At 68.8% G+C, this 91,966-nt stretch carries 84 protein-coding genes and 2 pseudogenes (1 of these 86 running past the window's edge); 46 read left to right on the forward strand and 40 right to left on the reverse strand.

Going from position 1 to position 91,966, the window contains the following annotated elements:
- From IXW21_RS11665 to IXW21_RS11695, 7 genes are all read right to left on the reverse strand, one after another.
- A protein-coding gene (locus tag IXW21_RS11665; protein ID WP_194764422.1) for a Pr6Pr family membrane protein crosses the window boundary here: on the reverse strand, positions 1 to 641 show its 5' portion. The gene continues 127 nt to the left of window position 1, outside the view; the window shows 641 of its 768 coding nt (coding positions 1-641); its start codon is at positions 639 to 641; its stop codon lies beyond the left edge, outside the window.
- A gap of 40 nt (positions 642 to 681) precedes the next feature.
- Positions 682 to 1,635 carry a sugar kinase gene (locus IXW21_RS11670; protein WP_194764423.1) on the reverse strand — a complete coding sequence of 318 codons (954 nt, stop codon included), beginning with the start codon at positions 1,633 to 1,635 and terminating at the stop codon, positions 682 to 684.
- Complete coding sequence (locus IXW21_RS11675) at positions 1,632 to 2,300, reverse strand: bifunctional 4-hydroxy-2-oxoglutarate aldolase/2-dehydro-3-deoxy-phosphogluconate aldolase (RefSeq protein ID WP_228528451.1); 669 nt, start codon at positions 2,298 to 2,300, stop codon at positions 1,632 to 1,634. The genes IXW21_RS11670 and IXW21_RS11675 overlap by 4 nt, the downstream gene beginning before the upstream one ends.
- Positions 2,290 to 3,516, reverse strand: coding sequence for a D-mannonate dehydratase ManD (gene manD, locus IXW21_RS11680; RefSeq protein WP_194764424.1), 1,227 nt, complete (start codon positions 3,514 to 3,516; stop codon positions 2,290 to 2,292). Before manD ends, IXW21_RS11675 begins: the two co-directional genes overlap by 11 nt.
- Positions 3,517 to 3,599: 83 nt before the next feature.
- Positions 3,600 to 4,991, reverse strand: a complete 1,392-nt coding sequence (locus tag IXW21_RS11685) for an MFS transporter (RefSeq protein WP_194764425.1) — start codon at positions 4,989 to 4,991, stop codon at positions 3,600 to 3,602.
- A 54-nt stretch (positions 4,992 to 5,045) separates the two neighbouring features.
- Complete coding sequence (locus tag IXW21_RS11690) at positions 5,046 to 6,050, reverse strand: L-idonate 5-dehydrogenase (RefSeq protein ID WP_194764426.1); 1,005 nt, start codon at positions 6,048 to 6,050, stop codon at positions 5,046 to 5,048.
- Complete coding sequence (locus IXW21_RS11695) at positions 6,047 to 7,579, reverse strand: mannitol dehydrogenase family protein (protein ID WP_323742232.1); 1,533 nt, start codon at positions 7,577 to 7,579, stop codon at positions 6,047 to 6,049. The genes IXW21_RS11690 and IXW21_RS11695 overlap by 4 nt, the downstream gene beginning before the upstream one ends.
- A gap of 152 nt (positions 7,580 to 7,731) precedes the next feature.
- Here IXW21_RS11695 and IXW21_RS11700 point away from each other — a divergent pair, with 152 nt between their 5' ends.
- From IXW21_RS11700 to IXW21_RS11715, 4 genes are all read left to right on the forward strand, one after another.
- Positions 7,732 to 8,694 carry a LacI family DNA-binding transcriptional regulator gene (locus tag IXW21_RS11700; protein ID WP_194764428.1) on the forward strand — a complete coding sequence of 321 codons (963 nt, stop codon included), beginning with the start codon at positions 7,732 to 7,734 and terminating at the stop codon, positions 8,692 to 8,694.
- Positions 8,695 to 8,840: 146 nt separating this feature from the next.
- Positions 8,841 to 9,884: an ABC transporter substrate-binding protein gene (locus IXW21_RS11705; protein ID WP_194764429.1), complete on the forward strand. Its 1,044-nt coding sequence runs from the start codon at positions 8,841 to 8,843 to the stop codon at positions 9,882 to 9,884.
- The gene (locus IXW21_RS11710) at positions 9,857 to 10,969 is read left to right on the forward strand and encodes an iron chelate uptake ABC transporter family permease subunit (protein ID WP_194764506.1); all 1,113 of its coding nucleotides are present in this window, start codon (positions 9,857 to 9,859) and stop codon (positions 10,967 to 10,969) included. Before IXW21_RS11705 ends, IXW21_RS11710 begins: the two co-directional genes overlap by 28 nt.
- Positions 10,966 to 11,730: an ABC transporter ATP-binding protein gene (locus IXW21_RS11715; RefSeq protein WP_194764430.1), complete on the forward strand. Its 765-nt coding sequence runs from the start codon at positions 10,966 to 10,968 to the stop codon at positions 11,728 to 11,730. Before IXW21_RS11710 ends, IXW21_RS11715 begins: the two co-directional genes overlap by 4 nt.
- Before the next feature lie 5 nt (positions 11,731 to 11,735).
- Here the strand turns inward: IXW21_RS11715 and IXW21_RS11720 are convergent, their stop codons facing one another.
- The gene (locus IXW21_RS11720) at positions 11,736 to 12,164 is read right to left on the reverse strand and encodes a MerR family transcriptional regulator (protein ID WP_194764431.1); all 429 of its coding nucleotides are present in this window, start codon (positions 12,162 to 12,164) and stop codon (positions 11,736 to 11,738) included.
- 116 nt (positions 12,165 to 12,280) lie between these two features.
- Between IXW21_RS11720 and IXW21_RS11725 the strand changes: the two genes are divergently transcribed.
- Positions 12,281 to 13,006: an SDR family oxidoreductase gene (locus tag IXW21_RS11725; protein ID WP_194764432.1), complete on the forward strand. Its 726-nt coding sequence runs from the start codon at positions 12,281 to 12,283 to the stop codon at positions 13,004 to 13,006.
- Positions 13,007 to 13,031: 25 nt separating this feature from the next.
- Here IXW21_RS11725 and IXW21_RS11730 read toward each other — a convergent pair whose 3' ends face one another.
- The 4 genes from IXW21_RS11730 to IXW21_RS11745 form a co-directional block, all read right to left on the reverse strand.
- A complete protein-coding gene (locus IXW21_RS11730; protein ID WP_194764433.1) occupies positions 13,032 to 14,021 on the reverse strand; it encodes an SRPBCC family protein in 990 nt (329 codons plus the stop codon).
- The gene (locus tag IXW21_RS11735; protein ID WP_194764434.1) at positions 14,018 to 14,263 is read right to left on the reverse strand and encodes a hypothetical protein; all 246 of its coding nucleotides are present in this window, start codon (positions 14,261 to 14,263) and stop codon (positions 14,018 to 14,020) included. The genes IXW21_RS11730 and IXW21_RS11735 overlap by 4 nt, the downstream gene beginning before the upstream one ends.
- 84 nt (positions 14,264 to 14,347) lie before the next feature.
- Positions 14,348 to 15,358: a hypothetical protein gene (locus IXW21_RS11740; protein WP_194764435.1), complete on the reverse strand. Its 1,011-nt coding sequence runs from the start codon at positions 15,356 to 15,358 to the stop codon at positions 14,348 to 14,350.
- A gap of 7 nt (positions 15,359 to 15,365) precedes the next feature.
- The gene (locus IXW21_RS11745; RefSeq protein WP_194764436.1) at positions 15,366 to 17,195 is read right to left on the reverse strand and encodes a substrate-binding and vWA domain-containing protein; all 1,830 of its coding nucleotides are present in this window, start codon (positions 17,193 to 17,195) and stop codon (positions 15,366 to 15,368) included.
- A 108-nt stretch (positions 17,196 to 17,303) separates the two neighbouring features.
- Between IXW21_RS11745 and fdhD the strand changes: the two genes are divergently transcribed.
- Together fdhD and IXW21_RS11755 are read left to right on the forward strand one after the other, a co-directional pair.
- On the forward strand, positions 17,304 to 18,194 hold the full coding sequence (gene fdhD, locus IXW21_RS11750; RefSeq protein ID WP_194764437.1) for a formate dehydrogenase accessory sulfurtransferase FdhD: 891 nt from the start codon (positions 17,304 to 17,306) through the stop codon (positions 18,192 to 18,194).
- On the forward strand, positions 18,184 to 20,538 hold the full coding sequence (locus IXW21_RS11755) for an FdhF/YdeP family oxidoreductase (RefSeq protein WP_228528452.1): 2,355 nt from the start codon (positions 18,184 to 18,186) through the stop codon (positions 20,536 to 20,538). The genes fdhD and IXW21_RS11755 overlap by 11 nt, the downstream gene beginning before the upstream one ends.
- 56 nt (positions 20,539 to 20,594) lie before the next feature.
- On the opposite strand, the gene IXW21_RS11760 is transcribed toward IXW21_RS11755, so the two are convergent.
- Positions 20,595 to 21,413, reverse strand: a complete 819-nt coding sequence (locus IXW21_RS11760) for a shikimate 5-dehydrogenase (protein WP_194764438.1) — start codon at positions 21,411 to 21,413, stop codon at positions 20,595 to 20,597.
- 552 nt (positions 21,414 to 21,965) lie between these two features.
- Between IXW21_RS11760 and IXW21_RS11765 the strand changes: the two genes are divergently transcribed.
- Positions 21,966 to 22,172 (forward strand): cold-shock protein, encoded by a 207-nt coding sequence (locus IXW21_RS11765; protein ID WP_194764439.1) that lies wholly within the window; start codon positions 21,966 to 21,968, stop codon positions 22,170 to 22,172.
- Between the two features lie 224 nt (positions 22,173 to 22,396).
- Here the strand turns inward: IXW21_RS11765 and IXW21_RS11770 are convergent, their stop codons facing one another.
- On the reverse strand, positions 22,397 to 23,062 hold the full coding sequence (locus IXW21_RS11770) for an HAD hydrolase-like protein (RefSeq protein WP_194764440.1): 666 nt from the start codon (positions 23,060 to 23,062) through the stop codon (positions 22,397 to 22,399).
- 81 nt (positions 23,063 to 23,143) lie between these two features.
- Positions 23,144 to 23,839, reverse strand: a complete 696-nt coding sequence (gene nucS / locus IXW21_RS11775) for an endonuclease NucS (protein ID WP_194764441.1) — start codon at positions 23,837 to 23,839, stop codon at positions 23,144 to 23,146.
- Positions 23,840 to 23,986: 147 nt separating this feature from the next.
- On the opposite strand from nucS, the gene IXW21_RS11780 reads away from it, so the two are divergent.
- The gene (locus IXW21_RS11780; protein WP_194764442.1) at positions 23,987 to 24,499 is read left to right on the forward strand and encodes a hypothetical protein; all 513 of its coding nucleotides are present in this window, start codon (positions 23,987 to 23,989) and stop codon (positions 24,497 to 24,499) included.
- A 92-nt stretch (positions 24,500 to 24,591) separates the two neighbouring features.
- Here IXW21_RS11780 and IXW21_RS11785 read toward each other — a convergent pair whose 3' ends face one another.
- Positions 24,592 to 25,842: an MFS transporter gene (locus IXW21_RS11785; RefSeq protein WP_194764443.1), complete on the reverse strand. Its 1,251-nt coding sequence runs from the start codon at positions 25,840 to 25,842 to the stop codon at positions 24,592 to 24,594.
- A gap of 59 nt (positions 25,843 to 25,901) precedes the next feature.
- On the opposite strand from IXW21_RS11785, the gene IXW21_RS11790 reads away from it, so the two are divergent.
- Positions 25,902 to 26,963: a LacI family DNA-binding transcriptional regulator gene (locus tag IXW21_RS11790; protein WP_194764444.1), complete on the forward strand. Its 1,062-nt coding sequence runs from the start codon at positions 25,902 to 25,904 to the stop codon at positions 26,961 to 26,963.
- 91 nt (positions 26,964 to 27,054) lie between these two features.
- On the opposite strand, the gene IXW21_RS11795 is transcribed toward IXW21_RS11790, so the two are convergent.
- Both IXW21_RS11795 and IXW21_RS11800 read right to left on the reverse strand, forming a co-directional pair.
- The gene (locus tag IXW21_RS11795; RefSeq protein WP_194764445.1) at positions 27,055 to 28,557 is read right to left on the reverse strand and encodes a hypothetical protein; all 1,503 of its coding nucleotides are present in this window, start codon (positions 28,555 to 28,557) and stop codon (positions 27,055 to 27,057) included.
- A 96-nt stretch (positions 28,558 to 28,653) separates the two neighbouring features.
- On the reverse strand, positions 28,654 to 28,980 hold the full coding sequence (locus IXW21_RS11800) for an L-rhamnose mutarotase (RefSeq protein ID WP_194764446.1): 327 nt from the start codon (positions 28,978 to 28,980) through the stop codon (positions 28,654 to 28,656).
- 108 nt (positions 28,981 to 29,088) lie between these two features.
- Between IXW21_RS11800 and IXW21_RS11805 the strand changes: the two genes are divergently transcribed.
- The 15 genes and pseudogenes from IXW21_RS11805 (at position 29,089) to IXW21_RS11875 (ending at position 45,028) form a co-directional block, all read left to right on the forward strand.
- Complete coding sequence (locus IXW21_RS11805) at positions 29,089 to 30,432, forward strand: alpha-L-fucosidase (protein ID WP_194764447.1); 1,344 nt, start codon at positions 29,089 to 29,091, stop codon at positions 30,430 to 30,432.
- 101 nt (positions 30,433 to 30,533) lie between these two features.
- Positions 30,534 to 31,793 (forward strand): ABC transporter substrate-binding protein, encoded by a 1,260-nt coding sequence (locus IXW21_RS11810; RefSeq protein ID WP_228528453.1) that lies wholly within the window; start codon positions 30,534 to 30,536, stop codon positions 31,791 to 31,793.
- 13 nt (positions 31,794 to 31,806) lie between these two features.
- Complete coding sequence (locus tag IXW21_RS11815; protein ID WP_228528454.1) at positions 31,807 to 32,769, forward strand: carbohydrate ABC transporter permease; 963 nt, start codon at positions 31,807 to 31,809, stop codon at positions 32,767 to 32,769.
- Entirely contained in the window at positions 32,762 to 33,628 is an 867-nt protein-coding gene (locus IXW21_RS11820; RefSeq protein ID WP_194764450.1) for a carbohydrate ABC transporter permease, read from the forward strand. The genes IXW21_RS11815 and IXW21_RS11820 overlap by 8 nt, the downstream gene beginning before the upstream one ends.
- Positions 33,628 to 34,776, forward strand: coding sequence for a mandelate racemase/muconate lactonizing enzyme family protein (locus tag IXW21_RS11825; RefSeq protein ID WP_194764451.1), 1,149 nt, complete (start codon positions 33,628 to 33,630; stop codon positions 34,774 to 34,776). Before IXW21_RS11820 ends, IXW21_RS11825 begins: the two co-directional genes overlap by 1 nt.
- Positions 34,773 to 35,801, forward strand: coding sequence for an aldo/keto reductase (locus IXW21_RS11830; RefSeq protein WP_323742235.1), 1,029 nt, complete (start codon positions 34,773 to 34,775; stop codon positions 35,799 to 35,801). Before IXW21_RS11825 ends, IXW21_RS11830 begins: the two co-directional genes overlap by 4 nt.
- Positions 35,802 to 35,833: 32 nt before the next feature.
- Positions 35,834 to 36,541 carry a GntR family transcriptional regulator gene (locus IXW21_RS11835; protein ID WP_194764452.1) on the forward strand — a complete coding sequence of 236 codons (708 nt, stop codon included), beginning with the start codon at positions 35,834 to 35,836 and terminating at the stop codon, positions 36,539 to 36,541.
- Between the two features lie 238 nt (positions 36,542 to 36,779).
- Positions 36,780 to 39,742, forward strand: a pseudogene (locus IXW21_RS11840) (Na+/H+ antiporter subunit A).
- Positions 39,742 to 40,386 (forward strand): Na(+)/H(+) antiporter subunit C, encoded by a 645-nt coding sequence (locus IXW21_RS11845; protein WP_228528455.1) that lies wholly within the window; start codon positions 39,742 to 39,744, stop codon positions 40,384 to 40,386. Before IXW21_RS11840 ends, IXW21_RS11845 begins: the two are co-directional and overlap by 1 nt.
- The gene (locus tag IXW21_RS11850; protein WP_194764453.1) at positions 40,383 to 41,936 is read left to right on the forward strand and encodes a Na+/H+ antiporter subunit D; all 1,554 of its coding nucleotides are present in this window, start codon (positions 40,383 to 40,385) and stop codon (positions 41,934 to 41,936) included. The genes IXW21_RS11845 and IXW21_RS11850 overlap by 4 nt, the downstream gene beginning before the upstream one ends.
- Positions 41,933 to 42,511 carry a Na+/H+ antiporter subunit E gene (locus tag IXW21_RS11855; RefSeq protein ID WP_194764454.1) on the forward strand — a complete coding sequence of 193 codons (579 nt, stop codon included), beginning with the start codon at positions 41,933 to 41,935 and terminating at the stop codon, positions 42,509 to 42,511. Before IXW21_RS11850 ends, IXW21_RS11855 begins: the two co-directional genes overlap by 4 nt.
- Positions 42,508 to 42,777: a monovalent cation/H+ antiporter complex subunit F gene (locus tag IXW21_RS11860; RefSeq protein WP_194764455.1), complete on the forward strand. Its 270-nt coding sequence runs from the start codon at positions 42,508 to 42,510 to the stop codon at positions 42,775 to 42,777. Before IXW21_RS11855 ends, IXW21_RS11860 begins: the two co-directional genes overlap by 4 nt.
- Positions 42,774 to 43,163 carry a monovalent cation/H(+) antiporter subunit G gene (mnhG, locus tag IXW21_RS11865; RefSeq protein ID WP_194764456.1) on the forward strand — a complete coding sequence of 130 codons (390 nt, stop codon included), beginning with the start codon at positions 42,774 to 42,776 and terminating at the stop codon, positions 43,161 to 43,163. The genes IXW21_RS11860 and mnhG overlap by 4 nt, the downstream gene beginning before the upstream one ends.
- Positions 43,164 to 43,178: 15 nt before the next feature.
- Positions 43,179 to 43,994 carry a DUF2510 domain-containing protein gene (locus IXW21_RS11870; RefSeq protein WP_194764457.1) on the forward strand — a complete coding sequence of 272 codons (816 nt, stop codon included), beginning with the start codon at positions 43,179 to 43,181 and terminating at the stop codon, positions 43,992 to 43,994.
- Between the two features lie 215 nt (positions 43,995 to 44,209).
- A complete protein-coding gene (locus IXW21_RS11875) occupies positions 44,210 to 45,028 on the forward strand; it encodes a hypothetical protein (protein ID WP_194764458.1) in 819 nt (272 codons plus the stop codon).
- A gap of 162 nt (positions 45,029 to 45,190) precedes the next feature.
- On the opposite strand, the gene IXW21_RS11880 is transcribed toward IXW21_RS11875, so the two are convergent.
- Positions 45,191 to 45,952: an alpha/beta fold hydrolase gene (locus IXW21_RS11880; RefSeq protein WP_194764459.1), complete on the reverse strand. Its 762-nt coding sequence runs from the start codon at positions 45,950 to 45,952 to the stop codon at positions 45,191 to 45,193.
- Between the two features lie 104 nt (positions 45,953 to 46,056).
- Here IXW21_RS11880 and IXW21_RS11885 point away from each other — a divergent pair, with 104 nt between their 5' ends.
- Positions 46,057 to 47,424 carry an MFS transporter gene (locus IXW21_RS11885; protein WP_323742236.1) on the forward strand — a complete coding sequence of 456 codons (1,368 nt, stop codon included), beginning with the start codon at positions 46,057 to 46,059 and terminating at the stop codon, positions 47,422 to 47,424.
- Between the two features lie 11 nt (positions 47,425 to 47,435).
- Here IXW21_RS11885 and IXW21_RS11890 read toward each other — a convergent pair whose 3' ends face one another.
- The 4 genes from IXW21_RS11890 to IXW21_RS11905 form a co-directional block, all read right to left on the reverse strand.
- Positions 47,436 to 50,105, reverse strand: a complete 2,670-nt coding sequence (locus IXW21_RS11890) for a penicillin acylase family protein (protein ID WP_228528456.1) — start codon at positions 50,103 to 50,105, stop codon at positions 47,436 to 47,438.
- Positions 50,106 to 50,251: 146 nt separating this feature from the next.
- On the reverse strand, positions 50,252 to 52,087 hold the full coding sequence (locus IXW21_RS11895) for a YhgE/Pip family protein (protein ID WP_194764460.1): 1,836 nt from the start codon (positions 52,085 to 52,087) through the stop codon (positions 50,252 to 50,254).
- A complete protein-coding gene (locus IXW21_RS11900; protein WP_194764461.1) occupies positions 52,084 to 52,914 on the reverse strand; it encodes a hypothetical protein in 831 nt (276 codons plus the stop codon). Before IXW21_RS11900 ends, IXW21_RS11895 begins: the two co-directional genes overlap by 4 nt.
- Positions 52,911 to 53,528, reverse strand: coding sequence for a TetR/AcrR family transcriptional regulator (locus IXW21_RS11905; RefSeq protein WP_194764462.1), 618 nt, complete (start codon positions 53,526 to 53,528; stop codon positions 52,911 to 52,913). The genes IXW21_RS11900 and IXW21_RS11905 overlap by 4 nt, the downstream gene beginning before the upstream one ends.
- Positions 53,529 to 53,735: 207 nt before the next feature.
- Here IXW21_RS11905 and IXW21_RS11910 point away from each other — a divergent pair, with 207 nt between their 5' ends.
- Positions 53,736 to 54,365 carry a GntR family transcriptional regulator gene (locus tag IXW21_RS11910; protein ID WP_194764463.1) on the forward strand — a complete coding sequence of 210 codons (630 nt, stop codon included), beginning with the start codon at positions 53,736 to 53,738 and terminating at the stop codon, positions 54,363 to 54,365.
- A 42-nt stretch (positions 54,366 to 54,407) separates the two neighbouring features.
- Here IXW21_RS11910 and argG read toward each other — a convergent pair whose 3' ends face one another.
- Together argG and IXW21_RS11920 are read right to left on the reverse strand one after the other, a co-directional pair.
- Positions 54,408 to 55,841 (reverse strand): argininosuccinate synthase, encoded by a 1,434-nt coding sequence (argG, locus tag IXW21_RS11915; protein ID WP_194764464.1) that lies wholly within the window; start codon positions 55,839 to 55,841, stop codon positions 54,408 to 54,410.
- Between the two features lie 50 nt (positions 55,842 to 55,891).
- The gene (locus IXW21_RS11920) at positions 55,892 to 56,296 is read right to left on the reverse strand and encodes a winged helix-turn-helix transcriptional regulator (RefSeq protein ID WP_194764465.1); all 405 of its coding nucleotides are present in this window, start codon (positions 56,294 to 56,296) and stop codon (positions 55,892 to 55,894) included.
- Positions 56,297 to 56,395: 99 nt separating this feature from the next.
- Here IXW21_RS11920 and IXW21_RS11925 point away from each other — a divergent pair, with 99 nt between their 5' ends.
- The 3 genes from IXW21_RS11925 to IXW21_RS11935 all read left to right on the forward strand — a co-directional run bounded on the left by IXW21_RS11925 (position 56,396) and on the right by IXW21_RS11935 (position 59,574).
- Positions 56,396 to 57,760 carry an MFS transporter gene (locus IXW21_RS11925; RefSeq protein ID WP_194764466.1) on the forward strand — a complete coding sequence of 455 codons (1,365 nt, stop codon included), beginning with the start codon at positions 56,396 to 56,398 and terminating at the stop codon, positions 57,758 to 57,760.
- A gap of 14 nt (positions 57,761 to 57,774) precedes the next feature.
- On the forward strand, positions 57,775 to 58,566 hold the full coding sequence (locus IXW21_RS11930) for an NAD(P)H-dependent oxidoreductase (RefSeq protein ID WP_323742237.1): 792 nt from the start codon (positions 57,775 to 57,777) through the stop codon (positions 58,564 to 58,566).
- Between the two features lie 300 nt (positions 58,567 to 58,866).
- On the forward strand, positions 58,867 to 59,574 hold the full coding sequence (locus IXW21_RS11935; RefSeq protein ID WP_194764467.1) for a ZIP family metal transporter: 708 nt from the start codon (positions 58,867 to 58,869) through the stop codon (positions 59,572 to 59,574).
- A 45-nt stretch (positions 59,575 to 59,619) separates the two neighbouring features.
- Here IXW21_RS11935 and IXW21_RS11940 read toward each other — a convergent pair whose 3' ends face one another.
- From IXW21_RS11940 to IXW21_RS11980, 9 genes are all read right to left on the reverse strand, one after another.
- On the reverse strand, positions 59,620 to 60,729 hold the full coding sequence (locus IXW21_RS11940; RefSeq protein WP_194764468.1) for a DUF4064 domain-containing protein: 1,110 nt from the start codon (positions 60,727 to 60,729) through the stop codon (positions 59,620 to 59,622).
- Complete coding sequence (locus tag IXW21_RS11945; protein WP_228528457.1) at positions 60,723 to 61,577, reverse strand: hypothetical protein; 855 nt, start codon at positions 61,575 to 61,577, stop codon at positions 60,723 to 60,725. Before IXW21_RS11945 ends, IXW21_RS11940 begins: the two co-directional genes overlap by 7 nt.
- On the reverse strand, positions 61,574 to 62,632 hold the full coding sequence (locus IXW21_RS11950) for a vWA domain-containing protein (protein WP_194764469.1): 1,059 nt from the start codon (positions 62,630 to 62,632) through the stop codon (positions 61,574 to 61,576). Before IXW21_RS11950 ends, IXW21_RS11945 begins: the two co-directional genes overlap by 4 nt.
- Positions 62,629 to 63,615: a VWA domain-containing protein gene (locus tag IXW21_RS11955; protein ID WP_228528458.1), complete on the reverse strand. Its 987-nt coding sequence runs from the start codon at positions 63,613 to 63,615 to the stop codon at positions 62,629 to 62,631. The genes IXW21_RS11950 and IXW21_RS11955 overlap by 4 nt, the downstream gene beginning before the upstream one ends.
- Positions 63,606 to 64,097 carry a hypothetical protein gene (locus IXW21_RS11960; RefSeq protein WP_194764470.1) on the reverse strand — a complete coding sequence of 164 codons (492 nt, stop codon included), beginning with the start codon at positions 64,095 to 64,097 and terminating at the stop codon, positions 63,606 to 63,608. Before IXW21_RS11960 ends, IXW21_RS11955 begins: the two co-directional genes overlap by 10 nt.
- A complete protein-coding gene (locus IXW21_RS11965) occupies positions 64,084 to 65,037 on the reverse strand; it encodes a DUF58 domain-containing protein (protein ID WP_194764471.1) in 954 nt (317 codons plus the stop codon). The genes IXW21_RS11960 and IXW21_RS11965 overlap by 14 nt, the downstream gene beginning before the upstream one ends.
- Positions 65,038 to 65,084: 47 nt before the next feature.
- Complete coding sequence (locus IXW21_RS11970) at positions 65,085 to 66,050, reverse strand: AAA family ATPase (protein ID WP_194764514.1); 966 nt, start codon at positions 66,048 to 66,050, stop codon at positions 65,085 to 65,087.
- Positions 66,051 to 66,455: 405 nt separating this feature from the next.
- The gene (locus tag IXW21_RS11975; RefSeq protein WP_194764472.1) at positions 66,456 to 67,187 is read right to left on the reverse strand and encodes a Pr6Pr family membrane protein; all 732 of its coding nucleotides are present in this window, start codon (positions 67,185 to 67,187) and stop codon (positions 66,456 to 66,458) included.
- A gap of 93 nt (positions 67,188 to 67,280) precedes the next feature.
- Positions 67,281 to 68,219 carry a DMT family transporter gene (locus IXW21_RS11980; protein ID WP_194764473.1) on the reverse strand — a complete coding sequence of 313 codons (939 nt, stop codon included), beginning with the start codon at positions 68,217 to 68,219 and terminating at the stop codon, positions 67,281 to 67,283.
- A gap of 218 nt (positions 68,220 to 68,437) precedes the next feature.
- On the opposite strand from IXW21_RS11980, the gene IXW21_RS11985 reads away from it, so the two are divergent.
- The 8 genes from IXW21_RS11985 to IXW21_RS12020 all read left to right on the forward strand — a co-directional run bounded on the left by IXW21_RS11985 (position 68,438) and on the right by IXW21_RS12020 (position 76,417).
- A complete protein-coding gene (locus IXW21_RS11985) occupies positions 68,438 to 69,724 on the forward strand; it encodes an adenylosuccinate synthase (RefSeq protein ID WP_194764474.1) in 1,287 nt (428 codons plus the stop codon).
- A 7-nt stretch (positions 69,725 to 69,731) separates the two neighbouring features.
- Positions 69,732 to 70,853, forward strand: a complete 1,122-nt coding sequence (locus IXW21_RS11990; RefSeq protein ID WP_194764475.1) for a lactonase family protein — start codon at positions 69,732 to 69,734, stop codon at positions 70,851 to 70,853.
- A gap of 240 nt (positions 70,854 to 71,093) precedes the next feature.
- The gene (locus tag IXW21_RS11995) at positions 71,094 to 72,527 is read left to right on the forward strand and encodes a dihydrolipoyl dehydrogenase family protein (protein WP_194764476.1); all 1,434 of its coding nucleotides are present in this window, start codon (positions 71,094 to 71,096) and stop codon (positions 72,525 to 72,527) included.
- Between the two features lie 201 nt (positions 72,528 to 72,728).
- Positions 72,729 to 73,031 carry a DUF427 domain-containing protein gene (locus IXW21_RS12000; protein ID WP_194764477.1) on the forward strand — a complete coding sequence of 101 codons (303 nt, stop codon included), beginning with the start codon at positions 72,729 to 72,731 and terminating at the stop codon, positions 73,029 to 73,031.
- Between the two features lie 64 nt (positions 73,032 to 73,095).
- Positions 73,096 to 73,983, forward strand: a complete 888-nt coding sequence (locus IXW21_RS12005; RefSeq protein ID WP_323742238.1) for an ABC transporter ATP-binding protein — start codon at positions 73,096 to 73,098, stop codon at positions 73,981 to 73,983.
- Positions 73,980 to 74,660 (forward strand): ABC transporter permease, encoded by a 681-nt coding sequence (locus IXW21_RS12010; RefSeq protein ID WP_194764478.1) that lies wholly within the window; start codon positions 73,980 to 73,982, stop codon positions 74,658 to 74,660. The genes IXW21_RS12005 and IXW21_RS12010 overlap by 4 nt, the downstream gene beginning before the upstream one ends.
- A complete protein-coding gene (locus IXW21_RS12015; protein ID WP_194764479.1) occupies positions 74,657 to 75,445 on the forward strand; it encodes an ABC transporter permease in 789 nt (262 codons plus the stop codon). The genes IXW21_RS12010 and IXW21_RS12015 overlap by 4 nt, the downstream gene beginning before the upstream one ends.
- Before the next feature lie 48 nt (positions 75,446 to 75,493).
- Positions 75,494 to 76,417, forward strand: coding sequence for an ABC transporter substrate-binding protein (locus tag IXW21_RS12020; protein WP_194764480.1), 924 nt, complete (start codon positions 75,494 to 75,496; stop codon positions 76,415 to 76,417).
- Between the two features lie 233 nt (positions 76,418 to 76,650).
- Here IXW21_RS12020 and IXW21_RS12025 read toward each other — a convergent pair whose 3' ends face one another.
- Entirely contained in the window at positions 76,651 to 77,913 is a 1,263-nt protein-coding gene (locus IXW21_RS12025; protein ID WP_194764481.1) for an AI-2E family transporter, read from the reverse strand.
- 50 nt (positions 77,914 to 77,963) lie between these two features.
- On the opposite strand from IXW21_RS12025, the gene IXW21_RS12030 reads away from it, so the two are divergent.
- The gene (locus IXW21_RS12030; RefSeq protein WP_194764482.1) at positions 77,964 to 78,263 is read left to right on the forward strand and encodes a chorismate mutase; all 300 of its coding nucleotides are present in this window, start codon (positions 77,964 to 77,966) and stop codon (positions 78,261 to 78,263) included.
- Between the two features lie 138 nt (positions 78,264 to 78,401).
- Entirely contained in the window at positions 78,402 to 79,568 is a 1,167-nt protein-coding gene (locus tag IXW21_RS12035; protein ID WP_194764483.1) for an ROK family protein, read from the forward strand.
- 13 nt (positions 79,569 to 79,581) lie between these two features.
- Here the strand turns inward: IXW21_RS12035 and IXW21_RS12040 are convergent, their stop codons facing one another.
- The 4 genes from IXW21_RS12040 to IXW21_RS12055 form a co-directional block, all read right to left on the reverse strand.
- The gene (locus IXW21_RS12040; RefSeq protein ID WP_194764484.1) at positions 79,582 to 80,370 is read right to left on the reverse strand and encodes a hypothetical protein; all 789 of its coding nucleotides are present in this window, start codon (positions 80,368 to 80,370) and stop codon (positions 79,582 to 79,584) included.
- Between the two features lie 125 nt (positions 80,371 to 80,495).
- Complete coding sequence (locus IXW21_RS12045) at positions 80,496 to 81,416, reverse strand: carbohydrate ABC transporter permease (protein WP_194764485.1); 921 nt, start codon at positions 81,414 to 81,416, stop codon at positions 80,496 to 80,498.
- Between the two features lie 2 nt (positions 81,417 to 81,418).
- The gene (locus tag IXW21_RS12050) at positions 81,419 to 82,399 is read right to left on the reverse strand and encodes a carbohydrate ABC transporter permease (RefSeq protein WP_194764486.1); all 981 of its coding nucleotides are present in this window, start codon (positions 82,397 to 82,399) and stop codon (positions 81,419 to 81,421) included.
- A 60-nt stretch (positions 82,400 to 82,459) separates the two neighbouring features.
- Positions 82,460 to 83,707, reverse strand: a complete 1,248-nt coding sequence (locus tag IXW21_RS12055) for an extracellular solute-binding protein (RefSeq protein ID WP_194764487.1) — start codon at positions 83,705 to 83,707, stop codon at positions 82,460 to 82,462.
- A gap of 289 nt (positions 83,708 to 83,996) precedes the next feature.
- Here IXW21_RS12055 and IXW21_RS12060 point away from each other — a divergent pair, with 289 nt between their 5' ends.
- The 6 genes and pseudogenes from IXW21_RS12060 (at position 83,997) to IXW21_RS12085 (ending at position 88,859) form a co-directional block, all read left to right on the forward strand.
- The gene (locus IXW21_RS12060; protein ID WP_194764488.1) at positions 83,997 to 84,893 is read left to right on the forward strand and encodes an SIS domain-containing protein; all 897 of its coding nucleotides are present in this window, start codon (positions 83,997 to 83,999) and stop codon (positions 84,891 to 84,893) included.
- Positions 84,894 to 84,937: 44 nt separating this feature from the next.
- Positions 84,938 to 85,411 (forward strand): annotated as a pseudogene (locus IXW21_RS18430) (ROK family protein); the annotation flags it as partial.
- 161 nt (positions 85,412 to 85,572) lie between these two features.
- A complete protein-coding gene (locus tag IXW21_RS12070; RefSeq protein WP_323742240.1) occupies positions 85,573 to 86,241 on the forward strand; it encodes an ROK family protein in 669 nt (222 codons plus the stop codon).
- Positions 86,238 to 87,179, forward strand: a complete 942-nt coding sequence (locus IXW21_RS12075; protein ID WP_194764489.1) for a 1-phosphofructokinase family hexose kinase — start codon at positions 86,238 to 86,240, stop codon at positions 87,177 to 87,179. The genes IXW21_RS12070 and IXW21_RS12075 overlap by 4 nt, the downstream gene beginning before the upstream one ends.
- Complete coding sequence (locus IXW21_RS12080) at positions 87,176 to 88,054, forward strand: class II fructose-bisphosphate aldolase (RefSeq protein ID WP_194764490.1); 879 nt, start codon at positions 87,176 to 87,178, stop codon at positions 88,052 to 88,054. Before IXW21_RS12075 ends, IXW21_RS12080 begins: the two co-directional genes overlap by 4 nt.
- 28 nt (positions 88,055 to 88,082) lie before the next feature.
- Entirely contained in the window at positions 88,083 to 88,859 is a 777-nt protein-coding gene (locus IXW21_RS12085; RefSeq protein ID WP_194764491.1) for a DeoR/GlpR family DNA-binding transcription regulator, read from the forward strand.
- 325 nt (positions 88,860 to 89,184) lie between these two features.
- Here IXW21_RS12085 and IXW21_RS12090 read toward each other — a convergent pair whose 3' ends face one another.
- Positions 89,185 to 91,749: a CHAT domain-containing protein gene (locus IXW21_RS12090; RefSeq protein ID WP_194764492.1), complete on the reverse strand. Its 2,565-nt coding sequence runs from the start codon at positions 91,747 to 91,749 to the stop codon at positions 89,185 to 89,187.
- Between the last annotated feature and the right edge of the window lie 217 nt (positions 91,750 to 91,966).

Raw genomic sequence — 91,966 nt, forward strand, 5'->3', positions numbered from 1 at the left:
CCGAGAGCACCCACGTCCATGAACGGGTAGGGATAGGTCTGTCCCGGGTAGAACTCCCCGCCGAGTGCTCCGTAGCCGAAGGCCCAGCCGAGGTAGGCGTAGGGGATGAGCATCCACAGCAGCGGGTCGGTCCAGCGGAAGGATCCCTTGGGCACGAACAGCATCCAGTCTGCGATCAGCAGGATCGGTGTGACGATGTGGATGAGGTTGTCGGTGAGCGAGAACACGTCGGTGTCGCCGTCGGCGAACCGCGTCGGCACCAGGACCACCAGATAGATCAGCATCGTCACCGTGATCGCCATCATCACCGCACCGCTCACACGCGGGCTCGGAGTCGAGGTGCCGACCGGCCCACTGCGCCGCAGGTCGCGCACCGTGCGGACGATGAGCAGCAGCATCCACGCGAGGCAGAGCAGGTTGCTGACCATCGTGTAGAAGAGGAAGACCGTCCAGTCCGGCTGTTCGGTCAGGAGGTCGGCGTGGCGGATCGCACCGGTGGCGATGACGAGCACGGCGAGGATCCGGTACGCGAGTGCGATCGGTCGCGAGTTCACGGCGGCGAAGGCGAACAGCGGCGCGCGCGGCGCCTCGGCGATCGGGTGTGCGGAAGCCGCGGACGGAGAGACGACGGCTTTCGACATACTTCGAGGCTACGCGTCCTGCAGCGTCGTCCGCGCCGGGTCAGCGACGTACAGGATCGGAATCCCGGTCTACGAAGCGCTCGAGCTCGCGCCGGGTGGGTGCTGCCTCCCAGTCGCCGGGCACGAGGCAGGCCATCGCACCGCAGGCGTTCGCCCGGTGCAGGATCGCCTCCGTGTCGAGTCCTTCGAGCAGCGCGCTCAGGTATCCGCTGACGAACGCATCGCCGGCGCCGACGGTGTCGACGACCTCGATCACGAAGCCGCCGGCCTCGACGACCGTGTCCGCCGTGATCACGGCGGCACCCGCGGGACCGAGCTTCACGACGGTGGTCGCGCATCCGGCATCCCGCAGCGCTGCCGCGGCATCCGCCACAGACCGCTCCGGGTACAGGATCGCGAACTCCTCCTCGCCGCCGAACACGATGTCGGAGCGCTCGGCGAGCTCACGCAGCACCGACCCCGCGACCTCCGGCGACGCGAGCGCGGAGCGGTAGTTGATGTCGAAGCTCACGGTCGCACCGGATGCTTGCGCCCGGTCGATCGCTGCGTGCACGGCGTCCCGCGCGGTGTCGGACAGCAGGGGAGTGATCCCGGTGATGTGCAGCAGCGAGGCACCTTCGACCCAGCCCTCGGGCAGGTCCTCGGGGCGCAGGCGGGATCCGGCGGATCCGGCGCGGTAGTAGTGCACGGCGGTGGATGATGCCGACGGGCGCTCCTTGACCATCAGGCCGGTGCGCGCCTCGGCGTCGATCACAGCATGCACCTGCACGCCGTCTCCGCGGATCTCGCGGGCCACGCGCTCGCCGAGAGAGTCGTCGCCGACGCGTCCGAGCCACGACACCGCCACACCGAGCCGCGCGAGCCCGATCGCCACGTTGCTCTCGGCGCCGCCGATGCCGAAGGCCATCGCGTTCGCGTGCCGCAGCGAGCCGATCTCGGTCGTGCGCACGAGCGCCATGGTCTCGCCGAGTGTGACGACAGACGGCGAGGTCATGCAGTGCTCCGTGCGCAGACCTCGACGAACGCGGCGGCACGCTCGCGCAGCGCACCGAGGTCGCCTCCGCCGAAGGCGTCGCCGAGCAGCGGACCGCCGACGCTCACGGCCACCGCGCCGGCACGCAGCCAGGCGTCGGCGCCGGCGAGGTCGACGCCGCCCGAGGGCACTGCGACGAGGTCGGGGAACGGTCCACGGAGATCCTTGAGGTACGAGGGGCCCACCTGCCCTGCGGGGAACACCTTCACGGCAGACGCACCCGCAGACCAGGATGCGAACAGCTCGGTCGGCGTGAGCCCGCCCGGGACGATCGGCACACCGGCATCCGTCGCCTGAGTGACGAAGTCGGTCGACGTGATCGGCGTCACGATGTAGGCCGCGCCCACTTCGATCGCCCGTGCCAGATCATCGGTGTTCGTCACGGTGCCGATGCCGAGGTCGATCGTGTCGCCGAACCGCGCGAGCAGGTTAGGGAAGTGCGCGAACGTGCCTGGCGTGGTCAGCGTCAGCTCGACGCTGCGGATGCCGGCGTCGACCAGCACGTCGAGCACGGCGTCGTAGTCCTCCGCCCGCTTCGCACGGGCGACGACGATCAGGCGGGAGTCGACCGTGCGCGGCGACAGGGCGACCCGGCGCGGCTCACCAGTCATGGCCTCACCAGTCATGGACCGTCCCGTCGAGCAGACGGTTCACCGGCAGGTAGGCCTTGGTGTACTCGTGGCCGGCCGCGGCATCCTCATCGAGATCGACACCGAGCCCGGGCTTGTCGCCGGGGTGCAGGAAGCCCTTGTCGAACGTGAACGAGGTCTGGAACACCTCGAGCGTCTGCTCGTTGTGGGGCATGTACTCCTGGATGCCGAAGTTGTGGATCGCGAGGTCGAGGTGCAGCGCCGCGGCCATGCCGACGGGCGAGATGTCGGTCGGGCCGTGGATGCCCGACTTGATGCCGTAGATCGCGGCGAAGTCGAGCAGCTTCTTCATGGCCGTGATGCCGCCGGTGTGGGTGACCGCCGAGCGCACGTAGTCGATCAGACGCTCGGTGATGAGGGTCTGGTAGTCGAAGACCGAGTTGAAGACCTCGCCGATCGCGAGCGGCGTCGTCGAGTGCTGGCGCACCAGGCGCAGCGCGGTCTGGTCTTCACCCGGGGTGCAGTCCTCGAGCCAGAACAGGTCGTAGGGCTCGATGTCCTTCGCGAAGCGCGCAGCTTCGATCGGCGACATCCGGTGGTGTCCGTCGTGCAGGATGCGCAGGTCGGTGCCGAAGTCCTCGCGGATCTTCGAGAAGATCCCGGGCATGTGGTTGAGGTAGTTGCGGGTGTCCCAGGTCTCTTCGCTGGGGCGGTCGCCCGAACGCTTGGCGGGCTCGTAGTCGTAGCGCACGCCGGGGCCGGTCGACGAGACGCCGTAGATCTGGCCGAGGCCGGGCACGCCGGTCTGCACGCGCACGGCGGTGTAGCCGAGCTCCTCATAGCCGGCGATCGCGTTCTTGAGCGCGGCGTAGTCGGTGCCGGAGGCGTGGGCGTAGACGCGGACGCCCTCGCGGCTCGCACCGCCGAGCAGCTGGTACAGCGGCATCCCGGCCTTCTTCGCCTTGATGTCCCACAGCGCCATGTCGACCGCGGCGATCGCGGCCATGGTCACCGGGCCGCGACGCCAGTACGGTCCGCGGTAGAGGTACTGCCAGGTGTCTTCGATGCGGTCCTCGTCGCGGCCGACGAGCATCGATGCCACGTGATCGGAGAGGTACGAGGCGACGGCGAGCTCGCGACCGTTGAGCGTGGCGTCGCCCAGGCCGACGATGCCGTCGGAGGTCGTGATCTTGAGCGTGACGAAGTTGCGTCCGGGGCTGGTGATGTTGACGTCGACGATCTCGATGGTCATGTCGTTCTCCTGAGGATGCGGGGCGAGGTGCGGGGTGCGGACGCGCGTCGCGTCCGCACCCCTGGTCGTGATGTGCGAGGCGATCAGATCGCGTCGCGGGGGTCGGTCAGGTCGCGGCCGGCGACCTCGGGCATCCAGATCGAGGCGATCAGTGCGCTCAGCGTGAAGATGAACAGCATGATGATGATCGGGATGAACGAGCCGGTGGCGGCCGAGACCCAGGCGGCGGCGATGACGGGGCCCGCGCCGGTCGCGATGATGGCCGCGATCTCACGTGCCATGGCCGTGAACGTGTACCGGTTGCGCGCACCGAACAGCTCGGGCAGCGTGAGGTTCTCGAGCGACGCGAAGCTCATCACCGCGAGGTTGTGCAGCACGACGTAGCCGATGAAGACCTGCAGCGTGACACCGCTGCTGATCATGAGCATGGTCGGGACGATGACGATCAGTGCGACGACCGCCCACACCATGTACATGCGCTTGCGGCCGAAGCGGTCACCCAGCCAGCCCGAGAGCGGCACCGTGATGAAGGCGACGAGCGACGAGACGATCACGGCGTTGACGCCGATCGAGCGGTCGAGCAGCAGCACGACGGTGATGTAGCTGATCAGGTACGTCTGGATCATGCCGGAGTTGCCGGCCTGACCGAAGCGCAGCAGCAGGGCGATCGAGAACGCCTTCCAGGGCTTGCGGTTCATCGCCTCGAGGGTGCGGATGTCGTTGGTCTCGGTGGCGAGCTGGATCGTCTCCTCGCGGGACAGCGCCTTGCCGTCGACGACGTCGTCGCGCTCCTCGAAGACCGGGGTCTCCTTGAGGTTGAAGCGCACCCAGATCGCGAAGAGCATGATGATCGCGCTGCCGATGAACGGGATGCGCCATGCCCAGTCGATGACTTCCTGCTCGCTGTAGGCGACGAGCAGGATCGCCCAGATGCCCGACGCGAGCAGGGTGCCGCAGTTGGTGCCGAGGGCGACGAGCGAGGCGATGATGCCTCGGCGCTTGGCCGGTGCGTACTCGGCCAGCATGACGCCGGCGCCCGAGATCTCGGCGCCCGCACCGAAGCCCTGCGCGATGCGCAGCAGCACGAGCAGGATCGGCGCGAGCACGCCCACCTGGTTGTACGTGGGCAGGAAGCCGATGAGGGTGGTCGCGAGACCCATCAGGAGGATCGTGTAGAACAGCACCTTCGTGCGGCCGGTCTTGTCACCGAGGCGCGCGAAGAAGAAGGCGCCGACCGGGCGGGCGACGTAGCCGACGCCGTAGGTGGCCATCGCGGCGACGACCGCGACAGCCGGGTTCTCCGACGAGAAGAACAGGTCGGCGAAGACGAGAGCGGCTGCCAGCGAGTAGAGCTGGTAATCCATGAACTCGAGGGCCGTGCCGAGCCATCCGGAGATGGCGGCGCGCACGAGGTCTTTGACCGACCTCTTCTCGGTGGGATCGGCGGCCGTGGCCGTCGTCTGCGGTTCTGACATGGGAGGTACTCCTTCGGACCAGGAACAGGGTGAGGTGTCGGGTGGAGGGTGTCGCTAGAGGGACAGCAGGACCTTCGCCGAGGCCGACGAGTCGCGAGCGAGCTCGAAGGCCTGGACGGCGTCGGATGCCGGGAGGACGTGCGAGATGACGGAGTCGAGGGCGTCGGATGCGGCGAGCAGGGCCACCGCGTCGTCGATCTCGGTGGAGAAGCGGAAGGCGCCCCGGATCGTGAGCTCCTTGGCGAGCATCGGGGCGAGGTTCACTCCGATGTCGGCGTTCGGGAGCATGCCGACCTGCACGATCGTGCCCGCGCGGCGAGCGGCGCGGACCGCCGACGAGAGGGCGACTCCGACGCCGGAGCATTCGAAGACCACGTCGTACGACTCGTTGTCGATGGTGTCGCGACCGACGAGCGAAACCTCGGTGGCACCGAGGGTCTTCGCGCGGTCGAGGGGCTCTTCTCGCACGTCGCTGGCGCCCGCGACGGATGCTCCCGCGTTGACGGCGGCGGCGACGACGAGGAGTCCGATGGGTCCGGCGCCGATCACGAGCACGCGCTTGCCGGTGATGTCACCGGCAAGGTTCACAGCGTGGATCGCGACGGCCAGCGGCTCGGCGAGGGCCGCGCGCTCGAGCGGCAGCGATGCGGGCAGCACGCGGACCATGTGGTCTTCGATGATCAGCAGCTCGGATGCTCCGCCCTGGCGGTGCGGGTTCGCCGCGGCGCTGCCGAAGTAGTCGCCTCCGGGGCGCAGGTGCGGGTGAGCTTCGAGGCCCGGCGCCTCGGGACCGTAGCGCGCGGGGTGCACGGTGACGGGGGTGCCGGGTGCCAGGCGACCCGACGGGTCGAGGTCGACGACGCCCGACAGCTCGTGACCGGGGGTCAGGGGCTCGCGGATCGTGTACTCGCCGTTGGCGCCGTGGAAGTAGTAGTGCAGGTCGGATCCGCAGATGCCGACGTAGTTCACGCGGAGGCGCACCTCTCCGTCACCGGGGCTCGGGACCTCGCGGTCTTCCCAGCGGATGTCTTCCTTGCCGTGGATGGCGAGAGCCTTCATGGCTGCATCTCCTCTGCGCTGATGAGTGATGATGTGGGGGACTGTGATGCCGAGACGGCATCGGTGATCGCGGCGTCGACGCCCTGCCGACGGATGATGTCGATCAGGTCTCCGACTCGTGCGATGAAAGCTTCCTCCGCCCCGAGCTCTGCGCCGAACAGATGCAGCTCGGCGATCACGCGCGTCGCGAGCTCGCGACCGCCTCGGGCGGTGGCGGCGAATCCGGCCAGGCGCTCGCGGGAGGCGTCGGTCATCGCGGCGGCGTGCAGGCCGGGATCGAACCCGGGAAGCGGAGCGATGCACGACAGGTAGCCGGCGACCGTCAGTGCGATCAGGTGCGGCATGTCGCCGCGGCCGAGGGCGAGGAGGGCGGGCTCGGGGATGCGCTGGCGCAGCTTCACCGATCCGTCGGTGCCGACCTGGCTGGTGCGGTGGCCCAGGGCGCTGTTGGCCCAGCGCTCGAACAGCTCGGTTTCGTAGGCGCGGATGTCGACGCCGGACGGCACCTCGATCGAGGGCTCGTACTCGTCGCGCAGCACCGCACGCGCTGCACTCTCGATACCGTCGAGTCCGATCGCCTCGGGGATCGTGCCCACTCCGCTGAGTGCGCCGAGATAGGCGATGAGGGAGTGCGTGCCGTTGAGCAGGCGCACCTTCATCTGCTCGTAGCGTCCGACCTCGTCGGTGAACACGGCGCCGCCTGCTTCCCACGCGGGGCGGCCGCCGGCGAAGCGGTCTTCGATCGCCCACATCGTGAACGGCTCGGCGGGCACGGGGATGTCATCTCGCGCACCGAGCAGGGTGCTGACGCGGGTGCGCAGCTCGGCGGTGGTCGACGGCACGATGCGGTCGACCATGCTCGAGGGGAACGATACGGCGCGGTCGAGGAAAGCGAGGGCGTCCGCGCCTTCGGAACCGGGAAGCTCCTGCAGGAACTCGCGGACGAGCTTCTCGGTGTGAGCGCCATTCGATGAGAGGTTGTCGCAGCTGAGGATCGAGATTGGCGCGCCGCCGGCCGCGGCACGGGCCTGCAGGCCGCGGGCGAGCTGGCCGATCGTCGAGCGGGCTGCGCCGCCGCGGAGGTCGGAGCGCACGGTGTCGTCGTCGAGATCGAGATGCTGCGTCGCGGGGGAGTAGCTGTACCCGTTCTCGGTGACCGTGAGGGTGACGATTCGGATGCCGGGGTCGGCGATCTGTGCCACGACGCGCTCGGGCTGCTCGGCGCCGACGAACGCGTCGGTGTGCACGCCGGGGATGGTCAGCGACGTGCTGCCGGGGCTGATGGTCGCGACCGAGTAGAGCATGTCCTGCGCGTGCATCGCGTCGACGATGGATCGCGAACGCGAGGCGACGCCGACGATTCCCCAGTCGCCGCCGGCGGACTGGAGTGCTGCCGCGGTGTAGACGGCCTGGTGTGCGCGGTGGAAGCTGCCGAGTCCGAGGTGCAGGATGCCTGCAGCGGTCGGGGCGACCAGGGGGGATGCGGTCGCAGAGGTCGTGCGGCGCAGGGCCGGTGCTGGGATGCTCACGCGGTGGCTCCTTCGCTCGGGGCCGCGCACCGCTGAGGGTGATCGGCGTTGATCGTCATGAAAATCAGTGTGCAGCTTTTGTACAAACTTGTCAAGCCGTTTTACATCGAGGGTGAGGATCGTAGGATTGCCTGCGAGGGTGGGAGATCGACATGGCAGCGACGCTGACGGACGTGGCACGACGAGCAGGCGTCTCGATCGCGACCGCCTCCCGCGCGTTCGGAGAGCCGGATCGTCTCGCGCCGCACACCCTCGGTCGCGTCCTCGAAGCCGCGGGGGAGCTCGGCTACTCCACCCCGCAGTCAGCCACCGCCACCCGCACGTTCGGGGTCGTCGTGCCCGACGTGTCGAACCCTGTGTACGCCACGCTGCTCAAGGCGATCCAGGGTCAGGCATGGCATGGTCGCCACCGCATCGTGCTGTTCGACGCCGATGAAGACCTGCGCCGTGAGCGCGAGCAGATCGAGCAGGCCCGCAAGCTCGACGGGATGCTGCTGTGCAGCCCTCGTCTTCCCGATGTCGACGTGCTCGAACTCGTCGGCGACACCCCCTACGTCGTGGTGAACCGCCAGATCGACGGCGCCCCCTGCGTGCTGATGGACACCGAGCACGGGCCGGCGCAGGCGATCGAGCACCTCGCAGCCCTCGGCCACACGCGCATCGCCTACGCCGCCGGCCCTCGAGGATCGTGGGCCGACGTGCGCCGAGCAGACACCGTCGCCCGCGCGTGCGAGCGCCACGGCATCCGTCTCACCGGCCTCAGCCACCATGCCGCATCCATCCAGGGCGGCCGCGCCGCCGCCGCCCCGGCAGCAGCGAGCGGTGCCACGGCCGTGATCGCCTACAACGACCTCGTCGCGCTCGGACTCGAGGCAGGCCTGCTCGAGCTCGGCAAGCGCTGCCCCGCCGACATCAGCATCGTGGGCATCGACGACATCGATCTGGCCGGCGCGGTCACGCCAGCACTCACGACGGTGCGGATGCCGATCGAACGCAGCGGTGCGCTCGCTGTGGATCTCCTGCTGCAGGCGATGAACGGCTCGGCGATCGACGACGTCGTGACGCTGGGGTCTCAGCTGATCGTGCGCGCCTCGACCGCTGCTCCTTCCGCCTGATCTCCGACGGGCCGACAGCGACGCCCCGGGCGCTCATCGCCCGAGCTCCACCGCGGCGATGGGCATTCGTCTGGGCGGACCCTGGATTCGCATGATGACTCAGGTAAGGCTACCCTTATCGAGTCCCCCCGAATGAAGGAGTCGTTGTGCAGCAGCGTGCCGTGTTCACTCTCGTCCTCGCCGCGGCGCTCACGGTCGGACTCGCAGGATGCGGCGCCTCGGAGGCGGTCGAGCCGGAAGCGACCGCTGCATCGGGGGAGGGAGCGACGATCTACCCTCTCACCATCGACAACTGCGGCGTCGAGGTGACCGTCGACGCTGCGCCGCAACGAGTCGTCTCACTCGATCAGAACTCGACCGAGATCCTTCTGTCTCTGGGTCTCGAGGATCGCCTGGTGGGCACTGCGTCATGGACCGATCCCGTGCTCGACTCCCTCGCGGATGCGAACGCCGATGTTCCGCGACTCGCGGACAATGCGCCGACCTACGAGGTCGCGTTGGGCGCCGATCCGGACTTCGTCACCGCCTCTTTCGGTCGACATTTCGCGGAGGGCGGCGTCGCGACGCGAGAGCGGTTCGCTGAGACGGATGTCTCCACCTACCTTTCGCCTACGGACTGCGACAACGGGACCAGCATCAACGGAGGCGGAACACGCACGACACCGCTCACGATCGATGCTCTCTATGCGGAGATCGCGGAGTTGGGCGAGATCTTCGACGTCTCGAACCGCGCCGACGAACTCATCGCCGACCTGCAGGCGCGTGCCGAGGCGGCGACCACGGGGGTCGATTTCGAGGGCGCCTCGGTGGCCTTCTGGTTCGCAGACACGAAGACGCCGTACGTCGCGGGCGGTCTCGGTTCTGCCGCACTCCTGGCTTCGATGACCGGGCTCGACAATGTGTTCACGGACCTCGATGATGACTGGCCCGCGACCACATGGGAGGAAGTCGCCGATCGCGATCCGCAGATCTTCATCCTCGGCGATCTCCAGCGGGACCGTTTTCCCGGGGACCGCCTGGATGACAAGGTGGCTTTCCTCGAGTCCGACCCGTTGACGAAGACCATCGATGCGGTCGGGCATCAGCGCTACATCGCACTGCACGGGGCGGAGCTGAACCCGTCCATCAGGTTCGTCGACGGCCTCGAGAAGATCAAGGCGTGGTGGGTCGAGCACGAGGGCGAGCTCTGACCCCCACCGCACTGAGGGGCTCTGCCGAACATTCGTCGAGCGGAGCCTCCCAGCGCCCACCACGCGTCCGTCGCCTCGGAACCTCGAGTGCGCTCGTCTTCGCCGGACTTCTCGTGCTCCTCCTCTCGGTCGGGGTGGCGATCACGTTGGGCCCCGCCGACATCCTGATCGTCAACGTGCGCGACATCGTGGCGAATCACCTCGGCCTCGCCGACATCCCCGTGAAGGCATCGAAAGACGCGATCGTGTGGGAGGAGCGTCTGCCACGGGCATTCGTCGCGGCGGCATGCGGTGCAGGGCTCGGGATCTGCGGGGTCATCATGCAGTCGCTTCTGCGGAACCCTCTCGCCGACCCGTTCATCCTCGGAATATCGTCAGGCGCCTCGACCGGCGCTGTCGCCATCGGGATCCTGGGGCTCGGCGGCGCGACGATCGGCTTGTCGGGGGGAGCTTTTCTCGGAGCGCTCGTCGCGTTCGGGCTCGTCCTGTTGCTCGCCCGCTTGTCCGGCGGCGGAAATGACCGCGTCGTGCTCGCGGGGGTGGCAAGCACACAGCTGTTCTCGGCCCTGACCTCGTTGATCATCTTCGCCTTCGCCGATTCGGATGAGACACGAGGTGTGATGTTCTGGCTGCTCGGATCGCTGGAGGGGGTGCGCTGGGACGATGCAGCGCTGTCAGCGACCGTGGTCGCAGCGGGCTCCCTCCTTTGCCTCCGCTACGCCCGCACGCTCGACGCATTCACCTTCGGTGATGACGTCGCAGCCTCACTCGGCATCCATGTGACACGAACTCGGGCCGTCCTGCTCGTGACGACTGCTCTCATCACCGCGACCCTGGTGAGCATCGCAGGCGCGATCGGCTTCGTCGGCCTCGTGCTCCCGCACGCCGCACGGCTGATCGCCGGTGCTCGACACTCGCGTCTGATCCCGGCTACCGCGATCATCGGAGCCATCTTCATGGTTTGGGTCGATGCCGGTTCACGGGTCGCGTTCTCCCCGACACCGCTCCCGGTCGGGGTCGGGACAGCGCTCGTGGGCGTCCCGGTGTTCATCGCCCTGCTGGCACGGAGAAGAAGACGCCCATGACTCTCCGAGCCGAGAACGTGTCGTGGAACCGTGGCGGAACCCTCGTCGTCGACGGGGTGACTCTGCACCCGGAAGCCGGGCAGACCGTCGGCCTGCTCGGACCGAACGGCTCGGGCAAGTCGTCGCTCCTGAGATTGCTGCACGGCCTCGTGCGGCCGACCGCCGGACTCGTCACACTCGACGGGGTCGACCTCACCGACGTTCCGAGGCGACGCATCGCGAGATCGGTGGCGTCGGTGACGCAGCACGCCGACACCGACGTGGACATCACCGTTCGCGATGTCGCTCGTCTGGGTCGCATCCCGCACCGCTCGGCACTGGGAAGCGCCACCCACGCCGATGAGGCAGCGGTGGATCGAGCACTCGCGCACGTCGGGCTGATGCAGCAGGCTGATCGGCTCTGGCACACCCTTTCAGGAGGAGAACGCCAACGCGCGCAGATCGCCCGCGCCCTGGCGCAGGAACCTGCCGAACTGCTTCTCGACGAGCCGACGAACCACCTCGACATCCGGCACCAGCTCGAGCTGCTCGACCTGGTGTGCGCATTGCCGATCACCACTGTCATCGCCATTCACGACCTCAATCTCGCGGCGATGTACTGCGACACCATCGTCGTGCTGCGCGAGGGGCGCGTGGTGACCGCAGGAACGCCGCTCGAGGTGCTGACGGCAGAGTTGATCCGGGAGGTCTATGAGGTCGCGGCCGACGTCGAACTCGGTGTCGGAGGACGCCCCGCCATCACGTACCGACGACAGAGGTGATGCAGTCACACCCGCTCGGGCGTGGCTGCCGGCCCCTCGATGGTGACGTGTGGTTCCCACGCCGGGTGCCGGAGGGCCGGGCAGTGCTCCGGGGTGGGGTTGTGGGCGATGTCGATGATGAGATCCAGGGCATCGCGGGCGGCCGTGAGCCCCTCGATGGCGCCGGTGATGCGATCGCGTTCCGCCGCCAGCAGGGCGAAGGCCTCCGGGGAACCGTGTCCGGTGTCGACGCAGGGCAACAGCTGCGCGATCGTGCGGCTCGGCACTCCCGCGGTGAAGAACTGCTGAACGAGTCGGACGCGCTCCACGGCCGACGCGGCATACTCGCGCTGTCCGCTGGGCGTGCGCTCCGAGGCGAGCAGCCCCTGCTCTTCGTAATAGCGGAGCGCCCTCGTGCTGACCCCTGCCTGACGTGCGACCTCGCCGATCCGCATCCGTTCCTCCGTGTTCGTGTCTCGGACTTGACCTTGACGTCAACGTCAGGTTCTAGCGTAGCGGTGTCGGCCCGATCGGGCCGGAGAGCGCAGAATCCCAACGAAGCAAGGAACCCATGAACGTCACCGACCAGATCGCCCTCGTGACCGGAGCAAACCGCGGAATCGGCCGCCAGTTCGTGCTCGAACTGCTCGAACGCGGTGCCCGAACCGTGTACGCGACCGCGCGTCGCACTGACACGCTCGACTTCGACGACCGGCGCGCGGTGCCGGTCCGGCTCGATCTGCTCGACCACGACTCGATCGTCGAGGCGGCCGGCGTGGCACAGGACGTGACTGTCGTCGTGAACAACGCGGGGATATCCACGGGTGCGGGCCTGGTGACCGGCGACCTGCCGGAGCTCCGCCGCGAGATGGACACCCACTACTGGGGCACCCTCGACGTGATCCGCGAGTTCGCTCCCATCCTCTCTGCGAACGGCGGCGGCGCGGTCGTGAACGTGCTGTCGGCGCTGTCGTGGTTCGCGTCTCCGGGTGCCGGAGGGTATGCCGCCGCGAAGGCTGCGGCATGGAACATGACCAACGGGGTTCGGCTGGAGCTCGCAGGTCAGGGAACCCTCGTGCAGGGCGTGCATCTCGGTGCCGCCGACACGGATCTCATGGCGAACTACGACGGGCCCAAGATCGATCCTCGCGACGTGGCCCGTCGGTCACTCGACGGCCTCGCGGCCGGTTCGATCGAGGTGATCGTCGACGACTGGAGCGCGATGGTGAAGGCATCGCTCGCGGGGGACCCCGCCGTGTTCTACGCCAAGATGACGGAACTGCTCGGCGCTGCCTGAGGCTGCGCCCTCAATGACTTCGTCCTCAGCGGAATGCTCGGCTGATCGCGCCGCCGGTCTGGAACAGTGTGATCCACACGATGAACTTCTGGATCGGACGCAGCGGCAGTCCCGCCACCCTTCGCCAACCGGTTCGGCGAGACCATGACGTGGTGATCGAGACCTGAGTACCGCCGCTGGTGTGCGCCAGGCTGAACTCGTAAAGAGCCGGATTGCTCCGAGGAGCATCGGGGTAGGCGAAGCTCCAGGCGATCCGCTCAGGTCCGTGCGCCGCGACGAGTTCGATTCTGCGGCGACGGAACTTCGGCTTGACCTTCACCGGCTTTCCGTCCGGACGTCGTTCGCGTGCGAAGCCCGTCCACACCCCACTGACGGCGGCATCCTGTCGTGCATTCTCGATCGAGCCGACGCTCATCTCCCAGTGGGGGATGTTCGTCGGCTCGGCGAGGTAGTCCCACACTCGCGCGATCGGCGCAGGAACGAATGTCTCCGTCGACCCTGAGATCCGCCCCCTCATCGCTGCAGCGGCAGGCGTGGTCGCGGGCGTTGACGAGTCGGGAGCGTCGAGCTGCGCGAGCAGCGCAGCGGGGGTGGTGCCCAGGCGTTCGAGTATGTCAGCGATCATGCCGCTCGGCTCGGCCACAAGTTCTCGGAGCACCGCGGCGGCGTCGCCCGCCTTGTCTTTGTCGGCCGAGCGAGCGATGAGGTCAGAAGCGCGCTTGCTCCACTCGTACCCGTCGGTCTCTTGGAACACGATGCGCCCGGCCTCGGGAAACGATGCCTCGATGCCGAGGGATGCCAGTTGAGCCGCGTGCTGCTCTTCGACAGCGCGACGGGCGGCGTCGAGGTCGATGCCGATGTCGCGCAGTGCCCGGCCTGCGGCTTTATCGTTGATCACGAGGGCGAGGAACAGGTGCTCGATGTCGGCGGTGCGAAGCCCGAGTCGGGATGCTTCTTCCATGGCGGCAAGAGACAGAGACTGGCTCGTCTGAGCGACGCGAACGAACTTGCTCATGAGTTCCTCCTTGAGATCGGAATGGTGGGGTCCACTCGCTTCGAGTGCTTCTTGTGAACGGCCTGTCGGGTCACTCCGAGTGCGTCGGCGATCTCCTGCCAGTTCATGCCTGAGCGCAGAGCAGCCTCGACCTGCCGAAGCTCCAGGGTGTCTGCGAGCACGCGCAACGATGCGACTGCCCGCAAGCCGGTTCTCGGGTCGCTGGTGTCCGCTGCCACCGCTGCGATCTGCGAGGATTCCATGTTGTCAACCTAGGTTGCTACGAACAGATCTGTCAACCTTGGTTGCTGATGCGGGGGAGCGAGACTGCGCTGGAGGAGCGGTGTCTACCCGCCGGAGCTCTGCTTGAACTGACGCTCCCAGTCGCGCAACTCGCTGCGACCGATGAGCGAGTCGAGCGACACCTGGAACAGCAATCCCGTACGGGCGTTGACCTGCTTGATGTTGTCGACGATCTGGGTGGTCACGGCGGCGAGGGCTTCCCGCACCTCGGCGATGCGCTCGTCCGGGGCGTCCCAGAGATCCGGCCGGGTGAGCAGATCGAGCAGGTAGTCGCGATCGAGCGCGGCGACGAGGCGAGCGAGCTTGTCGGAGTACTCGGCTTCGGCGAGCACGCTCTGATCCTGACCCGCCTTGGCGTTCAGTCGGATGAACAGCTGCTCGACGTGCGACGCGAGGGCGTCGATGCCCGCGGCGGTCTCGGACGCGACCGGGCTGCCCGGCACCGCGGCGTAGTCGGCGCGGAGTTCGCGCAGACGGTTCACTCGCAGACGGATGCCGGCGGGCACCGGATCCGTCGAAACCGCCAGCTTGCGTCGGCGACGCCGCATGAGGAGGCCGAACGCGGTGAGGGCAGCCGCGATCACGACGACACCCCCGATGACCGCAGGCATCAGCGGATCTGCGCCACCTGCCCCTGAAGTTCCACCCGACGACGCCGGCGTCTCCGCCGAGATCTCCGTCACGGTCTCGACGAGTGCGGCCTGCAGGTCTCCAGCGGATGCGTTCTCATTCTCGTTCGCGATCCGCAACGCGACGTCGCTGTCGATCACCGTCGAGTCGGCCTGCAGATCGTCGCCGACAGCGAGGATGACGGTCTTCTGCGGAGCGCGCTCGGTGATCCGATCGAGCAGTTCGAGGTCGTAGACCGTGCCGAGATCGGCATCCGCCGGGAGCACGACGACGGCGATCGAGCCGTCGCCCGGGATCACACCGCTGAGCGCACTCTGCAGGTCCGATGCGTCCGGCGCCTTCGGCGAGACGTAGAGGTCGCCCGACTGCAGTGCAGTGACGGCAGCGTCGATCCAGTCCGAGTTCGACGAGCTGAAGGAGAGCATCCGATCCTCAGAAGTTGTTGATGACGGATGCGAACACGAGGTCGATCCGCTCGGCGTCGGAAGCGTCGAACAGCTGACCGCCGGTCACGTCGGCGATGCGCTGCAGCGCCGACGTGTCTGCGCCCTCTCCATACGCGATCGGGAATATACGTACTGGGGCGTCGTCGCCGCCCTCCTTGGTGCTCTTGCCGATCTTCGCGATGAGCGAGTCGAGCGACGTGGCGGAATCGGTGTCCTCGCCGTCGGAGAGCAGCACGATCGCGTTGATGCGGCCCGGCTCGGCGCGCTCGCTCATGGCCTCGTACGCCAGCAGGATCGAGTCGTAGAGGGGGGTGCCGTTGCGCTGTGCGTAGCGCAGGTCATCGAGCGACGAATCGAGCTTCTCGCCGTCGGAGCCGAGCGCGCTCACGTCGCGGAGCACCTGGATGCCCTCGCCCTCGTCGGACGAGATGCCGGTGGTGAACGCCCACACCCCGATCTCGTCGGTGGAGCGGAAGTGGTCGAGAGTCGTCTGTGCGCCTTCGATCGCCCCGTCGAGACGCGAACGCCCGTCGCCGATCGGGTCGTCCATGGATCCCGAGATGTCGATCAGCTCGAGCACGGACGAGGGCTTGCGCACCTGCGTCCACTGGTCGATGGCCGTGGAGATCACGTCGACGTCGGGCTTCGGAAGCGTCACCGCGGGTTGCGCCGGGTCGACGCCGAACTTCGCCGTGAACAGGTCGCCCAGGGGCACCGAGTCGTCGAGCGGGCGGAAGCCGTAGTCGGGCAGGATCTTCTGCGCCGCGGTGGTCTGCACGAAGGCGGCGAACGCCTCGCCGGCGGTGCGCTGCTCGGCCGTGACCCAGTCGGCGCCGAGCACGGTGATCGGGTTGTCCGACCACATCGACCCGCCCTCGGGGTAGACCGCGACGAGCTTGGTCTTGGGCGGGGTCAGGGTCTCACCGGGCTGCACCGTGTGCGAGTCGGGGTTGCCCTGGTTGTAGTTGAGTAGCGAGGTCTCCTCCAGCGCGACGGCCGAGACGTAGGCCGAGCCGTTCGAGCCGTTCTGGGTCTCGTCGTAGAGCGTCGAGAGCACGTTGCCGGTGGTGTCGCCGTAGTGGATGACGCACTCCTCGAACACGCGGGAGAAGTCTGCCGATGCCTCGACGTCGGCGGAGGTGAGCCCCTCGGCCTTGCCGGTCGCCTCGTACGACTGCATGAGGATCGTCGAGAGTCCTGTGGTCGACGTGTTCGGGTTGGTCTTCGAGATCTTGAACGCGCCCCAGATGTCCTTGCCGACGCTGCCCCAACCCGCGGGGTCCTGGCACAGGGCCTCGAGGTCGGTGATGCTGATGGGGGTGTTCGGCCAGCCGAGAGCAGTGGCCATCGGCTCGGGCATCCCGAACACCACGGGCGTGCGGGTGAACGACTTCGGATCGCCGACGAGACCCGGCGATGCGGCGGCGGCGACGCGGTCGGTCCAGACGGTGGATGCCGGAGACCACAGCGTCGGCCACAGCGACTGATCGTCACTCGGCCAGTCCTCACCCGAGGTCAGGAAGCGAGTCGCGTTGCCGGAGGACACGTTCGTCGGACGCACGGTCGCGCAGGTCTCGAGCCCCTCGTGCTCGGGCGAGTCCTTGAATGCCTTGGCGAGCTCGTCGAGCATGTTGACCTTCTCCGACGAGGTCGCGACGGTGATGTGCGTGCATCCGTCGTCGGGGAATCCCTGCGATCCGTCGGTCGACGTGCCCTCGTCGCCGCCGCCGCCCGTGCAGGCGGACAGTGCCAGGGCCGCGATCGCCGTCATGGCGAGGGCGGCGGGGATGCGTCGTGCGGTGCGAGGCGCGCTCATGCGCCCAGGCTACCGAGGTATGGCGTGCGCGAACACGTATCGGTCCGATCTTGTGACCCGCTCTGTGCGGCGACCGGCTCGATCGCGCCGCGGAGTACGCTCGCTCATGTGGGGCGGATCACGACGAGGAGACCGGTACTGAAGCTCACCCTCGGCGAGGGTGCGAGTCGGCGAGCCGACACGCTCGCGGTCGAGGAGCCGCTCGAGATCAGGGTCGCGGGCTCGCCGCTCGCGGTCACGATGCGCACTCCGGGGCACGACGTCGAGCTGGCGGCCGGGTTCTTGGTGTCCGAGGGGATCATCGCGCGCACTGCCGACTTCCACTCGGCGATCCACTGCGGCGGCCCGGGCACCGGTGGGCAGGAGAACACCTACAACGTGCTCGACATCAGCCTCGCGCAGGGAGTCGCGCTTCCCGACCCCGAGGCCGCTCGACGCTTCTACACGACCAGCTCCTGCGGTGTCTGCGGCAAGGCCAGCATCGATGCCGTGCGCACCGTGTCGCAGCATCCGGTCCTCGACGACGACGTCGAGGTCGGCCCGGAGCAGATCGCATCGTTCCCCGATCGGCTGCGCGCCGAGCAGGCGGCGTTCGACAAGACCGGTGGACTGCACGCGGCGGCGCTGTTCGACGCAGACACCGGTGAGATGCTCGTGCTGCGCGAAGACGTCGGCCGCCACAACGCGGTCGACAAGGCCGTGGGGTGGGCGCTGCTGAACGACAGACTGCCGCTGCGCCGGCAGATCCTGCAGGTCTCCGGACGGGCGAGCTTCGAGCTGGTGCAGAAGGCGGCGATGGCCGGCATCCCCATGCTCAGTGCCGTCTCGGCTCCGTCATCGCTCGCCGCCGAGCTCGCCGACGAGTCGGGGGTGACGCTCGTCGGGTTCGTCCGCGGGCGGTCGATGAACATCTACACGCACGCGCACCGGGTGCGGCTGGATGCCGGAGCAGCAGGTGCGGCCGAACCCGCCGCGGAAGGAGCGAGCCATGCTCGATAGTCGGGGAACCTCCGGGACGGCCTTCGGACTCATGCCGGTCGAACCGCGGCAGGGAGGGTACGGCCCGCGCACCGACCGAGCCTGGTCGCGCACGCCGTACCGCCACCCCGCCGCAGGATGGGGAGCCGCCGTGTCGGTGGGGCGGGTGGTGCTCGAGCAGCGCCAGCCGATCGCCGGTCCGCTCGCGATGCTGCAGATGAACCACCCCGTCTCGGGTTACGACTGCCCCGGATGCGCGTGGCCCGACGATCCGGGCAACCTGAAGCTCGACATCTGCGAGAACGGCATCAAGCACGTCACGTGGGAGATGACGCGCAAGCGCGTGGACCGCCGTTTCTTCGCCGAGCACACGGTCGCCGAGCTCGCCGCGTGGCCCGACTTCGAGCTCGAAGACCAGGGGCGCCTGACCGAGCCGATGGCCTATGACGCGGCCACCGACCATTACGTGCCGATCTCGTGGGACGACGCGTTCGCGCTGGTCGGTGACGAGCTGCGGAGCCTCGACAGCCCCGACGAGGCCGCCTTCTACACCTCGGGACGGCTCAGCAACGAGGCCACGTTCCTGTACCAGCTGATGGTGCGGGAGTACGGCACGAACAATCTGCCGGACTGCTCGAACATGTGCCACGAGGCATCGGGCCGGGCGCTCAAGGCGTCGATCGCCACGGGCAAGGGCACCGTCGACATGCACGACTGGAACGACTGCGACGCCCTCTTCGTGCTCGGCGTGAATGCGGCATCCAACGCTCCGCGCATGCTCACGGCGTTGGCGGATGCCGTGAAGCGCGGAGCCCAGGTGGTGCACGTCAATCCTCTCGTCGAGGCCGGGGCCACCCGCACGATCGTGCCGCACGACTTCGTCGACATGGCACGCTTCACGGCGACCGGCACGAGCACGATGAACCTGCAGGTGCGCCCCGGTGGCGACCTCGCGCTGATCCGCGGCATGTCGAAGGTCGTGTTCGAGGCCGCGGCCGATGACCCCTCCGTGCTCGACTCCGAGTTCCTCTCGTCGCTGACGAACGGTGCCGAGGCATACCGTGCGCTGGTGGAGGCCACGACGTGGGCCGACCTCGTCACGCAGTCGGGACTGACCGAGGAGCAGATCCGCGCGGCCGCGGCCGTGTACCTCGCGTCGGAGCGCACGATCATCAGCTGGTGCCTCGGCGTGAGTCAGCACGAGCACGGCGTCGACACGGTGCGCGAGATCGTCAACCTTCTTCTTCTGCGCGGCAACATCGGCCGACAGGGCGCCGGACCCTCACCGATCCGCGGCCACAGCAACGTGCAGGGCAACCGCACCTGCGGCATCGACCACCGGCCGACGGAAGCCTGGCTCGACCGCCTCGCCGAGGTCTGCCGCATCGATCCGCCCCGGCATCCCGGTCTCGACACCGTGCGCACGATCGAGGCGATGCACGACGGCCGGGTCAAGGTGTTCGTCGGCATGGGTGGCAACTTCGTGCTCGCCGCCCCCGACACCCCATTCACCGCGCAGGGTCTCGAGAAGTGCCGTCTCACGGTGCAGGTGAGCACGAAGCTCAACCGCAGTCACCTCGTGCACGGCGAGAAGGCGCTGATCCTGCCCTGCCTCGGCCGCACGGAGCGTGACCAGCAGGCACAGGGGCCGCAGGGTGTCACGGTCGAGGATGCGATGAGCATGGTGCACCTCTCGGTGGGGCGCAAGCAACCGGCATCCGCGTACCTGAAGTCGGAGCCCGCGATCATCGCGGGTCTGGCGAAGGCGACGCTCCCTGACACGCAGACCCCGTGGGACCGGTACGTCGGCGACTACGACACGATCCGCGATGTGATGGCGAAGGTCCTGCCGGGGTTCGAGGGGTTCAACGAGCTCATCAGGGACACGCACGAATTCCGCATCCCGCAGCCGGCGAGACAGCGCGTGTTCGAGACGCCGTCGCGGCGCGCGGAGTTCTCGCTCGCGGCTCTGCCGAACGTCATCCCCGAGTCCGCCGACACCCTGGTGCTGCAGACCGTGCGTTCGCACGACCAGTGGAACACCACGATCTACTCGAACGACGACCGCTACCGCGGAGTGAAGAATCTGCGCGAGCTCGTGTTCCTGCACGAGGATGACATGCGCGACCGCGGACTCGTCGAGGGCGATCTGGTCGACATCGTGTCGACGTCGAAGGACGGGACGACGCGGATGCTGCGCGCCTTCCGCGCGGTTCCCTACGACCTGCCGCGCGGCAGTGCCGCCGGCTACATGCCCGAGATGAACGTGCTGATCGGTCGCAAGGACTTCAGCGCGCAGAGCGATCAGCCGCTGATGAAGAGCATCCAGGTGACTGTCGCGCGCTCAGCCCGATCGGGAGCGTGAGGCGATCCGCGGCCGTGTTCACCGGCCGAGCCGATCGATTCATACGGGCGTGGTGGCTACTGCGCCCGCATGAACTCCTCAGCGGCGGCGACCTGCTCGGGGGTCGGGCGGACGCCGGTGTACAGCACGAACTGCTCGAGCGCCTGCAGCGTCGCGACCTCGGCACCGGTGATCACGGTCTTGCCCGCCGAGCGGCCCGCCGCGATCAGCGGGGTCTCGGCGGGAAGGGCCACGACGTCGAATACGACGGATGCCGCGGCAATCTGCGTGTCTGAGAACGACAGCGCATGCTCTTCGGCTCCGCCGGCCATGCCGATCGGCGTGATGTTGACGATGATGTCGGCGGTGATGGCCTCCGCATCCGCCGTCCATTCGAAGCCGTAGAGTTCGGCGAGGCCGCGACCGCGCTCTTCGTTGCGCGCTGCGATCGTGACCCGCGAGAAGCCGGCGTCGCGGAAGGCCGCAGCGGTGGCCTTCGCCATCCCGCCCGAGCCGCGCAGCAGCACGGATGCCGTGGCATCCAGAGCGTTCCGCTCGATCAGCTCGGCGATCGCGCTGTAGTCGGTGTTGTACGCGGTGAGCACGCCGTCGTCGTTCACGATCGTGTTGACCGACTCGATGGCCGTGGCAGAGGCGTCCATGTGGTCGACGAGCGCAATGACGTCCTCTTTGTACGGCATCGAGACCGCGCATCCGCGGATCCCGAGCCCTCGCACACCCGCGATGGCCTGCGACAGATCGGTCGGGGCAAACGCCTTGTAGATCCAGTTCAGGCCGAGTTCCTCGTAGAGGAAGTTGTGGAACCGGGTGCCGTTGTTGCTGGGCCTCGCCGACAGCGAGATGCACAGGGTCATGTCCTTGTTGAGCATGGTCACGGCTCCAGGGTACTCGCGGAGTGCGCGGATCCTCCCGACCTCAGAATCCGCTGACACCCGTAGCGTGATCGCGATGACTCCCATAGTGTGGTGAGTGCATGCACAGGGGATTGATCGTCTCCGTCCACCCCAGACGACGGGCTGCCTTCCCCAGAGGCAAAGGCGATCCGTGCATGCGATTGGGCCCTCTCGAGTGGTTCTGTCCCCAACGGGCCGCTCGAGAGGGCCGCTGTCTGCACGGACTTCCAAACTTTTTTTGCCTTTTGTCCCCCAAATGGGGGACAAAAGGTCTGCGGAGGGGTTACGCTGGTATCTGACGCACCCTCCGGTCGTCTTCGGCCCTCATCGCTCCCCCCGCGGTGAGGGCCACACCATTTCTCGGGCCGTCCACGATGTCGTGGTCGACGGCTCTGTATGACGCGAGATGACCTCTCATGCAACATTTGGGTTACGGGCTGACCTCGCCTCTTCCGCTCTGAGCGTGCTCCACTAGCGTGGGTCTCGTCGGTGCATCCTGCGTCGGCTTCTTTCCCGCAGCAGAACAGGCAGTACATGAGCACCCAGGGCACGGTCAAGTGGTTCAACTCGGAGAAGGGCTTCGGCTTCATCTCCCCCGACGACGGCGGCGCTGACGTCTTCGCGCACTATTCCGCCATCCAGTCATCCGGCTACCGGTCTCTCGAAGAGAACCAGCGAGTCGAGTTCGAGGTCGCGCAGGGCCCGAAGGGCCTGCAGGCTGAGAACATCCGCCCGGTCTGACCGGGCGAGACAGGAACTCCCTGACCGGGTGGTCCGCCGTACGGCGCGACCCTCCGGCAGGGAGTTCTGTGTCTGGCGCCGGGTCACGGCGCCGTCGCGCGCACCGCGGCGCCGCCGCGCGCACCAGGTGGGGCGGAAGAATCCGTGATGGGCGGACGAACGGCGTGAGACTCTCCGCCCGACGCGGAGCTCTCCGCCCGACGCGGAGCGTGTGACGACGCGGCTCAGGTGAGCAGCAGCGTGCGCAGCTCGTCGACGGATGCTGCGTGGAATGCCGCCTGGGCACCCTCGTCCGGGTCGCTGAAGCCCCACTCGACGAAGATCACGGGCACGTCGTTCGCGTTGCCGCCCTCGACGTCGTGGTGGCGGTCGCCGATGAGCACGGGGCGCGAGATGTCCGCACCGCGATCTGCCAGGCGGCGCAGCGCCTCGGCGACGATGTCGGTCTTCGACGCGAGCGTGGATTCGTCGGGGGTGGCCCCGACCGTCGTGAGGAAGAACGGGCGCAGCTCGAAGTGGTCGACGAGGGCGTCGACCTGGATCTCGGGCTTCGAGCTCGCGGTGGCCTGCGGAACTCCGGCCGCATGCAGGTCGCGGATGATCTCGGCGACGCCCGGATAGGTCTTGACGTCGGTCGTGTAGCCGTCGGCCTTGCCGAGGGTGCGGTAGAACGACACGGCTTCGGCTGCCTGCTCGGGGGTCATGCCCGCCTGAGCCTGGAAGGACTGGAACATCGGCGGGCCGATCCAGTGCACCAGCTCTTCGCGCGTGGGGGCCGGGTGGCCGAAGTGGGTGAGAGCGACGTTCAGCCGGCGGAGGATGCCGACCGAGGCGTCGACGATCGTGCCGTCGACGTCCCACAGCACGCAGGAATAGGGGGAAGAAGCCATGTCTTCCAGCCTATGGTCTGCGCGGGAACCCTCGGACGACCGTGAACATGTGTGCACGCACGCTGCCGAGGGTGCGCGGCCTCAGAAGAGGCGCGGGATGCCGGACTCGATGCCCTTCATGTCGTCGTAATCGAGCACGAGGCAGCGGATGCCGCGGTCCTCGGCGAGCACGCGGGCCTGAGGCTTGATCTCCTGCGCGGCGAACACTCCCCGCACCGGGGCGAGGTGCGGGTCGCGGCCGAGGAGCTCGAGGTATCGCGTCAGCTGCTCGACGCCGTCGATGTCGCCGCGGCGCTTGATCTCGACGGCGATCGCTGCACCGTCGGCATCGCGCACGAGCAGATCGACGGGACCGATCGCCGTCGGGTACTCGCGGCGCACGAGCGTCGCCCCTTCGGCGACGCGGTCGACCTGCTCGGCGAGCAGACGCTGCAGGTCGGCCTCGACGCCGTCCTTCTGCAGGCCGGGGTCGATGCCGAGGTCGTGTTTCGTGTCGTGGATGATCTCGTAGATCTGCACGCGCAGCGCATCGCCGGTCTTCTTGTGAGTGACGCGCCACACCTCGGTGACACCCGCGATCGACTCCTCTTCACCGGGCTCCTCGGTCGAGAGCGAGCACGGCGGGCTCATCCAGTTCAGCGGCTTGTAGCTGCCGCCGTCGGAGTGCACGAGCAGACTCCCGTCGCCCTTGTGCACGAGAAGACGTGTGGCGAGCGGAAGGTGGGCATTGAGCCGACCCGTGTAATTCACGGAGCAGCGGGCGATGACGAGACGCACCCGACGAGCCTACTTCGTCGGGCGGAGTGCTTCTGCGGCGGTGGGTGTCGTTGCCGGTGTTTCCACATACGCCGGGCTGCTGTCTTTCCGCGCGATCATGCGGAACTGGATCCTGACATTCTGGGCGGGCCGGCGAAGAATGAGGAGATGACCGTTTCGATCGAACTGGTGACGATGATCGTGACTGTCGCGTCGACACTGCTGGGGCTGGCGTCGGGATTCGGGTGGGTGATCAGTCGCATGGACGCCAGGTTCACGGGTTTCGAGCAGCGGATGGATGCGCGGTTCGAGAAGGCTGAGCAGCGAGTGGATGCGCGGTTCGAGAGGGCTGAGCAGCGGATGGATGCACGGTTCGCGGGTTTCGAGCAGCGGATGGATGCACGGTTCGCGGGTTTCGAGCAGCGGGTAGATGCGCGGTTTGAGGGGGCCGAGCAGCGGATGGATGCGCGGTTCGAGAAGGCTGAGCAGCGAGTGGATGCGCGGTTCGAGAGGGCTGAGCAGCGGGCGGATGCGGGGTTCGAGAGGGCTGAGGAGCGGATGGATGCGCGGTTCGACCGCGTGGAGGCGGACATCGCTGAGGTCAAGGCCGACATCGGCGAGGTGAAGGTCGCCGTCGCGCGACTCGAGGGCCCGGCACAACGCCTTCTCGTCGCGCGGTGACCATCGTCGACGAGGGCCACCCGCGCGCCTGGAACTCCCCGAGATCCGTGGTGGGATCGAGGGATGGGCACCCGGGTGACGACGTCTGGCTCTCAGTTCCGCGTCGTCGCGGGCGCGGGCTGCTCCGACATCTCGTCCGCGCGGAGCGGTCGGGCGGCACCAGAGAAGAGGCCCGACAGCACGACCAAGCCGACCAGGATGTAGAGCGTGTTGAGCAGCCCGATGTGCTCGCTGATGAAGCCGAGCACGGGAGGGCCGCCGAGGAACGAGATGTACCCGATGGTCGCCGCTGCGCTCACGCGCGCGGCCGCCTTGGCCGGGTCGTCGGCCGCAGCCGACATGCCGAGCGGGAAGCCGAGCGAGGCGCCGATGCCCCACAGCGCCGCACCGGCGAAGACCAGCGGCAGGCTCGGCGCGAGGATGAACAGCAGGATGCCGGATGCCGCGGCGACGGCGAGAACCCGCAGCACCGCCACGCGTCCGAAGCGGTCGACGAGAGGTCCGCCGAAGATTCGGACGGCCGTCATCGCGACCGAGAACGTGGCGAGCGCGGCGGCGCCGAGTGCGGTGCCGCCGCCGTGATCCTCGGCGACACCCAGGGCGAGCCAGTCGTTGGCCCCGCCCTCGGCGAAAGACATGCCGAGCATCACCACGCCGATCGCGTAGGTGCGCGGCTCTCGCCAGGCAGACAGCGCGACGTGCATCCGCTCGCGCCAGTGCGGCTTCTCGCCGTCTTCTGCGTTCGGGTCCAGCACCTCTTCGCGTCGAGGCACGTTGGCGATGCTGACCACGCCGATCGCGGCGATCAGCACCGCGATGACGAGAGTGTGGGTGAAGACGTCGATCTGCAGCTGGGCTGCGAGGGCGCCGAGGCCTGCGCCGATGACGGTGCCGAAGCTGAAGAAGGCGTGGAAGAGCGGCAGGATCGTCTTGCCGGAATGCTGCTCGATGGCGGTGGCCTCGACGTTCATCATCACGTCGACGCAGCCGTTGCCGAGTCCGAACAGCACGAGGCCGATCAGCACGACCGCGTACGAGCCGAGCACATTGGCGCCGATGCCGATCAGGGCCACGCCCGAGGCGAAAGTGAAGATCGACACCATCATGCCGAGGCGTGCGCCGGTGCGCGCCATGATCGCGGGGCTGGTCGAGATGCCGATGATCGAGGCGATGCCGGCGCCGAGCAGCAGCATGCCGACCTGGGCCTTGTCGATGTCGAGCGCGAGCTTGATCGACGGTACGCGAGACGCCCAGGTCGCGATCGACAGGCCGCTGGCGAGGAAGATCGCGAAGATCGCGGTGCGCCAGCGGACGTACTGCGAACGAGTGAGGGCGGTGTGCATGACGGAGAGTCTATCGAATCGATTCGACTCGACGAAAGCCCGGAGGCTATCCTCAAAGTATGACCAGTCAAGACGCCCCGCGTCGCGCGACGATCGCCGATGTCGCGCGCACCGCGGGAGTCGCCACCTCCACCGCATCCGTCGTGTTCAGTGGAAAGGCCAAGGTGGCGCCGGCCACCCGCGAGCGGGTGCTGGCCGCGGCTGCCGAGCTCGGCTACGCCGGTCCTGACCCTCGGGCCGCTTCGCTGCGGCGTGGACGGAGCGGCATCGTCGCGGTCGTGCTCGAGGGGCATCTGCGCACGGCGTTCCTCGACCCCGTGAGCACCGCGCTGATGGACGGCCTCACCGACGGGCTGGCGGACCTCAGCGCCGGCATCCTGTTGATGCGCGACGAGCCCGGCGACGACGGAACCTCACTCGTGAACGCGCCGGTCGACGCGGTCGTGCTGATCGGATGCTCGGGCCGCACCCGCGCATCGCTCGACATCGTGCGCGGACGCGGTCTTCCGGTCGTCGTGATCGAGGGCGACGCGGGCGAGGGAATTCCGCGCGTCACTCTCGACAACGCCGACGCGTCGGCCGACGTCGCGCGGCATGTCCGCGATCTCGGCCATCACGACGTCGTGCTCGTCACCCTCCCGCTCGACAACGATCGCGAACGGGGGGTCGTCACGCCCGAACGGCTCGCTTCGGCGACGATCGACGTCACGATCGACCGACTCTCGGGCATGCGGGAGATCTTCCCCGATGCGCCGGCGGTGTCGGCATCCGGCAGTTTCATCGACGAGGGGCTGGCCGTCGGGCGCCTCTTGCTGGCCGATGAGTCGTCGCGCCCCACGGCGATCCTCGCGCAGAGCGACCTGCTGGCGGTCGGGGTCATCCGTGCCGCGGAGGAGCTCGGTCTGCGGGTGCCCGAGGACCTCTCGGTGGCGGGCTTCGACGGGGTCGACGTCGACGGACTCGGAGGGCTCGTGCTGACCACCAGCGTGCAGCCGGCGGTCGAGAAGGGGCGTGCAGCCGGAGAGCAGGTCGCACGGATGCTGCGCGGCGAAGACGCGGTGACCCTGCACCTGACCTGCCGCTTCCGGCAGGGCACGACGACCGCGCCGCCCTCGCGCTGACCCCGCAGTCGCCTATTCGGGAGCCGCCTATTCGGGAGTGCGCCGTTCAGGAGTGCGCGGGTCAGGAATGCGCGGTTCAGGAGTGGGCTGTTCAGGAGTGCGCCGGTCCGATCGGCAGCGACGCATCGCCGAAGTCGACGATCGTGTAGCGACCGCAGTCGATCCTGCGTTCCGGATCCGCCTGCACGGGCAGCTCCCACGGCACGGTCTGCGAGTCCTCGATGAGGAACGACGCCGTCGCATCGGGGGCGAAGTCCGCGCGGTCGACGAGCCAGGCATAGCCGTCGAGACGGTGGTCGACCTGCACGAGTCGTGACGGATCGGCCAGGTGCAGCTTCGGCAGACGCACCGTCCAGAACTGCCCGGCGCCGGTGCGGCCCGACGCATCGACCCAGTCGGTGACGCAGGCGAGGTCGTCGTCGGGTCTGTGCGCTGCCTCAGCGAGCCGCGGGATGCTCACGCTGCCGCCGATCAGCAGCAGAGCGGCGATGATGGCTGCGGCCGCGCGGGTTCGTGAACGGCTGAAGGCCAGAGGCCGTGGCGCGGCGACCAGCGCCAGCACAGGAGTGAACGCGGTCGGCTGCAGGTAGCGGGCGGCGTGCGTGCCGAGGGCGATCGCGCCCGCGACGACCAGCACCGGCACGATCCAGGCGGATGTCGCGACCAGCCTTTCACCGGCATCCGTCGCTCGTCGACTCCTGATCACCGCGACGGTCAGGAGCGCTGCCGAGATGACGGCCGCCAGTGCGCCCGGCGGAGTCTGCAGGCGCGCAATGAACAGCTCACCGTAGAAGGTGAGCGACTCGAGCCATCGTGAGGGATCCGCGTAGCCCGCGCCGGTGTTCGCGATCCATGCCGAGAACGGAATACGCGCAAGAAGGCCCAGCGCGCTCCCGCCCACCAGGACGGCGAGCATGCCGACGAGCCGCTCGCGCTGCGGTGCGCGCGAGGCCGAGATCGCGAGGAGCACACCGAGCGGAGCGGTCGCCCACGCCAGGTATAGCGGATTCGAGAGCGTCGACAGCATGGCGACGACACCGAGGGCGACCGCGAGCGCGACGGAGAACCGCGGTGCATCGAGCATCCTTCGCATGAGTCCGATCGTGAGTACGACTGCGACCACGGTCGCCGCGTAGTACGTGGTCGTCAGCTGCAGCGAGGCGAGCTCGAGGGCATCGCGTGACGGCGAGGACTCCGTCATCGCGAGTGCGCCGAAGGCGGTGAGGGCGATGAGTGACCACAGGATCGGCGCCCTGCCCGCGCGGGCGCGCCCGGCGACGAGCCGGATCGCTCCGTAGAGTGCCAGCAGGTTGAGCACGGCGCTGACCGCGAGCAGGGCATCGACGTCGAGGGGCAGGAGCGCCCGAAGGGCCACGAACACCGCGATTTCGGGAAGGAAGAGCACGCTCGACATCGCCCAGTCGAGCGGATCGCCGGCGAGTATCGAGCGCGAGAGCAGCGCGACGATGAGAGAGTCGCCGTCGTCGAACAGCATCCCGGAGCGGGTGGACGACGCGATCGCGCCGGCGACGATCAGAGCGATCGCAGCGGCGAGCAGCCAGCCGACCAGCTCTCGCACCCACCCCCGTGTCACGGCCCTACTCTGCCATCCCCCTGTTTCGAATCGCTCACTTTGCAGATCTCAGAGCCCGATATCTGCAAAGTGAGCGATTCGAAAGAAGGGGGGAGGTCAGGACGTCTGCGTCCGAAGGTCCCAGATCTGCTCGAGCGGCGCGGTGCCCTCGGCGCCGTCCGCATTGCGGAAGATCTCGACGAACTGACCGATCTCGGCCTGCCAGGCGTGGTCGGCCGGGTCATCCTGCAGCGCGGCGACGGCGGCATCCCAGTCATCGCAGTCGACGAGGTGGAAGAGGCGGTGACCGGATCTCCAGATCGTCCAGTCATGGATGCCGACGCGCGCGAAGCTCGCGGCGAGAGCATCCGGGATGCGCGCGTGATTCGTGCGGTAGTCGTCGACCGCGCCCTCGCGGATTTCGGAATGGAGAGCGATGCGCATGGATGCCTTTCGTCTGCGTCGACCGGATCACCCCATCTTCACACCCTTGTGATCGCGACCCTCGATCAAGTATCCTATAGGAAATCTTGAACTCAAAGGAGAGGCTCAATGACAGACGCAGGCTTCCGTCGCCCCACCGAACGCATCCCCGGCGGGGAGTGGTTCAGCGGCGCGGGACTCGGGATCTTCGTGCACTGGGACCAGGCATCGCAGCAGGGGATCGAGATCTCGTGGCCGCTGGTGGGCCGGTCGATCATCCCGGGCGTGGATGCGGTCGAGGATGCCGTGACGGTCGCCGAATACCAGGCGACAGCGCCCACGTTCGACCCGACCGAGTGGGATGCCGCCGATCTCGCCCGCCGGGTGCGTGAGGCCGGAGCCACCTACGTCGTCTTCACCGCTCGTCACCATGCCGGATACAACATGTTCTTCACCGAGCAGTCGGACTTCGGCGTCGAGCACGGTTCCTTCGGACGCGACATCACGCGCGAGTTCGTCGAGGCCGTGCGTGCCGAGGGCATGAAGGTCGGCATCTACTACAGCCTTCCCGACTGGAACCACCCGGACTACCCCGCGTTCCGAGATGAGGACCGGCCGTACAAGCTCGAACACTGGCCGGCGGCGGGCCTCGCCGAGTTCGCCGACACTCCTGATGCCACCGACCGCCACCGCCGTTCGAGCCCCGAGGCGTGGGCTCGATACCTCGACTATGTGCGAGCGCAGCTCACCGAGCTGCTCACGAACTACGGGCAGATCGACCTGCTGTGGTTCGACGGCGACTGGGAACGCTCCGCCGTCGAGTGGACCGCGCCGGGGCTCCGCAGGCTCATCAAGCACCTGCAGCCCGACGTCGTGATCAATGATCGGCTGCCGGGCCAGGGCGACTACCGCACCCCCGAGCAGGGCTTCCCGCTCACCGCACCGACGGGTCCGTGGGAGCTGTGCCTCACGATCGGCGACCACTGGGCCTGGCGCACGGGCCCCGACAACGAGAAGTCGGCACGCTCACTGCTCGTGACGCTGATCGATGCGGTCGCGCGAGGCGGCAACCTGCTGCTCAACGTCGGCCCCGGCCCCGACGGCACACTTCCCGAGGTCGAGCAGGAAAGGCTCGAGGAGTTCGCCGGATGGATGCAGGCGCACGCCGAATCCGTGATCGGCGTCGACCCGACAGTCGGAATCGACGTGCACGGCCCGACGACCGCTCGGCCGGGCCGGCTCTACCTGCACCTCACCGCGCTGCCCGTCGAGGAGATCATCGTGCGCGGCCTACCCGTGCGGAGGATCACGCGAGTGCACAGGCTCGCTGACGGCCTCGAGCTGCAGCACGACGCGAGCTTCGAGGTGCACGAGGCCTCGACCGCGGGCGATGACCTCGGTGAACTGCGCATCGTCGCCCCCGAGCCCAGCGGCGCCCTGATCGACGTCATCGCCATCGACTTCTCCGAGTGACCCGAGCAGTACCCGAACACCCGAGCGACACCCGAACACCCGAGCGACACCCCCCTCACCCATCGCATCGATCTCAGCATCCAATGAAGGAGGCAGACAGTATGAATGCACCCGTATCCCGACGCGCGACGCGTCTCGTCCTGACCGGCGTGGCAGGACTCGCCGCGGCAGCTCTCGCCGGCTGTGCCGGCAGCCCGGCAGGAGGCTCCGGCGGTGACGCCGGCGGCCCGCTCGTGCTCTACACCTGGGCCGCCAGCGAAGGCGACCAGGCGCAGTGGGCCGACTTCATCGACGGCGCGAAAGCCGAGGATCCCGACCTCGACATCACGGTCGAGGGTCCGAGCTTCTCGGACTACTGGACGAAGGTGAAGACCCGCCTGAGCGGATCGAACCCGCCCTGTCTGCTCACCACCCAGGCGGCGCGCGCACAGGAGCTCGGCGATCTGCTCATGCCGCTCGACGACCTGATCGAGAAGAGCGGCTTCGACATCGACGACATCGACGCATCGATGCTCAGCGGCATGACGGTGGACGGCACGATCCGCGCCATCCCCTACGACGCCGAGCCGATCGTGCTCTTCTACAACGTCGAGGCGTTCCAGGCCGCCGGTCTCGGTCTGCCGGGCACGGAGTACACCCGCGACCAGTTCATCGCGGATGCCAAGGCGCTCACCGACGGAGAGAAGAAGGGCCTCGCGCTCGCGCCGGGCATCTTCATCCCGAATGCCTGGTCGCTCGCCGACGGAGTGCCTGCCGTCACCGAAGACGGAGAGCTCGATCTGACCAACCCCGAGTTCGTCGATCAGGTGCAGAGCTTCTTCGACCTCGTGTCGGTCGAGCAGGTCGCGAAGGCGCCCGAGGCCGCCGACGGGTCGGAGGTCTCGCAGCAGGCATTCACCTCGGGCGCGGTGCCGATGCTGATCGAGGGACCGTGGATGTACGGCAGCTTCGCCGACACCGCCGACTTCACCCTCGGCGTCACCATCGTCCCGTCGACCAGCGGCGAGGCCGCGGCGATGACCGCCGGCTCCGGCTTCGGCATCGCCGCCAACTGCGACCGCCCCGATGAGGCGTTCGCCGCGATCGAGGCCCTGACCTCGGTGTCGGTGCAGGAGAAGCAGGCCGAGGCCCGCGGCATCGTCCCGGCGCGCATCGAGGCTCTCCCGGCGTGGGCCGAGGGCAAGACCGAGGGTGCGGCCGAGGTCGTCGAGGCGCTGCTCGCCGACGCGACCCCGCAGCGCACCACCCCGACCTGGAACCAGGTCGAGACCCTGATGACCCAGTACGGCGTGCAGGGCTACCGGGGTGAGCTGACGGCCGAGGAGATCATGGAGACGATCCAGAACTCGGTGGGCGGCTGAGCCGATGGCCATCATGAGCGAGCGGACGGAGGCCGCGGCCTCCTCCCCGATGCCCGGTGCGGCGGGGGTGCCTCTCGGTGCTCCCGCCCCTCGGGCTCCCCGTCTGCGACGGGGACGCGGTGACGGGTGGGTGGCGGTGGCCTTCCTCGCGCCGGGCCTGATCGGGTTTGTCCTCTTCATCCTCACCCCGCTGTTCGGATCGGCGTTCATCAGTCTGTTCGACTGGAAGCTGTTCGGCAGTCCCGACTTCATCGGGCTCGAGAACTACGCGAAGCTGTTCCGCGATCCGACGTTCTACACGGTGCTCGGCAACACCCTGATCTTCGCGATCGTCTACACCGCGCTCAACCTGTTCGTCGCCCTCACCATCTCGCTGTGGCTGAACACCCGGATGAAGGCGGCCGGCGTGTGGCGGGTCGTCTTCTTCCTTCCGGTCATCACCCCGATGGTGGCGAACGCCCTCGTCTGGCGGCTGCTGCTCTCGCAGGACGGCCTCGTCAACTCGATGCTCGCGACCGTCGGCATCGACGGCCCCAACTGGCTGTCCGACTCGGCGTGGGCGCTGCCCTCGGTGATCGCGATGTCGGTGTGGCAGTCGTTCGGGTACAACGTGATCGTCCTGTCGGCAGGCCTCAGCGCCATCCCGAAGGAGCTGCTCGAGGCATCCCGCATCGACGGCACCTCGGCCTGGCAGCGGCTGCGGTACATCATCCTGCCGCTGCTCTCGCCCTCTCTGTTCTTCTGCTCGACCATGACGATGATCGGGGCCTTCCAGGTGTTCGTACAGCCGCTCTTCCTGACGCAGGGCGGGCCGGGCGAGAGCACCAACACGTTCGTGCTGTACCTGTACCGCAACGGATTCGTCTTCGATCGTCTCGGCTACGCATCCGCCCTCGCGTGGATCCTCTTCGTCGTCGTGATGCTCATCACGGCCCTGCAGTTCGTCGGCCAGCGCAGGTGGGTGAACTATGAGTGACGTCCTGATCGTCCCGCGCCGCAGTGCGCGCCAGCGCCGTGACTCCGTCAAGGAGTGGCTGAACACCGCCGCGATCGCGATCGTGGCGCTGGTGTTCGCCTTCCCCTTCATCTGGATGTTCCTCACCGCGCTGAAGCCCGAGAACGAGGTCTTCACGGCCACACCCCAGATCTTCGGGTCGGAGATCCGCTGGGCGAACTTCGTCGAGGCGTGGACCGTCGTTCCGTTCGGACGCTTCATCCTCAACGGCCTGTTCGTCGCGATCCTCGGTGCCGCGCTCTCGGTCGTCGTCGCCGTGCTGTCTGCCTACGCCTTCTCGCGGCTGCGCTTCAGATATCGCGACAAGCTGTTCCTGCTGTTCGTGCTCACTCTCGTGCTGCCGCAGGAGGTGCTCGTCGTACCGCTGTTCATCATGATCAACAGCTGGGGCTGGAACGATAGCTACGCGGCTCTCATCATCCCGTTCGCGTTCACGGCCTTCGGCACCTTCCTCATGCGGCAGTTCCTGCTCACGATCCCGCGAGAGTATGAGGAGGCCGCTCTGATCGACGGCGCCTCGCGCCTGCGCACCCTGTGGTCGGTGCTGCTGCCGCAGCTGATCGCCCCGCTGAGCGTGCTCGCGGTCTTCTCGTTCATCGGCTACTGGAACTCGTACCTCTGGCCGCTGATCATCATCAACACGCAGGACATGGCCACCGTCCCTCTGGGACTCGGCATGTTCACCGGTCAGTTCGGCACGCAGTGGTCTCTGCTCATGGCCGCATCGACTCTGGCCGTCATCCCCTCGCTGATCCTGGTTCTGCTGCTGCAGAGACAGCTCATCAAGGGGGTCACCCTGGGCGGACTCGGAGGACGCTGATGACCACGACACATGACACCACCGCACGCACGCTCGATGCCGTCGCGGATGCGACCGCGGGCAGCCGCATCGTGCACGCGGAAGCGCAGCTGTGCGATCTTCCCGTCGAGACGATGCGCACCGATGCGCTGCAGACCTTCGTGAAGCAGGAGACGATCTTCGTGCGCCTGCGCACGGCGGACGGCACGCGGGGCGTCGGCTACAGCTACACGATCGGCACCGGCGGAGGCGCGGTGCTGAGCCTGCTGCGCGAGACCCTGCTGCCCGCGCTGATCGGTCTCGAGGCCGAACGGCCCGAGGCTGTGTGGCTGGCGCTGTTCGGCATCACCCGGGCGACGACCGTCGGCCCGATCACGGCGCTCGCGCTCGCCGCGGTCGACACGGCGGTGTGGGACGCGAAGACGAAGCGAGCCGGGCTGCCGCTGTGGGTCGCGGCGGGCGGAGCGTCTCCCTCGGTTCCCGTCTACGACACCGAGGGCGGGTGGCTGCACTTCAGCACCGATCAGCTCGTCGCGCAGGCCGTGGAGTCGAAGGAGCGCGGCATGGGCGGGGTCAAGATCAAGGTCGGGATGCCGAAGGGGCATCAGGATCTCGATCGTCTGCGGGCTGTCCGCGACGCCGTCGGTCCCGGGATGGACATCATGGTCGACGCGAACCAGTCGTTCACCGTGTCGGAGGCGATCAGGCGGGCACGCCTGTTCGAACAGGTCGACGTCTTCTGGTTCGAGGAGCCGCTGCCCGCCGAAGACATCGAGGGGCACCGGCTGCTCGCGCGGTCGACATCGGTGCCCATCGCCGTGGGGGAGAGCATGTACTCGCTCGGACATTTCCGCGAGCACCTGCAGCGGGGCGGCGCCTCGATCGTGCAGGCCGATGTCGCCAGGGTCGGAGGTATCACGCCGTGGCTCAAGATCGCGCACCTCGCCGAGTCGTTCAACGCGCCCGTCGCACCGCACTTCCTCATGGAGCTGCATGTGTCGCTGGTGTGCGCGATCCCGAACGCCCTGTACCTCGAGCACATCCCGCAGCTGCGCGCCGTCACCGACGGTGAGCTGCGCATCGAGCACGGCCGAGGATGGGCGCCCACCGCGCCGGGTCTCGGCATCGCGTGGGACGATGACGCGCTCTCCGGTCTGGTCGTCTCGTGACGGGGAACGACGAGACGGCTCGCCCCTCGCCGGATCGCGTCGCGATCGGACGCGGCGGCCTCGCGGTGCCACCCGTGGGCTACGGGGCCGCAGCTCTCGGCAACCTCTACCGGGCGCTCGACGACGACGCGTGGCCGGAGATCGTACCGGAGGCCTGGCGCCGCGGCATCCGATACTTCGACGTCGCCCCGCACTACGGTCTCGGACTCGCGGAGCGGCGGCTCGGCGAAGGCCTGCGCTCGGTGCCGCGCGATCAGGTCGTCGTCTCGACCAAGGTCGGACGGCTGCTGGTGCCGCAGGATGCCGCAGGCCGCACCGATCTCGCGAACCTCTTCGATGTGCCTGCCGACCACCGTCGTGTGCACGACTATTCGCGTGACGGCGTGCTGCGATCGATCGAGGACTCGCTCGCGAGGCTCGGTCTCGACCGCATCGACATCGTGCTGGTGCACGACCCCGACGACCACGAGCGCGAGGCCCTCGCCGGTGCGTTCCCGGCGCTGAGCGAACTGCGCGACCAGGGAGTCATCACGTCGTTCGGCGCCGGGATGAATCAGAGCGCCATGCTCGCCCGCTTCGTGCGCGAGACCGATGCCGACGTGATGATGGTCGCCGGCCGGTGGACCCTGCTCGACCAGAGCGCCTCCGATGATCTTCTGCCGCTCGCCGACCGGCGCGGTGTGAGTGTGCTGGCCGCGGCGGTCTTCAACTCGGGGATCCTCGCGACGGATGATCCCGGCGTCGACGCGACCTTCGACTACGGGCCGGCTCGCGGAGCGGTGATCGCCCGGGCTCGTGACATCGCCGAGGTCGCGCACCGCCATGGCCGCACGCTGCCCGAGCTCGCGGCGCAGTACCCGCTCACGCATCCGGCCGTCGCGGCGGTCGTGATGGGCGGAGCGGATGCGGGTCAGGTCGGCAGGAACGCCGGCCTGCTCGCGCGACCGGTACCGGACGCTGTGTGGTCGGAGCTCGAAGAACTCGGCCTGATCAGCCGATCAGCCGTCGCGGGGCGGCAGTCGTGAGCACCGAGAGGGCCTCCCGTACGATGAGACACATGTTCGGCGACGACGAGGCACGCGGACCACGACCGCTTCCCGCGCGGCGCGCGCTCGTCGACGACGTGTACGACGCGGTGCTCGGCCTGCTCATGGATCGGGTGATCGAGCCGGGCGCCCGCGTGAACATCGACGCGGTCGCGCGAGACCTCGACGTGTCGCCGACTCCCGTGCGCGAGGCGCTCACCCGCCTCGAATCAGAGGGGCTCGTGGTCAAGAGGGCGCTGAAGGGATATGTCGCCGCATCGCTGCTCGACACCGCAGGGCTCCGCGATCTGTATGACATGCGCGAGCTGCTCGAGCCCGAGGCCGCGCGGCGGGCATCGCTGCACCTCGACGATGCGACCACCGCAGAGCTCGGCGAATCCGTCGCCCAGATGCGGGCGGCATCCGCCCCCGACGAGGACGAGAGCTTCCGCAATTACCGACGCTTCATCGACGAGGACCTGCACTTCCACCACCTGATCGCCGAGAGCGCGCAGAGTCCGCTCCTCGCCGAGGCGATCGTGAGACTGCGCGCTCACATGCACCTCTACCGACTGAACTTCCGCCACGACTTCGAGGACGACACCGTGCGCGAGCACGAGAGCATCCTGGAGGCACTGCGGGGAGACGACCCCGAGGCCGCCGCGGCGGCGATGCGCACGCACATCGAGCGGTCGTACGAGCGGCTCGGCCCCGCTCTCACTCAGCGCGACGAGGACTGAGACCCACTTCGCGCGGGACCCGCTTCCGCGCGCGGGACCCGCTTCCGCGCGCGAGACCCTCGTTGTGGACGTGGATCTCGTGACGCGGACAGGGCTTCGGGCGGGGGAGGAGCGGATGCCGCGCAGGGGCCAATTCGCTCGCGTGGCCTTACGACTTCCTAACGCCAGGTAAACTGATATACGACACCCGCCCGCCTGTGCCGATCCCCCGGCCGACGAGCCTTGAGGAGCCGCGTATATGCTGACGCTCCTCGCTGTGTTCCTTCTCGGGTCGATCCTGATGCCCGTTCTGGTGCGCTGGCTGGGGTCTCAGGCATTCGCCGTCGCCGCTCTCATTCCCGCAGCGGCATTTATCCACGCGCTCGTGCTCACGCCGCAGGTGCTCGACGGGCCCGCGCCCTTCGCCTCGGTGGAGTGGATCCCGCAGCTGGGTCTGAACCTCTCCATGCACATGGACGTGCTCGGCTGGGTGCTGACGCTGATCGTCTCGGGTGTCGGTGCGCTCGTGCTGCTCTACTGCCGCTGGTACTTCCACGACGACTCCGCGGGCATCGGGCAGTTCGCCGCGGTGCTGCTCGGCTTCGCCGGCGCCATGTACGGTCTGGTGCTCACCGACGATCTGGTCATGCTCGTCATGTTCTGGGAGGTGACGAGCATCCTCTCGTACCTCCTCATCGGACACTACCGGCGCCGTGCAGCCAGCCGACGCGCCGCCCTGCAGGCCCTTCTGGTGACGACCCTCGGCGGTCTCATCATGTTCGTCGGCGTGGTGCTGCTCGTGGTCGACGCCGGCACCTCGAGCATCCGCGAGATCCTCGAGCTCGCTCCGACCGGCGCGATCGTCGACGCCGCCGTCGTGATGCTGCTCATCGGCGCGATCAGCAAGTCGGCGCTGTTCCCCTTCCACTTCTGGCTGCCCGGTGCGATGGCCGCGCCGACCCCCGTGAGCGCCTATCTGCACGCGGCCGCCATGGTCAAGGCCGGCATCTACCTGATCGCGCGGTTCGCCCCGATCTTCGCGTTCACCGGCCCCTGGCGCCCGATCATCATCACGCTCGGCGTGATCACGATGCTGCTCGGCGGCATCCAGGCGCTGCGCGAGACCGACCTCAAGCGCATCCTCGCGTTCGGAACGGTGAGCCAGCTCGGTTTCTTCTCGATCGTCGTCGGCTACGGCACCCAGGCGACCGCGCTCGCCGGCCTGGCGCTCGTCATCGGGCACGCCCTGTTCAAGTCGGCGCTGTTCCTCATCGTCGGCGTGATCGACCGTCAGCTGTCGACCCGTGACATCACCGAGCTCAGCGGCGTGGGGCGCCAGGCGCCGGTCATGGCCACAGCGGCATTCATCTCGGTGGCGTCGATGGCGGGCATCGCGCCCACCCTCGGTTTCGTGGCCAAGGAATCGACCCTCACGGCGCTGCTCGACGACGCGTTGCACGGTTCCCCCTGGGGTCCCGTCGCGATCATCGGTGTGGTTCTCGGTTCCATGCTCACTGCGGCATATGGCATCCGCTTCCTGTGGGGTGCGTTCTGGACCAAGCGCGACGCGATGGGTGACCGCCTGCCCAACACCGCCTGGCCTGACCCGCCCGTCGGCTTCCTCTCGGCGCCGATCATCCTCGCCGGCCTCACTCTCGCCGCCGGAATCGGCGCCCCGGCGCTCGACACGGCGCTGCAGGGATACGCCCTCACGGCGACGCCCGGTCTGGATGCCGAGGGCGTGGCGGCCGAGGGCCCAGGCCATCTCGCGCTCTGGCACGGCTTCGAGCCCGCGCTCGGCATCTCGATCCTGACGATCCTGCTCGGCGCGGGACTGTTCCTGCTGACGATCCGCACGGGATGGGACCGCAAGGCCCGCATGATCCCGTTCACCGCGGCCGACGTCTACTACCTCGTCGTGCGCGGCGTCGACCGGCTCTCGGTGCTCAGCACGACGCTGACGCAGCGCGGTTCGCTGCCCGTCTACGTCGGCACGATCTTCGTGGTGTTCGTCGCGGCCGAGATCACCGCGCTGCTCGCGAGCGACATCGACCGGTTCCAGCTGTCGGCGTGGCACACCCCTGCTCAGCTCGTTGTCGCCCCGCTCATGGCGGTCGCCGGTGTGCTCGCGGTGCGGGCGCAGAAGCGGTACACGGGCGTCGTGCTCGTATCGATCACCGGCCTCGGCATGGTGGTGCTCTTCGCGACCAGCGGCGCCCCCGATCTCGCTCTCACGCAGATCCTCGTCGAGACGGTCACGATGGTGACATTCGCCCTGGTGCTGCGTCGACTGCCCGCGCGCATGGGCGAGCACAACGCCTCGGTCGGCCGCATCCCCGTGCCCTGCTGGGCGTGGGCGTCGGACTCACGATGGCGCTGGTCGCGATCGTGGCGACCCAGTCGCGTGTCGCCGAGCCCATCTCGACCGGCTTCGCGAAGCTCGCCTACGAGATCGGCCACGGCAAGAACGTCGTGAACGTCGCGCTGGTCGATCTGCGTGGCTGGGACACGATGGGTGAGCTGTCGGTGCTCGTGCTGGCGGCGACCGGTGTCGCGTCTCTCGTGTTCGTCACGCACCGCGCCGACATGCTCGCCGCGACCAGGACGCTGCCGAACTCGAGACGGCGGGCGAGCCGTGCGCGTCCTCTCGTCGAGACGACCGAGGGCGTGCGGTTCCAGACCGCCGAGAACGAGAGCAACCCCCGCGCCTGGCTGGTCGGAGGCGCGAAGGTCAAGCCCGAGAACCGTTCGATCCTGCTCGAGGTGATCGTCCGCATCCTCTTCCACACGATCATCGTCGTGTCGATCTTCCTGCTGTTCGCCGGGCACAACCTGCCCGGTGGTGGTTTCGCGGGCGGTCTGGTCGCGGGCATGGCGCTCGTGATGCGCTACATCGCGGGTGGTCGCTGGGAGCTCGGAGCCGCGGCGCCCACGGACGCCGGCCGCCTGCTCGGCACCGGCCTGATCCTCGCGGTCGGCACGGCCGTCGTCCCCCTGTTCTTCGGCATGGCCCCGCTCACCAGCACGTTCTGGGAGTGGGAGATCCCCGGAATCGGGCACATGGAGTTCGTCACCTCGACCATCTTCGATGTGGGCGTGTACCTCGTCGTCATCGGTCTGGTGCTCGACGTGCTGCGCAGCCTCGGCGCAGAGGTCGACCGGCAGTCCGCAGCGCTGCGTGAGTCTCAGGGCATCGGCCCGCGGGGCGGGGTGAGCATCTGATGGACATCTCGCTGACCCTGATCGTGATCATGGCCGTGCTCTTCGCGTGCGGCGTCTACGCCATGCTCGAGCGCAGCCTGACGCGCGTGCTGATCGGGTTCCTGCTGCTCGGCAACGCCACGAACCTGCTTCTCCTGATCGTGATGGGTGTTCCGGGCAGTGCCCCGTTCTACGGAGCCGAGGGCGAGATCAGCGATCCGCTGCCGCAGGCGCTGACGCTCACGGCCATCGTCATCACCTTCGCCGTCTCGGCGTTCCTGCTCGCGCTGATCTACCGCTCCTGGCAGCTCGGCCAGGCCGACACGGTCGAGGACGACGAGGCCGACATCGCGCTGCGCGAGCGCACGGATGCCGACGAGGACCTCATGGAGGACGAGGCCGACACGGCCGACGACGAAGCGACGACCGACTTCGTGGGTGTGGACACCTCACCCATCACCGTGCTGCACATGCGCGACCACCCCGCGATCCACGATGACGCACCGGTCGATCGACCGGCCTCGTACGAGTCGGACGCCGGCGGCGGCGATGGTGCGGATGCCGGCGCGCGCGCGGATGCGGATGCCGGCGGCGATGAACGCCGCGAAGATCGACCAGGCGAAGCCCGCGACGAACGCACGGATGAAGGGGAGGACCGCCGATGAGCGCTCTCGTTCCCCTTCTCGTCGCCGTGCCGCTGCTCGGCGCCGCGATCACCCTGATCTTCGGACGCAACGCGCGCCTGCAGGTCTTCGTGACGGTGGCGACGCTCGCGGTGGTCTCGGTGATCGCCGCGGTGCTGCTCGTGGCCGTCGACTCTGGCGCTCCGCTGGCGGTGTCGGTCGGAGGATGGCCGGTGCCCTTCGGCATCGTGCTCTACGTCGACCGCCTCGCCGCCCTGCTGGTGCTCATCTCGAGCATCGTGCTGCTCGCGGTCCTGCTGTTCTCGATCGGACAGGGTGTCGCCGACGGTACCGACGAGACTCCCATCTCGATCTTCAACCCGTCGTACCTGATCCTCGCGGCGGGAATCTTCAACGCCTTCATCGCGGGCGACCTGTTCAACCTCTACGTGGGCTTCGAGATCCTGCTGGTCGCGTCGTACGTGCTCATCACGCTCGGCAGCACCGAGTCGCGCATCCGCACCGGTGCCGTGTACATCGTCGTGTCGCTCGTGTCGTCGATACTCTTCCTCGCGTCGATCGCGATGATCTACGGCGCGCTCGGCACGGTCAACATGGCGCAGATCGCCGAGCGCATGACCGAGATCCCACAGGAGACGCAGCTCGTGCTGCACCTCATGCTGGTGGTCGCGTTCGGCATCAAGGCCGCCATCTTCCCGGTGTCGTTCTGGCTTCCCGACTCGTATCCGACGGCTCCGGCCCCGGTCACCGCGGTCTTCGCCGGCCTGCTGACCAAGGTCGGCGTCTACGCGCTGATCCGCACCGAGACGCAGCTGTTCGCCGACAACAGCATCGACACGCTGCTGCTCATCATCGCGCTCGCGACCATGATCGTCGGCGTGCTCGGAGCGGTCGCGCAGGCCGAGCTCAAACGAATCCTCTCGTTCACACTCGTGAGCCATGTCGGATACATGATCTTCGGACTGGCGATCGCGACACCCGCAGCGATCGGCGCGACGGTGTACTACATCGTCCACCACATCATCGTGCAGACGACCCTGTTCCTCGCCGTCGGGCTCATCGAGCGCCGGGCCGGCAGCACGTCGATCCTGCGGGTGAAGGGGCTGCTCAAGGTCGCTCCAGTGATCGCGGTGCTCTACTTCATCCCCGCCATCAACCTCGGCGGACTCCCGCCGTTCTCGGGCTTCATCGGCAAGTTCGCGCTGTTCGAAGCCGCGGCATCCGTCGGCACGCCCCTCATGATCGTGCTGATCATCGGCGGCATCGTGACCTCGCTCCTCACCCTCTACGCGCTGATGCGCGCCTGGAACCTCGCTTTCTGGCGTGAGGAGGAGGACTCGAGCGAGACCGAAGGTCGCATCTCGTACCTGGGCAACGCGCCGGCGGCCGACGAGCAGCAGGAGCGCCGCCGCATCCCCCGCATCATGACCGTCGCGACCGCCGGCATGGTCGGCGTGACCGTCGCGCTGACCGTGTTCGCCGGTCCGCTCTACGCGCTCTGCGACCGCATCGGCGCGGCCCTGCTCGAGCCGGTGAGCCTCGTGCAGCTGGAAGACGAGGTGGACGGATGAGCCGCACCACCCGTCGTCACATCTGGCGCGACATCGGCGTGCAGCTGCCGTTCCTCGCGTGGCTGATCGTGCTGTGGATGCTGCTGTGGGGACAGTTCACGGTGCTCGCGTTCCTGTCGGGCCTGGTCGTGGCGGTGTTCGTCACGCGTGTGTTCCGGCTGCCGACCGTCGAGCTGTCGGGCCGCATCAACGTCTGGTACGCGGCGCTGTTCGTGGTGCAGTTCCTGCTCGCGATGTTCCGCGGGGCGCTCTCGGTCACGGCGCAGGTGTTCGACTTCCGCAGGCAGCCGGGGGCGGCGATCATCGCGGTGCCGCTGAAGTACGCGGACGACCTGATCATGACCCACGTCTCCGTGGTGTCGTCGCTGATCCCCGGATCCCTCATCGTCGAGGCCGACCGCGACCGGCAGATCCTGTACCTGCACGTGATCGGGGTGCGGAACAGGGCCGACGTCGAGAATCAGCGCGAGGGCGTGCTGCGGTGGGAACGTCGCGTCGTCCGTGCGCTGGGCGCCCCCTCGCAGTACCGTGCCCTGAAGGCCGATGAGCGGGCAGCGAAGGGCGGTGTCCGATGAACATCCTGATGCTGGCGATCTCGATCGTCTTCGGCGTCGCGGCCATCCTCACGATCATCCGCATCGTGCGGGGCCCGTCGATCCTCGACCGTGCCGTCGCCTCCGATGTGCTGCTCACCGAGGTCATGTGCGTGCTGGGCGCGGAGATGGCGATCAACGGACACACGCGCAACATCCCGGTCATGCTGATCATCGCGGCGGTCGGCGTCTTCGGCTCGATCGCCGTCGCCCGCTTCGTCGCGAGAAGGGACAACACGACACCATGAACGTGTTCGGTCTCAGCATCCCCGACTCCGTGATCGACATCGCGGTGCTCGTGCTCATCCTGCTCGGAGCCATCCTCTGCCTGTCGGCCGCGGTCGGCCTGCTGCGCTTCCGCGACGTGCCTTCGCGGCTGCACGCGGCCACGAAGCCGCAGGTGCTCGGCCTCGTGCTCATCTGCCTGGCGATCGCGGTGTCGATGCGCACGGTGGGGGGAATCCTGGTCGGTCTCGCGCTCGTCGCTCCGATCGTGCTCATGCAGTTCGCGACCGCGCCGCTGTCGGCGCACATCGTCGGACGCCAGGCGTATCGCAACGGCACGACCGACGAGCGGAGTCTCGTGGTCGACGAGCTGGCAGAGTCGAAGCAGACCCCGCCGGCCGCGGGCTGAGGAACGGGCGGACAGATGTCGACACCGCAGGGATGGTACGACGCCGGCACGCCCGGACGCCAGCGCTGGTGGGACGGAGCGCAGTGGACCGCGCATGAGCGGGAGACGCCCCCGACGACTCCCGCCATGGGCTGGTACCAGGTGCAGGGCACAGCCGACGTCCGCTGGTGGGACGGCGCGACGTGGACTCCGTACCGCGTCCGCAAGGGTACGCCGCGGCCCGATGCGCTCGCGGTCGAGCCGCCGGCGATGGGGGTGGTCCTCGGCATCGTGTTCCTCGTGCTGGGGCTGATGCAGGTGACGGCGGCCGTGATCACGCAGAACCCGGGGAACTTCGTGCTCCCGGTGCTCCTGACGGCGGTCGGCGCGCTCTGGCTCTGCGGCGCCGCGTACTCCCGCGCCGTACGCAGGCTCCCCGCTCCGCAGTCGGCGCCGGTCGTCGACGCGGTCGTGCGACCGCTGCCCGGCGAGGTCGACGGGCCGGACGCCGGGTGGTACCCGATGACCCGGCAGGCCAGCCGGTGGTGGACCGGTTCGCAGTGGAGCTGGTACCTCGGCACGCGGTTCGGCGTGCGTCCCGGCCACGCAGGCCCGCGTGGCTACCTCGTGTCGATGATCGCCGGCTGGTGCGTGACCGCGATCGCGGTGATCGGTGCGATCGTCGCGCTGGTCGCGGGCTTCATGGAGCAGGGGCCCGTCACGCTGTTCCTGATCGTCTTCGGCATCGCCTTCGCCGTGATCATGGGTGCTCTGGGAGCCTTCGCCCTGCTGCTGACGAGGTCGCGCCGCAACGCGCTGCTGCTGCCGACGACGCCTCCGCCGCTGCGCTGAGGAGGGCACCGGCTCACTCGGTTCACAACTCAGCATGAATGTGTGCTGGTGGGGGCGAAAGGGGCCGTAGGACCGCTCGGCACGGGATCGATGCTGAGTAGTGAACGACGATCCGCCGAGGCACTTCTGCTGCACCGATCTCGATCTCGAGAGTGCCCTCCCCGCAACGCGGGATCACAGGCATCGAAGCACGCCGCCGCCCGCACACTTCGTCGATGGGGAAGAAGGAGAAGACTGTCGCCGATCGCGCGGCGGACGCCTATGCGCACACGGTGTTCACACGATCGGAGCTGATGCACCGGGGGTTCACGGGACGTCTGACCGCTGCGGCAGTCGCGCGAGGAGAACTGCTGCACGTGCGTCGCGATCGGTACGCACTGTCGTCGACGCACCGCGACATTGTCGAGGCCGTCCGCATCGGCGGGCGGCTGTCCTGCCTGTCTCTCCTCGTCCTGCTCGGTGTCTTCGTTATCCGCTGCCGAGAGCTCCATGTCCTCGTGACGCCGGGTTCGTCTCGTCTGCGACTCACGAAGGAGCGAAAGGTCGTGCTGCACTGGAAGGTGGTGACAGACGCGCGAGAAAGCCTCCATGCGGCTCCGTTGATCGATGCCGTCGCGCACTCCGTTCTCTGCCAGGCCCCGCGCGAGGCGATCGCCACGGTCGACAGCGTCCTTCATCACGGACTCCTCACCCGCGACGAGGTGGCGGCGGTGTTCGCCGCGCTGCCTGCGCGTTTCCGCCCGCTGCTCGCGCTCGTCGACGCGTCGGCCGCGTCGGGACCGGAGACTTTCATGCGATTGCTGCTGCGGACGATGGGCGTCGCCTACGAGACGCAGGTGTATCTCGACGGTGTCGGATACGTCGACTTCATCGTCGAGGGCTGGCTGATCATCGAGTGCGACAGCAAGGAGTTCCATGAGGGGTGGGACAAGCAGGGCGAGGATCGCGAGCGCGACATCGCCGCGGCGCGTCTCGGCTATGTGACCGTTCGCCCTCTCGCCAAGGACATCTTCGGGGATCAGGAATCGGTCTGACGCTCGCTGGAGCAGATAATCGCGGTGCTCGGGCCCCGGTTCAGCGACGTCACGCGTTCACAATTCAGCAGGAACAGGCGTTGAGAGTCGAGATCACGCCGAGATCGTCGACCTGCGGACCGCTCATGCTGAGTCGTGAACGGAGCGACGGCGAGACCGAGCTCAGAGACGGTCGGCGAAGTCCTGGATCAGCGCCGCGGCGGGCTCGGAGTCGCTGATCAGCGTGCCGTGACCGTGATCGGGGATCACCCGCAGGTCGGCGCCGGGGATCTCGTCGATGATCTCGCGGCACCAGCTCATCGGCGCGAGGGGATCGCTCTCTCCGCGCAGCACGAGCACCGGGCAGTCGATGCGGGCGAAGGCCCTCTCGGGCTGGTGTGCGATCGTGGCTTTGATCTTGCGGATCAGGTGGGGCCCGCCGCGCAGGTACTCCCGCGCTCCACGCCAGATGACGAGAGGGCGCTCGCCGACGAGATCGGTGAGCAGATAGCTGGCCTGAGCGCCGAGGTTGCGCGCCGCCTTGTTCACGGTCGGGCCCGCGAGCACGACGCCCTCGACGAGCGCCGGATGCCGTGCGGCGAGCTCCGCCGCGATCTGGCTGCCCATCGAATGGCCGATGACGACCACCGGCTTCTCGCCGGCGTGCCGCAGATAGGCGGCGACGAGGTCTGCGTGACGCTCCATGGTGAGGGTGCGCGTCGGCTCGGGGGCCTCGCCGAAGCCGGGCAGGTCGAGCGCGACGACCCGACCCTGCAGACGCTGCACCACGTCGAGGTAGACGCTGCGCCCCATGCCGATGCCGTGCAGCAGCAGGAACGTGCGCTTGCCCTCGCCGAACGTCTCGGCGATCAGCGTCGCGCCGGCGTGCTCGAACTCCAGAAGGGTGACGGGAGTTCCCTGGGGGGCGAGATAACTGGAGACCACCCACCCACGCTAACCGAGCGGCGGTCCGCCGACGAATCCCATCGGACGCACGGGCATGCCGGTACACCGAGAATCAGGCGAAGAGTCGCGTGCGAGGATGAAGGGTGACCTCGCACGACCCCGACCCCGACGCCGATCAGACCGCTCCGGCAGAGTCCACGAGAGGCGCGAAGCCAGGACTCCTCGCCCGGATGAGCGCGAGTCTGAGCGATCCGGTGCTCCGGGCGCTGTTCACCGCGACGGCCGTCTCGCGCGTCGGACGCGGCGTCTTCCTCGCGGTCACGGTGCTGTTCTTCACCCAGATCATCGGGCTCTCTGCGGCTCAGGCCGCGGTCGTGCTCGCGGTGTCGAGCGGATGCGGCGTCGTGGCGTCGTTCCTCGGCGGATGGCTCGCCGACAGGTGGAGCGCTCGTCGGCTCGCCTTCACGTTCGAGCTCCTCGGCGGACTGCTGCTCGCCGCGTACGCGTTCGCGGGCGACTTCGTCTCGGCGCTCGTGCTCGCGAGCCTCGGCGGCTTCTTCGACTCGATCGGGCACTCGGCGCGCTCCGCGATCATCGCGCGCGGCTTCGCGGCCGACCGCCGGGTGCACGCCCGGGCCGTGCTGCGCACCGTCACCAACCTCTCGATCGCGGCGGGATCCGGTTTCGGTGCGATCGCCCTCGCCCTCGGCACTCCCGAGGCATACCGCATCGTGATCGCGAGCGCGGGTGTCGTGTGTGCGCTCGGCTCGCTCCCGCTGCTGCGCCTCACTGCTGCGGTCGACGCACCGGCCAGGGCGCGGGTCGGGCAGGTGCGCACCGAGACCGGGTCCATCGACACGGATGCCGCGGCAGCGGCCCTCTCGGAGCGCAGGGACTGGAACCGGCGGTCGCCGTGGCGCGATCCGCGCTACCTGCTGCTGACCGTGCTGTCGGCCGTCTTCGGGATGCAGTTCGGCGTGGCCGAGCTGGGCATGCCGCTCTGGGTCACCGAGAACACTGACGCGCCCGAGGTCACCGTGGCGCTGCTCCTGATCGTGAACACCACGCTGGTCGTGCTGTTCCAGGTGCGGGCCTCGCGGGGCACCCATGAACTGCGTGTCGCCGGCCGGGTGACGATGATCGCGGGCTGGCTGATGGTCGCCGCGTGCCTCATCTACGCGCTCGCGGCCGGTCTTCCCACCTGGGCGGCCGTCGCCGTGCTCGTGCTCGCGATGGTGGCGCACACGTTCGCCGAGATCCTGTCGCAGGCCGGCGCCTGGGGGCTGAGCTTCGAGCTCGCCGACCAGGTGCGCGCGGGCGCGTATCAGGGAGTCTTCGGCATGGGCTTCTCGCTCGGTGCGCTCGCCTCGCCGATCGTCGTCAACGCGACCGCGATCACCTACGGTTTCGCCGGATGGGCGATGCTCGCCGCGATCTTCCTCGCTGCCGCGTTCGGCATCTGGGTCATCGCACGGCGCGCCGCCGCGGCATCCGCCCCACTCGCCGCCTGAGCGCGGGGCACCTACCCGGCCGGAGTCAGCACGAGCGTCTGCCGCGCCGCGGCATCCACCGCCTTCGTCGACGACGCCCACGGGCGCTGGGTTCCGGTCGCCCAGTCGGCGGTCTGGTCGGTGTAGTGCTCGTGGAAGGCGTGCCCCGAGGCGCCGGTGAGGTGGATCCAGGTCGAGTCGTCGAAGTCCGCGAGGTCGACGACCATGCGCATCGAGGGCACCGTGGTCGTCGCGTACGAGGTTCCCAGATCCCATCCGGTCGCGTTGACGATCGACGCGCCGCCCCCGACCGCGTACGGACCACGGTTGAAGAGAGCCTCGATCGGGGCGATGCCCGACGAACCGAGCGTGTCGCTCGTGAGGGTGATCGCGTGCAGATCGCCCCACTTCCAGGCGTCGACGTTCGTTCCCTGCAGCGCCGACAGCTCGTCGTACGCCTCTTCGGCGGAGAACGCGAGCATCTCGTCCCTGCTCGTGACGCCGAGCTGCGGATTGGCCCACAGCCGGTTCGACGGGTCGTCGAGCAGCGCCGACACCACCGTGAACAGCCGCCCCTGGCCGCCGATCGGCAGCGGTTCGTCGCGCTCGGCGAACATGTTCTGCACCAGGTTCGACCACAGCACGTTCGCGTAGGCGGCCGCGGCCGATGACGCCGTGTTCTGGGCGTTCCAGGAGCGGAGCAGGTCGACCGCATCCTCGACGCCCGCCCCGTCGACCTCGACGCCGTCGAGCGCGGTGGTCAGACGCTTGCCGATCCACATCTCGCTGTCCATCTGGATGTCACGCATGTCCTGCGCGGTCAGCGGCGCCGCCGCGGCACGGCGTTCGATCAGGTCGACGATGCGGGCGGCCCGGTAGCCGTAGTCCCAGTCCTTCGTGAGGAAGTAGTCGTAGTCCTCGGTCACGATCGCGTTGTTCGCGGTCACGATGTACCCGGAACCGGGGTTGTACGACACCGGCAGCTCCTCGAACGGGATGAACCCCGTCCAGTCGTAGGCGCTGTCCCAGCCGGGCTGCGGCAGCCATCCGTCGCCGGCTCCGCGCACGGGAAGGCGTCCGGGCGCCTGGTAGCCGATGTTGCCCTCGACGTCGGCGTAGATCAGGTTCTGCGCGGGCACGTCGAACAGCGATGCGGCACGGCGGAAGTCGTCGAAGTCCTGCGCGGTCGAGAGCGCGAAGATCGCGGTGGCGCTGGTGCCGGGATCCAGGGCGGTCCAGCGCAGGCTCAGTGCATACTCCGATCCGTCACCCCCGGGCGGGGTCAGGCCGGCCCCTCCGGCGGCGAGGCCGGGCTCGGGAGTCTCGGCGATGGCGGTGAAGTCGTCGGTGAGACCCGAGATGATCGGACCGTGCACGGTCGACCTGATGGTGAGCTCGATGTCGTCGCCGCCGGCGACCTTGATGGTCTCGGTGCTCGTCTCGAGAGGCACGAGTGCGCCGTCGCGCCAGTACTGGTCGCCCTCGATGCGCTCGACGTAGAGATCGGTGACGTCGGTCGTCAGATTGGTGAATCCCCACGCGACCTGGCTGTTGTGTCCGATCACGATGCCCGGAAGTCCCGAGAACGAGAACCCGCCCACGTCGAACGGGCACTCGGCGGTGACCTCGGAGCACCTCAGCTGCACCTGGTACCAGACCGAGGGGAGCGATGCTCCGAGGTGCGGGTCGTTCGCGAGTAGCGGCTTGCCGGAGTCGGTGAGGTCGCCGGAGACCACCCAGGAGTTCGAGCCGATGCCCTCGCCGACATCGCCGACCAGCAGGCTGGCGGCCTCGATCACATCGGATGCCTCGCGCCAGTCGATCGTGGTGACGGCGTGCTGCATCTCGGCGCCGTCGTCGTCGGCGCTGAAGGCCGCGGGTTCGACGTCGGTGCCGACGGCGGGGACGCTGGAGATCTCGGGCACGATGACCGGATTCTCGTCGAACGGGTAGCCGGGGTAGAGCTCGTCGAGCGTCTGCCGCGTCGTCGCGGCATCCGAGCCGTCCGCGAGCTGCGCGGCGAGCAGGGCACGCTCGGTCTCGTCCTCGATGTTCGTGCGGAGGTCCCAGGCCATGGCCTTCAGCCACGCGACGGAATCGGCGGGTTCCCACGGCTCGGGCGTGTAGTCGGGGTTCTGCATGCCGATGACGGCGTACTCGAGCGAGAGCTCGGCTCCCGAGCGCGACTGCAGATAGGCGTTGACGCCGTCGGAGTACGCCTCGTAGTAGCCGAGGGTCACGTCGTCCATCGCCGCGACCTCGGCCTCGGCGACGGTGCGCCAGCCGAGCGTCCGCAGGAACGCATCGGTGCCGGCCTGCGACTCGCCGAACATCTCGGCCACTCGCCCGGCCGTCACGTGCCGGCGGAAGTCCATCTCGAAGAACCGGTCCTGCGCGTGCACGAAGCCCTGCGCGTAGAAGAGGTCGTCGGTCGAGTCGGCGGTGATGGTCGGCACCCCGAGTGCATCGCGCTGCACGGTGACCTCGGCCTGCAGCCCGTCGAGCGGGATCTCGCCCTCGGTCTGCGGGAAGGATCGCTGGATCGTCCACGTCACGAAGAACGCCGCGGCGACCGCGACCACGACGATCGCGGCGACGACGAGGAACGCGATCCGTCCGATGCGGGCGGCGAGCGAGCGGCGCGGAGCGTCGTCGGAATGGTGCGGAGTGTCGACGATCTCCGTCGAGCCGGTTGTCATCATCGAGAACTCTTTCAGGTGGCGCGGTGGGACTCAGTCCCAGAGAGCCCCCGAGTGCGTATCACGACTGCACTCCCGGCATCCTACCCATAGCCGGCATATCGCCCACAGGGGCAGATGCGCGGGGCCGGGAGGGCCCCGCGCATCGATCATCCGATCAGGCTCGGCTGCAGGTCGCGCAGGGTGCGCCGGTGGGTCATGCGCGTCACGCCGATGGCGGCGAGCGTCAGGGCGCCCACGAGCCACATGCCCAGCACCGCGAGATCCCAGCCCGCTCGGGCGAGATCGCCGCCGTACATGAGCTGGCGCATCGCGTCGACGACATAGCCGAGAGGCAGCACGTGGTGCAGCGCGGCGAGCGGCGCGGGCAGGGTCTGCCAGGGGAACGTGCCGCCCGCGGTCACCAGCTGCAGCACCATGAGCACGAGGCCGAGGAACTGGCCGACCGACCCGAGCCACACGTTCAGGGCGAGGATGATCGCCGCGAACGTCGCCGACGCCACGATCATCACCCCGAGGGTGCCGACCGGGTTGTCGAACGTGAATCCGAGCGTGATGGCGAGGATGCCCATGAGGCCCAGCATCTGCACGGCGCCGAGCATGGCGGGTGTCAGCCATCCCGCGAGCGTCACGCGGATCGGCGAGTGGAGAGCCGTGACCGCGCGCCGCGAGATGGGCTTCACGATGAGGAACAGGGCGTAGATGCCGATCCAGGCCGACAGCGCGGCGAAGAACGGTGCGAGACCTGCGCCGTAGTCCTCGGCCGACGCGACCTTGTCGCTCGACACCTTCACCGGGTCGGCGATCGTGTCGGCCTGCTGGGTGCGGAGCTCGGGAGTGGATGCCGGGATGGCGTCGACGCCGTTCGACAGGCCGTCACGCAGCTCGGCCGTGCCGCTCGCCAGGGTGCCGAGCCCATCGCGCAGCTGGGCGGCGCCGTCGTTGGCCGACGCCGCTCCGGTCGCCACCGTGCCCGCGCCGGATGCCAGCTGCGAGGCGCCGGATGCCACGGCGGCGGCACCGTCGGCGAGCTGATCGACCTTGCCGACCGCACTCTGCACGGTCGCGTTGCCGTCCTGCAGGCGCGTGGCGAGGGGGTCGAGTGTCGCGAGCACCTCGTCGATCTGCTCCGGGGTGAGACCGCGCTCGGTGAGCACGCTCGAGATGTCGGTGCGCACCTGCGGCAGAGCATCCGTCGCCTGCTGCACGACCGAGCCCGCCCGATCGGCGATGTCCGCCAGCTGGCGGTTGCCGTCGCTGACCTGCTGCGCGCCGGAGGCGAGGGTGTTCGCGCCCTCGGCGAGCTGCGCCGTACCGGCCGCGAGCTGAGCGGTGCCGTCGGCGAGCGTCGCACTGCCCGACGATGCGGTGTTCGCGCCGTCGGTTAGCTGGGTCGCGCCGTCGGTGGCCTCGATGAGCTTGTCGCGCACATCGCTGAGGCCGGTGAGCAGGCGCTCGGCGGCCTGGGTCCCCACGGTCTGCGCGACCGAGCTGCGGATCTTCTCCACCGCCTGCGTTCCCATGGAGGAGGCGAGGTAGTTGTTGGCGTCATTCGTCTCGAGCTCGATGCGAGCCTGGTGCGGATCATCGCCGGCGGCCGAGGTGAGCGCCGTCGAGAAGTCGGCGGGAATCGTCACGGTGAAGTCCACGGTGCCCTGGCGCAGAGCATCCGCCGCCTCGTCGACGCTCATGCGCTGCCAGTCGAAGGCATTGCCCTCGATCAGGTTGTCGGCCACGTCTTCGCCGTAGTTCACGGTCTCGCCGGTGGAAGCATCCGTTCCCGTGGTGGGCTCGGGCGCGCCCTGGTCGTCGACCACCAGGGCGACAGGCACCTCGGGGAACTTGGCGTACGGGTCCTGGTTGGCCCACAGGTAGAGGCCGCCGTAGAGGATCGGCACGCACACCAGCGCGATCAGGGCGATCACACCCATCGTGCTCGCGGTCAGTCGCCGCAGTTCCGCGGCGATCATGGCGGGAACCTTCATCGGTCGGCTCCGTTCTCGGTGGTGTCGTCGGTGAGCTGCTCGGGCGCCCCGGGGGTGGGAGAACCCGGACGATCGGATGCCGCAGCGGCGTGTTCGTCGCCGACAGGCCGTGCGTCGATCGACTGGTCTGGGTTTTCCGGCTCGGGCTCCGGCTCGGGCTCCGGCTCGGGCTCGGGCGCGGGCTGGGCCAGCACCAGTGGTTCGATGGGGCCCGAGGCGTTGATGGCCTCGAGCTCGTGCATCCGCTCCAGGGCGACGGCGGCCGAACCCCCGACGATGACGAGCATGGCGTAGCCGCGGTCGGCGAACTCCGACGCGATGCGCCACCAGCCGTCGGGACTGCCGCCGTGTCGGTCGGGAGCGACCAGCACCACGGCCTGCGTGCCCTCGCGCAGCACGGCGAGCTCGCACATGATGCGCACGCGAGCGGCCGGGTCGACGTTGCCGATCGGCACGCCCGCCAGCTCGCCGAAGCCGAGCTGGGTCAGCCACCGCCGTGCGTGCAGCGGAGTCGCGCCGAGGCCCGCGAACATGAGCTCCTCGCCGACGACTCCGGCGAGGGTGATGTCGGGATGCGGATCGCTGACGTCGGGGGCATCGACGAGCGCGACGGTGCGCCGCAGCATCCGGTTGTCGGTCGTGCCGTCGATCGTGACGCGTCCGGTGTCGGGCTTCATGCGTCCGCTCGCGATGAGCCCCAGCACGGTGGGCCGCTGCTCGGTCTCGGCGATCGCGAAGCGCACGGCGCCGGTGTGGAACTCGAGGCTCATGGCCGGGAGCGCCTGACCGTTCTTGCCCTTGCTGACCTCGTGCAGGGTGATCCTCATGCGCCGACCTCCTCGATCAGTTCGGGGTTGGCCGTCAGCAACGCATCGGCCTCGCGCCACGAGAGTCCGGCGACGCTGAGCAGGGTGCGCACGGCGAGGCTCGCCGCGCCCGTGCTCGAGGCGTCGGTGCGCGAGACGACCGTGCGCGCGACCTCCTCGATGAGCCGCGCGAGCGTCGGTGCGGTGAGATCGGTGCGGAAGCTGCCGTCGTCCTGGCCGCGACGCACGAGGGCGGCGACGCTGCGCCGCAGGGGTGCGAGAGCGTCGGCGGTGTGCTCGACGTGGGCCTCGTCGAGGGCGAGCGCGGCGGCGACCTGCACGTGCGCCGCCTCTTGCCAGAGGCGGCCGGCGAGGCGGGCGAGCGCGATGCGGGCGTCGGCGTCTTCGACCGACTCGGCGATCGCGTTGAAGCGCTGCGCGCCGCTGACGATGAGTTCGCGGATCAGCGCATCGCGGTCGTCGAAGTGCCCGTAGAGGGTGCGGCGTGAGAGGCCGGCGCTGCGGGCGATGACGTCGATCGACGCGCGCGGGTCGGCGGCGAGAGTGGCGCGGGCCGCGTCGAGGATTCCGGCGCGGTTCTCGACGGAGTCGCGGCGGGGAGCACGGGTGGTCATTCCTCCATGGTACGTAATGTGCACACATGTGTGCAAGATAATCCGGTGGATTCACAGAGCCCGCGTCATATACCGGCACGCCGGAGGTCTTGAGAGGTGGATGCATTCGCACCGACGACGACGCCCGGAAGGGGGAAGCGCAGTGATCTCGACACTCATCGGGGCCGACGGCCTCGCCTCGCTGTTCGCACCGAAGGGGACTCGACCGTGATCCATCTGGGCAGACCGGCGGCGCCGCACGGCTCGCTCGCCGACATCGTGTTCCAACGCCTGGGTCGACAGATCGCCGAGGGCGTCCTGTCGCCGGGGGACTCGGTCAACGACAACGCGATCGCCTCGGCGATGGGAGTCTCGCGCACCCCGGTGCGCGAGGCGCTGCAACGTCTCGAGCGCATCGGGATGATCGTGCTCGCCCCCAGTCGCTACACCCGCGTGACACCCCTCGCCGACGAGGAGGTCGCCGGCTGGCGGGAGTTCCTCGGCCAGCAGCTGTCGGTGCTCTCACGCGCGGCGGCACTCCGGCTCGCCGAAGGCGCGAGGGAGGATGCCGCGTATCGCGTGGATGAGGTGGCGGCGTGCGTCGACGATCGCGAGCGGTACGCCCGAGCGGCCGTGGAGCTGTACGCACACCTCGCCTCGCAGTCGCTGAACGACGTGCACCGAGCCATGGTCGGCGAGACGTCGTTCGCGCTGATCAGAGCTCTGCGCGCCTGGGTGATCGAGCCGGATGCGGGCCGGCGGATCGAAGACTCGCTCCATGACCTCAGCGCGGCCCTGCGCGCGGGTGACGGCGACGGTGCGGAACGCAGCGCGCGCGCCGCCTACCTCATCGACTGAGCGGCCGACCCGGCATCCCGAGTCGGCCGTCGTCGATCGGCGTCAGTCGGTGCCGGAGTCGAAGGCCGCGCCCTCGGACGCGGTGTCGACGGCGTCGGCGAGGTTCTCGTCGACCGCCTCGACGGATCCCGTGATCTCGCTCGACTCGCCCGCGGTCACACGTCCGACGAGCTCGCCCGTGGCGCCGCCGATGAGGCCGAGGCCCGCGTACTGCTCGAGGCGCGAGCGCGAGTCGGCGATGTCGAGGTTGCGCATGGTGAGCTGGCCGATGCGGTCGACCGGGCCGAAGGCGGCGTCGCCGACACGCTCCATCGAGAGTTTCTCGGGTCCGTACGACAGGTTCGGCGACGTGGTGTCGAGGATCGTCCAGTCGTCGCCGCGGCGCAGGCGGATCGTGACCGTGCCCGAGATCGTGAGGCCGACCCAGCGCTGGATCGACTCGCGCAGCATGAGCGACTGCGGCTCGAGCCAGCGTCCCTCGTACATCAGGCGACCGAGGCGGCGACCCTGCTCGTGGTACGTCGCGAGGGTGTCTTCGTTCAGGATGCCGTTGACCAGGCGCTCGTAGGCGATGAAGAGCAGCGCCATGGCCGGAGCCTCGTAGATGCCGCGCGACTTCGCCTCGATGATGCGGTTCTCGATCTGGTCGCTCATGCCGAGGCCGTGGCGTCCGCCGATCGTGTTGGCCTCCATGACGAGGGCCACCGGGTCGGTGTACTCGACGCCGTTGATGGCGACCGGGCGTCCGGCCTCGAACGTGACGGAGACGTCTTCGGTCTCGATCGCGACCGACGGGTCCCAGAATTTCACGCCCATGATCGGGTCGACGGTCTCGAGCGAGACGTCGAGGTGCTCGAGGGTCTTCGCCTCGTGCGTCGCGCCCCAGATGTTGGCGTCGGTCGAGTACGCCTTCTCGACCGAGTCGCGGTACGGGAAGTCATGGGCGACGAGCCACTCGCTCATCTCCTTGCGCCCGCCGAGCTCGGTGACGAAGTCGGCGTCGAGCCACGGCTTGTAGACGCGCAGGCGCGGATTGGCGAGCAGGCCGTAGCGGTAGAACCGCTCGATGTCGTTGCCCTTGTAGGTCGAGCCGTCGCCCCAGATGTCGACGCCGTCCTCCTTCATCGCACGCACGAGCAGCGTGCCGGTGACGGCGCGACCCAGGGGCGTGGTGTTGAAGTAGGTGCGTCCGCCCGACCGGATGTGGAACGCCCCGCACGACAGGGCGACCAGGCCCTCTTCGACCAGGGCGGTCTTGCAGTCGATCAGACGCGAGGCCTCGGCGCCGTATTCGAGCGCGCGGCCCGGGATCGACTCGATGTCGTCTTCGTCGTACTGCCCGAGATCGCCGGTGTACGTGTACGGGACGGCGCCCTTGTCGCGCATCCACGCGACGGCGACGGAGGTGTCGAGTCCTCCGGAGAAGGCGATGCCGACGCGCTCGCCGACGGGAAGTGACTGGAGGACCTTGGACATGGTTCCCAGTCTATCGGCGGCGTGTCGGCTGTTTCGGACGGGGTGCGGAGTCAGCGCGCGGCGGCGGCGTCGAGGCCCGCGGGCTCGGCGGCAAGGCGTTCGAGTTCGCGTCGCTGATGCGCCGCGTATCCGCCACCCCATTCGGTCAGGGCCTGGACGAGCGGCATCGATCCCCGGCCCAGCTCACTCAGTCGGTACTCGACTTTGGGCGGCACCTGCCGATAGACCGTGCGGATGAGCAGACCGTCGTCTTCGAGCTCGCGCAGCTGGCGGGTCAGCACGCGAGCGGTCGGCTCGTCGAGCAGCCGGCTGAGCTCGCCGAATCGCAGTACCTCATGCGCGCCGAGAAGGCTGAGGATGCTGGGCTTCCAGGCCCCGCCGAGCACGGCGATCGACACCTCTGCGTCGCACGCGTCGCCCCACTCCCTGACGATGCGCTCGGTCTTCTCCCTCATGGACGCGCCTTCCGTTCGCCGTGACAGTATCCGAATGGTCACTATGTACCCTGAATGACAGTACTTGTCTGAAGTGTACCCACACACAAGACTGAAGCGGTGACCCTCCCGAACCCCACGGCATCCGCCCGTCCGCGCGCGGCCCTGCACCCGTGGCTCGCCATGATCCCGCTGCTTCTCGGCATCCTGATCGGGGCGCTCGCGATCAGCAGCATGTCGACCGCGCTGCCCGCGATCCGCGGCGATCTCACCCTCAGCGACAGTGGTGCCCTGTGGCTCGTCGACGTCTACGCGCTCTCGCTGGCGGCGACCCTGATCATCGCCGCCCGGATCGGCGACGCGTTCGGGCGCAAGCGCATCGTGCTCGCCGGCCTCGTGGGATTCGCCGTGCTCAACCTGGTGGGCGGGTTCGCTCAGGACGGGATCATGCTGATCGTCGTCCGCGCGCTCCTCGGCGTCGCAGAAGCCTTCGTGGTGGCAGGTGTCGTCGCCACGATCGGCGCGCACTATCACGCACGGCAGCGCGTGCTGGCCTATGGGCTGTGGACCGCGACCTTCGGCGCGGGAAGCGCGCTCGGCCCCGTGCTCGACGGCCTCGTCACGGAAGGTCCGGGGTGGCGATGGCTGCTGCTGGGGAGTGTGCCGCTCGCGGTCGTCGCCGGTGCGCTCGCGATCTGGCTCGTGCCCGACTCCCGCAGCTCGCGACGGCCGTCGTGGGACATCCTCAGCATCCTGTCGTCGATCGTCGCGCTCGGCGCCCTCGTCTTCGCCCTGCATGAGGTGCTCGCCGCTCCTCTCGCCGCGGGCATCGCAGGCGTGGTGGCGGTCGGCACGCTCGTGTTCTTCATCCGCCGTCAGCGCACCCTCGCTGAGCCTCTCATCGACATGCGGCTCTTCCGAGTCCCCGGTTTCAGCCCCGCCATCGTGCGCATCGTGGCGAGCGGCGGGGTGTCGACGGCATCCGTCCTCCTGGTGAGCCTGCACCTGCAGGATGCCAGGGGCTTCAGTGCGGCCGAGGCCGGAATCGCGATTCTTCCGCAGGCCGTGGCGATCGCGCTCGGCGGGGTGCTCGCCCCCTTGTTCTTGCGGTGGCTGAGCTCACCCACGCTCACGGTGCTCGCTCTCGTCGTGCAGGGCGCGGGGCTCATCTGGCTGTCGACCGGGGTCGATCTCGTCGCAATCCCGCTGGTGCTGGTCGGAGTGGGATTCGGGGTCGCGGCGACCCTCGCCGCAACCACGCTCTTCGACGTGACGACCGAAGACGACGCCGGTCAGGTGGGGGCGATCCAGGAGGTCGGCTTCGCCCTCGGCGGCGGTCTCGGCATCGCGGTGCTCGGCACCATCGCCGTGATCGCCGGGTCTCGTGGTTTCGTCGTCGCCCTGCTCGTCGCGGCCGTGGCGGTCGTCGCCGCGGCACTCCTGCCGCTGTGGCGGCGCACAGCCCGCCACCCTGTCTCCCACTGAAAGAAAGGCCGTCCGTGTCAGCATCCCGCCCGACCGTCCACTGGATCTATGCCCATCCCCAGGAGAAGTCCTTCAATGCGCGGCTGTTCCGCGACGGAGTCGACGCTCTCTCGCGTGACCATGACATCGAGATCTCGGATCTCTATGCTCAGGGCTTCGACCCCGTGCTCGCGGGCCCGGACCTGGGCGAGCCTCTGGGACGGGAGGGCAACGTCGTCGATCTGATGGACGAGGCGTATGCGGCGGGGCAACTGCCCCCGGATGTGACCGAGGAGCAGCGCAAGCTCGCGGCCGCCGATCTCGTCGTGCTCCAGTTCCCGCTCTGGTGGTACGGCCCGCCCGCGATCCTCAAGGGGTGGCTCGACCGCGTGCTCACCAGCGGATTCGCGTATGGTCCCTCGGATCCCGAGACCGGTCTCCCTCTGCGCTACGGCGAGGGCACGCTCGCCGGGCGCCGCGCCCTCGTGATCGTGACGGCCGGAGAGGATGAGCGCTCGATCGGAGAACGGGGCGTCAGCGGCGATCTGGACTCGCTGCTGTTCCCGCTGACTCACGGCACCCTCTGGTACACGGGCATCGAGCCGCTCGATCTGCACGTCGTCCACGATGCCGACGGACTGGACGCGGCAGACATCGACCGGGAGAGCGCGCGGCTGGTCGAGCGTCTCGCCGGGCTCCGCGACGAATCCCCGAGCAGTCCGTATCGCAGGCTTCGCGACGGCGACTATCACGGCACCAGAGCGCTTCGAGCGGATCTGCTGCCGGGACGCACCGACCTCGGCATCCATCGCGTGCCGGTCGACTGAGCAGGAGAGCGAGCCGCAGCCTGGCAGTGCTCGGCTGTGAGGCTCGGGCGCATCCGACTTCGGTTGCCGCGCCGAGAACGCTGTTGTCGATGTTCCGGCGCGACGCTGTTCCGGCAGGGGGTTCGGCAGGCCTCTTGGCGTCATGTCGTGCGCCTGGCCGTCTGCGTAGGTGGTTCCGCCGCAAGCGATCGTTTTCGGCAGGCCCGCCTGACGTATCGCTTGTCGTTCTCAGGTGCGTGGGCGTCGCGATCTGCACATTCCGATGCCGCAGTGGCAGAGTGTCCCTGAAGGAGGCGGCACATGTCACAGGCGATTCTGTGGGGTCTCGTCGCGGCGTCGCCCCTGTTCGTGGGTGCGGTGCTCGCGCTGCTGCGCACCTGGCCGCCGCGGTGGCTCGGCATCGTGCTGGGATTCGGTGCCGGGGCGCTCATGGCGTCGATCGCCTTCGAGCTCTGGGAGGAGGGGCTGGATCTCGCAGGCCCCATCCCGCTCGTCGCCGGAGTGGTGCTCGGCGCACTCGCGTACTACCTCGCCGATCGCGTGCTCGACGCGCGAGCCGCGAAGTCCACGGATCAGGGAGCGGGCGCCCCGCTCGCGCTCGGCGCGCTGCTCGACGGCATCCCTGAGCAGCTCGTGCTCGGCATCGGACTCGCCTCCGGCGAACCCGTGAGCATCGCCCTGGCCGTCGCGATCGTCGTCTCGAACCTGCCGGAGTCGATCGGCTCGGCAGCCGACCTGCTCAAGGGCGGCATGACGAAGTCCCGGGTGCTGCTGCTCTGGGCGGGCATCGCGCTGACCTGCGCACTCGCGACGATCGCCGGCTTCGCGCTGGCGAGCGTGACCGGAGACGACTTCCGAGCCGCTGCGGGCGGATTCGCCGCCGGTGCGCTGCTCGTGATGCTCGTCGACTCGATGGTGCCGGATGCGCAGGAGAAGGCGAAGAACGTCACCGGGCTCGCGACCGTGCTCGGCTTCGCGCTCGCCGCGGGGCTCTCTCTCGCGAGCTGAGCAGTCGGCGGCCCAGCGGCCCGTCAGACGATCCGATCGCCGGCCCTAGAACCCGGGGTACTCTTTCAGCCGTTCCTCGAACTCCGCCCGGTCGGCGTCGCTCAGCAGGCCGCTCGCGATGACGACCATCTGCAGGCCCTCGAGCGGTTCGCCCGTCCGCGCGTTCTGGGCCTCGCGCGCCACACGGAAGTCGCCGGTCGAGTCGTTGGCGAGGTCGAAGACGTTGGCGTAGAAGCGCATCGGCTCGGGGTAGTTCTCGGCGTAGTACTCCCAGGTGTGCTGCAGACGGGGGTCTTCGCTGCCGTAGAGCTTCTGCTTCATGGTCGGTTCGATGCCCGAGTACTCGTCGTTGAACGAGTACAGGTATGACAGGCCGTGCTCGATGACGACGTCGTCGATCAGATCCATGACCTGCAGCTTCACGCCGTAGTCGTGGATGGGCTCCGTGGTCGCCCAGCCGACTGACGTGTACTCGATGAGCATCGACTCGCCGCCGTAGCCGTTGCGCTCGGGCCGCAGATCCTCATCGCCGACCTGCACCCACTGGTAGCCGAACTCGTCGGTGACCCGTTCGCGCACGTCGGCGAACAGCGCGTCCGCCGCAGCGCGCACCTCTTCGAGGGACTGCTGATTCAGGGCATCCCGAGGGTCCTGGTCCTTGATCCCGGGGTAGGCCTCTTCGTGCTTCTGCTCGTCGCTCTTCATGCCGTCGTAGCTGCCGGTCGCCGACGTGCGCACGGCGCCGATGCCGCCGACGGTGGCGACGTTGAAGACGACGGTGACCGCCAGCGCGATCGCCGCGAAGGTCCGCGCACGTGCCGAGAACAGCGCACCGACGATCACCGCCACGACGACGAGCTGCAGCGTCAGCATCGTGACGCCGTACAGCGCATCGGTGCCACCCGCCGCGAGTGTGATCAGCAGGATGAGGGCGAACAGGATGCCGGTGACGAGCGCGATCCAGCCGAGGATGTTCGCGGGCTTCTTCGACGGCTCCACCGTGGCGGTGGCCGACAGACCGGGCACCGCGGGCGAGGGCAGCAGGGGACCGGACGGCCGCCGCGCATTGCGGTAACCGCCGGGAGGCGGCACGGGAGGTGCGCCCTCGGTGCCGGCGACGTAGCGGGCCCGCTGCTTCTCGTGATCCATCACCATGGCTTGTCCGTCCCCGAGCCTCCGCCGTCGTCGTCGCCGCGCTGATCGCGCTCCTGCGTGCCCTGCTCGAGCTGTTCCTTGAGGTCCTCGATCTTCTCATCCGAGGGCTGTTCCTGCTGCTCCTGCGGTTCCTGCTCCTGCGGTTCCTCGGGCGGAGTCTGCTCCTCGTTCTGCTGCTTCTGCTTCAGCCGGTCTTCGAGGTCCTCCTTGCTCTGCTGCATGTCGCGGTCGGGATCCGACGACTGCTCCTGCGCCTCGTCGCTGTTGCACTCCTCGGGCATCTCCGTCGTCACGGTGAGCGCCTCGCCGTAGAGCTCGGCGGCGGTGGCGCCGTCGCCGTCGCTGCGCGCCGCGTCGCCCATCCGCTCGATCACGATCGCGAGGTTGATGCGCACGCTGCAGACTTCGAGCCCGGTGGCGAGGCTCAGGGACTCCTCGAACTTCGCGCGCGACTCCGGCAGCTTCTCCGCTCCGGCGAGAGCGGTGCCCACGTTGAACGGGGCCTTGTACGGCTCGAACCAGTTGAGGAACTCCTGCCCGCGCGCCGCCGATTCGGCTCCGGCATAGTCGTCGGCGACATACGAGCTGATCGACTGATGCGCGAAGGCGTACATGCTCAGCAGCTTGCCGACGAACAGCAGCGCGGCGAGCGTGAGCGGCAGGGTGCCGAGACCGATCCACAGACGGACGCGGCGGCGTCGCCGGTTCGAGGCCAGCAGCGCGGCCGCGGCTGCGGCGCGGAGTTCGGCCGGCGTCTGCGCGTCTGCCTGCGGGTGCGGCGCTGTCTGGGGCGGAACGGGAACGTCGGGCGGAGTCGGCGCGCCGGGCGGAAGCTGGTCGGAGGTCATGCGGCCCCTCCTTCTGTCTTCGAGCCGGAGGCCGCGCGAGCGGCGGAGCGGGACCGCACGCGGAGCCTGCGCAGCCGCGCCACGAGCATGGTCGCCCGAGCGAGCTCGACCCCGAGCAGTGCGGCCATGAGCAGCGCCGCGATCCAGTACAGCTCGATCACGTTGCCGACCTCCCCCGAGTCGGAATAGGCCACCGTGGTCGACGGCGCGTCGGGCAGCGTCGGCTCCGAATCGGCCGTGCGGTGCTGGTACTCGACGCCCAGCTCACCCGCGATCGTCTGCAGGTTCGCCTCGTCGATGACCGACAGCGCGTTCGAGCCCTGGTACTCGATGTACCCCTCGCCCTCCGCGGGATCGAACGACCCCGAGGTGAGCTTCATCGGGCCGCCCTCGGCAGTGCCGTAGCCGAACACGGCCCCGGCGTCGGTGAACGCCGCGCTGTCGTCGAACGACTCCGGCGGCGACAGAGCGGTCTGCTCGCCGTCGCCGAAGTAGAACACCATGCGCGACCGGTCCTCCGAGTTCGCGGCGGCATTCGCCAACGTCTCGTGCAGCTGCTCGGCGGCGATGCCGATCGAGCTGCCCCGAGAGCGGCTGGTCACCTCGGGACGCAGCACCTCGAGCGACGACATCAGCGAGGTCGTGTCGGTGGTCAGCGGCATCCGCACGTCGGCGGACGCGTCGAAGGTGATCAGCGCGAATCGCGCGCCCGGATACTCGTCGACGATCTTCTGCACGTCAGCGCGCACCCCGTCGAGGCGGGGCTCGCCGTCGCCCCAGTCCTCCGCGACGATGCTGGCGGTCGTGTCGACGACCAGTACGACGTCGGTGTCGGTCGCCAGGGTCTGCGTGGTGCCACCGGGGATGCCGGGGCGAAGCAGCATCACGAAGCACGCGAGCAGCATCACCAGCCGCATGGCCCAGAGCGCTCGCGCGCCGGCCCTGGTGCCGGAGCCCGTCGTCGGGGCCTTCACGAGGGCGAGCACCGCGAGCGCCGCGATCGGGGTGAAGAGCAGCGCGAGGAGGAAGACGTTGAGCACGGGCTGGAAGATCACAGTCTCACCCTCCACAGCACGACGATGAACGCCAGGGTCGACACCATGAGCACGACGATCCACAGGTTCGGGCTGTCGCTCCAGACCACCTGCGCCTGGCCCTGGAGCGCCGTGGCCTCCTGCTCCTGCACCTGGGCGACGATGTCTTCGACGGTCGTCGTGTCACGCAGACCGTAGGCGGTGCCGCCGGTGGTCTCGGCCGCCTCGGTGAGCTCGGCGCTGATCTCGGCATCCTTGCCCTGCACGGGATTCAGGCTGAAGACGCGCACGCCGATCGACTTCGCGTAGGCCGCGGCCTCCTGCAGGGTCACGATCGACGCGCCGTTGATCTCGTTGTCGGTCGCGAAGATGATCGACCGGGAGCGCTCGTCGTCGGGATGGTCGAACGCGAGCGCGCACGCCGCGAGACCGTCGCCGATCAACGAGGCGCCGTTGCCGTTCATCGTGCCGACCCAGTGCTCGGGGGTCTGCTCGGTGAAGTCGAAGCTCTCTCTGATGCTCTGCAGGTGCTCGCGGATGAAGGGGTAGTCGTCGGTGAGGGGGAAGATCTGCACCGGCGAGCTGTTGAAGATCGTCAGTCCGATGCGCTCGCCCTCGAACTCCTTCAGCAGCTCCTCGAACACGGTGAGCACCTCGACGTCGACCTCGGTCATCGACCCCGAGACGTCGAGGCACAGCATGATGTCGCGGCTCGTGTTGACGGGCTGGATAGTCTGCGACGTCATGGGCCGTGCCGCGACGACGCCCGCCGACGCGGTCGCGATGACACCGAGCAGCAGGATGCCGCAGAGGGCGACGATCCGTCGGTTCAGCGCCGTGCGGAAGGACGGAAGCGCGCGTACCCGCTCGGCGCGCGCGATGCGCGCCTGCTCGTGGGCGTCGCTGCGGCCGGTGCGACGCAGCCCGAGCACGAGGCCGATCGCCACGGCGACCACGACGATGCCGGCGGCGACGAGCAGCATCCACCAGTTCGCTAGTGCCATGAGCGCACCACCGCCCTGGCCGCCTCGGCTCCGGCGAGCGGGTCGATCGCGGGTCCCTGGCGGAAGATGCTCGGGTAGTAGTGACGCTGCATCGCGTCGATGAGGGCGGGGTGCGCGCCGCGGGCGACGAGATCGTCGAGCGCCATCACCGGGGCCTCGAGTCCGCTGTACTCGTTGACGAACGTGCGCACGACGCGGCTCAGTTCGAGGTTGGCGTTGCGTGCCGAGAGCGAACGGGCGCGGTAGTCGTCTTCGATGCGCTGGATGCTCTGCAGGTACTCGACCCGCAGCTGCGAGAGCACGTCTGTCGTCTGCAGCACCGGACCCTGCGACGGGTCGGTGAGGGTGAGGTCGCGGCGCGGCCTGGTCAGCAGCATCACGACCCAGGCCGCCGCGATCAGGAGCAGCAGAACGCCGATCGCGAGCAGGATCCAGCCCCAGCCGTACTGGGCCGGGGGGTAGAGCTCGTCAGAGCCGGGCATGAGACCTCCGACCCGTCGACGGGCTCAGGGACCCACCGGGTGCGGGCGCCGCAGCTCGCGCACCCGCTCTGCGGAAAGCCAGCAGCTGCAGCAGCTGCGAGACGGCGTCGTCCTGCCCGGTGAGCACACCGTGGCTGATCTCCATGCGGGTCAGCAGCTCGGCGAGGCGCGCGGCATCGGCCTGAGCCTGAGCCACGAGCTCTCCCACGATGTCGAGGTCTCCCTGCGCGAAGTCCGGCACCTCCCACATGCTGTCGACGTCGGCGCGGATCGTCTTCGTCGTGTGGTCCAGCACCGGATCCGCGTCGCGCAGAGTGAGCCACAGCACGTCGTGCTGCACGCGCAGTCGGCGCAGCATCCGTTCCGTCTCGGTCGTGATGGGCGCTTCGTCGGTGACCACGACGACGATCATGCGCCGCGAGATCGTGCGCGTCACGTACGACAGCAGGGCGTCGCGGTCGCTCGGCGCGGTGCTCGTGGCGATCGACCGGTCGATCGTGCGCAGTGCGTGCTCGAGGGCTCCCTCGCTGCGGCCGGGGGCACGGCGGCGCACGCCGTCGGCGTCGCCGTGGACGAGCGAGAAGTCGTCGCCGTGGCGCAGCGCGAGCACGCCGAGTGCGCCTGCCGCGAGCACCGCCAGGTCTTTCTTCGACCTCTCGTCGCGTGCAAGCGCCGACATCGAGCGGCCCGTGTCGACCACGAAGAGGATCGTGTGCATCCGCATCGCGCGGTGACGCTTGACCAGGGGAGTGCCCAGCCGTGCTGTCGCCCGCCAGTCGATGTCGCGCACCTGATCGCCGTACTCGTACTTGCGCAGGTCTTCGAAGTCGAGGCTGCGCCCGTGCAGCAGCGACGCGTAGGCACCGTCGAGCGCGTGCAGCGACTTGCGCGACGAGTGGATGAAGAGCTTGCTCTTCACCTGGGCGATCAGGCTGGGCATGGGGCGCTTTCCGGCTGGGTCCCTGAGCGTGTCGAAGGTTCGAAGGGTCAGGGGGTCGGCACGGACGCGAAGATCTGGTCGATGATCTCTTCGCTGCGGATGCCCTCGGCGTCGGCCTCGAACGTCAGCAGCACGCGGTGGCGAAGCACGAGGTGGCGGAGCGAGCGGATGTCCTCGGGCAGCACGTGCGCGCGGCCGTTGAGCAGCGCCAGCGCGCGCGATGCCTGCAGGAAGGCGATGCTCGCGCGGGGGCTCGCGCCGTACTTGATGTACCGGGCGCGCTCCTCGCCGATGTACGGCGCGGGGTTCCGGGTGACGTAGGCGATCGAGACGATGTAGTTGCGGATCGCCGGGTCGACGTACACGCGACTCGCCACGTCCTGCAGCAGTCGCACGTCGTCGAGAGTGATGGCGCTCGAGACGTGACGGTCGGGATCGAGCACGCCCGAGTCGATGCGTCCGAGGATCTCGAACTCCTCGGCGGGGCTCGGGTACTCGACGATCTCCTTGAGCAGGAAGCGGTCCATCTGCGCCTCGGGCAGCTCGTACGTGCCCTCTTGCTCGATGGGATTCTGGGTCGCAATGACCAGGAAAGGCTGGGGCAGGTGGTGAACCTCGCCGCCGATCGTGGTCTGGTGCTCCTGCATCGCCTCGAGCATGGCGCTCTGAGTCTTGGCGCTCGACCGGTTGATCTCGTCGAGCAGCACGAAGTTCGCATGCACGGGGCCCAGCACCGTGCGGAACGACCCGGTCGCGGCGTCGTAGATCTGGTTGCCGGTGATGTCGCTGGGCAGCAGGTCGGGCGTGCACTGAATGCGCTTGAACTGCGCCTTCACGGTGTCGGCGAGCGTGCTCGCGGCCGTGGTCTTGGCCAGGCCCGGCACACTCTCGAGCAGGATGTGGCCGCCGGCGATCAGCGAGATCAGCAGGCTCATGCGCAGGCGCTCCTGGCCGACCATCTTGGCGGAGTACGCATCGGAGACGGTCTTCAGCACCTCGCTCGCGCGCCGCATCTCGGCGTCGGTGGGAGCGGCGGAGTTCTTGGGCGCCGGGGTCGACGCCGACGATGCTGTCGCGGACGCCTCGGCCCGGGTCGCGGGAGGAGCCGGCGGTGCGGCCTGACCCGGAGGCGCGGGCGGAGGCGGCGGTGTCGAACCGGCGGAGGGGCCGGGCGAGTAGGGCTCGTTCATCGGTGTGTCTCCTCGTTCCCACGGGGACGCGTCGACGATCCCCCGTCGATCAGCGTAACCGCATCCGGCGACGGGCACGGCTGTCGGGCGGCCTTCTCCGCGTCGGGCGGAGGTCTGCTCGAGATATGGCCTCCCGACACGGAGATTGCCGCCCGGGGCGAGGCGCGGCTGTCGGCGTGCCCTCGCCGCGAAGGAGATGTCTCGCTGTGAAGGATGCTGTCGCGAAGATCAGCCTTCGGAGCGTGAGAAGTCCTTCGCTGCGGACGAGGAGGACGCGGCGGATGCTGCGCGGCTGCGCCCCATCCAGACCACGAAGCAGCCGACGCCGATGATGGCGATCGCGATGCCCACCACGTAGCCGGCGACGCCGAGATACCCGCCGACGAGCCGTGGGTCGAGGAACGGATACGGGTACCACCAGGCATTGCCGGTCGCCGGAGCGGTGATGAGGTTCGCGCGGATCATCGTGTACGCCGCCCAGACGAGCGGGAAGATCGCGGTGACGAAGACGGTGCTCCACGGCAGGGCCCGCCGGCGCGGCGCGAACAGCACATCGAGCAGCAGGAACAGCGGGAACACCACGTGCAGCACCTCGTTCGACCAGGGGACGGTGGTGCCCTGCGGCAGCTCGATGCCGCGGAGCATCGTGTTGTACACGAGCCCCGTGACGATCATGTATGTGCTGACGCAGACCAGCAGCACGGCGAGCCAGCGCGGTTCCTGCTCGGCATCGCCGCGGTGACGCAGGGCCCAGATCGCGCCGATGACCAGCACGCCCGCCGCAAGCAGGTTCGACTCGATCGTGAAGAAGCTGAGGAAGTTCGCCGACACAGTCGGCAGATGCGAGCCCCACGGTGTCGTGGCCTCGAGAGCCACCTGCACTGTCAGAGCGAGCTGTGCGATGACGGCCGCGACCGAGAACGCTGCTGCCGCGAGTCGTGCGTAGGGCCACCAGGTCATATTCGCCTCCGCCGCACACTTTATCGGTCGCGATGCGTCGCACTGCTAGACCGATATGGCGATATGTGAGCGGATCGATCTGCGGGGGCGCCATCAGGCGCGGCGGCCCCACCGCATCCGCGTGACGAGCACGCCGAGCAGGCACAGCGCCCCGCCGACGAACATGAGCGGCGTCGGCACCTCGCCGAGGATCGCCCACGACATCAGGATCGCGATCGCCGGCACCACGTAGGTCGTCGCCGACGTCTGACCCGCGGTGCTGCGCTGCAGCACGTACGCCCAGGTCGTGAAGGCGATCGCGGTCGGGAAGATCCCGAGATACACGACCCACAGCGTCGAGTCGAGCGGAGCCGTCTGCAGAGCGCCGATCAGGCTGCCCGTCCACGGCAGCAGCGCGACGGTGCCCGCGACGGCGCCGAGGAAGGTCAGCGTCGTCGCGTCGGACCCCGCGCTGAGCAGGTGCTTCTGCAGCAGGGTGCACCCGGCGTACATGACGGCCGCGAGCAGTGCGAGCAGCAGCCCGGTGATGTCGGGGCCTTCGCCCGCGCTCGTCGATGAGTTCATGCCGATCAGCACGACGCCGAGGAAGGCGATCGGGGCTCCCACGATGAGCGGCTTCGGGAAGCCCTCGCGCAGGAACAGGCCGCTGAAGACGACCACCATGAGCGGCGCGAGGTTGACGACCATCGCCGCCGTGCCCGCGTCGAGCGTGCGCTCGGCGGCGTTCAGCGCGAGGTTGTAGACGCAGAACCAGCCGATGCCCCACACCGCCACGAGCCACCAGTGCCTGCGTGCGGGAAGACGGATGCCGTGTCGCACCGCGATGATCGCGAGTGCGGCACTGCCCACCGCCATGCGCAGCAGCGCCAGGGCGCCGGGATCGTAGTGCGGACCCGCCCCGCGGATGCCGATGAACGCCGACGCCCACAGGACCACCGTCACGAGGGCGGCGACGAGCACGAGCGGACCCTGGGTGCGGGGCTTCGGGGGATTCAGGCTGTCGTCGCGCTGCACGCGACCGGTCTTCGGCATCCTCCGATCCTGGCACCGGCCACCGACACTGACGAGCGGCGGGAGCGACAGCATCCGATGCTTTTCCGCCAGTGCCCCGCCAGGTGCTTCGCGCCTGTCGCATCCGGCCGCCCACAGCCCGAAAAGGGCCCCGTAACACCGCTTCGATAGGATGGACCTGCCCGAGAAGGGCCAGCTCATCAGCCGGTGCAAACCCGGCGAAAGCAAGGGGGATACCCATGCCAGGAATCGTTATCGTCGGCGTCCAGTGGGGCGATGAGGGCAAGGGCAAGGCCACCGACCTGCTCGGCGAGCGCACCGACTGGGTCGTCAAGTTCAACGGCGGCAACAACGCCGGTCACACCGTCGTGGTCGGCAACGAGAAGTACGCACTGCATCTGCTGCCGTCCGGCATCCTGTCGCCCGGCGTCACGCCGGTCATCGGCAACGGCGTCGTGATCGATCTCGAGGTGCTGTTCCACGAGCTCGAGGCGCTCGGCGCCCGCGGCATCGACGTGTCGCGCCTCAAGGTGAGCGCCAACGCGCACATCATCACTGCGTACCACCGCACGCTCGACAAGGTCACCGAGCGCTTCCTCGGCAAGCGCAACATCGGCACGACTGGCCGCGGCATCGGCCCGGCCTACGCCGACAAGATCAACCGCGTCGGCATCCGCGTGCAGGACCTCTTCGACGAGAACATCCTGCGCCAGAAGGTCGAGGGCGCGCTCGACCAGAAGAACCACCTGCTGGTGAAGGTCTTCAACCGTCGCGCCGTGACGGTCGACGAGATCGTCGAGGAGCTGCTGTCGTACGCCGAGCGCCTGCGCCCGATGGTCGCCGACACCGGCTACCTGATCTCCGAGGCGCTCGACCGCGGCGAGGTCGTGGTGTTCGAGGGCGGCCAGGCGACCATGCTCGACATCGACCACGGCACCTACCCGTTCGTGACGTCGTCGACCGCGACGGCCGCGGGCGCGGCATCCGGCTCGGGTGTGGGCCCCGGCGCCCTCGACCGCATCGTCGGCATCGTCAAGGCGTACACGACCCGCGTGGGATCCGGTCCCTTCCCGACCGAGCTCTTCGACGAGCAGGGCGAGTGGCTGCGCTCGCGCGGCTTCGAGTTCGGCACGACGACGGGCCGTCCGCGCCGCGTCGGCTGGTACGACGCCCCGATCACGCGCTACGCGACCCGCGTCAACGGGATCACCGACCTGGTGCTCACCAAGCTCGACATCCTGACCGGACTCGAGCAGATCCCGGTCTGTGTGGCGTACGACGTCGACGGAGAGCGCTTCGACGAGGTGCCGGTGAACCAGACCGATTTCCACCACGCGACGCCGATCCTCGAGAACTTCCCCGGCTGGTCGGAGGACATCTCGACCGCTCGCACGTTCGAGGATCTGCCGAAGAACGCGCAGGACTACGTGCTGGCGCTCGAGAAGATGAGCAACACGCGCATCTCGGTGATCGGCGTGGGTCCCGAGCGCGACCAGGTCGTCGTGCGCCACGACCTGCTCGACTGAGCGCGCCGTGACCCGGTTCTGGCTCGGCGGATACGGATCCGCGATGGAGGGCTCCGCCGACGGCATCGGCCTGCTCGCGGGCGACGCCGACAGGCAGACGTCGCTCTCGTATCGCGGCGCGGTCACGCAGACTCCGTCGCCGTCGTGGCTCGCGCCGCATCCCACCCTCGACGTCGTCTACGCGGCGCTCGAGGGGGATGCCGCGGTGCAGGCGTTCATCCGCTCCGGCGAGTCCGCGCTGCAGCCGCTCGGCGAGCCGGTCGAGGCCGGACAGAATGTGTGCCATGTCGCCGTCGCCCCGCGCGGGGACTTCCTGATCGCGAGCTGCTACGGCGACGGCCGCGTCGTGCGCATCGGGATCGACGCCCAGGGCCGATTGGTGCCGGATGCCGTGAACAGGGCCGCCGAGCTGCGTGCGGCCCTGCTCGGCGAACCCCTCGAGGCGTCTGCCCCGGCGGGTGTCGCCGCGGCGGCATCCGACCCGTACGCGGGCTCGCGCACGGCCGGCGGTGACGAGCGCGTCTCGCACGCGCATGCCGCCGCGTTCCTGCCGGACGGGCGCATCGCGACGACCGATCTCGGCTTCGATCTCGTGCGCATCTGGCGTGCTTCGACAGGCTCAGCAGCCCGTGGCCTGGTCCTCGATCACGAGGTCGCCCTGCCGATGGGCACCGGACCGCGACACATGGTCGTGCACCCCAGCGGTCACCTGCACGTCGTCACCGAGTACTCGTGCGAGGTGTTCACCCTCGCCGCCGGTCGTGACGGCACGTGGGCGGTCGTCGGTTCGGTGCTCACGAGCCCGATCGCCGAGGTGGGCACCGACTTCCCTGCCGAGCTCGCGCGCACGCGCGACGGACAGTTCCTCTACACCGCGCTGCGCGGCAGCAACACGATCGCCGCGCTACGAGTGCAGGGCGGCGGCGAGAGCCTCGAGCCGTTCGCGTTGGCCGACTCGGGCGTCGACTGGCCGAGGCATCACCTGGTGCACGAGGGCAAGCTGCTCGTCGCGGGGCAGCGCTCCGACACGATCGCCCTGCTCGACCTCGATGAGCGCACGGGGGCGCCGCTCGGCATCCGCCATCAGGCACCCGCGCCGACGCCGACGAGCTTCCTGCTCGTGCGCTGAGCTCGTTCGCGGTCGTCGCTTGACCTCAACCTTGCCGTTCACGATTCAGCAAGGATTCGGTAAAGCCGGCCGAACTGGGCCGCTTCGGGGCGGATCCGGCCCATCCATGCTGAGTTGTGAACCGAGATCGGCCGAGACCGGCGACGCGCCCGGCGCATCCCACCACAACTCCCGGCGGAACACCACCCCGTGACTCGGCGTTGCTTCTGAGCAAGACTGGGCGACGGAGAGGTGCACCACATGGCTGCTGAGAAGACCGACGAATACGACCTGATCGTGCTGGGCGGAGGGCCGGTCGGCGAGAATGTCGCCGACCGCGCCGTGCAGGCCGGGCTGACCGCGATCATCGTGGAGAGCGAGCTCGTGGGCGGTGAGTGCTCGTACTGGGCCTGCATGCCGTCGAAGGCGCTGCTGCGTTCGGCCCAGGCGCTGCGCGCGGCGCAGCATGTCGCCGGATCGAAAGAGGCGGTGACCGGAAAGCTCGACGTGCGGGCGGTGTTCGACCGCCGCGACTCGTTCACGAGCAACTGGTCGGACGACGGCCAGGTGAAGTGGCTCGACTCGGCCGGCATCGACCTGGCGCGCGGCCACGGTCGACTCACCGGCGAACGCGAGGTGACGGTGACGGATGCCGACGGCGGCACCCGCGTGCTGCACGCCCGTCATGCGGTCGCGATCAGCACCGGCTCGGACGCCGTGATCCCGCCGATCGACGGTCTGCGCGCGTCGTCGCCGTGGACCAGCCGCGAGGCCACCAGCGCCGAGGAGCTGCCCGAGTCGCTCGCCGTGATCGGCGGCGGAGTCGTCGCAGTCGAGATGGCGACGGCGTACGCGGCGCTCGGGTCGACGGTCACGATCATCGCCCGCAGCGGACTGCTCGGCTCGATGGAGCCGTTCGCGGGTGAGCGCGTCGCGGCGGGGCTGAAGGAGCTCGGCGTCGACGTGCGCACCGAGACCGGCACGACGAGCGTCAGCCGCAGCGACGACGGGGTCACGATCGTGCTCGACGATGGATCGAGCATCACCGCGACCGAGGTGCTCGTCGCGACGGGGCGCTCTCCGCGCAGCGGCGACATCGGCCTCGACGTCGTGGGACTCGAGGCGGGGCGCTGGATCACGGTCGACGACACGATGCGCGTTCCGGATTCCGACTGGCTCTACGCCGTCGGCGACGTCAACGGGCGCGTGCTGCTCACCCACCAGGGCAAGTACCAGGCTCGGGCGGCGGGCGACGTGATCGCGGCCCGCGCGAAGGGCGACGCCGTCGACGACGCTCCCTGGGGGCGTCACGTCGCGACCGCCGACCACGCGGGTGCCCCGCAGGTCACGTTCTCGATCCCCGAGGTGGGATCGGTCGGGCTCACCGAGGCTCAGGCGCGTGAGGCGGGCCATGACGTCGCGGTCGTCGACTACGACCTCGGCGGGGTCGCCGGAGCAAGCCTCTACGAAGACGGCTTCGAGGGTCAGGCACGCCTGGTGATCGATACCGACCGCGACGTCGTGATCGGTGCGACCTTCGTGGGGCCCGAGGTGGCCGAGCTCGTGCAGGCCGCGACGATCGCGATCGTCGGCGAGGTGCCGATCGCGCGGCTGTGGCACGCGGTTCCCTCCTACCCCACGGTCAGCGAGGTCTGGCTGCGGCTGCTCGAGGGCTACGGGCGGCAGTCGGCATGACCCTGGTGTGCGGATGCGCGGAGCGGATGCCGATCAGGGGCATCCGCACGGGCATCCGCTCCGAACAGTCCATGAGAGGCCTGGCGCGATCGGCGTGCCCGGCGCAGGATTGTTTCTCACATTGACGGCATCCGGCGCAACCCTGAACCCGATGTCGCCGACCTCTTATACGCTCGAACCCACATCCGAGGAGGCAGGACCATGAAGGCTGTACTCGCAGGAACCGTCATCGCCGAGGCAGACGAGAGCGATCTCGCGCGCATCGAGGGCAACTGGTACTTCCCGCCCGCGTCGATCACGGAGGGCGCGCTCGTCGAGAGCCCGACCCCGTACACGTGCCCGTGGAAGGGTGCTGCCCAGTACTACTCGGTGCAGGCCGGCGGCGAGCTGCACACCGACTACGCCTGGTCGTACCCGACCCCGTACCCGAGCGCCTTCGATCGTGTCGGCAAGGACTTCTCGGGCTTCGTCGCGTTCGACCCCCGTGTCGAAGTGTCCGCATGACCTCTGTATGCCGCAGCCGGGGCGCTGATGCCCGTCTCGTCGATCGATCGACCGGAGAGTAATCGTGATCGAATTCCGCAACGTCACCAAGCAGTTCCCCGACGGCACGACAGCCGTCAAGGACTTCAGCCTGGTGCTCCCATCCCGCAAGACGACGGTGTTCGTCGGATCCTCGGGATGCGGCAAGACCACCCTGTTGCGGATGATCAACCGCATGGTCGAGCCGACCTCGGGTGAGGTCGAGATCGACGGCGAGAGTGTGCTCGGCGGCGACCCCGTCGCGCTGCGTCGCCGCATCGGCTATGTCATGCAGAACTCCGGTCTGATGCCCCACTTCACGGTGATCGACAACGTCGCCACCGTGCTGCGTCTGACCGGTGTGAAGAGGGGGCCGGCGCACGAGCGCGCTCGTGCGCTGCTCAAGACGGTCGGACTCGATCAGTCGCTGGCCGAGCGGTACCCGAGTCAGCTCTCGGGTGGACAGCAGCAGCGCGTCGGCGTCGCCCGCGGGCTGGCGGCCGACCCGAACATCCTGCTCATGGACGAGCCGTTCGGCGCAGTCGACCCGATCGTGCGCGCCGACCTGCAGCAGGAGACGCTGCGGCTGCAGCACGAGCTCGACAAGACCGTGGTGTTCGTCACGCACGACATCGACGAGGCGTTCCTGCTCGGCGATCAGGTCGTGATCCTCGACAAGGGTGCGCGCATCGTGCAGGTGGGCAGCCCGAGCGAGATCATCGAGAACCCGGCAGACGACTTCGTGGCATCGTTCATCGGCGCAGACCGAGGGCGTCGCGCACTGCACCTCAAGCAGACCCCGCACGGCACCGTCGTGGTCGACTCTGAGGGGCGCACTCAGGGTGCGATCGTGGCCGATGTCGAGAAGTCCGACGGTCCTCTCGCAGGGCCGGATGCCGCGGCTCTCGGCGCTGTGCAGGGCGAGCGCGCGTGAACTGGGTCACCGACAACCTCGGGCTGATCTTCGAGCTGACTCTGGTGCATCTGCGTCAGAGCATCATCCCGATCGTGCTCGGCTTCGTGCTGTCTCTGCCCCTTGGCTGGGTCGCTTGGAGGTTCAAGCTCGTGCGCGGTCCGATCATCCTGCTCACGGGGCTGCTCTACACGATCCCCTCTCTCGCCCTGCTGATCCTGCTGCCATCGGTGGTCGGTTACTCCCCGCGCAGCGAGGCCAACCTGATCGTCGCGCTCACGATCTACGCCATCGCGATCCTCGTGCGCGGGGTCTCGGACGGTCTCGACTCGGTCGATGACGACATCCGTCAGGCGGCGACGGCGACGGGCTTCGGGTCCTTCCGGCGATTCTGGGCGGTCGAGTTCCCACTCGCCGGCCCTGTCATCCTGGCGAGCCTGCGCGTCACGGCGGTGAGCACGATCTCCCTGGCGACCGTCGGCATCCTGATCGGCATCCGGAACCTCGGCTACCTCTTCACGAACGGCCTCGACCGGCGGATCATCGCGGAGGTGTTCGCCGGGATCATCGCCGTCGTCGTGATCGCCCTCGTGATCGACCTGCTCCTGCTGCTCGCCGGGCGAGCGCTCATGCCGTGGACCCGCGCCGCGACGAAGACCGCCGCGGTGCGACCCGTGGCCGTGGGGGCTCCCGCATGAACCTCTTCCTCGAAGCCTTCGCCTGGATGCTCGCCCCCGCCCAGTGGACCGGCAACTACGCGCTGCCGAAACTGCTCGGCGAGCATCTGACGCTCACCGCCGTCTCGGTGCTCATCGCGGCGGCGATCGCGGTACCGCTCGGGTGGCTCATCGGACACACGGGCAAGGGGCGCGAGATCGCCGTGGCCGTCTCCGGTGCGGCGCGAGCGATCCCGGCCTTCGGCCTCATGATCCTGCTCGTGCTCCTGCTCGGCGTGCTGCGCATCCCCGAGGCTGCGATCACGACGTTCGTGCTCCTCGCGATCCCGTCTCTGCTCGCTGGCGCGTACACCGGCCTCGAAGCCATCGACCGGCGTGTGATCGACGCGGCCAAGGCCATGGGCATGACGGGCTGGCAGATCTTCTGGAAGGTCGAGGTGCCGCTCGGGCTTCCGCTCCTCGTCGGCGGCATCCGCTCAGCGTTGCTGCAGGTCATCGCGACGGTCACGATCGCCGCATACGTCGGGCTCGGCGGGCTCGGCTACCCGATCATCCAAGGCATCCCGCTGCAGCGTTTCGACCAGGTGGTCGCCGGCGCGATCCTCGTGGCCGTTCTCGCACTGCTGGTCGACCTGCTGCTCGCCGCCGCCCAGCACCTCGCGGTGCCGAGGGGGCTCCGCACCGGCGGGCGCCCCTCGCGACGACGCTCGCGCGCACTCGCTCCCGCGGCCGAGCCCTCGACCTCCGGTCCGTCCACCTCCGGTGAGGAATCGACGACGGTCGCTTCCGAGCCGGCAACAACCTGAATGCACAGCACAGCAGTTCCAGAAGTCCCCCCAGAGAAGAGGAAGTCCATGTTCACAGCACGAGGAAAGCGCTCTGTCTTCGCCGTCGGCCTTGTCGCCGCGGCGGCACTCGCCCTCACCGCCTGCGGTTCGAGCGAATCGCTCGGCGAGCCGGCCGATTCCGGCGAGAGCTCGGGCGGCAGCGACGCGATCGTCGTCGGCTCGCAGGCCTATTACTCGAACGAGATCATCGCCGAGATCTACGCGCAGGCACTCGAGGCGGCCGACCTCACGGTCGATCGCCAGTTCAGCATCGGCCAGCGCGACGCGTACATGCCCGACGTCGAGTCCGGCGACATCGACGTGTTCCCGGAGTACACGGGCAGCCTGCTCGAGTACATCTCGGACGACGAGGTCGACGTCACCAGCCCCGACGACGTCTACGCCGCCCTGCAGGAGGCCCTGCCCGAGAGCCTCACGGCCCTCGACTTCGCAGAGGCATCCGACCAGGACTCGTACACGGTGCTCAAGAGCTTCGCCGAGGAGAACGGTCTGAAGACGATCGGCGATCTCTCGAAGGTCACCTCGCCCGTCACGATCGGTGCGGCGCCCGAGTTCGAGCAGCGTCCGTACAGCCCGGCAGTGGCCAAGGAGGTCTACGGCGTCGACCTGGCGTTCTCGGCCACCGGCCCCACGACCCTCGAGTCGCTGCTCGCCGGTGAGATCCAGGTCGCGGACATCTACACGGCGGACCCCGCGTTCGAGACCGAGGAGATCGTCGCTCTCGAAGACCCCGAGAACCTGATCATCTCGTCGAACGTCGTGCCGATCGTCTCGAGCGACATCGCGGATGAGGTCTCCGATGTGCTCAACGCGGTCAGCGCCAAGCTGACCGGTGAGGAGCTCGTCGCACTCAACGTGCTGAGCACGGTCGACCAGCAGTCGTCTGCTGACATCGCCAAGAAGTGGCTCGAGGACAACGACCTCGTCTGAGTTCGAGCCGTCTTCACACAGAAGTGCCCGGCCCTTGTGGGGGTCGGGCACTTCTGTGTGTGCGGGTGCTGAGGGCTCTGCGGGTGCGGTGGTGAGACGGTCTTGCCTGTACGAGGCCGTCTTCCCTGTGCGAGACCGTTGTCTCTGTGCGAGACCCGTGTCCGGGACGGGGGTTTCGTGCGGGATGNNGGGTTTCGCGGACGCGGTGCGGCGCGGCGCGGGCGGGGCGCCCGCTAGACCCGGGCGTCCTGACGGGGGATCAGCACCTGCTTGATGATGATCAGGATGGATGCCGCGACCGGCACCGCCACGAGAGCGCCGAGCAGTCCGAGCAGCGTGCCGCCCGCGAGAGCGCCGATCACGACGAGCGATCCGGGGATCGAGATCGCGCGGTTCATGACGCGCGGCGTGATCACGTACGCCTCGATCTGCATGTAGATCAGGTAGACGATCGCGAACACGAGCGCGGCGATCGGGTTGGTGAACAGCGCGAGGGTGCTGCCGATGATCCAGAACAACACGGATCCCACGAGCGGGATCAGCGTGATGCAGAAGGCGACCGTCGCCATCAGCGGCGGGAACGGCAGGCCGAGGAAGAAGTACAGCAGGAACGCCAGCACGGCGTTGCAGAACGCGAGGATGACCATCCCCATCACGTAGCCGCCGACCGAGTCGGTGATCTGGTCGGTGATGTCTTTCGCGCGCTCACGATCGCGCGCCGGGGCGAGGCGCAGCAGGCCCGTCTTGATCGACGGCAGCGTCGCGAGGAAATACAGCGTGAGCACGAGCACGACGATGATGCCCGAGATGGCGTTGGCGATCGAGGCGCCGACCTGCAGGGCGCCGCCGCCGATCGCCGCGATGTTGCCGGGGTCAGTGAGGAACTTCTGCACGTCGGTGACGAGGGATTCGAACTGGTCGCCGAACTGGTCTTCGAGAGTCGCGTAGATGTCGGAGCGCATGAACTCCTGGATCATGCCGGGTACCGAGCGGATGAAGCTCGCGATCTGCTCGATCACGACGGGCACGACCATCCAGACGACGAGGCCCGCCACGATGATGAGTCCGACGATCGCGACGACCACCGAGATCGCGCGCGAAAGGCCGCGCTTCTCGAGCATCCGCACTGTGGGGTCGAGGCCGAGGGCCGCGAACATCGCGAGGGCGATGTAGATGATGACCGTCGACAGGTTGGCCACTGCCAGGCCCAGCACGATCGCGGCGAGTCCGCCGAGTGTCACGAGGAAGCCGAAGACGAACGGCCGGTCGATGCGCGTCCAGAACGAGCGGCTCGGCGTCATGGGCTCGACGACCACTCGGCGGACGGATGCGGCGCGGCCGACCTGGTCCACGGGACCCGCGACGTTCGACGTGGCGGTCGCTCCGGGGAAGTCGGGCAGTGCCGCGGCATCCGGGATCTCGGATGCCGCCGAGGACGCGCGCTCGGATGCGGCATCCGTCGTGCCCGTGGCCGGAATCTTCTCGTCTTCGGTCATGTGCTCACGATAGCGGCAGGGCTGGCCGCGGCTTCCGTAGAGTAGGGGGCATGACCGCTGCCGAAGACCCCCGGGCTGAACTCCTCCGACTGCGCTCCAGCATCGACAACATCGATGCCGCACTCATCTTCATGCTCGCCGAGCGGTTTCGCGCCACGCAGCAGGTCGGGCAGCTCAAGGCCGAGCATGAGATGCCGGCATCCGATCCGGGTCGTGAGGAGCAGCAGGTCGCACGACTGAAGTCGCTTGCGGAGCAGGCACATCTCGACCCCGAGTTCGCCGAGAAGTGGTTCAACTTCGTCGTGGCCGAGGTGATCCGCCATCACACGGAAGCCGCCGAAGGGCGTTGATCCGGTCGTCCGGGCGAGTGACAGTGTGTGCAGCACTCACCCGCCCGGGGACCGAACTAAGTTTATTGAATAAACTATGACCGAGGGTACGCAGGAACCCCTGGTCTGTCAATCGAATCCGACATCGGGAATCACCCCATGCTGAACGGCGACGACACTCTCGACACTCAGGCCGCGGTCCGCCGCGCGAACCTGCGCCGCGCGCTGCAACTCGTGTTCGACGATCCGGGTGCGCAGACGCGCGCCGGTATCGCGCGTGCCACCGGGCTCACGGCGGCGACGGCCTCGTCGCTCGTCGCCGAACTGATCGACCTGCGGCTCGTCGCAGAGGGTGCGCAGGCGGCGAGTACCGGCGGCAAGCGGCCGACGACGCTCAGCATCGACGCGGATCATCACCTGCTCGTCGTGGTCGTCATCAGACCCACCGACGCCCGCATCGCCCTGATCGCGCTCGACGCCACTGAGGTCGACACGCGACGAGTCGTCTACACCGACACCACGCGGGACCGGATGCTCGACGCCGCTGTCGCGGACATCGCGGCCGGGTACCCGGGGCGCCCGCTCGTCGCAGGAGTGCAGCTGCCCGGGACGACCGACGGGCGCCGCGTGTTCGAGAGCGTGCAGCTCGGGTGGACCGACGTGCCCCTCGCAGACCGGTTCGAGGAACTGCTCGGTGTGCCCGTGCTGCTCGTCAACGACGTCGACGCCGAGGCGATCGCAGAGGCCGCCATCGAGGACGAGTCGTCGGGGTACCGTCTGTTCATCCACATCGGCACGGGCATCGGCGCGGCCGTCACGCTCGACGGCGAGCTCGCGCCGGGTCCCCGTGACCGTGCGGGGGAGATCGGACATGTGCAGGTGCAGTTCGGCGACGAGGCGCGCGAGTGTCGGTGCGGCCGAAGCGGGTGCCTCGAGTCGGTCGCCTCGCTGACGGCCATGCTCGGAGACGAGTTCGATGACGCGATGGATGCGGAGACGATCGCCACGCTCGCCGCGGGCGCCGACGACCGGCTGCTGACCGACGGGGCGCGGGCGCTGGCTCGCACCGTCAAGCTCATCGCCGCCGTGCTCGATGCGGCCGAGGTCGCGATCGGCGGCCCGGCTCGCGCGCTCGGCGATCGATTCCTCGCACTCGTGCAGGCCGAGATCGACTACACCGCCACGGGCACCGTGAATGTGCCGGTGCGCTACGCGGATGCCGACGCCCAGGTCGCGACCGGCGTCGCGCAGGTCGCACTCTCGAGTGCGCTCGGGGTGAGGTGGAGCCCGGCGCAGCTGCGCGCGGCATCCGCTCGTCGCGTCTGACCCGGGAGAGTGCTCAGCCTCCGAACTCGGCGTTCAGCACCATCACGGTGTGGTTGACGGCGCACGCGTCGCCGATCAGGTCGTTCAGGATCACGCCCTTCGAGATCTCGCCCGGGACGCGGTCGGGACTGCGCATGAGTTCCAGCATCCGGGCGAACCCGGGAGCCATGCTCGTTTCGGACGACGCGGCCAATCGATCGAGGTCGGCGGCAGCGGCATCCACGCGTGCCGTCCACTCGTCGAGGCCGAACGCCTGATAGGTCCCGTAGCCCTGATCGGCATTCATCACGGCGCTGTAGATCTCGCCGAAAGCCGCGCACTCGGCGGCGATCGTCTCGTCGGTCTCGAACTCGTCCGCGGAGAATCGCGGAGTCACTGTCCAGGCGACGCCGTCGGGTGCCCAGATGTACAGGGTGGGCGCGGCGCTCTTCGACACGGGCCAGATCATCGATTGCACGCCGGTGCAGGTGCGCTCGAGACGCGCGGTATCGAGCGACATCGCGGTCGTGATGCCGATCACGAAGCGCTCGCCGCCGGTGCACTCGACGTCGAGTGTCACGGAGCGGGCTCCCTCGGGCGCGGGGAAGGCGACTCCCGGATGCTGCTCCGTGGGGCCCACGCCCGAGATCGGTTCCGCGGAGAGATCGACGACGACTGCCTCAGGTGTCGGCGTGGGCGTGGGCGCGGCGCTGGAGCTCGTCGGTGCAGTGCTCGGCGCGGTGCTCGGCGCCGAGCATCCGCCCAGCGCGATCGTGAGCGCCGCGATCGCTCCGGCCAGCATTCTTCCGCGTGCAGCACGCATCGATCCCCCTCGGTCGTCTGTGAACTGTCTATCACCCGTGCGACCGGGAGCCCACCCTTCCGCTTCGAATCGCTCACTTTGCAGAAAGGAGGGTTCCGAAACTGCAAAGTGAGCGATTCGAAGCGCTACTTGACGCTGCCGGCAGTCAGCCCGCCGACGAGGCGCTTCTCGATGAGCATGAACAGGATGACGACGGGCAGGATCGCGACGATGGAGACGCCGAACACGTACTGCCAGCTGGTCTCGTATTGGCCGACGAACTTGGTGAGCGCGACGGACAGTGGCTGGTTCTTGTCGGTGGAGAGGATCACGAGCGAGGCGGCGAACTCGTTCCAGCAGGCGACGAACGTGAAGACGATGGCCGTCACGATGCCGGGCCAGACCAGCGGCAGGTTGATCTTGAACAGCACCGTGAAGCGTCCCGCGCCGTCGATCTGGGCGGCCTCGTCGATCTCCTTCGGGATGCCGGCGAAGAACGAGTGCATGATCCACACCGCGAACGACAGGTTGAACGCGGCGTTGATGAAGATCATCGCCGCCCAGGTGTCACTGAGTCCGAGCACGGTGAACTGGCGGAACAGGCCCGAGGTGAGCACGGCCGGCTGGAGCATCTGCGTGACGATCACCAGGAACAGGAACACCATGCGTCCAGGGAACCTGAACCGTGCGGTGTAGTACGCGGCGGGCAGCGAGACCACGAGCACCAGCAGCGTCGCGAACACGGCGATGATGATGGTCGAGATGAGGTTGTACGGCAGCGGTGTCTCGGGGGTCGACCACATCGAGATGTAGTTCTCCCAGTGCCACTCGATCGGCAGGTACGTCGGGTCGACTGAGCGGATCTGCGACTTCGTCTTCACGGAGCCGAAGAACATGATCAGATACGGCAGCACGAAGATCGCAAGCACGAGGATGCCGGCGGCCATGCGCAGGATGACGCGGGGCAGCGTCACCTGGTCTTCGGTGTAGCGGCGCTTGCGCCCGGGGATGCGGGGCGCGGCGTCGTCGCCGGCGGTGGTGACGAGGGCGGTCTCGGTCAGGGTCATGATCAGACCTCCTTCATGGGCTTGACGGCCTTGACATAGATCGCGACGATGATGATCACGATCAGGAAGGCGACGACCGAGAGCGCACTCGCGACGTCGACCTTCTTCTGCAGCTCGATGTACTTGAAGATCATCGTCATGATGGTGTCGGCGCCGTAGCCGGGTATCGATCCCGTCATGACCTTGAGGATCGGCAGCGAGTTGAACACGTTGATGATGTTGATGAGCACGGCCACGGCGAGAGCGCTGCGCAGCTGCGGCAGGACGATCGTCCAATAGGTGCGGGCCGCGCCCGCGCCGTCCATCTTCGCTGCCTCGAGGGTGTCGGCCGGAACCGTCTGCAGCCCCGCGAGGATCGTGTAGGTCGTGAAGGGCAGCGACACGAACACCGCGATCACGATCGACCACGCGAAGGCGGTCGCCGGGTTCTTGGTCCACCCGTAGCCGACGGCGTCATCGGACAGCCCGATGTCGTACAGGAACTTGTTGAAGACCCCGAAGTACGGCTCGAGGCTGTAGTAGAAGACCATGGTCGTCATCACGACGGATGCCGCCCACGGCACGATCACGGCCATGCGCACGATCTGGCGACCGGGGAAGGCCTTGTTGAGGATCTGCGCGAGCCCGAGCGAGATCATCACGGTGAACCCGACCACCACGACGACCCAGACGATGGTGCGGAAGATGATCGGCCAGAACTCGGCGAACGTGAACACCGTCACGAAGTTGTCGAAGCCGACCGAGCCGTTGTCGAGGCCCGACAGCGAGATGTCGCGGGTCGAGTTGAAGAACATGACACCGGCGGGGAACAGCACCACGCCGATGATGAGGAGCAGGGCGGGGGCGATCCAGGGCAGCGCCTGGAGCAGGTCCTTGCCGCCCGGCCTGCCGGCGGACGCGCCCGATCGGCGGCCCGGGGAGCGGGGGCGGCCGGTGGCAGCCCCCGCTCCCGCGAGGTTCGGGGATTCTTTCGTCTGGCTCATGGGAAAACCCGAACCTCTCCGTCGGTAGGTGTCAGCAGGTGTCGCAGATGTCGGCGGGGCTCAGCCCGCGTCGACCTGTGCCTGGATCTCGGTCAGCACGTCCTGCGCCGACTTCGTCTGCAGCTGGCCGAACAGCGACTTGAACGCGCCGTCGGTGGCCGACCACTTCGGGTTCGTCGACGGGTAGAACTGCGCGTCGGGCAGCACCTCGAGGAACGGCGCGAGCGCCTCCTCGCCGGCGAGCTGCTCGGCACCCGACTTGGTGACGGGCAGGAAGCCCTCGGCCTGCACCCACGGCACGTACACGTCGGCCGAGTAGTAGTAGTCGAAGAACTTGGTGATCGCCTCCTGCTTGTCGCCGTCGTTCTCGAACGCCATCAGCTGGTCCATGACGCCGAGCGTGAACGGCGAGCCGTCTTCGGTCGGGATCGGGACGATGGAGTAGTCGAGCTCGGGGTTGCCCTCTTCGATCTGGCCCACCGTCGGGGGCAGACCCACCTGCATGCCGATCTTGCCCTGGATGAAGATGTCCATCAGGGGCGAGCGCTGGGTCGAGCCGGGGTCGGCCTGCGTGGCACCCGCATCGATCATCTTCTTGATCTGCTCGGCACCTGCGAGGTTCTCGGGGGTGTCGATCGTGATCTCCGACGCGTCGCCGAATGAGCCGCCGCCGCCCCACAGCCACACGGCCGCCTCGGCCTGCGCCTCTTCGGAACCGAGCGGCATGCCGTAGCCGGCCACGCCGCCGCCGAGCGCCGACACCTTGGTCGCGGCGTCGAGCAGCTCGTCCCAGGTCGTCGGCGCCTCGACACCGGCCTGCGAGAGCAGGGTGTTGTTGACGAACAGTGCGCGGGCCGAGGCGATCAGCGGCAGCGCGTAGGCGGTGCCGTCGACCTCGGCGTTCGCGAGGAACGCGTCCTGGAAGTCGGAGTAGGTCTCTTCCGAGACGACGTCTTCGACCGGATAGAGCAGCTCGTCGCCGACGAACCCGGCGAACGGGCCGCCGTTGTAGATGTCCGGTGCCTCGCCGGCCTGGATCTTGGTGGAGACGACCTTCTCGAGGTTGTCCCACGACTGAACCTCGAGGTTGACCGTGATGTCGGGGTTCTCCTCTTCGAACCCCGCGATCACGTCTTCCCACAGGCCCTTGGTGGCATCGGAGTAGCTGGGGACGAGGAGGTCGAGCGTGGACGCACCGTCGGCGTCGCCTCCGCCGCCCTCGGTCGAACCGCCGAACCCGCACGAAGCGAGCGTGAGAGTGGCGGTCGCGGCCAGGGCGACAGCGCCGAATCGCAGTGACTTCTTCATGTGTATTGCATTCCTCACTGTGTAGGTGGTGCACAGTCGCAAGCACAACTCACGCGACGGTGCGTGTGATCGCCACTCGAGTGGAGCGGCGATCGATCAAGCCGGGTCGGCTCGGGGAGCCTTCCTCGGACCGGGCCGAGGGAGGGGCGGTGGAACTGGTCTGATTATTTGTCAGGAGAATGAACAAATCAAGGAGAATCCTTGCGGGATTCCCTTGGGTCGAAATACTATGATCGAATAGTCGTCAAAACAATCACAAACTTGCAACATCTGGTCCGGAGGCCCTGACATGACCGAACTTCTCCCCGGCGCTCACATGCGCGAAGAGCTCACCTCCCAGCCCGATACGTGGGCTCGCGCCGCCGACCTCCGAGACGAGCAGGCACTGCTGCCCGCATCCGGGGCGCGCGTCGCGGTCGTCGGCTGCGGCACGTCGTGGTTCATGGCGCAGTCGTACGCGTTCCTGCGCGAGAGCGCGGGTCTGGGAGAGACCGACGCGTTCGCGGCATCCGAGTCGTTCACCGACCGCGGCTACGACGCCGTGGTCGCGCTCACCCGTTCGGGCACCACGACCGAGGTGCTCGAGCTCGTCGATCGCATCAAGGGCCGCGTGCGCACGATCGGCGTGATCGGAGACGAGACCTCGCCGCTCGTCTCGCTCGTCGACGATGCCGTGCTGCTGCCCTTCGCCGATGAGAAGTCGGTGGTGCAGACCCGCTTCGCGACGACCGCGCTCGCGCTGTTCCGCGCCTCGCTCGGTGAGGACCTCACCGGCGCGATCGAGGATGCCGCCGCCGTGCTCACCGCCGAGTACGACGACGAGCTGCGCGATGCCGAGCAGTACTCGTTCCTGGGCCGCGGGTGGACCGTCGGCCTGGCTCACGAGGCGGCGCTCAAGATGCGCGAGTCCTCGCAGTCATGGACCGAGTCGTACCCGTCGATGGAGTACCGCCACGGCCCGATCGCGATCGCGGCTCCCGGCCGCGTGACCTGGCAGTTCGGCGAGGCGCCCGAGGGATTGGCCGCACAGGTCGGGGCCACGGGGGCGCGCTTCGTGCAGCATCCGATCGACCCGCTGGCCGACCTCGTGCGCCTGCACCGCGTCGCCCTCGACCGTGCCGTGGCGCGCGGGCTCGACCCCGACCAGCCGCGCAACCTCACCCGTTCGGTCATCCTCGACGCGTGACGACCGACCAGGACGCGTGACGAGAGACCGGTGAGGAGCAGACCATGACCAGGCCTGAGGATGCTGCGGACATCGCGGACGTCGAGCGAGACGCGTCGGGCGAGAAGCTCGCCGCGGTGCGGGCGCTCGGCGCGGGCGTGCCGGTGCTCGCGTTCGACGTCGGCGGCACCGACATCAAGTCGGCGCTGTTCGACGCCGTCGGCACGGCTCTGGGGCTGCGCCGCACACCGACCCCTCTGGCTGATCCGGGGTCCGACGGCGATCGCACCGGAGCACTCATCAGGCGTCTCGGTGTGCTCGCGGTCGAGCTGCAGGCAGACCACCCCGACGTCGTACCGCTGGCCGTGGGGCTCGTCGTGCCGGGGATCGTCGACGCGGATGCCGGTCTCGGCGTGTTCGCAAGCAACCTCGGCTGGCACGATGCCCCGCTGCGCGATCTCGCCTCGGCCGAGCTCGGCCTGCCTGTCGCGTTCGACCATGACGTGCGTGCGGCGAGCTGGGCCGAGCACCGCCTCGGCGGCGCCCGCGCCTACTCGAACTCGGTGGTGCTGGTCATCGGCACCGGCATCGCGGGCGCCCTGCTGGTCGGCGGCGAGCCGTACACCGCGGGTGGCTACGCCGGAGAGATCGGCCACTCTCCGATCGCCGACGGGCCGGTCTGCGCGTGCGGAGCCCGCGGGTGTCTCGAGGTCGTCGCCTCGGCCGGCGCCATCGCGCGCCGCTACCGCGAGGCGACCGGCGTCACCCCCGACGGCGCCAAGGACGTGATCGCGCGTGCCGCGGCCGGCGACCCGGTCGCCTCCGAGATCTGGAACTCCGCGCTCGACGCGCTCACCCTGTCGCTCGCGCAGCTCACCGCGGTCGTCNCGCGGGCGCCCTGCTGGTCGGCGGCGAGCCGTACACCGCGGGTGGCTACGCCGGAGAGATCGGCCACTCTCCGATCGCCGACGGGCCGGTCTGCGCGTGCGGAGCCCGCGGGTGTCTCGAGGTCGTCGCCTCGGCCGGCGCCATCGCGCGCCGCTACCGCGAGGCGACCGGCGTCACCCCCGACGGCGCCAAGGACGTGATCGCGCGTGCCGCGGCCGGCGACCCGGTCGCCTCCGAGATCTGGAACTCCGCGCTCGACGCGCTCACCCTGTCGCTCGCGCAGCTCACCGCGGTCGTCGCCCCCGAGGCCGTCGTGATCGGCGGCGGGCTCTCGCGGGCGGGCGGTGCGCTGTTCGATGAGCTGCGCGTGCGCCTCGCCGAGCGGCTGAGCTTCCACCGCCTGCCCGAACTCGTGCCCGCCGAACTCTCGGGCAACGCCGGCATTCTCGGGGCGGCCCTGCGCGCACGGGAGCTCGCATGATCCTCACCGTCACGCCCAATCCCGCACTCGACCTCACCTGGCACGTCGACCGGCTGACGCTCGGCGAGACGCACCGCGCGGATGCCGGTGCGGCGCGAGCCGGCGGCAAGGGCATCAACGTCGCCAGGGTCGCGCACGCTCAGGGCGCCTCGGTGCTCGCGGTCTCGACGGCGGGCGGGCGCAGCGGCGTCGAGTTCGCCGCCGAGCTCGGAGCCAGCGGTGTGCCGCACCGCCTCGTTCCGGTGGTCGGGGCCACCCGGCAGAGCGTCGCGATCGTCGACGGCCGGCTCGGCGACACCACGGTCGTGAACGAGCGTGGGGTGAATCCGACCGACCCCGAGTGGGCGGCCCTGCTCGGCGAGGTCGTCGACGCGCTGCCCGGCGCGCAGGTGCTGGTGATCTCGGGCAGCCTGCCGCCCGGGGCGCCCGCGACGCTGCTGCCGCTGCTGATCGGCACGGCGCGGGATGCCGGAGTTCCCGTGATCGTCGACACGTCGGGGCCCGGACTGCTGCACGCGGCGGATGCCGGAGCATCCGTCCTGAAACCCAACGCGGCCGAACTCGTCGAGGCGACCGGCATCGCAGATCCGGTCGACGGCGCTCGCTCGCTGATCGAGCGCGGTGTCGACCTCGTGCTGCTGTCTCTCGGCGCCGAGGGCATGCTCGCCGTCACGGCATCCGACGTTCTGCACGCCCGGCTCGACGCGCCGCTCGCCGGCAACCCGACCGGAGCGGGCGACGCCGGGGTGGCCGCGTGCGCGATGCTCTACGCCGACGGCATCCGAGACCCCGAGGTGATCCTCCGCCGGGCGACCGCGTGGTCGGCCGCCGCCGTGCTCATGCCGCTCGCCGGCGAGATCTCCGACGACTGGCAGGCGCTCGACGAGCGCCTGATCGTCGCCCCCTACGCTCCCGCCGTTCGAGAGGACCGCCCATGACCCTGGTCTCCGCCCGAGAGCTCGTGACCGACGCCGCCGCACGCGGCACCGGTATCGGCGCGTTCAACGTGATCCACCTCGAGACCGCCGAGGGGCTGGTGCGGGCCTCTGCCCTGGCAGGCCTCCCCGTGATCCTGCAGATCTCGCAGAACTGCGCCGACTACCACGGCGGCCTCGAACCCATCGCGCTGGCGACCCTCGCCGTCGCGCGCCGCGCCGAGACGCCGGTCGCCGTGCACCTCGACCATGCCGAGCGGCCCGAGCTCGTCGACGAGGCGATCGCTCTCGGATTCGGCTCGGTCATGTTCGACGGCGGCGCGCTGGCCTATGACGACAACGTCGCTATCACCGCGGCGGTCGCCGAGCGGGCGCACGCGGCCGGCGTGTACATCGAGGGTGAGCTCGGCGAGGTCGGCGGCAAAGACGGCGCGCACGCCCCGGGGGTGCGCACCGACCCCGACGAGGCGCGGGCGTTCGTCGCCGCGACCGGTGTCGATGCGCTCGCCGTGGCGGTGGGGTCGTCGCACGCGATGACCGATCGCACGGCATCCCTCGACCTCGAACTCATCGCGCGGCTGCGCGAGGCTCTGCAGCACAGCGGCCGCGAGGGGCGTGCCGTGCCGCTCGTGCTGCACGGCTCATCGGGCGTCTCGGATGCCGTGATCGCCGACGCCGTGCGCGCGGGCATGACCAAGATCAACGTCTCGACGCACCTGAACGGGTTCTTCACCCGGGCGATCCGTTCGGCGCTCGCCGCCGACGAGAGGCTCGTCGATTCGCGCAAGTACCTCGTGCCGGCGCGTGAGGCGCTCGCGGAGGAGGCCGCGCGGATGCTGCGCCTGTTCGCGCTCGAGACCGCAGCGGTGGCGCGGTGAGCCTCGCGATTCCGGGCAGGATGGAGACATGAAGCGCGCCGCCCGCCTGAACGCGATCCTCGACCTGCTGGCTGCGGACGGCGAGGTGAACGTCGACGAGCTCGTCGAGCGCTTCGGCGCCTCGGCCGCGACCACGCGCCGTGATCTCGATTCGCTCGCCGAGCAGCGCCTGCTGACCCGCACCCACGGCGGCGCGGTCGCGCACGACGTCGCCTACGAGCTGCCGATCCGCTACAAGAGTCACCAGCGCACGCAGCAGAAGGAGAGCATCGCCCTGGCCGCCGCCGCGCTCGTCGCGCCGGGCATGGTCGTCGGACTCTCGGGAGGCACCACGACCACGGCGATCGCGGCGGCGCTCGCCGCTCGTGACGACCTCTCTGCGGGTCCGGGCATCACGGTCGTCACCAATGCGGTCAACATCGCCGCGCAGCTCGCGACCCGCCCCGACATCAAGGTCGTGGTGACGGGCGGCGTGATCCACTCGCGCAGCTATGAGCTGGTCGGCCCGTTCGTCGAGCAGCTGCTGCGCGGAGTGCGCCTCGACATGGCCTTCATCGGCGTCAACGGCATGGATGCCGAGGCCGGCGCCACCACGCAGGACGAGCGCGAGGCGGCCGTGAACCGCATGATGGCCGAGCGTGCACGCCGCGCCGTGGTCGTGACCGACAGCAGCAAGCTCGGTACGGTCGCGTTCGCGGCCGTCGGCGGTGCGGAGCTGTTCCCCGTTCTCCTCACCGACGACGGCGCGACCGCCGCCTCGCTCGCCGCGCTGCGCGCCGCGGGCTACGAGGTGCTCACCGCCTGACCCCCGGTTCGATCGCAGTTCCCGCTGCCTTTTCATTGCCTTTCGAGTAGCGCACTTTGCAGAAAAGCGGGGGTGAGAACTGCAAGGTGAGCGATTCGAACGGGAAATGGAGGGTGGGGATGCCGCGACCCCTCTCGCGACATCCCCGGAGTAGATGGTGTCCTGCCGTCCTCACACTCCCCAGTGAATGAGGTATCCCCAAAATCCGACTTCTGCGCCTCCCTCGCGCTTCGTTCCCGAAGCCCTTCGCATGGCACCTTCTGCAGATAAGGAGCACGCGACCGATGTTCTGATACATCGACTGGAGAAAATCTCTCGGAAACCCTCAGAGTCCGCTTCCATGGCACTGGAACGGGGTCGTCAGGCCGGTCGATGCGGATGCCGCGGCCAGCGCGACCGCCGGCGCGACGCCGCGCGCCAACTCGGAGTGCATGGCCCCGAGAAGCTCGCACGCCACGTCGTCGGCGACCATCACGGGGGCAGCGATCATGCTGCGGGTACCCGCGTGCAGCCAGACGCGGGTCATGCCCAGCGCCTCCTCGCCCCAGCGCACCGAGGAGCGGCCGAGCTCGCACGCCGACAGCACCACGGTCTCGGGTGCGCGCGGGATCAGGTCGACGTCGTAACCGAACAGCGTGCCGTCGATGAGCTCGAGTCCCGAGAACAGCGGGTTATCGACCGCGTGCCGACCGTGCGCGGCGATGTGCAGCACCTCGACCTGCGCGGCGAGGTCGGTGACGGCCGAGACACGAGCGTCGTCGCCCGACAGGATGCGCGTGCCGGTGCCGGTGCCGGTGGCGGTGGCGGTGCTGGAGCCGGAGCCGGTGGCGGCGGCGGTCCGGGCGTCGTGCCAGGCGCTCGCCGCGGTGCGCACCTCCTCGTCGGCGCGCGCGACACGGGGCCCGGCGGCGAAGCCTGCCGTCCTCAGCCCGGTGGGTTTGGCGGCCGGGCTGGCAGCGGGCGCTCCCGGGCCGGGCGGGGTGGCTCCCGGGCTGACAGCGGGTCGCCGCCCCGACTCGTCGCCGAGCCACCGCGACACCGAGGTCGCGAGCGTGAACGGCACTCCGGCCATGCCCGGCAGCATCGCCCAGGGGATGCCCGCGAGGATGCCGGGCACGGTCAGTGCGAGACGACCGGCGCTCCCTGCAGCGGCGCGGGCCGGCGCGAGCAGCGCCTCGTCGAGCATCCGCAGTCTCTTTTCGAGCGATCGCATCACCGTCTGCGCCATCGGGCCGCCCCGCGTGAGGGCCGCGACATCGAGGTCGGCCCTGAGCCCGTCGAGGGCCCGCTGTATCCGGGGCCACGACAGCTCGACGATGGATGAGCCGGCTGCACTCACCGTCACACACACGAGCGCGGCACCGGTGTACACATAGGCGAGCACGGCCGTGTCGTCCGGCAGCCTCGCGAGCGTCTTCGTGAGGTCGAGGCGTCCGCGATTGCCGGCGACCCCGGTCGCCGTCCACTGGCGGTCGCGCACCCGATCGCGCAGCTCGCGCACCTTCGCATCGGTCGTCCAGTCGGATCCCGCGAGGTCGGCGCGCAGCATCCGCAACTCTGCCAGATCGGCGGCGAGCTCGGGATCACGTGGCGGCCGCACCGGAGCGACCTGCTGGCTGAGATGCCGCGCGCGCTCCGACCAGTCGAACAGCACCTCGGCATCCCCCGACCGGGCGGCCGCGGCGAGGCCGGCGAACATCAGCTCGCTGCCGTGCATCGCGACGGACGCCTGAAGGTCGAGCGCTCCGAACGACTGCTGCCATGCGGTGAGCAGGTCGAGCCCCTCGGCGGCGATGCGGCGTGCCTCGGCGTCCTTCCCGGAGGCGGATGCCCGCAGGGCGCGCACCTCGTGCGCCCTGAGGCGCAGCGGGGTCGGTGCATCGGCGGCGAGCCGCGGCATCCGTCCCCCGTCGGACAGTCGAGAGGTGAGCGTGAGTGCCGTGGCCTCGGTGCGGAAACCGCCGCGGGTGAGCGTCTCCGCGGTGCGCGTGAAGACCTCGGCATCCGGCGGAGATCCGGGGCGACGGCGGACGCGGGCTTCGAGACGCACAGCCTCGGCCCGTGCCGCCCAGGCCCGATTGCCGAGCGCGGTGAACCGGCGGGATGCGGTGGCTGCGGCACGCTCCGCCGCCGGGGCGTCGTGCCGCAGCAGCGAGCGGGCGAGGTGGAACTCGGCTTCGCCGCGTGCCTGCCGCATCCGCTGCGCGCCGAAGCGCACGGCGACCGTTCCGAGGAGCTGCTCGGCCTCGGTCGTGAGTCCCGCGTCGCGCAGCACTTCGGCGCGGTCGAGGTCGCTGATCGCGGCGGCGAGATCGCTCGTGGCGGCGAGGATCGGGCGCGACGCCGTCATGAGGGCGAGGGCCGTGACCAGGTCGCCGCCGAGCAGCGCGGCGTAGCCGAGATTGTGGCGAGCTTCGGCGAGCGGCTCCTCGTGGCCGTGCGTCTCGTAGGCGGCGATCGCGCGCTGCAGGTCGGCGGTGCAGTCATCGAGGCGGTGGAGCTGCATGCTCACGATCGACCGGCTCATCAGCAGGTTCGCACTCGGGATCGACCCCTCGTCGAGGCCGTCGATCGCCTTCGTCAGGTACTCGTCGGCCTCATCCAGGCGCCCGCCGTGCATGAGCAGGGTGCCGAGCTGTCCGTTCGCCAGGGCGACGGTCTCAGCGCTGAGACCGGGACGAGCGAGTGCGGCCCGCGACAGCCGCTCGGCCTCGGCGGGTTCGCCGGTCTGCGCGAGGACGTAAGCGAGGGTGCCGTCGATGCGGGCGAGCAGATCGTCGTCTTCGGTGCGGACGGATGCCGCGGCCAGCGCGCGTCGAGCCTGCGCGAACCGTCGGGAGTTGGCTGCGTCGACGCCGCGCTGATGCAGCTCACGCGCAGTCAGGGGCATCCAACCAGAATGCCGGTCTGCTCGATGTCAGGGAAGGCCTGTGACGGCATCCGTGGTTCCGGGGTCTCCGGGGCCTCCGGGGTCTCCGGGGTCTTCGGGGTCTCCGGGCAGGCTGGCGTCTCTGGCGGTCGAATGGCTGATCGGTGCCCGGATGGCTGCTGGTGTGTGCCGGTTCGGTCAGCCATGCGGGGGATGGTCAGCCGTGCGGGGCCGGGGC

Origin of the sequence: Microbacterium sp. UFMG61, from assembly GCF_015354505.1 — a bacterium.
GTDB lineage: Bacteria > Actinomycetota > Actinomycetes > Actinomycetales > Microbacteriaceae > Microbacterium.

Bases quoted from the DNA above. Each gene is read 5' to 3' on its own strand.
- IXW21_RS11780 (WP_194764442.1), top strand. From the start codon at position 23,987: ATGACCGTTTCGATCGAACTGGTGACGATGATCGTGACTGTCGCGTCG.
- IXW21_RS11835 (WP_194764452.1), top strand. From the start codon at position 35,834: ATGTTCGGCGACGACGAGGCACGCGGACCACGACCGCTTCCCGCGCGG.
- IXW21_RS12035 (WP_194764483.1), top strand. From the start codon at position 78,402: ATGCTGAACGGCGACGACACTCTCGACACTCAGGCCGCGGTCCGCCGC.
- IXW21_RS12030 (WP_194764482.1), top strand. From the start codon at position 77,964: ATGACCGCTGCCGAAGACCCCCGGGCTGAACTCCTCCGACTGCGCTCC.
- manD (WP_194764424.1), bottom strand. From the start codon at position 3,516: ATGACCATCGAGATCGTCGACGTCAACATCACCAGCCCCGGACGCAAC.
- IXW21_RS11995 (WP_194764476.1), top strand. From the start codon at position 71,094: ATGGCTGCTGAGAAGACCGACGAATACGACCTGATCGTGCTGGGCGGA.
- IXW21_RS11800 (WP_194764446.1), bottom strand. From the start codon at position 28,980: ATGCGCATCGCTCTCCATTCCGAAATCCGCGAGGGCGCGGTCGACGAC.
- IXW21_RS11725 (WP_194764432.1), top strand. From the start codon at position 12,281: ATGAACGTCACCGACCAGATCGCCCTCGTGACCGGAGCAAACCGCGGA.
- argG (WP_194764464.1), bottom strand. From the start codon at position 55,841: ATGTCCAAGGTCCTCCAGTCACTTCCCGTCGGCGAGCGCGTCGGCATC.
- IXW21_RS11815 (WP_228528454.1), top strand. From the start codon at position 31,807: ATGAGCGAGCGGACGGAGGCCGCGGCCTCCTCCCCGATGCCCGGTGCG.
- IXW21_RS12000 (WP_194764477.1), top strand. From the start codon at position 72,729: ATGAAGGCTGTACTCGCAGGAACCGTCATCGCCGAGGCAGACGAGAGC.
- IXW21_RS11790 (WP_194764444.1), top strand. From the start codon at position 25,902: ATGACCAGTCAAGACGCCCCGCGTCGCGCGACGATCGCCGATGTCGCG.
- IXW21_RS11675 (WP_228528451.1), bottom strand. From the start codon at position 2,300: ATGACTGGTGAGGCCATGACTGGTGAGCCGCGCCGGGTCGCCCTGTCG.
- IXW21_RS11955 (WP_228528458.1), bottom strand. From the start codon at position 63,615: ATGGCACTAGCGAACTGGTGGATGCTGCTCGTCGCCGCCGGCATCGTC.
- IXW21_RS11875 (WP_194764458.1), top strand. From the start codon at position 44,210: ATGGGGAAGAAGGAGAAGACTGTCGCCGATCGCGCGGCGGACGCCTAT.
- IXW21_RS11770 (WP_194764440.1), bottom strand. From the start codon at position 23,062: ATGGCTTCTTCCCCCTATTCCTGCGTGCTGTGGGACGTCGACGGCACG.
- IXW21_RS11980 (WP_194764473.1), bottom strand. From the start codon at position 68,219: ATGCCGAAGACCGGTCGCGTGCAGCGCGACGACAGCCTGAATCCCCCG.
- IXW21_RS11900 (WP_194764461.1), bottom strand. From the start codon at position 52,914: ATGAGGATCACCCTGCACGAGGTCAGCAAGGGCAAGAACGGTCAGGCG.
- IXW21_RS11845 (WP_228528455.1), top strand. From the start codon at position 39,742: ATGGACATCTCGCTGACCCTGATCGTGATCATGGCCGTGCTCTTCGCG.
- IXW21_RS11825 (WP_194764451.1), top strand. From the start codon at position 33,628: ATGACCACGACACATGACACCACCGCACGCACGCTCGATGCCGTCGCG.
- IXW21_RS11670 (WP_194764423.1), bottom strand. From the start codon at position 1,635: ATGACCTCGCCGTCTGTCGTCACACTCGGCGAGACCATGGCGCTCGTG.
- IXW21_RS11895 (WP_194764460.1), bottom strand. From the start codon at position 52,087: ATGAAGGTTCCCGCCATGATCGCCGCGGAACTGCGGCGACTGACCGCG.
- IXW21_RS11810 (WP_228528453.1), top strand. From the start codon at position 30,534: ATGAATGCACCCGTATCCCGACGCGCGACGCGTCTCGTCCTGACCGGC.
- IXW21_RS12085 (WP_194764491.1), top strand. From the start codon at position 88,083: ATGAAGCGCGCCGCCCGCCTGAACGCGATCCTCGACCTGCTGGCTGCG.
- IXW21_RS11985 (WP_194764474.1), top strand. From the start codon at position 68,438: ATGCCAGGAATCGTTATCGTCGGCGTCCAGTGGGGCGATGAGGGCAAG.
- IXW21_RS11890 (WP_228528456.1), bottom strand. From the start codon at position 50,105: ATGATGACAACCGGCTCGACGGAGATCGTCGACACTCCGCACCATTCC.
- IXW21_RS11720 (WP_194764431.1), bottom strand. From the start codon at position 12,164: ATGCGGATCGGCGAGGTCGCACGTCAGGCAGGGGTCAGCACGAGGGCG.
- IXW21_RS11735 (WP_194764434.1), bottom strand. From the start codon at position 14,263: ATGGAATCCTCGCAGATCGCAGCGGTGGCAGCGGACACCAGCGACCCG.
- IXW21_RS12045 (WP_194764485.1), bottom strand. From the start codon at position 81,416: ATGACCCTGACCGAGACCGCCCTCGTCACCACCGCCGGCGACGACGCC.
- IXW21_RS12025 (WP_194764481.1), bottom strand. From the start codon at position 77,913: ATGACCGAAGACGAGAAGATTCCGGCCACGGGCACGACGGATGCCGCA.
- IXW21_RS11785 (WP_194764443.1), bottom strand. From the start codon at position 25,842: ATGCACACCGCCCTCACTCGTTCGCAGTACGTCCGCTGGCGCACCGCG.
- IXW21_RS11940 (WP_194764468.1), bottom strand. From the start codon at position 60,729: ATGGTGATGGATCACGAGAAGCAGCGGGCCCGCTACGTCGCCGGCACC.
- IXW21_RS11805 (WP_194764447.1), top strand. From the start codon at position 29,089: ATGACAGACGCAGGCTTCCGTCGCCCCACCGAACGCATCCCCGGCGGG.
- IXW21_RS11975 (WP_194764472.1), bottom strand. From the start codon at position 67,187: ATGACCTGGTGGCCCTACGCACGACTCGCGGCAGCAGCGTTCTCGGTC.
- mnhG (WP_194764456.1), top strand. From the start codon at position 42,774: ATGAACGTGTTCGGTCTCAGCATCCCCGACTCCGTGATCGACATCGCG.
- IXW21_RS12040 (WP_194764484.1), bottom strand. From the start codon at position 80,370: ATGCGTGCTGCACGCGGAAGAATGCTGGCCGGAGCGATCGCGGCGCTC.
- IXW21_RS11850 (WP_194764453.1), top strand. From the start codon at position 40,383: ATGAGCGCTCTCGTTCCCCTTCTCGTCGCCGTGCCGCTGCTCGGCGCC.
- IXW21_RS11755 (WP_228528452.1), top strand. From the start codon at position 18,184: ATGCTCGATAGTCGGGGAACCTCCGGGACGGCCTTCGGACTCATGCCG.
- IXW21_RS11685 (WP_194764425.1), bottom strand. From the start codon at position 4,991: ATGTCAGAACCGCAGACGACGGCCACGGCCGCCGATCCCACCGAGAAG.
- IXW21_RS11690 (WP_194764426.1), bottom strand. From the start codon at position 6,050: ATGAAGGCTCTCGCCATCCACGGCAAGGAAGACATCCGCTGGGAAGAC.
- IXW21_RS11715 (WP_194764430.1), top strand. From the start codon at position 10,966: ATGACTCTCCGAGCCGAGAACGTGTCGTGGAACCGTGGCGGAACCCTC.
- IXW21_RS11960 (WP_194764470.1), bottom strand. From the start codon at position 64,097: ATGCCCGGCTCTGACGAGCTCTACCCCCCGGCCCAGTACGGCTGGGGC.
- IXW21_RS12015 (WP_194764479.1), top strand. From the start codon at position 74,657: ATGAACCTCTTCCTCGAAGCCTTCGCCTGGATGCTCGCCCCCGCCCAG.
- IXW21_RS11870 (WP_194764457.1), top strand. From the start codon at position 43,179: ATGTCGACACCGCAGGGATGGTACGACGCCGGCACGCCCGGACGCCAG.
- IXW21_RS12075 (WP_194764489.1), top strand. From the start codon at position 86,238: ATGATCCTCACCGTCACGCCCAATCCCGCACTCGACCTCACCTGGCAC.
- IXW21_RS11855 (WP_194764454.1), top strand. From the start codon at position 41,933: ATGAGCCGCACCACCCGTCGTCACATCTGGCGCGACATCGGCGTGCAG.
- IXW21_RS12050 (WP_194764486.1), bottom strand. From the start codon at position 82,399: ATGAGCCAGACGAAAGAATCCCCGAACCTCGCGGGAGCGGGGGCTGCC.
- IXW21_RS11945 (WP_228528457.1), bottom strand. From the start codon at position 61,577: ATGACCTCCGACCAGCTTCCGCCCGGCGCGCCGACTCCGCCCGACGTT.
- IXW21_RS11860 (WP_194764455.1), top strand. From the start codon at position 42,508: ATGAACATCCTGATGCTGGCGATCTCGATCGTCTTCGGCGTCGCGGCC.
- IXW21_RS11935 (WP_194764467.1), top strand. From the start codon at position 58,867: ATGTCACAGGCGATTCTGTGGGGTCTCGTCGCGGCGTCGCCCCTGTTC.
- IXW21_RS12020 (WP_194764480.1), top strand. From the start codon at position 75,494: ATGTTCACAGCACGAGGAAAGCGCTCTGTCTTCGCCGTCGGCCTTGTC.
- IXW21_RS11730 (WP_194764433.1), bottom strand. From the start codon at position 14,021: ATGAGCAAGTTCGTTCGCGTCGCTCAGACGAGCCAGTCTCTGTCTCTT.
- IXW21_RS11905 (WP_194764462.1), bottom strand. From the start codon at position 53,528: ATGACCACCCGTGCTCCCCGCCGCGACTCCGTCGAGAACCGCGCCGGA.
- IXW21_RS12080 (WP_194764490.1), top strand. From the start codon at position 87,176: ATGACCCTGGTCTCCGCCCGAGAGCTCGTGACCGACGCCGCCGCACGC.
- IXW21_RS11820 (WP_194764450.1), top strand. From the start codon at position 32,762: ATGAGTGACGTCCTGATCGTCCCGCGCCGCAGTGCGCGCCAGCGCCGT.
- IXW21_RS12060 (WP_194764488.1), top strand. From the start codon at position 83,997: ATGACCGAACTTCTCCCCGGCGCTCACATGCGCGAAGAGCTCACCTCC.
- IXW21_RS11970 (WP_194764514.1), bottom strand. From the start codon at position 66,050: ATGCGGCGCGCGAGCGAGGTGCTGAAGACCGTCTCCGATGCGTACTCC.
- IXW21_RS12090 (WP_194764492.1), bottom strand. From the start codon at position 91,749: ATGCCCCTGACTGCGCGTGAGCTGCATCAGCGCGGCGTCGACGCAGCC.
- IXW21_RS11920 (WP_194764465.1), bottom strand. From the start codon at position 56,296: ATGAGGGAGAAGACCGAGCGCATCGTCAGGGAGTGGGGCGACGCGTGC.
- IXW21_RS11700 (WP_194764428.1), top strand. From the start codon at position 7,732: ATGGCAGCGACGCTGACGGACGTGGCACGACGAGCAGGCGTCTCGATC.
- IXW21_RS11965 (WP_194764471.1), bottom strand. From the start codon at position 65,037: ATGCCCAGCCTGATCGCCCAGGTGAAGAGCAAGCTCTTCATCCACTCG.
- IXW21_RS11765 (WP_194764439.1), top strand. From the start codon at position 21,966: ATGAGCACCCAGGGCACGGTCAAGTGGTTCAACTCGGAGAAGGGCTTC.
- IXW21_RS12055 (WP_194764487.1), bottom strand. From the start codon at position 83,707: ATGAAGAAGTCACTGCGATTCGGCGCTGTCGCCCTGGCCGCGACCGCC.
- IXW21_RS11740 (WP_194764435.1), bottom strand. From the start codon at position 15,358: ATGCTCTCCTTCAGCTCGTCGAACTCGGACTGGATCGACGCTGCCGTC.
- IXW21_RS11745 (WP_194764436.1), bottom strand. From the start codon at position 17,195: ATGAGCGCGCCTCGCACCGCACGACGCATCCCCGCCGCCCTCGCCATG.